This is a genomic window from Herbaspirillum sp. VT-16-41, assembly GCF_001994935.1.
GTDB classification, from domain to species: domain Bacteria; phylum Pseudomonadota; class Gammaproteobacteria; order Burkholderiales; family Burkholderiaceae_D; genus Herbaspirillum; species Herbaspirillum frisingense.
In genome coordinates, this window is sequence record NZ_MUXB01000099.1 from 114,315 (window position 1) to 229,252 (window position 114,938).

General features: G+C 59.1%; 108 protein-coding genes, 1 tRNA gene and 3 pseudogenes (2 of these 112 cut by a window edge). 47 read left to right on the forward strand and 65 right to left on the reverse strand.

Annotated features, from left to right (window positions below; genetic code table 11):
• The 5 genes from BTM36_RS08965 to BTM36_RS08985 form a co-directional block, all read right to left on the reverse strand.
• A protein-coding gene (locus tag BTM36_RS08965; protein ID WP_077235996.1) for a branched-chain amino acid ABC transporter permease crosses the window boundary here: on the reverse strand, positions 1-364 show its 5' end (the start). 695 nt of this gene lie to the left of the window's left edge; the window shows 364 of its 1,059 coding nt (coding positions 1-364); it begins with the start codon at positions 362-364; the stop codon falls past the left edge of the window.
• Positions 361-1,227, reverse strand: coding sequence for a branched-chain amino acid ABC transporter permease (locus BTM36_RS08970; RefSeq protein WP_077235997.1), 867 nt, complete (start codon positions 1,225-1,227; stop codon positions 361-363). The genes BTM36_RS08965 and BTM36_RS08970 overlap by 4 nt, the downstream gene beginning before the upstream one ends.
• Positions 1,228-1,493: 266 nt before the next feature.
• Positions 1,494-2,696 (reverse strand): 3-oxoadipyl-CoA thiolase, encoded by a 1,203-nt coding sequence (pcaF, locus tag BTM36_RS08975; protein ID WP_077235998.1) that lies wholly within the window; start codon positions 2,694-2,696, stop codon positions 1,494-1,496.
• A 38-nt stretch (positions 2,697-2,734) separates the two neighbouring features.
• On the reverse strand, positions 2,735-3,376 hold the full coding sequence (locus BTM36_RS08980) for a CoA transferase subunit B (protein ID WP_006461652.1): 642 nt from the start codon (positions 3,374-3,376) through the stop codon (positions 2,735-2,737).
• Positions 3,373-4,047: a 3-oxoacid CoA-transferase subunit A gene (locus tag BTM36_RS08985; RefSeq protein ID WP_006461651.1), complete on the reverse strand. Its 675-nt coding sequence runs from the start codon at positions 4,045-4,047 to the stop codon at positions 3,373-3,375. The genes BTM36_RS08980 and BTM36_RS08985 overlap by 4 nt, the downstream gene beginning before the upstream one ends.
• A gap of 351 nt (positions 4,048-4,398) precedes the next feature.
• Here BTM36_RS08985 and BTM36_RS08990 point away from each other — a divergent pair, with 351 nt between their 5' ends.
• On the forward strand, positions 4,399-5,337 hold the full coding sequence (locus BTM36_RS08990; RefSeq protein WP_077235999.1) for an IclR family transcriptional regulator C-terminal domain-containing protein: 939 nt from the start codon (positions 4,399-4,401) through the stop codon (positions 5,335-5,337).
• Between the two features lie 140 nt (positions 5,338-5,477).
• Here the strand turns inward: BTM36_RS08990 and BTM36_RS08995 are convergent, their stop codons facing one another.
• A complete protein-coding gene (locus BTM36_RS08995; RefSeq protein ID WP_077236000.1) occupies positions 5,478-6,590 on the reverse strand; it encodes a porin in 1,113 nt (370 codons plus the stop codon).
• 564 nt (positions 6,591-7,154) lie between these two features.
• Between BTM36_RS08995 and BTM36_RS09000 the strand changes: the two genes are divergently transcribed.
• From BTM36_RS09000 to BTM36_RS09060, 13 genes are all read left to right on the forward strand, one after another.
• Positions 7,155-8,330 (forward strand): ABC transporter substrate-binding protein, encoded by a 1,176-nt coding sequence (locus BTM36_RS09000; protein WP_077236001.1) that lies wholly within the window; start codon positions 7,155-7,157, stop codon positions 8,328-8,330.
• A gap of 304 nt (positions 8,331-8,634) precedes the next feature.
• Positions 8,635-9,414: a crotonase/enoyl-CoA hydratase family protein gene (locus BTM36_RS09005; protein WP_077236002.1), complete on the forward strand. Its 780-nt coding sequence runs from the start codon at positions 8,635-8,637 to the stop codon at positions 9,412-9,414.
• Between the two features lie 110 nt (positions 9,415-9,524).
• Positions 9,525-11,387, forward strand: coding sequence for a feruloyl-CoA synthase (locus BTM36_RS09010; RefSeq protein WP_077236003.1), 1,863 nt, complete (start codon positions 9,525-9,527; stop codon positions 11,385-11,387).
• 13 nt (positions 11,388-11,400) lie between these two features.
• Positions 11,401-12,654: a thiolase family protein gene (locus BTM36_RS09015; protein WP_077236004.1), complete on the forward strand. Its 1,254-nt coding sequence runs from the start codon at positions 11,401-11,403 to the stop codon at positions 12,652-12,654.
• A 19-nt stretch (positions 12,655-12,673) separates the two neighbouring features.
• Positions 12,674-13,438, forward strand: coding sequence for an SDR family NAD(P)-dependent oxidoreductase (locus tag BTM36_RS09020; RefSeq protein WP_077236005.1), 765 nt, complete (start codon positions 12,674-12,676; stop codon positions 13,436-13,438).
• A gap of 10 nt (positions 13,439-13,448) precedes the next feature.
• Positions 13,449-13,868, forward strand: coding sequence for a thioesterase family protein (locus tag BTM36_RS09025; protein WP_006461643.1), 420 nt, complete (start codon positions 13,449-13,451; stop codon positions 13,866-13,868).
• A 95-nt stretch (positions 13,869-13,963) separates the two neighbouring features.
• A complete protein-coding gene (locus tag BTM36_RS09030) occupies positions 13,964-15,109 on the forward strand; it encodes an ABC transporter substrate-binding protein (protein ID WP_077236006.1) in 1,146 nt (381 codons plus the stop codon).
• Between the two features lie 87 nt (positions 15,110-15,196).
• Positions 15,197-16,237 carry a branched-chain amino acid ABC transporter permease gene (locus BTM36_RS09035; protein WP_006461641.1) on the forward strand — a complete coding sequence of 347 codons (1,041 nt, stop codon included), beginning with the start codon at positions 15,197-15,199 and terminating at the stop codon, positions 16,235-16,237.
• A complete protein-coding gene (locus BTM36_RS09040; protein WP_077236007.1) occupies positions 16,234-18,030 on the forward strand; it encodes an ATP-binding cassette domain-containing protein in 1,797 nt (598 codons plus the stop codon). Before BTM36_RS09035 ends, BTM36_RS09040 begins: the two co-directional genes overlap by 4 nt.
• Complete coding sequence (locus BTM36_RS09045; protein ID WP_006461639.1) at positions 18,027-18,782, forward strand: ABC transporter ATP-binding protein; 756 nt, start codon at positions 18,027-18,029, stop codon at positions 18,780-18,782. The genes BTM36_RS09040 and BTM36_RS09045 overlap by 4 nt, the downstream gene beginning before the upstream one ends.
• Positions 18,783-18,839: 57 nt before the next feature.
• A complete protein-coding gene (locus tag BTM36_RS09050) occupies positions 18,840-19,391 on the forward strand; it encodes a DUF3237 domain-containing protein (protein WP_006461638.1) in 552 nt (183 codons plus the stop codon).
• A 14-nt stretch (positions 19,392-19,405) separates the two neighbouring features.
• Entirely contained in the window at positions 19,406-21,181 is a 1,776-nt protein-coding gene (locus tag BTM36_RS09055) for an acyl-CoA dehydrogenase (protein ID WP_077236008.1), read from the forward strand.
• A complete protein-coding gene (locus tag BTM36_RS09060; protein WP_006461636.1) occupies positions 21,159-21,644 on the forward strand; it encodes a MarR family winged helix-turn-helix transcriptional regulator in 486 nt (161 codons plus the stop codon). The genes BTM36_RS09055 and BTM36_RS09060 overlap by 23 nt, the downstream gene beginning before the upstream one ends.
• A 166-nt stretch (positions 21,645-21,810) precedes the next feature.
• Here the strand turns inward: BTM36_RS09060 and BTM36_RS09065 are convergent, their stop codons facing one another.
• Positions 21,811-22,209, reverse strand: a complete 399-nt coding sequence (locus BTM36_RS09065; protein ID WP_006461635.1) for a hypothetical protein — start codon at positions 22,207-22,209, stop codon at positions 21,811-21,813.
• Between the two features lie 234 nt (positions 22,210-22,443).
• Here BTM36_RS09065 and BTM36_RS09070 point away from each other — a divergent pair, with 234 nt between their 5' ends.
• The 4 genes from BTM36_RS09070 (at position 22,444) to BTM36_RS09085 (ending at position 29,720) form a co-directional block, all read left to right on the forward strand.
• Positions 22,444-23,283, forward strand: a complete 840-nt coding sequence (locus tag BTM36_RS09070; RefSeq protein WP_077236009.1) for a M15 family metallopeptidase — start codon at positions 22,444-22,446, stop codon at positions 23,281-23,283.
• A 762-nt stretch (positions 23,284-24,045) separates the two neighbouring features.
• Positions 24,046-27,924 (forward strand): type VI secretion system membrane subunit TssM, encoded by a 3,879-nt coding sequence (tssM, locus tag BTM36_RS09075; protein WP_077236010.1) that lies wholly within the window; start codon positions 24,046-24,048, stop codon positions 27,922-27,924.
• Positions 27,924-28,910 (forward strand): type VI secretion system-associated protein TagF, encoded by a 987-nt coding sequence (tagF, locus tag BTM36_RS09080; protein ID WP_006461632.1) that lies wholly within the window; start codon positions 27,924-27,926, stop codon positions 28,908-28,910. The genes tssM and tagF overlap by 1 nt, the downstream gene beginning before the upstream one ends.
• 3 nt (positions 28,911-28,913) lie before the next feature.
• Positions 28,914-29,720, forward strand: a complete 807-nt coding sequence (locus tag BTM36_RS09085; RefSeq protein ID WP_077236011.1) for an OmpA family protein — start codon at positions 28,914-28,916, stop codon at positions 29,718-29,720.
• Positions 29,721-29,801: 81 nt separating this feature from the next.
• Here BTM36_RS09085 and tssA read toward each other — a convergent pair whose 3' ends face one another.
• The 9 genes from tssA to BTM36_RS09130 form a co-directional block, all read right to left on the reverse strand.
• The gene (gene tssA, locus BTM36_RS09090; RefSeq protein WP_077236012.1) at positions 29,802-30,929 is read right to left on the reverse strand and encodes a type VI secretion system protein TssA; all 1,128 of its coding nucleotides are present in this window, start codon (positions 30,927-30,929) and stop codon (positions 29,802-29,804) included.
• 80 nt (positions 30,930-31,009) lie between these two features.
• On the reverse strand, positions 31,010-33,685 hold the full coding sequence (tssH, locus tag BTM36_RS09095) for a type VI secretion system ATPase TssH (protein WP_077236013.1): 2,676 nt from the start codon (positions 33,683-33,685) through the stop codon (positions 31,010-31,012).
• Between the two features lie 63 nt (positions 33,686-33,748).
• Positions 33,749-34,837, reverse strand: coding sequence for a type VI secretion system baseplate subunit TssG (tssG, locus tag BTM36_RS09100; protein ID WP_077236014.1), 1,089 nt, complete (start codon positions 34,835-34,837; stop codon positions 33,749-33,751).
• Positions 34,801-36,645, reverse strand: coding sequence for a type VI secretion system baseplate subunit TssF (gene tssF / locus BTM36_RS09105; protein ID WP_077236015.1), 1,845 nt, complete (start codon positions 36,643-36,645; stop codon positions 34,801-34,803). Before tssF ends, tssG begins: the two co-directional genes overlap by 37 nt.
• The gene (tssE, locus tag BTM36_RS09110; RefSeq protein ID WP_006461626.1) at positions 36,646-37,134 is read right to left on the reverse strand and encodes a type VI secretion system baseplate subunit TssE; all 489 of its coding nucleotides are present in this window, start codon (positions 37,132-37,134) and stop codon (positions 36,646-36,648) included.
• A 138-nt stretch (positions 37,135-37,272) separates the two neighbouring features.
• Positions 37,273-37,764, reverse strand: coding sequence for a type VI secretion system tube protein Hcp (locus tag BTM36_RS09115; protein ID WP_006461625.1), 492 nt, complete (start codon positions 37,762-37,764; stop codon positions 37,273-37,275).
• 34 nt (positions 37,765-37,798) lie between these two features.
• Positions 37,799-39,292, reverse strand: coding sequence for a type VI secretion system contractile sheath large subunit (gene tssC, locus BTM36_RS09120; RefSeq protein WP_077236016.1), 1,494 nt, complete (start codon positions 39,290-39,292; stop codon positions 37,799-37,801).
• Positions 39,293-39,303: 11 nt separating this feature from the next.
• On the reverse strand, positions 39,304-39,804 hold the full coding sequence (tssB, locus tag BTM36_RS09125; protein ID WP_006461623.1) for a type VI secretion system contractile sheath small subunit: 501 nt from the start codon (positions 39,802-39,804) through the stop codon (positions 39,304-39,306).
• Positions 39,805-39,893: 89 nt separating this feature from the next.
• Positions 39,894-40,502 (reverse strand): hypothetical protein, encoded by a 609-nt coding sequence (locus BTM36_RS09130; RefSeq protein WP_077236017.1) that lies wholly within the window; start codon positions 40,500-40,502, stop codon positions 39,894-39,896.
• 371 nt (positions 40,503-40,873) lie between these two features.
• Between BTM36_RS09130 and tssJ the strand changes: the two genes are divergently transcribed.
• The 3 genes from tssJ to icmH all read left to right on the forward strand — a co-directional run bounded on the left by tssJ (position 40,874) and on the right by icmH (position 43,688).
• Complete coding sequence (gene tssJ / locus BTM36_RS09135) at positions 40,874-41,503, forward strand: type VI secretion system lipoprotein TssJ (RefSeq protein ID WP_305778101.1); 630 nt, start codon at positions 40,874-40,876, stop codon at positions 41,501-41,503.
• A 62-nt stretch (positions 41,504-41,565) separates the two neighbouring features.
• A complete protein-coding gene (gene tssK, locus BTM36_RS09140) occupies positions 41,566-42,912 on the forward strand; it encodes a type VI secretion system baseplate subunit TssK (RefSeq protein ID WP_077236019.1) in 1,347 nt (448 codons plus the stop codon).
• A complete protein-coding gene (gene icmH, locus BTM36_RS09145) occupies positions 42,909-43,688 on the forward strand; it encodes a type IVB secretion system protein IcmH/DotU (protein WP_077236020.1) in 780 nt (259 codons plus the stop codon). The genes tssK and icmH overlap by 4 nt, the downstream gene beginning before the upstream one ends.
• A 132-nt stretch (positions 43,689-43,820) precedes the next feature.
• On the opposite strand, the gene BTM36_RS09150 is transcribed toward icmH, so the two are convergent.
• Positions 43,821-44,096 carry a hypothetical protein gene (locus tag BTM36_RS09150; RefSeq protein WP_077236021.1) on the reverse strand — a complete coding sequence of 92 codons (276 nt, stop codon included), beginning with the start codon at positions 44,094-44,096 and terminating at the stop codon, positions 43,821-43,823.
• Positions 44,097-44,397: 301 nt separating this feature from the next.
• Between BTM36_RS09150 and BTM36_RS09155 the strand changes: the two genes are divergently transcribed.
• The 3 genes from BTM36_RS09155 (at position 44,398) to BTM36_RS09165 (ending at position 49,180) form a co-directional block, all read left to right on the forward strand.
• The gene (locus BTM36_RS09155) at positions 44,398-45,921 is read left to right on the forward strand and encodes a methyl-accepting chemotaxis protein (protein ID WP_077236022.1); all 1,524 of its coding nucleotides are present in this window, start codon (positions 44,398-44,400) and stop codon (positions 45,919-45,921) included.
• A gap of 159 nt (positions 45,922-46,080) precedes the next feature.
• A complete protein-coding gene (locus BTM36_RS09160) occupies positions 46,081-46,779 on the forward strand; it encodes a hypothetical protein (protein WP_077236023.1) in 699 nt (232 codons plus the stop codon).
• 778 nt (positions 46,780-47,557) lie between these two features.
• Positions 47,558-49,180: a methyl-accepting chemotaxis protein gene (locus BTM36_RS09165; RefSeq protein ID WP_077236024.1), complete on the forward strand. Its 1,623-nt coding sequence runs from the start codon at positions 47,558-47,560 to the stop codon at positions 49,178-49,180.
• 90 nt (positions 49,181-49,270) lie between these two features.
• On the opposite strand, the gene BTM36_RS27730 is transcribed toward BTM36_RS09165, so the two are convergent.
• From BTM36_RS27730 to BTM36_RS09200, 9 genes are all read right to left on the reverse strand, one after another.
• Positions 49,271-49,567, reverse strand: coding sequence for a hypothetical protein (locus BTM36_RS27730; protein ID WP_139347112.1), 297 nt, complete (start codon positions 49,565-49,567; stop codon positions 49,271-49,273).
• Between the two features lie 53 nt (positions 49,568-49,620).
• Positions 49,621-50,781, reverse strand: a complete 1,161-nt coding sequence (locus tag BTM36_RS09170) for a DNA adenine methylase (protein ID WP_077236283.1) — start codon at positions 50,779-50,781, stop codon at positions 49,621-49,623.
• A gap of 5 nt (positions 50,782-50,786) precedes the next feature.
• Positions 50,787-51,983 (reverse strand): hypothetical protein, encoded by a 1,197-nt coding sequence (locus BTM36_RS09175; protein WP_139347113.1) that lies wholly within the window; start codon positions 51,981-51,983, stop codon positions 50,787-50,789.
• Positions 51,984-52,068: 85 nt separating this feature from the next.
• Positions 52,069-53,715: a DGQHR domain-containing protein gene (locus BTM36_RS09180; protein WP_139347114.1), complete on the reverse strand. Its 1,647-nt coding sequence runs from the start codon at positions 53,713-53,715 to the stop codon at positions 52,069-52,071.
• A gap of 374 nt (positions 53,716-54,089) precedes the next feature.
• Positions 54,090-62,651 (reverse strand): glucoamylase family protein, encoded by an 8,562-nt coding sequence (locus tag BTM36_RS09185; RefSeq protein ID WP_077236026.1) that lies wholly within the window; start codon positions 62,649-62,651, stop codon positions 54,090-54,092.
• Between the two features lie 1,108 nt (positions 62,652-63,759).
• Positions 63,760-63,957: a hypothetical protein gene (locus tag BTM36_RS09190; RefSeq protein ID WP_077236027.1), complete on the reverse strand. Its 198-nt coding sequence runs from the start codon at positions 63,955-63,957 to the stop codon at positions 63,760-63,762.
• A 75-nt stretch (positions 63,958-64,032) separates the two neighbouring features.
• Complete coding sequence (locus BTM36_RS28320; RefSeq protein WP_008330628.1) at positions 64,033-64,191, reverse strand: hypothetical protein; 159 nt, start codon at positions 64,189-64,191, stop codon at positions 64,033-64,035.
• Between the two features lie 253 nt (positions 64,192-64,444).
• Complete coding sequence (locus BTM36_RS27735) at positions 64,445-64,705, reverse strand: hypothetical protein (RefSeq protein ID WP_134040408.1); 261 nt, start codon at positions 64,703-64,705, stop codon at positions 64,445-64,447.
• 1,300 nt (positions 64,706-66,005) lie between these two features.
• Positions 66,006-66,383: a response regulator gene (locus tag BTM36_RS09200; RefSeq protein WP_034337074.1), complete on the reverse strand. Its 378-nt coding sequence runs from the start codon at positions 66,381-66,383 to the stop codon at positions 66,006-66,008.
• Positions 66,384-67,185: 802 nt separating this feature from the next.
• Between BTM36_RS09200 and BTM36_RS09205 the strand changes: the two genes are divergently transcribed.
• Positions 67,186-67,509, forward strand: coding sequence for a hypothetical protein (locus BTM36_RS09205; RefSeq protein WP_077236028.1), 324 nt, complete (start codon positions 67,186-67,188; stop codon positions 67,507-67,509).
• A gap of 55 nt (positions 67,510-67,564) precedes the next feature.
• On the opposite strand, the gene arsH is transcribed toward BTM36_RS09205, so the two are convergent.
• Genes arsH through BTM36_RS09225 form a run of 4 tightly spaced genes read right to left on the reverse strand, consistent with a single transcriptional unit; the run spans position 67,565 to position 70,352 of the window.
• On the reverse strand, positions 67,565-68,287 hold the full coding sequence (gene arsH, locus BTM36_RS09210) for an arsenical resistance protein ArsH (RefSeq protein ID WP_077236029.1): 723 nt from the start codon (positions 68,285-68,287) through the stop codon (positions 67,565-67,567).
• Entirely contained in the window at positions 68,268-68,696 is a 429-nt protein-coding gene (gene arsC / locus BTM36_RS09215; protein ID WP_008330634.1) for an arsenate reductase (glutaredoxin), read from the reverse strand. The genes arsH and arsC overlap by 20 nt, the downstream gene beginning before the upstream one ends.
• Before the next feature lie 27 nt (positions 68,697-68,723).
• The gene (locus BTM36_RS09220) at positions 68,724-70,004 is read right to left on the reverse strand and encodes an arsenic transporter (RefSeq protein ID WP_077236030.1); all 1,281 of its coding nucleotides are present in this window, start codon (positions 70,002-70,004) and stop codon (positions 68,724-68,726) included.
• A 12-nt stretch (positions 70,005-70,016) separates the two neighbouring features.
• A complete protein-coding gene (locus BTM36_RS09225; RefSeq protein ID WP_174616829.1) occupies positions 70,017-70,352 on the reverse strand; it encodes a helix-turn-helix transcriptional regulator in 336 nt (111 codons plus the stop codon).
• A 144-nt stretch (positions 70,353-70,496) separates the two neighbouring features.
• On the opposite strand from BTM36_RS09225, the gene BTM36_RS27740 reads away from it, so the two are divergent.
• The 6 genes and pseudogenes from BTM36_RS27740 (at position 70,497) to BTM36_RS09255 (ending at position 75,958) form a co-directional block, all read left to right on the forward strand.
• Entirely contained in the window at positions 70,497-70,694 is a 198-nt protein-coding gene (locus tag BTM36_RS27740; RefSeq protein WP_254426967.1) for an Lrp/AsnC ligand binding domain-containing protein, read from the forward strand.
• 113 nt (positions 70,695-70,807) lie between these two features.
• Complete coding sequence (locus tag BTM36_RS09235; protein ID WP_077236285.1) at positions 70,808-71,056, forward strand: DUF1272 domain-containing protein; 249 nt, start codon at positions 70,808-70,810, stop codon at positions 71,054-71,056.
• Between the two features lie 208 nt (positions 71,057-71,264).
• Positions 71,265-71,363: pseudogene (locus BTM36_RS28585) on the forward strand (IS5/IS1182 family transposase); the annotation flags it as partial.
• Positions 71,364-71,700: 337 nt separating this feature from the next.
• Positions 71,701-72,207: an RNA polymerase sigma factor gene (locus tag BTM36_RS09245; protein WP_254426968.1), complete on the forward strand. Its 507-nt coding sequence runs from the start codon at positions 71,701-71,703 to the stop codon at positions 72,205-72,207.
• A 69-nt stretch (positions 72,208-72,276) separates the two neighbouring features.
• Positions 72,277-73,368, forward strand: a complete 1,092-nt coding sequence (locus BTM36_RS09250; RefSeq protein WP_077236034.1) for a FecR family protein — start codon at positions 72,277-72,279, stop codon at positions 73,366-73,368.
• A 151-nt stretch (positions 73,369-73,519) separates the two neighbouring features.
• The gene (locus BTM36_RS09255; protein ID WP_077236035.1) at positions 73,520-75,958 is read left to right on the forward strand and encodes a TonB-dependent receptor; all 2,439 of its coding nucleotides are present in this window, start codon (positions 73,520-73,522) and stop codon (positions 75,956-75,958) included.
• 245 nt (positions 75,959-76,203) lie between these two features.
• Here BTM36_RS09255 and BTM36_RS09260 read toward each other — a convergent pair whose 3' ends face one another.
• Positions 76,204-76,677, reverse strand: coding sequence for a helix-turn-helix domain-containing protein (locus BTM36_RS09260; RefSeq protein ID WP_254426969.1), 474 nt, complete (start codon positions 76,675-76,677; stop codon positions 76,204-76,206).
• 53 nt (positions 76,678-76,730) lie between these two features.
• On the opposite strand from BTM36_RS09260, the gene BTM36_RS09265 reads away from it, so the two are divergent.
• The 10 genes from BTM36_RS09265 (at position 76,731) to BTM36_RS09310 (ending at position 82,249) form a co-directional block, all read left to right on the forward strand.
• On the forward strand, positions 76,731-76,931 hold the full coding sequence (locus BTM36_RS09265; protein WP_006461601.1) for a hypothetical protein: 201 nt from the start codon (positions 76,731-76,733) through the stop codon (positions 76,929-76,931).
• Positions 76,932-76,945: 14 nt separating this feature from the next.
• A complete protein-coding gene (locus BTM36_RS09270; RefSeq protein WP_006461600.1) occupies positions 76,946-77,188 on the forward strand; it encodes a hypothetical protein in 243 nt (80 codons plus the stop codon).
• A complete protein-coding gene (locus BTM36_RS09275) occupies positions 77,181-77,381 on the forward strand; it encodes a hypothetical protein (protein WP_077236037.1) in 201 nt (66 codons plus the stop codon). The genes BTM36_RS09270 and BTM36_RS09275 overlap by 8 nt, the downstream gene beginning before the upstream one ends.
• Complete coding sequence (locus BTM36_RS09280) at positions 77,372-77,617, forward strand: ogr/Delta-like zinc finger family protein (RefSeq protein ID WP_075259307.1); 246 nt, start codon at positions 77,372-77,374, stop codon at positions 77,615-77,617. The genes BTM36_RS09275 and BTM36_RS09280 overlap by 10 nt, the downstream gene beginning before the upstream one ends.
• A 102-nt stretch (positions 77,618-77,719) precedes the next feature.
• Positions 77,720-77,941, forward strand: a complete 222-nt coding sequence (locus tag BTM36_RS09285; RefSeq protein WP_075259306.1) for a hypothetical protein — start codon at positions 77,720-77,722, stop codon at positions 77,939-77,941.
• Between the two features lie 88 nt (positions 77,942-78,029).
• Complete coding sequence (locus BTM36_RS28590) at positions 78,030-78,383, forward strand: hypothetical protein (protein WP_174616830.1); 354 nt, start codon at positions 78,030-78,032, stop codon at positions 78,381-78,383.
• Entirely contained in the window at positions 78,373-80,424 is a 2,052-nt protein-coding gene (locus tag BTM36_RS09295; RefSeq protein WP_077236038.1) for a replication endonuclease, read from the forward strand. Before BTM36_RS28590 ends, BTM36_RS09295 begins: the two co-directional genes overlap by 11 nt.
• A complete protein-coding gene (locus tag BTM36_RS28325) occupies positions 80,421-80,567 on the forward strand; it encodes a hypothetical protein (protein WP_008330650.1) in 147 nt (48 codons plus the stop codon). The genes BTM36_RS09295 and BTM36_RS28325 overlap by 4 nt, the downstream gene beginning before the upstream one ends.
• Complete coding sequence (locus BTM36_RS09300; protein WP_077236039.1) at positions 80,564-80,923, forward strand: hypothetical protein; 360 nt, start codon at positions 80,564-80,566, stop codon at positions 80,921-80,923. The genes BTM36_RS28325 and BTM36_RS09300 overlap by 4 nt, the downstream gene beginning before the upstream one ends.
• A 240-nt stretch (positions 80,924-81,163) precedes the next feature.
• The gene (locus tag BTM36_RS09310) at positions 81,164-82,249 is read left to right on the forward strand and encodes a tyrosine-type recombinase/integrase (RefSeq protein ID WP_168189769.1); all 1,086 of its coding nucleotides are present in this window, start codon (positions 81,164-81,166) and stop codon (positions 82,247-82,249) included.
• Positions 82,250-82,295: 46 nt separating this feature from the next.
• On the opposite strand, the gene BTM36_RS09315 is transcribed toward BTM36_RS09310, so the two are convergent.
• The 8 genes from BTM36_RS09315 to petA form a co-directional block, all read right to left on the reverse strand.
• Positions 82,296-82,661, reverse strand: a complete 366-nt coding sequence (locus tag BTM36_RS09315; RefSeq protein ID WP_077236041.1) for a BrnA antitoxin family protein — start codon at positions 82,659-82,661, stop codon at positions 82,296-82,298.
• Between the two features lie 33 nt (positions 82,662-82,694).
• Positions 82,695-82,985, reverse strand: a complete 291-nt coding sequence (locus BTM36_RS09320) for an ADP-ribosyl-(dinitrogen reductase) hydrolase (protein WP_077236042.1) — start codon at positions 82,983-82,985, stop codon at positions 82,695-82,697.
• A 348-nt stretch (positions 82,986-83,333) separates the two neighbouring features.
• Positions 83,334-83,409, reverse strand: a tRNA-Thr gene (locus BTM36_RS09325).
• A gap of 24 nt (positions 83,410-83,433) precedes the next feature.
• Positions 83,434-83,928: a ClpXP protease specificity-enhancing factor gene (locus BTM36_RS09330; RefSeq protein ID WP_077236043.1), complete on the reverse strand. Its 495-nt coding sequence runs from the start codon at positions 83,926-83,928 to the stop codon at positions 83,434-83,436.
• Between the two features lie 135 nt (positions 83,929-84,063).
• Positions 84,064-84,675, reverse strand: coding sequence for a glutathione S-transferase N-terminal domain-containing protein (locus BTM36_RS09335; protein ID WP_006461591.1), 612 nt, complete (start codon positions 84,673-84,675; stop codon positions 84,064-84,066).
• A 97-nt stretch (positions 84,676-84,772) separates the two neighbouring features.
• Complete coding sequence (locus BTM36_RS09340; protein WP_006461590.1) at positions 84,773-85,537, reverse strand: cytochrome c1; 765 nt, start codon at positions 85,535-85,537, stop codon at positions 84,773-84,775.
• A gap of 23 nt (positions 85,538-85,560) precedes the next feature.
• A complete protein-coding gene (locus BTM36_RS09345; RefSeq protein ID WP_077236044.1) occupies positions 85,561-86,967 on the reverse strand; it encodes a cytochrome bc complex cytochrome b subunit in 1,407 nt (468 codons plus the stop codon).
• A 2-nt stretch (positions 86,968-86,969) separates the two neighbouring features.
• Positions 86,970-87,578 (reverse strand): ubiquinol-cytochrome c reductase iron-sulfur subunit, encoded by a 609-nt coding sequence (gene petA, locus BTM36_RS09350; RefSeq protein WP_006461588.1) that lies wholly within the window; start codon positions 87,576-87,578, stop codon positions 86,970-86,972.
• A gap of 292 nt (positions 87,579-87,870) precedes the next feature.
• Here petA and mscL point away from each other — a divergent pair, with 292 nt between their 5' ends.
• The gene (gene mscL / locus BTM36_RS09355; RefSeq protein ID WP_077236045.1) at positions 87,871-88,308 is read left to right on the forward strand and encodes a large conductance mechanosensitive channel protein MscL; all 438 of its coding nucleotides are present in this window, start codon (positions 87,871-87,873) and stop codon (positions 88,306-88,308) included.
• 39 nt (positions 88,309-88,347) lie between these two features.
• On the opposite strand, the gene BTM36_RS09360 is transcribed toward mscL, so the two are convergent.
• Positions 88,348-89,112, reverse strand: a complete 765-nt coding sequence (locus tag BTM36_RS09360; RefSeq protein WP_039874015.1) for a Nif3-like dinuclear metal center hexameric protein — start codon at positions 89,110-89,112, stop codon at positions 88,348-88,350.
• Between the two features lie 41 nt (positions 89,113-89,153).
• Here BTM36_RS09360 and BTM36_RS09365 point away from each other — a divergent pair, with 41 nt between their 5' ends.
• Positions 89,154-90,335, forward strand: a complete 1,182-nt coding sequence (locus BTM36_RS09365; RefSeq protein ID WP_006461585.1) for a Do family serine endopeptidase — start codon at positions 89,154-89,156, stop codon at positions 90,333-90,335.
• Between the two features lie 17 nt (positions 90,336-90,352).
• Positions 90,353-91,042 (forward strand): DUF2461 domain-containing protein, encoded by a 690-nt coding sequence (locus BTM36_RS09370; RefSeq protein WP_077236046.1) that lies wholly within the window; start codon positions 90,353-90,355, stop codon positions 91,040-91,042.
• 88 nt (positions 91,043-91,130) lie between these two features.
• Here the strand turns inward: BTM36_RS09370 and tatC are convergent, their stop codons facing one another.
• From tatC to BTM36_RS09490, 24 genes are all read right to left on the reverse strand, one after another.
• On the reverse strand, positions 91,131-91,904 hold the full coding sequence (tatC, locus tag BTM36_RS09375; protein ID WP_006461583.1) for a twin-arginine translocase subunit TatC: 774 nt from the start codon (positions 91,902-91,904) through the stop codon (positions 91,131-91,133).
• A 42-nt stretch (positions 91,905-91,946) separates the two neighbouring features.
• Entirely contained in the window at positions 91,947-92,474 is a 528-nt protein-coding gene (tatB, locus tag BTM36_RS09380) for a Sec-independent protein translocase protein TatB (RefSeq protein ID WP_006461582.1), read from the reverse strand.
• Between the two features lie 126 nt (positions 92,475-92,600).
• A complete protein-coding gene (tatA, locus tag BTM36_RS09385; RefSeq protein ID WP_006461581.1) occupies positions 92,601-92,813 on the reverse strand; it encodes a Sec-independent protein translocase subunit TatA in 213 nt (70 codons plus the stop codon).
• Between the two features lie 70 nt (positions 92,814-92,883).
• Positions 92,884-93,264 (reverse strand): histidine triad nucleotide-binding protein, encoded by a 381-nt coding sequence (locus BTM36_RS09390; RefSeq protein WP_077236047.1) that lies wholly within the window; start codon positions 93,262-93,264, stop codon positions 92,884-92,886.
• 35 nt (positions 93,265-93,299) lie between these two features.
• Positions 93,300-93,638, reverse strand: a complete 339-nt coding sequence (locus BTM36_RS09395) for a phosphoribosyl-ATP diphosphatase (protein ID WP_006461579.1) — start codon at positions 93,636-93,638, stop codon at positions 93,300-93,302.
• Positions 93,635-94,138, reverse strand: a complete 504-nt coding sequence (gene hisI, locus BTM36_RS09400; protein WP_077236048.1) for a phosphoribosyl-AMP cyclohydrolase — start codon at positions 94,136-94,138, stop codon at positions 93,635-93,637. Before hisI ends, BTM36_RS09395 begins: the two co-directional genes overlap by 4 nt.
• Positions 94,135-94,899 carry an imidazole glycerol phosphate synthase subunit HisF gene (gene hisF, locus BTM36_RS09405; RefSeq protein ID WP_006461577.1) on the reverse strand — a complete coding sequence of 255 codons (765 nt, stop codon included), beginning with the start codon at positions 94,897-94,899 and terminating at the stop codon, positions 94,135-94,137. The genes hisI and hisF overlap by 4 nt, the downstream gene beginning before the upstream one ends.
• 1 nt (position 94,900) lies before the next feature.
• On the reverse strand, positions 94,901-95,698 hold the full coding sequence (gene hisA, locus BTM36_RS09410) for a 1-(5-phosphoribosyl)-5-[(5-phosphoribosylamino)methylideneamino]imidazole-4-carboxamide isomerase (protein ID WP_039874008.1): 798 nt from the start codon (positions 95,696-95,698) through the stop codon (positions 94,901-94,903).
• 77 nt (positions 95,699-95,775) lie between these two features.
• A complete protein-coding gene (gene hisH, locus BTM36_RS09415; protein ID WP_077236049.1) occupies positions 95,776-96,414 on the reverse strand; it encodes an imidazole glycerol phosphate synthase subunit HisH in 639 nt (212 codons plus the stop codon).
• A 68-nt stretch (positions 96,415-96,482) separates the two neighbouring features.
• The gene (hisB, locus tag BTM36_RS09420) at positions 96,483-97,079 is read right to left on the reverse strand and encodes an imidazoleglycerol-phosphate dehydratase HisB (protein ID WP_006461574.1); all 597 of its coding nucleotides are present in this window, start codon (positions 97,077-97,079) and stop codon (positions 96,483-96,485) included.
• A gap of 66 nt (positions 97,080-97,145) precedes the next feature.
• The gene (gene hisC / locus BTM36_RS09425; RefSeq protein ID WP_077236050.1) at positions 97,146-98,252 is read right to left on the reverse strand and encodes a histidinol-phosphate transaminase; all 1,107 of its coding nucleotides are present in this window, start codon (positions 98,250-98,252) and stop codon (positions 97,146-97,148) included.
• Complete coding sequence (locus BTM36_RS09430; RefSeq protein ID WP_006461572.1) at positions 98,233-99,057, reverse strand: site-specific DNA-methyltransferase; 825 nt, start codon at positions 99,055-99,057, stop codon at positions 98,233-98,235. Before BTM36_RS09430 ends, hisC begins: the two co-directional genes overlap by 20 nt.
• A 4-nt stretch (positions 99,058-99,061) precedes the next feature.
• Entirely contained in the window at positions 99,062-100,378 is a 1,317-nt protein-coding gene (gene hisD, locus BTM36_RS09435; RefSeq protein ID WP_077236051.1) for a histidinol dehydrogenase, read from the reverse strand.
• Positions 100,379-100,425: 47 nt separating this feature from the next.
• On the reverse strand, positions 100,426-101,076 hold the full coding sequence (hisG, locus tag BTM36_RS09440) for an ATP phosphoribosyltransferase (protein WP_006461570.1): 651 nt from the start codon (positions 101,074-101,076) through the stop codon (positions 100,426-100,428).
• 26 nt (positions 101,077-101,102) lie between these two features.
• Positions 101,103-102,353, reverse strand: a complete 1,251-nt coding sequence (gene murA, locus BTM36_RS09445) for a UDP-N-acetylglucosamine 1-carboxyvinyltransferase (RefSeq protein ID WP_077236052.1) — start codon at positions 102,351-102,353, stop codon at positions 101,103-101,105.
• A 9-nt stretch (positions 102,354-102,362) separates the two neighbouring features.
• A complete protein-coding gene (locus tag BTM36_RS09450; RefSeq protein ID WP_077236053.1) occupies positions 102,363-102,599 on the reverse strand; it encodes a BolA family protein in 237 nt (78 codons plus the stop codon).
• Positions 102,600-102,639: 40 nt separating this feature from the next.
• A complete protein-coding gene (locus BTM36_RS09455; RefSeq protein ID WP_006461567.1) occupies positions 102,640-103,404 on the reverse strand; it encodes an ABC transporter permease in 765 nt (254 codons plus the stop codon).
• The gene (locus tag BTM36_RS09460; protein ID WP_077236287.1) at positions 103,401-104,321 is read right to left on the reverse strand and encodes an ABC transporter ATP-binding protein; all 921 of its coding nucleotides are present in this window, start codon (positions 104,319-104,321) and stop codon (positions 103,401-103,403) included. The genes BTM36_RS09455 and BTM36_RS09460 overlap by 4 nt, the downstream gene beginning before the upstream one ends.
• A 331-nt stretch (positions 104,322-104,652) precedes the next feature.
• Positions 104,653-104,946 carry a lipid asymmetry maintenance protein MlaB gene (locus BTM36_RS09465; protein WP_006461565.1) on the reverse strand — a complete coding sequence of 98 codons (294 nt, stop codon included), beginning with the start codon at positions 104,944-104,946 and terminating at the stop codon, positions 104,653-104,655.
• Between the two features lie 31 nt (positions 104,947-104,977).
• Positions 104,978-105,619 carry a phospholipid-binding protein MlaC gene (locus BTM36_RS09470; protein ID WP_006461564.1) on the reverse strand — a complete coding sequence of 214 codons (642 nt, stop codon included), beginning with the start codon at positions 105,617-105,619 and terminating at the stop codon, positions 104,978-104,980.
• A gap of 266 nt (positions 105,620-105,885) precedes the next feature.
• Positions 105,886-106,623: a VacJ family lipoprotein gene (locus BTM36_RS09475; protein WP_077236054.1), complete on the reverse strand. Its 738-nt coding sequence runs from the start codon at positions 106,621-106,623 to the stop codon at positions 105,886-105,888.
• A complete protein-coding gene (gene mlaD, locus BTM36_RS09480) occupies positions 106,620-107,096 on the reverse strand; it encodes an outer membrane lipid asymmetry maintenance protein MlaD (protein ID WP_006461562.1) in 477 nt (158 codons plus the stop codon). Before mlaD ends, BTM36_RS09475 begins: the two co-directional genes overlap by 4 nt.
• Before the next feature lie 60 nt (positions 107,097-107,156).
• Complete coding sequence (gene mlaE / locus BTM36_RS09485; RefSeq protein WP_006461561.1) at positions 107,157-107,936, reverse strand: lipid asymmetry maintenance ABC transporter permease subunit MlaE; 780 nt, start codon at positions 107,934-107,936, stop codon at positions 107,157-107,159.
• Positions 107,933-108,736 carry an ABC transporter ATP-binding protein gene (locus BTM36_RS09490; protein WP_174616831.1) on the reverse strand — a complete coding sequence of 268 codons (804 nt, stop codon included), beginning with the start codon at positions 108,734-108,736 and terminating at the stop codon, positions 107,933-107,935. The genes mlaE and BTM36_RS09490 overlap by 4 nt, the downstream gene beginning before the upstream one ends.
• A gap of 425 nt (positions 108,737-109,161) precedes the next feature.
• On the opposite strand from BTM36_RS09490, the gene ychF reads away from it, so the two are divergent.
• The 3 genes and pseudogenes from ychF to BTM36_RS28965 all read left to right on the forward strand — a co-directional run.
• The gene (gene ychF, locus BTM36_RS09495; protein ID WP_006461559.1) at positions 109,162-110,253 is read left to right on the forward strand and encodes a redox-regulated ATPase YchF; all 1,092 of its coding nucleotides are present in this window, start codon (positions 109,162-109,164) and stop codon (positions 110,251-110,253) included.
• Between the two features lie 242 nt (positions 110,254-110,495).
• Positions 110,496-111,557 carry a Fic family protein gene (locus BTM36_RS09500; RefSeq protein ID WP_077236056.1) on the forward strand — a complete coding sequence of 354 codons (1,062 nt, stop codon included), beginning with the start codon at positions 110,496-110,498 and terminating at the stop codon, positions 111,555-111,557.
• A pseudogene (locus BTM36_RS28965) lies at positions 111,557-114,004 on the forward strand (SNF2-related protein); the annotation flags it as partial. The gene BTM36_RS09500 and the pseudogene BTM36_RS28965, both read left to right, overlap by 1 nt.
• Positions 114,005-114,111: 107 nt before the next feature.
• On the opposite strand, the pseudogene BTM36_RS09510 reads toward BTM36_RS28965, so the two are convergent.
• Positions 114,112-114,938 (reverse strand): annotated as a pseudogene (locus BTM36_RS09510) (ATP-binding cassette domain-containing protein); its annotated part runs 565 nt beyond the window's last position; the annotation flags it as partial.

Below are 114,938 nucleotides of genomic sequence, written 5' to 3' on the forward strand. Positions count from 1 at the left end.
CTGCCAGCAGCAGGCCGGTGATCGGCTCGCCCCACCCATGCACGGCCAGCAGACCTGCCGTGTAGGCGCCCAGCCCGAAGAAGGCCGCATGACCCAGCGAAACGATGCCGGCATAGCCCAGGATCAGGTCCAGCGAGATTGCGAACAGGCCCACGATCATGATCTGGCTGATCAGCACCAGGTAATCGGGGAAGACGAAATAGGCGGCTACCGGCAAGAGCCAGAACAAGATCTCCAGCGGCGTCCAGCGGTCATTGGGCAGGTGCAGGGCAGGCTTCATGGTCGGCTTTCCCGGACTGACGGCGGAGGTGGTGGAGGTGGAGGTGGTCGAGGTAGAAGTCGAGGCGGAATTCACGATGCTCATCCGCGCCTCCGCATCAGTCCGGCCGGGAATAGGATCAGCAGCACCACCATCAGACCATAGATGACGAAGGCACCGATCTCCGGCACATAGTATTTACCGGCCACGTCGAACACGCCCAAGATGATGGCCGCCAGCAGCGGCCCTTTGATGGTACCGGCACCACCCACGGCCACCACCAGCAGGAAATAGACCATGTACTTGACCGGGAAGGTCGGGTCCAGCCCCAGCACGTCGATGCCCAGACCGCCGCCGAGACCGGCCAGGCCAGAACCAAGCGCGAAGGTCAGGCTGAACACGCGGCTGACGTTGATGCCCAGTCCGGCGGCGGCCACCTGGTTATCCACCGAGGCCCGGATCTGTGCGCCGAAGCGCGTGCGTTCGATCAGCAGGCCTAGGGCCAGCGTGACAATCACCACCACGCCAATCAGGAAGACGCGATAGGCGCCCACATCCAGTCCCAGCAGGGAGACCTGGCCCCGCAACCAGTCCGGCAGCACCACCGGTTGCTGGGTCGGCCCCCACTGCCAGGTGGCGCCGGCCACGGCCATGAAGGTCAGGCCGATGGAGAACAGCACCTGATCCAGGTGGCTGGCCTTGTAGAGACGGCGATACAGGGAACGTTCCAGCACCAGTCCGACAACGGCAGCCGCCAGGAAGGCCAGCGGCAGGGTCGCGAGGAAGGGGACACCCATGCGATTGAGCAGGCTGACGCAGACGTAGCCGCCCAGCATGGCAAAGGCGCCGTGCGCCAGGTTGATGAAGTTCATCATGCCCATCGTCACCGACAGGCCGACGCTGATCAGGAATAGCAGGCTGCCGTAGGCGATGCCGTCGAAGAGCACACCGAGGAAGTTGCCTAGCATGGCGCAGCTCCCCGATGACGGTGCGTGGGTGCGGCCGCACGCGGCGCGCAATCATGGTGTCGATGCATGATGCGATGTGTCTCCTATTCTGGCCTGCGGCTCTGTGTTGGTGGCCGCTTGGTGATGGGATGGTGCTTTTTTCTATTGTGCTGCTTTTTCCTCTATGCCTGCCTGATCAATTTTCAGGATCGCATCAACCATCTTCATGGTTGATCGAGCGATGGGGATGGTGCAGCCAGGTGCATCGCCGCGCCATCCCGCTGTCATCACACGCGTTCGATCACCATGGCGATGCCCTGCCCCACGCCGATGCACATGGTGCACAGCGCGTAGCGGCCACCGGTGCGTTCCAGCTGGTAGAGGGCGGTGGTCACCAGGCGGGCGCCACTCATGCCCAGCGGATGACCCAGCGCAATCGCGCCGCCATTGGGGTTGACCCGCGCATCGTCGTCAGCCACGCCCAGTTCGCGCAGCACGGCCAGACCTTGCGAGGCAAAGGCTTCGTTCAGTTCGATCACATCCATCTGTTCGATGCGCATGCCGAGTTGCGCCAGCAGCTTCTTGCTGGCCGGGGCCGGGCCCATGCCCATGATGCGCGGTGCGACGCCGGCCGTGGCCATACCCAGGATGCGGGCACGTGGCTTGAGCCGGTGTTGCTCGGCCGCCTCGGCACTGGCCAGCAGCAAGGCGCAGGCGCCATCGTTGACACCCGAGGCATTGCCGGCGGTGACCGTACCATCGGGCTTGACCACGCCCTTCAGGCGGGCCAGCGCTTCCATGCTGGTAGCACGCGGATGCTCATCCTGCGTGACGGTGATGGGGTCACCCTTCTTCTGCGGGATCACCACCGGTACGATCTCCTGCGCCAGGTTGCCATTGGCCTGCGCGGCGGCAGCCTTGGCCTGGCTGCGCACGGCGAACTGGTCCTGGTCCTCGCGGCTGATCTTGTAGTCGACGGCGACGTTCTCGGCCGTCTCGGGCATGGCATCCACACCATATTTCTGCTTCATCAAGGCATTGACGAAGCGCCATCCGATGGTGGTGTCCTGGATCGAGGCCTGGCGCGAGAAGGCGCTATCGGCCTTGCCCATCACGAAGGGAGCGCGAGTCATCGACTCGACGCCGCCGGCGATCATCAACCCGGTCTCGCCGGACTTGATGGCGCGCGCGGCGGTCCCCAGGGCGTCCATGCCCGAACCGCACAGGCGGTTGATGGTGCTGCCCGGCACTTCCTGCGGCAGACCGGCCAGCAGCAGCGACATGCGGGCGACGTTGCGGTTGTCTTCGCCGGCCTGGTTGGCGCAGCCGAAGATGACGTCATCGACCGCGCTCCAGTCCACCTGCGGATTGCGCTCCATCAGCGCGCGCAGCGGTACCGCGCCCAGATCGTCGGCACGCACGTCCTTGAGCGCGCCGCCGTAGCGACCGATGGGGGTACGGATGGCGTCACAGATAAATACGTCTTTCATGCATTCCTCGCAGCGAAAATTGGTTGATTCGAACGGACTCAGGCAGCCGGGCGCAGCGGTGCACCGGTCAGCTCCTGCAGTTGTTCGAAGGACAGGCCCTCGACGATCTCGCGCACCTGCAGTCCCTGCGGGGTGACGTCGATGACGGCCAGGTCGGTGTAGATGCGGTTGACGCAGCCGATGCCGGTGAGCGGATAGGCGCATGCCTGAACCAGCTTGCTTTCGCCGGTCTTGGTCTGGTGATCCATCATCACGAACACCTGCTTGGCGCCGATGGCCAGGTCCATCGCTCCGCCCACGGCAGGGATGGCGTCCGGCGCGCCGGTATGCCAGTTGGCCAGGTCACCCGTGGCCGACACCTGGAAGGCACCCAGCACGCAGATGTCGAGGTGGCCGCCACGCATCATGGCAAACGAATCGGCATGGTGGAAATAGGCACCGCCGGTCAACAGCGTCACTGGCTGCTTGCCGGCATTGATGAGGTCTTCGTCTTCCTCGCCGGGCGCCGGGGCCGGGCCCATGCCGAGCACGCCGTTTTCGCTGTGCAGGAAGATTTCCTTGTCGGCCGGCAGGTAGTTGGCGACCTTGGTGGGCAGGCCGATACCCAGGTTCACGTAGGCGCCTTCGGGAATGTCCTGGGCCACGCGCGCGGCGATCTGTTCACGGGTAAAGCGATTCATTGCTGTGCCTCCTTGGTTTGCACGATCCGCTGCACGAAGATGCCGGGGGTGATGATGTTTTCCGGATCAAGCTGACCCAGTTCTACCACCTCGCTGACCTGGGCGATGGTGCATTTGGCGGCCATGGCCATGATCGGACCGAAGTTGCGGGCGGTCTTGCGATACACCAGGTTGCCCCAGCGGTCGCCACGCAGCGCCTTGATGAGCGCGAAGTCGGCGTGGATCGGCGACTCCAGCACATAGTGGCGGCCGTTGATCTCGCGGGTCTCCTTGCCTTCTGCCAGCATGGTGCCGTAGCCGGTGGGGCTGAAGAAACCGCCAATGCCGGCACCGGCGGCGCGGATGCGCTCGGCCAGGTTGCCTTGTGGGGTCAGTTCCAGTTCGATCTCGCCGGCACGGTAGAGTGCATCGAAGACATGGGAATCGGTCTGGCGCGGGAAGGAACAGATGATCTTCTTCACCCGCTTGGTCTTGAGCAGCGCCGCCAGGCCGGTGTCACCGTTGCCGGCATTGTTGTTGACGATGGTCAGGTCGCGCGCGCCCTGGGCGATCAGTGCATCGATCAGGGCCGATGGCATGCCGGCATTGCCGAAGCCGCCGATCATGATGGTGGCGCCATCATGGATGTCGGCCACCGCCTGCTCCAGGGAGTCAGAAATTTTATTGATCACGTTGCTCTCACTTTAGATGCGGCGCCTGGGGCTGCGCCTGCTGGATATCCCGCCATCTGGTTTGCCACGTTGCAGCCGGGCGGGCGTGTTGCACGGGCTCGTCTCGGTCGGTGTTGGCGGACATTTCAGGGGCCCCGTCAGGCTGACGTTTTTGGCGCCTCAATGTTCGATCACCGAACTAATGTTTGATTTTCGCACAAAAAGAGTTTAGCGATCCGGCTTGACGGCCGTCAAGAAAAACCGGCAGGATGTGTTCGCTTGCCGCACAAAACGTTAAAATCCGGACGCAATCGGCGCCGTCCAAAACCCGAGCCGTCCTGAACCATCCGCCCAGAGAGCCCATCCGAGTCCATGTCCACCGCACCCGCCGCCAAGCCCCGCAAGACTGCTGCCAAAAGCAGCGCCACAGCTGCCTCCACCGCAGATGCCAAGGCCGGCAGGAGCAGCCGGGCCAAGAGCAAGGAAGTCGCTGTCGCCCCCACTGCCGCGACCGAGGTGGAACGCGAGCTGACCATCGCCGAGGAAATCGACGCCCTCACCGACCCCAGCTTCATGACCTCCCTGGCGCGTGGCCTGGCGGTGATCCGCGCCTTCAGCGATTCGCGCCGCAGCCTGACCATCGCCCAGATCAGCCAGAAGACCGGGATCCCGCGTGCGGCAGTGCGACGCTGCCTGCACACCTTGAAGCAACTGGGCTATGCCGATTCGGACGTCAACAATTTCTCGCTGCGCCCCAAGATATTGACGCTGGGCTATTCCTATCTGTCGTCCACGCCGCTGACCGTTTCTGCACAGCCCTACCTGAACAACATCAGCCGTACCCTCGGCGAATCCTGCTCGCTGGCCGTGCTGGACGACAACGAAGTGCTCTACGTGGCCCGCTCGGCCACCTCGCGCGTGATGTCGGTAGCACTCAATACCGGCAGCCGGCTGCCGGCCTACTGCACCTCGCTCGGTCGTGCCATGCTGGCGCACCTGCCGGACGACCAGTTGAAGGCCTATTTCGACAAGGTCAAGCTGCGCGCCCTCACCGAGAAAACGGTGGTCTCGCAAAAACGCCTGCGTGACATCCTGGCCGGCGTGCGCGAAAACGGCTACGCGGTCATCGATGAAGAGCTGGAAGTGGGTCTGCGTTCCATTGCGGTTCCGGTGCGAGGCGCCTCCGGCAACGTGCTGGCGGCCCTGAACGTGGGCGCCCAGGCCGCACGTGTATCGCGCCAGCAGATGGAAGAAGAGATCCTGCCGGTGCTGCTGCGCGGTGCGCAGGAACTGTCGGTCCTGCTGCCCTGAAAAAAACCGGCCCGGCCCCTCTTGCGGGGAGCCGGACCGAAGACAAAAACAGACCCTGTCTTTGTCGTGCCGCGGATGTCGGCGCGCCCTCTCTGCCTGCGGGCGCGCCATCCTCCTCAAGAGCGTTCCAGCGACCTCACTCAGAAGGTGTGACGGATGCCCGACATCACCCCCAGCTGGTTCTTGCCCGCCCCCACGGTGCCACCCGCATCGATGGCCACCGCTGCAGTGCCGCCATTCTTGATGTAACCCAGCGAGGTATACAGCGCAGTGCGCTTGGACAGGTTGTAGGTCAGACGTGCCACCGACAGGGTGACATCGTTGGGGCTGTTCTTCACCGACAGGCGCGACACCTGTGCATCCAGCACCAGGGCCACGGACAGCGGATAGCTCACGCCCAGGTAGTAGAGATCGGAATCGGTATTGACGTTGGCAGCCGCGCGGGTGCGGCGATCCACCACACCGCCACCCAGCTTGACGTCACCGATCATGAAGTAGCCATTGAGCGTGATGCGCTGATCGCTGTTGCTGCTGCTGGTGAGACCGCCGCTGGCACCGGTATTGCCATACAGGATGTCGTAGGAACTGGTCACGCCCCAGCCCTTGCCGTCATATCCCAGCAGACCCGTGACCTGGCGGCAGGCCTTGCTGTTGCCGGCCACTTCACCGGGGCAGTTGGTCGCTGCCGGTCCGCCGGTGGCCGACGTGTCGCGACCGAAGCTGTAGGTCGCGCCGACGGTGAAGCCGCTGAAGTTGCCGAGGTAGCCGATGGCGTTGTCGCTACGGGCATTGGGGAGATAGGAATCGATGCTACCGATGGCGAAGATGTTGGGTCCCATGACGTCGGTCTTCAACTGCGACAGATAGGTCATGTTGACCTGGCGTCCCAGCATGATCTGACCCCAGTCGCCTTTCAGGCCAACGTAGGATTGGCGCCCGAAGATGCGGTTGCCCTGCCCCATCGAACCCGTGTCAGGCGCGAAGCCGCTTTCCAGCACGAACATCGCCTGCAGGCCGCCGCCCAGGTCTTCCGTTCCCTTGAAGCCGATGCGTGAGGGGAAGCTGCCGGTCAGCGACGGCATCTTGAACACCGAATTGCCATTGGCGTTGGCATTGGTGGTGTAGACCACGCCGGTATCGACGATACCGTAGATGGTTACCGAACTCTGGGCCAGCGCCGAACCAGCCGTACCTGCACAAGCACATGCTGCCGCGGCCAGGGCCACTGCGCGCAAGGTCATTTTCTTTGTCATTGCCATCTCCTCCTGATTTCTATGAATGATGATTGGCCGGTCTGCTGCCGTAGAGCGTTGTCCTCCTCACGCTCTCCGACGATTCGCCGCTCGCCGGGCCGGGTCACTTCCAATACCGTCAGTCCCTCCGGTGTTGCCGATATTGCGGGTGTTGCTCTTGCGAATTCTTCGATGCCTCTACGACAAGCTGGCCAGGCGCGGGCGCAAAAAAGGCCCCTGCCCCATGGTCCAGGCCATCGGCATATTTACTGGCGGACACGATTTGTGTCGCCTCACCAAATACGAGTTGGTCGACACCACCAGGCGGGCGTCGCAGAAAGATTCGTCTCGTTGCTTATTTTTTATAACTTTTATTGGCCGTTCGGTTACCGCACATCGGTTTGTTTACCGAACGGATGGTGCGATACTATTGTCGGCACCGAAGCTTTGTCAACAAGGCGAGCCGAGGAAGGGAAATCGATGCGTCGTCCGAGTGCAACAGTCGGACCGGCGATGCGACAATCACGACGGCACCAGAACCGCCTGCCCATCGCCCCTCACCACAATCACAAAGGAGACTGAAAAATGACGTTCAAGAAAATCGCGTTGCTGGCTCTGCTGGCGACTTCCCAGATCATGACAGTTGCGTCCGCACGGGCCGAGGAAACCATCAAGGTCGGTCTGGTCGCGGCCTTCTCCGGGCCCTTCGCCGACTACGGCAAGCAGATGGAGGGCGGCATCAAGGCATGGATGGCGCAGCATGGCGATCAGGTCGCGGGCAAGAAGGTACAGATCATCATCAAGGACACCACCGGTCCGGCGCCGGAGATCGCCAAGCGCCTGGCGCAGGAGCTGGTGGTGCGCGACAAGGTGGACTTCCTGGCCGGCTTCGGCCTCACGCCGGAAGCGCTGGCCGTGGCGCCGATTGCGGAGCAGGCCAAGAAACCGATGATCATCATGAATGCCGCCACCTCGATCATCACCACCAAGTCCAACTACATCGCCCGCTTCTCGATGACGCTGCCGCAGGTCTCCGGCCCCATGGCGACCTGGGCGTTGAAGAACGGCATCAAGCGGGTAGTCACGCTGGTGGCAGATTACGGCCCGGGCATCGATGCCGAGACCGCCTTCAAGACCAACCTGCTGGGTGGCGGTGGCCAGGTGCTGGAATCGATCCGGGTACCACTGCGCAATCCGGAGTTCGCGCCCTACATCCAGCGCATCAAGGATGCCAAGCCGGAGGCGGTGTTCATCTTCGTGCCGGCCGGTGAGCAGAGCATTGCGTTCATGAAGGGGTATCGTGAGCGCGGCCTGGCCGAGGCTGGCATCAAGGTGATTGCCACCGGTGACCTGACCGACGATCACGTCATGCCCGCCATGGGCGACGCCACGCTGGGCGTGATCACCACCTTCCACTATTCGGCCGCCCATGATTCGCCGGAGAACAAGGCTTTCCTGAAAAGCTTTGCCGCCGCCAATCCTGGTGCGGGACGTCCCAACTTCATGGCCGTGGCAGCCTATGACGGCATGAATGCGATCTACGAGGTCAGCAAGAAACTCAACGGCAAGATCGATGGCGACAAGGCCATGGCCATCCTCAAGACCATGAAGTTCATGAGCCCGCGCGGACCCATTGCCATCGACCCGGCCACCCGCGACATCGTGCAGACGGTCTATGTGCGCAAGGTGGAGAAGATCGGCAACGAAGCCTACAACGTCGAGTTCGACAAGTTCGAGAACATGAAGGACACCGGCAAGTAGTCCTTGCCATGCCCACGGGAAACGCCGGTGATGCACTGCACACCGGCGTTTTTTCTTTGGGTGTGTGCATGGCATGCGGGCTGGCGCTGCACGCCTGGAAAAAGAGCCGGCCTGGGCAGCGCAACGCAGCATCGACGTGTCAGTGACACGCACAAAAATATGTTCGGCTACCGCCCGCTTTTACGAATAACGCACAACACGCAACACTGATGGCGCTTGCTTTTGCGCCCATCTTACTTATACTAAATAAACGTTATAACTTATAACTAATTTCAAAAAACCTACGGGCATGACCAGAGACAGCATGAACCAGCACAGCGACCTTCTCGACATCCAAGTTCACGGCGCCATCGCCGAGATCGCACTCAACCGCGCCGCCAAACGCAATGCCCTCAACGACCCGCTGGTACGCGCCATCCGCGATTGCTTCGAGAACCTGCCGGAGGGCGTGAAGGTCGCCATCGTCCACGGCAAGGGCGAGCACTTCTGCGCCGGACTGGACCTGTCCGAACTGCGCGCACGCGACACCAGCGAATCCATGCACCACTCGCGCATGTGGCATGCCGCCTTCGAACAGATCGGCTTCGGCCGGGTACCGGTGATCGCCGTGCTGCACGGCGCAGTCATCGGCGGTGGTCTGGAACTGGCAGCGGCTGCCCACATCCGGGTGGCCGAGCCGAGCGCCTTCTACGGCCTGCCGGAAGGGCAACGCGGTCTCTTCGTCGGCGGCGGCGGTTCGGTGCGCATCTCGCGCCTGATCGGCGTGGCGCGCATGGCCGACATGATGCTGACCGGGCGGGTGCTGAACGCCGAAGAAGGTCACCAGGCCGGCATCTCGCAATACAGCGTGGCCGCTGGTGCGGGACTGGACAAGGCGCGCGAGTTGGCAGAACGCATCGCCGGCAACGCACCGATGACCAACTACGGCGTCATGCATGTGCTGCCGCGCATCCACGACCAGTCGATCCAGGATGGAATGATGACCGAATCCCTGATGGCGGCGGTGGCCGGCAGCGATCCCGATACAAAGGGACGGCTGGCAGCCTTCCTCGATCACAAGCAGAACAAGGTCAGGCCGGGCTGAGTACGTCCGGCGCAGGGGCCAGGGCAGGACCAGAAAGTCAGTAATACTGCGCAATACATAACAACACCACTGCCCGACCACGATCGGGCAGTCAGACAACAGAGACATGTATGAACACTCCACCTCGCTATCGCAGCGTCAGGTTCGGCATCGGCGGCGTTGACGTCGTCGCCGGCGCTGACGGCACCTCCATCGTCAGGACGCGCCAGCCACTGCAGGACTATCCGGCGCGCCTGACCGACAAGCTGATCCACTGGGCCACGGTCGATCCCGAGCGCACCTACATGGCCCGCCGCGACCAGGACGGTCAATGGCGCCGCATCAGCTATGGCCAGGCCCTGCAGAGTGCACGCCGCATCGGCCAGGCGTTGCTGCAGCGGGGATTGTCGGCCGAACGTCCGCTGCTGATCCTGTCCGAGAATGACCTGGAACATGCCATGCTGGTCCTGGGTTGCCATTACGCGGGCGTCCCTTATGCGCCGGTGTCGTCGGCGTATTCGCTGCTCTCCAGGGATTACGCCAAGCTGCGCCACGCGGTGCAATTGCTCACCCCCGGCCTGATTTTCGCCGCCCATGGCGAGAAGTTCGCGGCTGCCGTCGCGGCGGTGGCGCCGGAGATCGAATTCGTGGTCACCGAAGCACCGCCACCAGGGCGCGCATGCACGCTCTTCGCAGAACTTGATGCTACCCGTGCCGGCGACGAGGTCGAACGCGCCTATGCCGCCACCGGGCCGGACACCATCGTCAAGTTCCTCTTCACCTCGGGCTCGACCAAGATGCCCAAGGCGGTCATCAACACCCAACGCATGATGTGCAGCAACCTGCAGATGATCGTGCAGACCTTCCCTTTCCTGGCCGAGGAGCCGCCGATCCTGATCGACTGGCTACCCTGGAACCATACCTTCGGCGCCAACCATAACGTGGGCATCGTGCTCTACAACGGCGGCACCATGTACATCGACGAAGGCAAGCCGACCCCGCAAGGGCTGGCCACCACCCTGGCCAACCTGCGCGAGATCGCGCCCACGGTCTACTTCAACGTACCGGTGGGTTGGGAAGGCATTGCCCACGCACTGGAAAAGGACGAGGCCCTGCGCCGTACCTTCTACAGCCGCCTGCGCATGCAGTTCTACGCCGGCGCGGCCCTGGCGCAGCCGGTATGGGACAAGCTGCATGCCACCGCCGAGGCCACCTGCGGCGAGCGCATCGTGATGTCCTGCGGACTGGGCATGACGGAGACCTCGCCCTCGGCGCTGTTCGTGGTGGATCACCAGGTCAAGGCGGGCCAGATCGGCATCCCCACGCCGGGCATGGAGATCAAGCTGGTCCCCAATGGCGACAAGATCGAGATCCGCTATCGCGGTCCCAATGTCACGCCCGGCTACTGGCGGGCGCCGGAACAGACCGCCGAGGCCTTCGACGAAGAGGGCTACTTCCGCTCCGGCGACGCGGTGCGCTGGCTCGACGCGGCCCATCCGGATCGCGGCTTCATGTTCGATGGACGAGTGGCGGAGGACTTCAAGCTCTACACCGGCACCTGGGTCAGCGTCGGCCCGCTGCGTGCACTGATCGCCCATGAGGGCGCGCCCTACCTGCAGGATGCCGTCATCACCGGCCAGGACCGCAACGAGGTCGGCATGCTGATCGTCCCCAACATCGAGCGCTGCCGCCAACTGGCGCGCCTGCCGGCGGAAGCGTCGCGGGCCGAGGTCCTGTCGGCACCCGCCGTACGCAGCTTCTTCCAGGGTGTGCTGGATCGTCTGCAGACACATGCCACGGGCAGCTCCAATCGCGTGATGCGGGCGCTGGTGCTGATTGACCCGCCTTCATTCGACCGTGGCGAGATTACCGACAAGGGATCCATCAACCAGCGTTCGGTACTGACGCACCGCGCCGCGCTGGTCGAGGCGCTGTACGCCGGCACCGACCCGGACCTGCTGACGGCACAGGCCGCGCTCACAACCGCTCACTGAGGAAGCATTGCACATGGCACAGGCAGCGTTCTATTCAAGCTTCAAGGATATCTGGCTCATCGGCGGCGTACGCACGCCCATGGTCGACTACTGCACCAGCTTCAGCCAGCTTTCGCCCACCGACATGGGGATCAAGGTGGCCCGCGAGGTACTGGCACGCACCGGCGTGGCGGCCGCTGACATCGGCTCGGTCATCGCCGGCAACATGGCCCCGGGCGACGCCTACCAGTACATGCTGCCGCGTCATATCGGCCTGTATGCCGGCGTGCCGATCACCACCCCGGCCATCATGGTCCAGCGTATCTGCGGTACCGGCTTCGAACTGATCCGCCAGGCCGGCGACCAGATCGAACGCGGCTATACCGAAACCGCCCTGATCGTGGGCAGCGAGTCGATGACCCGCAATCCCATCGTCGCCTTCGCCCACCGCAGTGGCTTCAGGCTGGGCGCGCCGGTGGAATTCCAGGACTACATGTGGGAAGCGCTGGTTGATCCGGCACCCGGCATCACCATGCCGCAGACCGCCGAAAACCTGGCCAGGAAATATGGCATCACCCGCACCGAGGTCGATGCCTACGCCGCCTATTCCTTCGAGCGCGCATTGAAGGCGCAGGCCGCCGGTTTCCATGCGGGTGAGATCGTGCCGGTGGTCAACGAGACCTTCCACCTGGAGGGCTATAACGACCGTCACATCAAGCTGCAAGGCAAGCTCACCGAAGCGGCCAGCGATACCCATCCGCGCCCGTCGCCGGTGGACGTGCTGGGCAAGCTGCGCACCCTCTACCCGGATGGCGTGCAGACCGGCGGCAACAGTTCGGCGCTGGTCGATGCGGCGGCAGCCACCATCGTCGCCTCCGGCGACTATCTGCGGCGCCATGACAAGGCACCGCTGGCCCGCGTGGTCGCCGCCGCCGTGGCCGGTGTGCCGCCGGAGATCATGGGCATCGGCCCGGTGCCGGCCATCCGCACGCTGCTGGAACGCAATGGCCTGACGGTGGCCGACATCGGCTGCTTCGAGATCAACGAAGCGCAGGGTGCGCAGATCGTGGCGGTGGAGCGCGAACTGGGCATCGATCGCGAGCGCCTCAACGTCAATGGCGGCGCCATCGCCCTGGGTCACCCGCTGGCAGCCACCGGTGTGCGCCTGTCGATCACGGCGGCACGCGAAATGAATCGTCGGGAAGCCCGCTACAGCATCGCCTCGGCCTGCATCGGCGGTGGCCAGGGCATTGCCCTGCTGCTGGAAAACCCGGCGGCTTCCCACTGAATCGAGAAGGACTCTTACCATGCAACTGCAAGGACAAGCCGCACTGGTCACCGGCGGCGCCTCCGGCCTCGGGGCCGAGACCGTGCGCCAGCTGGTGCACGCCGGCGCCCGCGTTTCCATCCTCGACGTGAACGTCGAAGCGGCACAGGCGCTGGCGGCCGAATTGAATTGCCACGCCGCACGCTGCGACATCACCGATAGCGCCTCGGTCGAGGCTGCGCTGGATGCCGCGCAGCAAGCCAATGGCGTACCACGCATTCTCATCAACTGTGCCGGCATCGGCGGTGCCAAACGCATGGTCGGCAAGGACGGCAGCGCCATGCCGCTGGAGGACTTCAGCCGCATCGTCAACGTCAACCTGATCGGCACCTTCAACGTGATCCGCCTGGCGGCCGCCCGCATGGCCGCAACCGACGCGCTGGAAGACGGCGAACGCGGCGTGATCGTGGCCACCGCCTCGGTGGCGGCTTTCGATGGCCAGGTCGGACAGGCCGGCTATGCGGCCTCCAAGGGCGGCATCACCGCCATGACGCTGCCACTGGCACGCGACCTGGCGCAATACGGCATCCGCGTGGTCACCATTGCACCGGGTCTGTTCCTGACGCCCCTACTCTACAAGCTGCCGGACGAAGTACAGCAGTCGCTGGCCTCCAGCATCCCCTTCCCGAAACGTCTGGGCAAGGCCGAAGAATATGCGCAACTGGCGCTGCATATCGCCACCAACCTGTCGCTCAACGGCGAGGTCATCCGCCTGGATGGCGCACTGCGGCTGGCGCCGCGTTGAGGAGAGCGACATGAGCAAGACCATCATCTATCCGGTGCGCGTGGAATTCGGCGATTGCGATCCGGCCGGCATCGTGTTCTTTCCCAATTTCTTCCGCTGGTATGACGCAGCCTCGCGCAATTTCTTCCACCAGTGCGGGGTGCCGCCCTGGCGCGAGACCGAAAAGACCCGCGGCATCATCGGCACGCCCGTGGTGGACATCAGTTCGCGCTTCGTGCGCCCAGCCACCTACGGCGACCAGGTGGAGGTGCATTCCACCATCATCGAATGGAACGACAAGACCTTCGTGATGCGCCACGAATTGAAACGTGATGGCGAACTGCTGTGCGAAGGACGCGACACCCGGGTGTTTGCGATCCGCCATCCGGACGATCCAAACCGCATCAAGGCCATCGCCATTCCGCAGGACATCAGGGAAATGTGCAGCTAGACAGGAATCAGCAGACCTGGCAACAAACGAGGCGGAGCGTCCATGCCCTGCCCGTCATAAATCGATCACTCGATGACAAATACAAGGAGACGGAGATGAAGATGAAACTGGCAATCAAGGCAGGGGTACTGGCTTCCATGCTGGCCTGTTCCGCAATGGCACATGCCGAACTGACCATCGGCGTGGTGATGTCGCTGACCGGACCGGGATCGGGACTGGGCATTCCGGCCAAGAACGGTTTCGCCCTGTGGCCGGAGACCATCGGCGGGGAAAAGGTCAAGCTCATCATCCTCGATGACGCCACCGATCCCACCCAGGCCAGCAAGAATGCGCGCCGCCTGGTGGCCGAAGACAAGGTCGACCTGATCATCGGCTCGGCCGCCGTGCCGCCCACGCTGGCCATCGCCGACGTCGCGCTGGAAACCCAGACCGTGCAGCTAGCCATCTCTCCCATCGAAACAGCCGAGGGCAAGGATGCCTGGACCTTCCGCCTGCCGCAATCGACCGCCGTGATGGCCGGTGGCGTGGTGGAGCAGATGAAGAAGCTGGGCGTGAAGACCGTGGGCTTCCTCGGCTACTCGGACTCCTATGGCGAGAACTGGTTGAAGGAAGTGCAGCGCCTCACAAGCGCCGCCGGCATCAAGATGGGCACGGTGGAGCGCTTCTCCCGGGCTGACACCAGCGTGACGGCGCAGGCCTTGCGCGTGGTCAGCTCCAACCCGGATGCGGTGCTGGTGGTGGCCTCCGGCAGCGGCGCGGCCATGCCGCACAAGGCGCTCATCGAGCGCGGCTACAAGGGCAGGATCTTCCAGACCCATAGCGCCGCCTCGCGCGACCTGATCCGCCTGGGTGGCAAGGATGTGGAAGGTTCCTACGTCATCTCCGGCCCGGCCGTGGTGCCGGAGGCGCTGCCGGACAGCAATCCTTCCAAGAAGCTGGCCATGGACTTCGTCACGCGCTACGAGAAGCAATTCGGCGCCGGCACCCGCAACCTGTTCGCAGCCCATACCTACGATGCCCAGCTGGTGTTGCAGAAGGTGGTCCCGGAGGCCCTGAAGAAGGCCAAACCCGGCACCCCGGCCTTCCGCACCGCGTTGAAGGAGGCGCTGGAAAACGCCGGTCCGATCCAGATTTCGCAAGGCACGCTGAACTACTCGCCGAAGGATCACTTCGGTCTGGGTGACGATGCCCGCATCATGCTGACCATCCAGAATGGCAACTGGAAGGCAGTCAACCCCTGACGCTGCGCCAACCGTTGCGGCGGCACGGCTTGATTGCAGACCGTGTCGCCGTTGTTCCGTGGAATTTGCCTGTTTCGCTGACTACTCATGGATTCTTCGATTGCCGCCATCCTCACCCTGGATGGCCTGACCAACGGCATCGTCTATGGCCTCATTGCCATTGCGCTGGTGCTGGTGTTTACGGTCACCCGCATTCTCTTCATTCCCCAGGGTGAATTCGTCGCCTATGGCGCCTTGACCCTGGCCATGCTGCAGCAAGGCCAGCGCCCCGGGCCGCTGTGGCTGCTGCTGGTGCTGGCGGTCTGCGCGGCGGTCATGCAGGCCCTTGCGCTGCTGCGCTCGGGGCAGGCGGCACTGCTGCCGCGTGCGCTGCTGGGCACGCTGGGCTTGCCGCTGGCGGTGGCCGCGCTGGTCTGGTGGGCTGCGCCGCAGCAGTTTCCGCTGCCGGTGCAGGTGCTGCTAACGCTGCTGCTCATTACCGCACTGGGGCCGTTGATGTACCAGGTGGTGTTCGAGTCGCTGGCCGATGCCAGTGTGCTGCAACTGCTGATCGTCTCGGTCGGCATCCACCTGGCGATGACCGGCCTGGGCCTGGTGTTCTTCGGGGCCGAGGGCTTCCGCACGCCGGCCTTCTGGGATGCGCGCTGGAACCTGGCGCAGCTTACGCTGAGCGCACAGACGGTGGTGGTGGTGATTGCCGCCGTGGCACTGCTGCTGGCGTTGTGGCTGTTCTCGGGGCGCACGCTGTATGGCAAGGCGCTGCGCGCCACGGCGGTGAATCGCCTGGGGGCGCGGCTCATGGGAATCTCCACGACGCTGGCCGGCAAACTGTCCTTTGCCGTGGCAGCGTTTATCGGTGCTCTGTCGGGTGTGTTGATCGGCCCGATGAGCACCATCTTTTATGACTCGGGCTTCCTGATCGGGCTGAAGGGATTCGTCGCCGCCACCATCGGTGCGCTGGCCAGTTTCCCGGCGGCCGCAGGAGGCGCGCTGCTGGTGGGGTTGCTGGAATCCTTCAGTTCCTTCTGGGCCAGCGATTTCAAGGAAGTGATCGTCTTCATGGCGCTGCTGCCCATCCTGCTGTGGCGCTCGCTGGTGACACCGGCGCATGACGAGGACGAGGAATGAGCATGATCAACAAACGACTCCCGCTCTACGTGCTGCTGATCGTACTGGCAATGTTCCCGCTGCTGCCCACGCCGCAGTTCTGGGTGATCCAGGCCAACTACATCGGGCTGTACGCCCTGGTGGCCATCGGTCTGGTGCTGCTGACCGGTATCGGCGGCATGACGTCCTTCGGCCAGGCGGCTTTCGTCGGCATGGGGGCCTACACCACCTCCTATCTCACCACGGCCCATGGTGTTTCGCCCTGGCTGACGCTGCCGCTGGGCCTGCTGATCACCGGCGTATCGGCCTATGTGCTTGGGCGCATCACCTTGCGCATGTCCGGCCACTATCTGCCACTGGCGACCATTGCCTGGGGTATCAGCCTGTACTTCCTGTTCGGCAAGGTGGATTGGCTGGGCAAGTACGACGGCATTTCCGGCATTCCACCTCTGCAACTGGCGGGCGTGGATCTGGCTGGCGAACGCCACCTCTACTACCTGATCTGGATCATCGTGCTGGCGGCGGCCTGGGTCTCGCTGAACCTGCTGGATTCACGCGCTGGCCGCGCCATCCGTGCCCTCAAGGGTGGCCGCTCGATGGCCGAGGCCATGGGCGTGGATACCGGACGCTACAAGATCCTGGTCTTCGTCTTCGCGGCGCTGCTGGCGTCGGTCTCGGGCTGGCTGTTCGCACACATGCAGCGCACGGTCAATCCCTCGCCGTTCAGCCTGGCGATGGGCATCGAATACCTGTTCATCGTGGTGGTCGGTGGCATCGCCCATATCTGGGGTGCGTTGCTGGGTGCGGGTGTGCTCAAGCTGCTGTCGGACCAGTTGCAGGTGTTGCTGCCTGCGTTGCTGGGCGACGCCGGCAGTTATGAAACCATTGTCTTCGGGCTGATCCTGATCGTGCTGTTGAAGTACGCCCGTGGCGGCTTGTGGCCCTGGGTGCGCGCCCTGTGGCTGCGCGCCTTCCCGCCGGCGCCACAGCCGCTGCGCGTGGCCAGCGCCGCCCCCATGGACAGGCGGTCGGGCCCGACACGTGGCGCGCCGCTGTTGCAGGTGGACCAGATCAACAAGCGCTTCGGCGGGCTGGTGGCGGTCAACGATGTGTCCTTCAACGTCAAGGCCGGCGAGATCGTCGGGCTGATCGGCCCCAATGGTGCGGGCAAGTCGACCACCTTCAATCTGGTGACCGGACTGCTGCATGCCAGCGGTGGACGCGTAAGCTTCAACGGACGCGACATCGCCGGTCTGCCGGCCCGTGCCATCGCCCGCCTGGGGATTGCACGCACCTTCCAGCATGTACGCCTGCTACCGGGCATGTCGGTGCTGGAGAACGTGGCGCTGGGCGCACACATGCGTAGCCAGCAGGGCTTCCTGCGCAATACGGTCAATGCCATGCTGCATCTGGAGCGGGTTGAGGAGAAGGCGTTGCTGGATGAGGCCGCACGCGCCCTGCATCGCGTGGGCCTGCAACACCTGATGCACGAGCAGGCGGGCAATCTGGCACTTGGCCAGCAACGCATCCTGGAAATTGCCCGCGCGCTCTGCTGCGACCCGCTGCTGCTGTTGCTGGACGAGCCGGCGGCAGGCCTGCGTCACCTGGAAAAGCAGGCGCTGTCCCGGGTATTGCAGGAGCTGCGCAGCGATGGCATGAGCATCCTGCTGGTGGAACACGATATGGAATTCGTCATGGAACTGACCGACCACATCGTGGTGATGGAATTCGGCGCCAAGATCGCCGAAGGCACGCCGCAGGAAATCCAGCGGCATCCGGCGGTGATCGAAGCCTACCTGGGTGGAATCGAATGAGCGAACTGGTCCTCGAAGTCGCGCAACTGCGCGCAAGCTATGGCAAGGTGCAGGCGCTGCACGACATTGATCTCAGACTCGAACGCGGCAGCATCGCCACCGTGATCGGCCCCAATGGTGCGGGCAAGTCGACCTTGCTCAACGCCATCATGGGAGTGCTGCCGGCGCAGGGAACGGTGCGCTATCACGGTCGGGCGGTGGAGCGCTGGACGCTGGAGCAGCGTGTCATGGCCGGTATCGCGCTGGTGCCGGAGCGACGTGAACTCTTTTCCAGCATGAGCGTGGAAGACAATCTGCTGCTGGGCGGCTTTCGCCGCCTGCGCTTGCGGCAGGCACAGCCGATGGATCAGCTCGCCACGGTCTTCGAATTGTTCCCGCGCCTGAAGGAACGGCGCAGCCAGCTGGCCGGCACGCTCTCGGGTGGCGAGCGCCAGATGCTGGCCATCGGACGCGCCATGATGGCCAAGCCGGAACTGCTGATGCTGGACGAACCCAGCCTGGGACTGGCGCCGCGCATCGTCAAGGAAATCCTGCAGATCGTCTCCGAACTGCGCACCGCAGGCATCTCGGTGCTGCTGGTGGAGCAGAACGCGCGCGCCGCGCTGCAGACTGCCGATTATGGTTACGTGCTGGAACTGGGCAAGGTCAGCATGCAGGGAGAATCGGCACGACTGGCCGGCGATCCGCAGGTGATCCAGGCCTACCTGGGCTTTGGCAAGAAGGCAGAGGCCGAGGTGGTGGCCGCTTCCTGAGCGTTGACGCTTTCTGCACCACCGCATGACAAAACAACATATAAAAAGGAGACCACGATGAAGAAGCTGTTCCTGCTGCTGGCCGCACTGACGCTATCCTTCCAGGCCCATGCGGCGAGCGATGCCGACAATACCGCGCTCACCCCACCGCAACCCAAGCTGGCCTTCCTGGCGCGCTTTTCGGTGGACCTGGTGGCGCCGATCTGGGAACTGGGCAAGACCTCGGATCTGGGCAAACGTCGCATCATTCCGATCACCGGCGGCAGCTTCAAGGGACCGCTGATCAACGGTGAAATCCTCAACAACGGTGCCGACTGGCAGACCGTCACCGCCGATGGGCTGGCCATCATCGACACCCGCTATCTGTTGAAGCTGGACGATGGCGAACTGGTCTACCTACAGACACGGGGTGTGCGTTACGGCCCGCCGGAAGTGATGGCCGAGGTGGCCAAGGGCAAGCCGGTGGATCCCTCTCGCTATACCTTCCGCCTGTTCATGAACTTTGAAACCGCTTCCAGGAAATACGATTGGCTCAATCGCGCCATGGGCGTGGGCTACGCCATGCGGCTGGGCAATGCAGTGGTATATGACGCCTACCTGCTGAACTGAACGAAGCGGAAAGAATGACGATGCACTATACGCCGCCCCTGCGCGACTTCGCCTTCGTGCTCGATGAAGTATTGCAGGCGCCACAGGTCTTGCGCGCCTTGCCGGCGCATGCGGAGATCGATGGCGAGCTGATGCGGCAGGTACTGGAAGAAGCGGGCCGCTTCGCCGCCCATGTCGTCGCGCCGCTCAACGCTATCGGTGACCGCGAGGGCTGCCGCTTCGAGCGCGGAATGGTGAGCACACCGCAAGGATTTGCGCAGGCCTATGCGCAATTCTGCGAAGCCGGCTGGCCGGCGCTGGCCTGCGCGCCCGAACACGGCGGCCAGGGTCTGCCGCACGTGCTGGACTGCGCACTCTATGAAATGCTCAGCGCCGCCAATCATGGCTGGACCATGTACCCCGGCCTGTTGCATGGCGCCTATGCCTGCCTGGCTGCTCATGGCTCGCCCGAACTGCAGGCGGCCTATCTGGAGAAGATTGCCAATGGCCAGTGGCTGGCGACCATGTGCCTGACCGAAGCCCAGGCCGGTAGCGACCTGGGCCAGTTGCGCACGCGTGCGCTGCCACAGGCCGATGGCAGTTATCGGCTGACCGGGGACAAGATCTTCATTTCCGGTGGCGAGCACGACCTGACCGACAACATCGTCCATCTGGTCCTGGCACGCCTGCCCGATGCACTGCCGGGCAGCAAGGGACTGTCGCTGTTGCTGGCGCCCCGCGTACTGCCCGATGGCAGCCGCAACGGCGTGCAGTGCACCGGCATCGAGCACAAGATGGGCATTCACGGCAGTGCCACCTGCAGCCTGCATTTCGAGAACGCGCAGGCGTGGATGGTGGGCGAGCCCGGACGTGGACTGGCGGCGATGTTCGTGATGATGAATGCGGCGCGCCTGCATGTGGGTGCGCAAGGCGTGGGACTGGCCGAAGCGGCCTGGCAGCGCGCTACCGCCTATGCGAAGGAGCGCCGGCAATCACGTGCGCCGGGCGCCGCCGGCACCGATGTCATCCTCCGCCATCCGGCAATCCAGAAACTGTTGATGGAACAGCGTTGCCGCATCGAGGGTGCACGCCTGTTGACCTGCTGGGCGGGACTGCTGCTGGACCTGGCAGAGCACGATGCCGATGCCACCCTGCGCCGTCGTCATCACGAACGGCTGGAATTCATTACGCCGGTGATCAAGGCCTTCCTGACCGACCAGGGCTTCCAGTGCGCCAGCCGTGCCTTGCAGGTGTTCGGCGGACATGGCTACGTGGTCGAGACCGGGATAGAGCAGTTCATGCGCGATGCCCGCATCACGATGATCTATGAGGGGACCAATGAAATCCAGGCCATCGACTTTCTCATGCGCAAGGTGCTGGCCGACGACGGCCAACGGCTGCACGATTTTCTGGCGCTGGTGGAGGCTGATATCGATGGTGCGGCAGGACTTGTCGAGCAAGGCCGATTGCTGAAAGACGCTGTGGATAATTCAAGGAGGTTCGCCACCGGGATTGCGAACGCGTCCCGGGAGATGCCCGCCTTTCCCTATTACGTGGCTGACGAGATGCTGCGCCTGACCGGACATGTGGCGCTGGGCTGGATGTGGCTGCGGGCGGGGCACCGGGCGTTGTCGGCGCTGGACTCGGACCCGGTCTGGTACGGCAGCAAGCGGGATGCCGCGTGCTATCATTTCGCCTTTGTATTTGCGGAAGTCCAGCAGTTGTCCAGCGTGATCGAAGGCTGCCTGACAACCGGCCTGCCGCCCCTTCCAACCGACCTGGACCACCATGCTGCCCAAGAAGCCGGCTGATTTCGATTCCGACGACGGTGCTGCCGAGAATGCGGCGCTGGACCAGCAACTGCTATTGAGCCTGGTCGGCTACAACTGCCGGCGCGCCTATATCACGATCATGCCGCTGTTTGAAAAGCGCATGGCCAAGTTCGCATTGCGGCCGGTGGATTTCACGGTACTGAGCCTGTTGAAGGCCAACCCCGACATCAACCAGAAGCGCCTGTCCAAGGCGATCAACGTCTCCCCACCCAATCTCGCCACCTTGCTGGACAAACTGGAGCAGCGCGGCCTGGTGCTGCGCCAGCGCAACCCGCAGGATCGCCGCTCACAGGTCCTGGCCCTGACCACTGCCGGCATGCGCATGTGTACCAAGGCCGAACAGACCGCCGTCGAGCTGGAAATGAAGGCGACCGAGATGCTGTCCGATGACGAGCGGGCACAATTGATTGGCTTGCTGCAGAAGATGTTCTTGCCGCAGTAACGACGACGGATGAAGGTGCTCGGCTTCGACAGCTAATGCGCCAATCTGCATTCTCTGTCAGGAGCACGGTCAATGCTCCTGACTCTCTCCCCGCCACCGTTGCGTTTTTTCCATGAGCTGCGGCCGTGTTATTACCTGCGTATGTCCGGCTCACCTTGGCCCGGCGTCAACGCTTCGCGTCAGGCGCCTTCTTCGATACAGTTGGCGGTGGAGCGAGTCCCTCCTCCAGAGCCTTGGCCAAAGGCCCTGAATCACGCGTCCCCTCCCCTTCGGGCAGAGGATGATCTACGTCATCCGCCGGCTTTTTCACGCTCGCTGCATGGGTGGCTTCAGATACCGTCCGGGCCCGTTCCGACTCGGCTGTTGCCATGGCTTTCAACGGGCTGCTATCAAACCAGTTGAATGGCAGCGTCATGCCTGCTGCCATGGCCGCAATGGCTGCTACGGCGAAGATAGCCACTGACGTCAACAAGGCCAGCACAACTATCGTGCGACGGCGCTTTGGCTTGCTGCCACCGACCAGATCGCCGGTCTCCATTTGCCCTTTGGAAATCGAATCGAGCATGCGAACTTCATCAGTGATGGGAGTGTCCGATGCTGGCATCAGGCTCGGCCTTCGGGGGGATGATTTTTCTTGATTCGGGGACTGCAAGGCCATTCTCCTGATAATTCAATTCAATAAGATTTCTGGGTTTATTGATTTTCTGTTCTGGGCCAGAACAGATCAATTCCAGAAGTGTGCTGGCTTCGCACGACCGCTAGGACAATGCGTTGACCACAACAAAAAGGGGACGTCGTCGTGCTGTTTTTCCTCATTACTGTCTATCTGCTCATCACCGGATTCGTGATGTGGCTGCTACTTTTTCCATCCGGCCGCATGCGGACTTTACGAATTATCCAGGGCTGCCTCGCCAGCTTCTCCACGATATCGAGGCGTTGGAAATCAAAGAGAGAAGAAGTGGTTTCAGGAACCAAAATCGGCGTGCGCAGCTCCCTCAACGCGGGCATAAACTATGCGAGTAGAAACTACAAATTACTATCCGCTATGGTTGCCTTATTGACCGCTCCAGCAGTCATTGCATATCTCTTGAGTGGCAAGCCTATGCTGGACAGCTTTGAAGATAGCAACCGGACATCGAATTCCAAGATTGCGGAACTTTTAAAAGGCGAGCAACTCGTACCACCTCCACCGCTTCCGCCGGACATGTTTACCACCGCGGAAGTCGTCAAGGTTCGACCCATGCTGGTCTACGCCAGCCGCAACTGGCAATTGCTTAACGCCGAATACGCGCAGCGCCTGCTACTGGTCTTCAAGATCATGAAGGAAAGGCATGGCTATGAGATGGTGCTCATCGAGGGATATCGCAGTCCCGAGCGACAGAACATGCTGGCGGGGTTCGGAAGCAGCGTCACCAATGCGGCGGCCTTCCAGAGTTATCACCAGTACGGACTCGCCGGTGACTGTGCCTTCGTTCGGAACGGCAAGCTGGTGATCAGCGAGAAGGACCCGTGGGCGATGGAAGGCTATCGTCTCTACGGCGAGGTGGCCGGGTCGGTGGGGCTGACCTGGGGAGGAAACTGGAAAATGATGGATTTCGGCCATACCGAATACCGGATGCCGGGCGTGATGAAAAGGTAGATCGCTGCCATCGTCACGTGCCAGGCAGCCCGATGAAAGATCGCAAGAAATACGGGGGATACACCATGAACACGCCAATCATCCATACACGATACCAGGCTGCACGCAGCCGCGGCATCAGCGCGCGCGCCAGCAAGTGCGGACGTCCGCCCTCCTGCTGCGACGCACTGCGCGGCGCCAGCTAGCGCAGACACCACATATCGGGCGGACAGACCGCCCACATCAGGGGCTGGGATCAATAACAACAATAAGAGAACAAGAACGTGAACACTGATGCCTACATGGTCAAGATGCGCCCTCCTGAACCGCGCAAGCTTTCCCGACACCGGGATGATATCCGCCACCCGCTACCTTGCCACCGGGCCCGGTGCAGACCTCGTCCTGTACCGGCTCCAGCCGACTCCATCATTCATTGATATCAGCCTGCTTCCGGCGCAATTCCGGGACCGATCGGCTACGCCCGGCACCCGCCGCTCGCATGGCCGCGCCGACGCGGATGAATCTCCGCGGAATCCGCACGCGCGGGATAGATGCAGGTCATCCGCCAGAGAACTGAACAACGTTTCCGTAACTCGCATCATCAATGGGTGTGAGATGCGTTCTGATTGCCAGATCTCCTCAGACCATTGGACCGAAAGGCAACTGGGCCAGCCTCCGCCGTCTACGTACGCGCCGTCTTACGCCTTCCCACGAGGGCCGAGCCGATGATGCTCAACGCTGCGATCACATGACAAAAAACCTCTAGCAGAAATCCCCAACATCATGAAACGAATCTGGCATTTCCTCACCGATAAACGCACCCTCTTCATACTCGGGTTCGTCGCCTTCGCCGTCTTTCTCCTCCTAGCCGCCGATCAGTTGGAGATTGATCTGGCCTGGGTTCTTCTCATCCTCGGCGTGTGCCTGCTGGTATGGCTGGCCTTCTGGCTGCTCAAACGGGCAAAGGTGCGTCGTGCGGCAAACAAGCTGGAGGACGCGCTGGAGAAGCAGGCGACCCAGTTACCTCCCGCCAGCAGCGACGAGGTTCAGCGCGACGATGTCGCGGCCCTGCGCCAGCGCATGCTGGAGGCCATCAATACCATCAAGACTTCCAAGCTGGGCCAGAAATCGGGTACGGCGGCGCTATACGAACTGCCCTGGTACATGGTGATCGGCAATCCGGCGGCCGGCAAGAGTACGGCCATCGCCAACTCCGGTCTCCAGTTCCCGTTTGCCGACACGGCCGGGAAAATTGTTCAGGGCGTAGGCGGGACGCGTAATTGCGACTGGTTCTTTACTACCGATGGCATCCTGCTGGACACGGCCGGCCGCTACGCGGTCTACGACGATGACCGCAAGGAGTGGTTCAGTTTCCTTGGTTTGCTCAAGCAGTATCGCAAGCAGGCCCCGATCAATGGGATCATCATCGCCGTCAGCATCGCCGATCTGACCGGCAATGACCCGCAGTTCTCGGTCACGCTGGCCAAGAACCTACGCCAGCGCGTGCAGGAACTGACCGAGAAGCTGGAAGTCTTTGCCCCGGTCTACGTGGTCTTCACCAAGGCCGACCTGATCACGGGATTCAATGAATTCTTCCTCGATACCGAACGCAGCGAGCGCGATCGCGTGTGGGGCGCCACCCTCACCTATGACCGTCAGCGCGGCGGCCAGGATGTCACCAGCTTCTTCTCGGAGCGCTTTGATGAACTGTATGCCGGACTCAAGGAAATGAGCCTGGCCAACATGTCCGTCAGGCGCGGTGAAAATCTGGCTCCTGGCGTATTGACGTTCCCGCTGGAATTCTCTGCCATCAAGGGTACGCTGCGGTCCTTCGTCTCGACACTGTTCGAAGACAATCCTTTCCAGTTCAAACCGGTCTTCCGTGGCTTCTACTTCACCAGTGCCCTGCAGGAAGGGGAGACGGTAAGCTCCTCATCCGAACGCATCGCGGAACGTTTCGGACTGACGCTGGAGAAGAAGCCGGAGCGCGCGATCATCTCCAGGCATGGCTTCTTCCTTCATAACCTGTTCAAGCAGGTGATCTTTGCTGACAAGCAGCTGGTGTCGCAGTACACCAGCCGCAACAAGATCCGGCTGCGCTATGTGACCTTCTTCGGTGCCGTCACCCTGCTGGGTGCCCTGCTGGGTGGCTGGAGCTGGTCGTATATGGGCAATCGACAACTGCTCATCAATGTCCAGGCCGATATGGACAAGGCGATCAAGCTCCAGGATAACCGGCTTGACCTACAGTCACGCTTTGAGGCATTGGAACTGCTGCAGGATCGCATCGAACAGCTTGAACATTACCGCAGCAGCCGCCCGATTTCGGTCGGATTGGGGCTATACCAGGGCGATCTGCTGGAGCGCAAGCTACGCGAAGAGTATTTCGCCGGCATCAGGGAGATCATGCTCAAGCCGGTCGCTTCCAACATCGAAACCTACCTGATGGAAGTGAATGCCAACGCCGGAAAGCTGGAGCCCATGTCGCGTCCGGCGCAGGCAAGCGCCGTGACTGCAGTCGCGGACGCCAGCGCACAGTCCGCCCCGGCGTTGCGCACCTACAAGGATAGCTCGGCCACCAACGTGGAGGATGCCTACAACGCCCTGAAGACCTATCTGATGCTGGCCGACAAGCCACGTGCGGAATCCGGCCACCTGAGCGACCAGATCACCCGTTTCTGGCGTGGCTGGCTGGAGGCCAATCGCGGGACCATGCCGCGCGAGCAGATGATACGCAATGCCGAACGGCTCATCAGTTTCTCGCTGGACCAGATCAACGATCCTTCTTGGCCGACGGTCGAAAACAAGCTCACCCTGGTCGACCAGACGAGAGAAAACCTGCGTCGCGTGGTGCGCGGCATGCCGGCGCGCGAGCGTGTCTACGCGGACGTGAAGGCCCGAGCCGCCACCCGCTTCGCTTCTGTGACGGTGGCGCGTATCGTGGGCGACAAGGACAGAGAGCTGGTGATGGGCAGCTACGCAGTCTCCGGCACCTTTACCCGCAACGCCTGGAACAAATTCGTCGGCGATGCGTTCAAGGATGCTGCCAACAGGGAATTGCAAAGTGCCGACTGGGTATTGAAGACATCCTCCAAGGACGACCTGACATTGGAAGGCAGTCCCGAACAGATCCAGAAAGCCCTGGTAACGCAGTACAAGGCCGAGTATGCGCGTGAATGGCAGAAATTCCTGCAAGGCGTGAGCATTCTCGAACTGCGCAGCCTGGACGATGCCACCAATGCCATGAACCGCCTTGGTGACCCCGTCACCTCACCGATCAACAAAGTGATCAAAACCGTCTACGAGGAAACCTCCTGGGACAACCCTTCCATGGTGTCTGCCGGCGTGGCCACCGTCAGCAATGGCTTGACGGGGTGGGTCAAGGAAAACATCCTGCGTCGCTCACCGACGCCGATCGCCGTGCCGACGCCGAACCAGCTCAATGGTGACGGCACAGGCGCAATGGGGGCAGTCGGCCAGGAATTTGCCGGGGTGGCGCGCCTGGTGGCCAGCAAGGACAAGGGAGGCTCATACATGAGCGGCTACATGGATAACCTCTCCAAGTTGCGCACCCGCCTCAATACCATCAAGAACCAGGGCGATACCGGCCCGGGGGCCAAGCAGCTGATGCAGCAGACGCTGGAAGGTACAGGTTCCGAGCTGTCCGATTCGCTCAAGTTTGTCGATGAAGAAATGCTGCCCGGCCTGAACGACCAGCAGAAGGCCGTGCTGCGCCCCCTGTTGGTCCGCCCGTTGATCCAGGGCTTCAACGCGCTGATCCTTCCGACCGAAGGAGAAGTCAACAAGATCTGGCGTGCCCAGGTCTACGAACCGTTCCAGAACAATCTGGCTGCCAAATATCCGTTCTCCCCCGCATCCAAGATCGAAGCCAATAGCGGCGAGATCGGTATGGTCTTCGGTGAGAACGGCGCGATCGCAAAGTTCGTGAACACGGCGATGGGCCCCTTGGTGGTACGACGCGGCGACGCCTTGTCCCCACGCAGGTGGGCCGACATGGGCATCAACCTCTCGCCGACCATCACGGGCAGCTTCGCTGACTGGATCAATACCTCAGGTAGCGCCGGCGGCGGGGGCGCTGCTGGCGGCGCCGGCGATGGCCAGACTGTATTCCAGATCCAGGCGCAACCAGCACCGGGTGCGCTCGAATACTCCATCGAGATCGACGGTCAGCAACTGCGCTACCGCAATACCCAGTCGCAATGGACCAACTTCATCTGGCCCAATCCGCAAGGCGCGCCCGGCGCACGCGTGACGGCCGTAACCTATGACGGCCGTACGGTGGAACTGGCGAATCAGCCTGGCCGCTTCGGGCTGGAACGGCTGATCAACAGCGCACAGCGCAAGCGCAGGGACAACGGGATCTTTGAATTGTCGTGGACCAGTGAAGGAGTGACGGTCGCGGTCAATCTGAAGATCATCAGCAGCGCTGCGGTCACCGGCAGCGGCAATGGAGCTGCCCGTGGAACAGCAGCGCTGCGTGGTTTGAAACTACCGGAAATCATCGTCGGTAGCGCGCCATCCAGTTCCGACGTTCACTCCGGCGCGACCTCTGCCTCCTCACCGGTCAAGCAGGCCGGCGCAATGACGGGCGATCCGGCGACACTTCTGCAGCGTTCGCAGATCGACATGGGGATGAAATAATGAGCCGCACCAGCACACCGATCCGGGTCGGCTATTTCGGCAAGATTCCTGCGCGCGGAGACTTCATCAAGGCCACCGACAATGCCGCACTGATCACGCTCCTCGACAACTGGCTGGCGCAAGCCATGGAGCTGCTTTCCAACGATCCACGCTGGAAGGATATCTATGACGCGCTCAAACCACTGCATTTCGTCGTAATGGGTCCGCGCAGTCGCAGGGCCGTCGCCGGCCACCTGCGCGCCAGCGGGGACCAGTCGCAACGTCGCTTCCCGTTTATCTCGATGAGTACCTTCGATGTGGACGACCCGATTGCCTTCGTCAATCACAGTGCGATGATCCTGTCACGGCTCTGGTCACGCCTGGAAATGCTGACCGACGACGTACTGGATGCGTCCGACCCGGGCCCACCGCTGCAGGCGCTTACTGCGGCCGAACTTGAGCTGGATATCGACCGCACCGGGTATAGCGCCATCTTTACGGATTTCCTGGAACTACAGACCTTGGCGTCGCTGGGGCAGCTGTTGCAGCACGCAGGATTCCAGGGCGACCTGCGCCACCTGCTCCTGGCTCTGGGTCTGCTGTTACATCCTGTGATGACGAGTACTTCAAGCCGCCTGGACAAGAGCCTCATCCTGCCACTACCGCACGACCCGCTCTATCGTGGTCTGGTGACCAGTTTCTGGATGCATCTGCTGACACCCTTTCTGTCGCGCGCCGATTTCGAATTGCTGCTATTTCAGACCAGTCTGCGTGGGAAACCATGCATGTTTCTGGGATTTTCCGGAGCCTCCCCGCGCACACTGCACGCGGTCATCGACAGCGGGTCAGGCGCGGAGCACAACATTGCCTTCGACAAGGCAGACTGGGTCGAAGAGCATGTGTACAGCGGCCCCGGCATCCAGAAACTGTCCAGCTACCTGACTCATCCCGACCTGTCGTTGAAGTCGGTCATGGGCTCTTTCCATCAAGCCTTCATTGGTGCCTGAATCATGAAAACTTCTCTTCCGCAATTCGCCCCACGCATCGCGCTGCTGGGGGCAGCATTCCTGATCACCGGTTGGGGTCACGCACAGAACATCGCGCCACCGGTTGCCACACCCGCTCCCGGGCAGGTTCTGGTCACCGGCACGGTCCCGGATGAGGCCAGCAAGTCCGCAGCCCTGGCACGGCTGCGGGAAATCTACGGTGCGGAACGCGTGGTAGACCAGATCGCCATCGGACAGGTCGTATTGCCGGCCAACTGGAACACTCACGTACAACGACTGATTTCCTTCAATCTCACGTCGGTCAGTCGGGGGCAACTGAAGATCGACGGCACTACGGTGAGCATTTCCGGCGAAGTCGCCAACGAAGCCCAGCGCCAGAATATCGCCAGCGCCATGACCACCAGCCTCAACTCGACCTATACGATCAATAACGCGCTACGCGTGCCGGTCTCCGAACAGGGGGTATTGGATACATCCCTGGGCAATCGCGTGGTGTCCTTCGAAAGCGGGCAGGCTGCCTTGACGCCAGAAGGCAAGCGCATTCTGGATGAGATCGCTGCCACGCTGCTCACGCTCAAGGGACGCCGAGTAGAAATTGTCGGCAATACCGACAACGAAGGCCTGCGCGCCAGCAACATATCGCTCTCGATGGCGCGCGCAGAGACTGTCAAGAGTTACCTCAGCGGCAAGGGCGTGGACGAACGTCTGCTGAGCACATCGGGACAAGGTCCGGATCGCCCGGTCGCGTCCAATCTCACCGCCGAAGGTCGCGCCAGGAATCGCCGCATCGAATTCCGTATTGCAAAGTAGCGCAGCTCTCGGTGACCGTAAAAAAGCGGAACTGGTGAACCAGTTCCGCTATTCATTTCGCCGCTACCCGTGACGCACAAATCATTCGACCGTGGGCGCCTGCAGTCCCAGCAGTTCTTCCACATGTGACAGCGCCGCATTGTCCTTGATGACGGTCTTGAGCCACGCATGCAGGGGCATCTCTCCCCACTGTGCCGCCTTGTCGGCTAGATGCGTGACGGGACTGTGAGGTTCCGTGCGCCGGAAAAATTCCGCTACGGCACGCAACTGCGCAATCGCCTCTGCCCGGTTGCGTAGGGGTCCACTGTGGCCCGGCTGCGCATTGGCATGGACGTTAGTTTCCTGTCGTGACGCAAGCATCGGCGTGCCGGCTTCGTCCTTCAGTCGCGTCTCACTGGATGCTGCCGAGCGCAGACCGGTATCGGCGGCAAAGCGGATCAGGGTTTCATGTACCTGAGTCAATGCCTCGCGTGCCGCTGAAAAACCGGGACCATCGAGGCCCAGGCGCTCATCCACAGACTTCTCCAGCTGAGCAAGAGATTGCAGACAATACAGGCCATCGGCCATCATGGCTTCGTAGAATGCATGCGAACTGCGCTTACGAGCAGCATCCATCGTAGCCAGCTTGACGCCCTCTTCCGGCCTTCCGCCCTCTGTTGCAACCCGTTCCGCGTTGGCGGCGCGAGAGCGTGCTGCTTCGAAGTCCAGCAGGGAAAAAGCTGTTCCCCGACCCTCCGTCAGCGGGATCTCGCGTGCCATCTGGACCGTACGCGAGATGAGCCACGTCAGGTTACCGATGCGCAGGTCATGATCTCCATCCTCCGAGGGAGGATAGAGATGATCCCAGTACTGGTCGAACAGACCGGCCAGAAGAAGGAAACCATCACCCAGTCCACGCATTGCCCGCGTCTTGCAAGCCGCCTCGCAGTACCACACCACCAGACGCAGATCCTTGCTGCGCGTTTCGATCAACTGCGCGCATCGCTGTTCGACAAACGCCCAGTCGGCTTCCTTGATATCGGTAACCCATTCACCTTGGTCAAGGGTGGGATCATCGAAGCGCCGCGCCTCAACGATGACGTCCAGATCAGCACTGAAGGAAAGGTCCTCCCCACCTGGTTGCTTGTCATTGATGGGCTTGAGCAAATGGACGATGGCGACAGTGGCAGGGGTGTCTCCCCCTAAGGAGTTGAGAATCGGCATTTTCATGAGGGCCAGGTTGATGGTCGGTATCTGCTTGGTTTCTGATCGGGGACGCCTGAACCGCGCTGGTGCGTGTCCCGTAGCGCTTACTGGATGACGTACTTGAAAACGCCTTTCTTGCTGGCCGACACCTTGATACGACTGATGCCCTGCGCTTCGGCCATGCGTGCCAGCACGCTCCCAGCGATCTCGGGCAGCAGGCTGCCGTTAAGGATATTGTCCACATTGCGCGCGCCGGAATCGACCTCCGTACAACGGGCCAGCACCGCATCCACAAGGGTCTTGTCGTAGACGAATTCAGCCTTGTGATTCGCTTCAATGCGCTTGGCGATGCGCGAGAGCTTGAGCTCGATGATCTTCACCAATATGTCATCAGCGATCGGGTAATACGGAATCACCTTCAGCCGCCCGAGGAAGGCTGGCTTGAAGGCCCTGACCAACTGCGGCCGGATCAGGGCGTCAAGTTCATCAGGAGTGGGCAGCTCGTCGCTGACCTTGTTCAGGCAAGCCTGCATCAACTGTGCAGAGGCGACATTGCTGGTCAGAATGATGATGCAGTTCCTGAAGTCGATCTGACGCCCCTCACCGTCGTCCAGTACACCCTTATCGAAGACCTGGAAGAAGAGTTCCAGCACGTCCGGATGGGCCTTCTCCACTTCATCAAGCAAGACCACGCTGTAAGGGTTGCGACGTACCGCTTCGGTCAGCACGCCACCCTCGCCGTAACCCACATAGCCGGGAGGCGAGCCCTTGAGTCCCGAGACCGTATGCGCCTCCTGATACTCGCTCATGTTGATGGTGATGAGCTTGCGTTCGCCGCCATACAGCACGTCAGCCAGCGTCAGGGCAGTCTCGGTCTTGCCTACCCCGGAAGGACCAACAAAGAGAAAGACGCCCTTCGGCTTGCCAGGATCATCCAGATTGGCCCGGGAGGTGCGGACCCGCTGAGCCACGGCGTCGGTCGCATGTCGCTGACCAAGCACGCGCTCCTGAAGCAAGGCATCCAGACCGAGTACGGTCTTGATCTCGTCCTTGACCATCTTGCCCAGCGGGATGCCAGTCCAGCCGGCGACGATCTCCGCCACGATCTGGCCGTCGACCTGCACGGGCAGCAACGGCGTCTCACCCTGATACAGCCTGAGTTCATCCATTAACTGTCGCAGCTCGGCGCGCGCCTGGGCGGGATCCTGGTCCGGACTATCTGCCTGTGCCTGTGTCTCCAGCGTGGCGCGAAGACTCTGTATGCGTTCATTGAGCTCACGTTCCCGCTGCCAACGGGCCTTCAACACCTCCAGATGGGCCAGCGTTTCCACCCGCTGTCGATTCAACTGGGTCAATCTCGCCTCATGGGCGATATTAATGGCCGCCTCGCGTTCCAGGGCGAGCACTTCGGCGTCGATCTCTTCCAGTCGTCGATTCATCCCCCCCAGCGATGGCGGCGTGGCGTTCTGTCCCAGCGCAACCCTGGCACAGGCCGTATCAAGCACGCTCACCGCCTTGTCCGGGAGTTGCCGACCGGTGATGTAACGGTGAGAAAGTCGCACGGCCTCCTTGACTGCCTCGTCATAAATGCGTACGCCGAAATGCTTCTCCATCAAGGGCACCATCGCCCGCAGCATGGCACAGGCTGTTTCCTCATTGGGCTCTTCGACCTTGATCACCTGGAAGCGCCGCGCCAGAGCGGCGTCCTTCTCGAAATACTTCTTGTACTCACTCCAGGTCGTCGCAGCGATGGTACGCAACTCGCCACGTGCCAGGGCCGGCTTGAGCAGATTGGCGGCATCGTTCTGGCCAGCCTGTCCACCCGCTCCGATCATGGTATGGGCCTCGTCGATGAAGAGAATAATGGGATGCGGGCTTCTCTTTACTGCATCGATCACGTTCTTGAGGCGGCTCTCGAATTCGCCTTTGACGCTGGCACCGGCCTGCAGCAAGCCCATGTCCAGAGTGTGGATCTCAACACCTTGAAGAGCCTGCGGTACGTCGCCATGGACAATGCTCAGGGCCAGCCCCTCGACCACCGCAGTCTTGCCGACACCGGCTTCCCCGGTGAGAATCGGGTTGTTCTGTCTGCGACGCAGCAGGATGTCGACTGCCTGCCGGATCTCGGCATCGCGCCCCACCACCGGATCAATATTTCCAAGACGGGCAAGCTGCGTCAGATTGATGGTGTATTGATCGAGCACTGCCGTCTTTCCACTGGACCCCACCTGCATTTCACCGACAGGATCACCCTGTGAGAGTCCACTATCTTCAGGCGCTGCGCAATACTCAATACCTACAGTAGACTCAACCGACCCCACCGTCAGCTTGCGCAGGTCATGCTTGATCTGTTCAACCTTGAAATGGGCGAATAGCCGTGAGCCTCGATAGGCTAGCTGTGATAGCTCGCTATGGGTCAGCAGGGCAAGCAAGAGATGTCCGCTGCGGATCTGCGGATTGCTGCCTTCCAGCGAGGCGATCAGCCACCCATGCTCGAACAGCGTCTGCAAGTGGGGGGACAGGACTGGCGTGCGCGTATTGCCGTTCTTGAAGCTGGCGATCTCATGCTCAAGATCAGTCTGCAGGCTATCGCTACTGACCCCGCTGTGGTGAGCAATCAGACTGAAGTCGGATTGCGGCTGTTCCAGCAAGGCGAGGAACAAGTGCTCCAAGTCGACTTCGTACTGCCCGCGTGACATGCACAGCGTGGCAGCACGCTCAGTAGCCATGCGGCTGGTTTCGTTCAGTTTGCCGATCAGCGATTTCAGATTGATGCCCATTCTGCTTTTTCCTTGTCATGTTGACCGCGGTGCGGCCTGAATTTTTTCTTCTCACCCACACGGTCAATGCAAGGTGACCTCGTACTGGATATCGGCGCGATCCTGTGTTTCCGGTTCTGTGGAAATGAATGCATCCCAGCCTAGGCGACCGCCATTGCCAGTGCTACCTAGGGTGACGCCACGTACATCCCGCGCAAGCAGGATCAGTTGGATCTCGTATTCCAGCGCAGCGCCGGTAAACAGACCAAGCAGCCGTGATAGCGCCAGCGCGCCCCCGCCTCCGGGTAGGAACTGTTCAAATTTCTCTATCTGTAACGGTCCGATAGACAGCCGCATGCGCAAGTCGCGTTGCCAGACCCGCTCGCCTGCCATTGCCTTGCCGAGCAAGGAGTTGGTCGATCCGAGGATGGTCTGGTGCTCTCGCGGAACGTGGTACCAGTCTCCCGCAAATTGCATGACTTCCAAAGGAACCGAGAAATAGTCGGCCAGTACCCGCTGCATATAAAACGCCGATGCCGGACGATGCCGCAGGGCCCCAGCGAAGTGCGCCAACGATTCGTCTCGCACCCCTTTACCATCGCTGCTATACAGCCGATGGTGTAATGAACGGAAGCCCAGCCCGGCCACCGACAGCAATAATGGCAGGAAGGTATCGCGGCGCCCGGCCTCGTACTGGAAGGCCACCCGGTACTTGCACCACGCCTGATAGAACAAGGCTAGTGATCGCGAGGAAAACGTATCGAGAAAGGCGCGCGGTCCTTCGTCGCGCTGCTCCAGCAGATGTCGTGCGACGCGCTCCGTGTAATGTGCTGGCAGAGACCCATTACCGCCCAGAAAACCCATGAATGTCGGCGTGATCTGGACATACTTCAGCTCGCCATTGAGAAAGGACTTCCTCAACTCATCCGCCGAGCACGGTACGCCATTTCGTGGCGGATAGGTCTCGATATGCTCTATCTCACTGGCAGGAAACGCGAGCAAGGTACGATTGGCGAACCGCAGGAAGTCGCATACTGCTCGTTCATGTGGCACGCCATTGCGCTTGAACCAGAGTTCGATCATGCGCACTGCCTGAAAAAACTGAAAGCGATGAGGAGTGGAGAATATCCTCTCGATCACGCTAGGTTCAAATCTCCGCTGCGTGGGCTGCATCTCAGCAATTCCTCCCCTGTTCTTTTTGATAGCACGGTCAATTTGGAAAAGCTGTTGGCCTGGACATATAGCCCCATGAAGCGATCGATGAGGCCTGCAAATGCATGTAAGCCGCTACCGACGAAGCCATCCTCATCCACCGTCAACCTGATCTCGATACCACGCACCAGACTTGCAAACGGGTTGCCTGGCAGCCATGCCGCGGCAGCCTTGTGTTCAATCGCTGAAATGGCGCTGATCTGGCGTTGTGAAATAGGTGAATTGGATTGGTCATAGAGCATCAACATTTCCTGAAAAGCTTCCAGCCCGCCCTGCATCAAGGAGAGATGATTGAGCGACAGATGGGAAATGAGCCGCCACTGGGCGCCTCTGCCACGTTTGAACCGTAAGGGATGGGTCGGCTTACGCAGCAGAGCGACCTTTCGTATTACGCCACCGCCTTCCATGCTCAAGTCCCCGCCGGGGAGACCATAGGTCAACGAGGCAGGAAGATCCCGATTGGAACAGGTCAGCTCAAGACTGATCGTATCCGTCTCGACCTTGGCGGGATCGAAGTCGATATCGACGATGGAAATCTCGGTTTCGTGGCCCGGACTTTTCAGCGCAACCAATTCGTCCCGTCGCATTACCCAGTAATGCCCATCGTGCTCAGGAGATTGCCCATGACGCAAGGAATAGAAGGGCCGGAATTGCGTGAACGATTCACCCTGCGGAGTTTGCCTGATGAGCTGTACAGAATTGATTGAATGTACCTGGTATCCGAACGAGTGGCGTCCGTCGACCAGTACAGGATGATAGGCACCGGCATGTGTCAATCTGATCGGGTCGCCGGCCTGGGGGAACAGATTGATCACCGGCGTACAGCCCAGCAAGATGTTGGAATTGCTGATGCTACCCAGTTGTCGCGCAATGTGCGAGTCTGCGCGCAAGCCCGACAGCCCGAAATGTATGGTAAATCGCCTGACATCGGAGGGAAGTACCGCGAAAACGGGATTGAGATCGAGATCGAAGAAGTTGAATTTCTCAGGAAGGGCAAAATACTCCGTCAGCAGTCGATATGCGGGGTGCGATTGGGCGGGAAAATCGATGAGCGCATCCTCCTCGGCAAAACCTACCTCTGCCAGCGGCGGTTGGCGCAGCGCGATCCACCGACCGTTCCCGGATGCTTCGACCCAGGCAGCCTCGGTACGCATGAAAAGGCTGTCGCGTAATGCCGCGCAGAATGAAGCCTCTCCATCTATGAACAATCTTAACGAGGCCAATCCGAGGGACGTAAAGGCCACGTTATCTGCGATGGTTTCGAAGGTGAGCGACAGCGAGGAGCTGATCCCGGGCTGCAACATCACGGCCTCCGGGGCGTCGATAATGGGCGCGAAGGTCACCTGAGACAGACGGATCGGCGCTATCGACACATCATAGGCAGTCCTGAATCTGCAGACGATACCCTTGACCTGGCCGCTCGCCAACAAGCTGCCTCGGGGGATTTGTGTGGTCGCAGTGAGCTGATCTGCCGAGGCGAGATAGTCCATGCGCGCAATCGAGCAGGACGGAAACGGGCGCAAGTAGTGAGGATACAGGACCTCGAACAGTGCCTCGGTAAACTCCGGATAGTCATCGTCAAGGCGCTTTGACACGCGCGCGTTGAGCAGTGCGTAGGACTGTATCATGCGCTCGATATGCGGGTCTTCGCATACCTCGCCGGCCATCAGCAGCCCGCCGGCGATCTTGGGATAGCGCTCTGAAAAATCACGCGAATAGCGTCTCAGGAAGCTCAGTTCTCGTTCGTAATAGGGAAGCAAATCCTGCACTTACACTCCAATGCGGCTTGGCCGCGCCTTGCTGATCGAGTATTGCAGCGTAGATGGCTGCAGCACTGCGTCGAAATTGACCGCCTCTCGCGCAGCATTGACGACCAATAAAGCGCTGATGGCGAAGTTGAGCCGATTGATGGACCCCTCCTGTATTTCCAGATTGGCGAGTACATTTTGCAATCTGGGTTCGTGCCGTGATATGGATTGCTGCAGGGCCTGGCAGATAGCCATGCGATCATCCATGCTGGCCAGGCTCAAGCCGGCGAAATCACTTAGACCGTAGGCAAGAATGGACTGGCTGCATTCCGGATAGCTATCCAATAGCTCGTCAGAAATAACCGAACGCGTATTGAGCATGGCTTCAAGATCGCGCGCAACGGCATCCTTGAGTTCTTCCATCGAAAATCGGGTGACTACTGGACTGATCGTAGACCTCGCCCCGTCATTCATCAGTTTGTCGAACAGACTCGGTGCAAAACCCTTCATTTGCGCTTACCCAATTTAAAAAGTTCGTCGAACGCCATGTGTTAAAAAAAGGGACATCCGCCTGAAAGTCAGGCGGATGTCATAGGGACAGGCGAAATCCTGTTCTTTTTACCTACAGTTCATTTCGTCTGGATGGAATCAGATGACCTTGTTGGTCGCGAGGTCCCAACCGCCCGAGGTGTTACCAGCAGCACCACCATCCTTTTTCTGTTGCGTGTACTTCCACTTCACGGAGGAATACTTCAAACCAACCCTTTCGCCAAGGATCTCACCCGCCTCGATGGAGGGCTTCACGCTGCTGATCATGACGTTGGTCAGTTCGATTTCGAAGTAGCGCACGCGCTCGCCCTTGCCATCGGCACGCATGAATTCGAACTTGGCCTTTGCAATGGTCTTGCCCGACGAAGAATTTTGCAGCAGCAGCGGCGACGCCAGATCGGCGACCTTGGTGAGCACGATGTCCTTGTGCTCGCAGCGCTCCGCAGTATGGCCGCCGCCGGTCGATGCCGTCGCAGACTTCGGCTGCAGAACTTCCCAGTCTACGGTCTTGCATTCGATCCAGTCCTTGTGCAGGTCATCAGTGGATTCACCCTTGATGCCATCGATTTGCAGATAAACGTCAATTGCCATAACTCATCCTGTAAATATGAGGGAGGAAAAATAGTTAGGATTTCCCTGCCTGCGGCAACTCCGCAACCAACCGAAGCGAAACAGACAGTTCATCTAACTGAAAATGCGGACGCAAGAACGACACGGCGCGATAAACACCCGGTCGTCCCGGCACTTCCGACACCTGTACCGAAGCTTCGCGCAGCGGGAATTGCGCTTTGGCCTCTTGCGTGGCGTTGTCATCCAACAGCACGTATTGCGCGATCCAGCGGTTGAGGAAGTCTTCGACATTTGAGGCGGCAGCGAAGCTACCGATCTTGTCGCGCATCATCGATTTCATGTAGTGAGCGATGCGGGAAACTGCGAAGATATATTGCAGTTGCGAGGATAGAACGGCATTGGCGTTCGCTGCGTCCGTGTTGTACTTCTTGGGTTTCTGCGCGGACTGGGCGCCAAAGAAAGCTGCATAATCAGAGTTCTTGCAGTGGACCAAAGAAATGAACCCAAGATCAGAAAGCTCTTTCTCGCGGCGGTCAGTGATCGCGATCTCGGTAGGACACTTCAATGCCACCTCTCCTTCATCGGTCTTGAAGGTGTGCGTCGGCAGGTCCTCGACCAGGCCACCACCCTCCACACCGCGAATGGCGGCGCACCAGCCGAAGTCCTCGAACGCCTTGGTGAGCTTGGTTCCGAACGCGTAGGCAGCGTTGCACCACAGATATTTGGAATGGTCGGTGCCATCGACATCCTCGACGAAATTGAAGCCCTCTACCGTCGTTCCGTCCTTTGGATTGAAGGGCAGGCGTCCAAGGAAGCGCGGTAGCGTCAGTCCAACATAGCGTGAGTCCTCGGATTCGCGGAAGGACTTCCACTTCGCATACTCGATGGTGTCGAACACCTTGGACAGATCACGGGGCTTGCCCATGTCGGCATAGCTTTCAAGACCGAATAACTCGGGCGAGGCTGCCGTAATGAAAGGCGCATGAGATGCTGCAGCGATTCGCGACATCTGCTCGATGAAGTACATGTCTTCCGGCTGACGGGTGATCTCGAAATCACCGATCAGCGAGCCAAAAGGCGCTCCGCCAAAAGTACCAAATTCTTCCTCGTAGACCTTCTTGAACATCGCGCTCTGATCAAACTCCAGTGCCGAATTGAAATCCTTGACCAGTTCCTTCTTGGTTGCGTTAAGGAGCTTGATCTTCTGCCCCTCTCCCACGGTCGTGTTACGCACCAGGTAATTCAGGCCGGCCCAGCTTCCTTCCAGTTTCTGGAATTCCGGCGCATGCATGATGGCACTTACCTGATTGGAGATCAGTCGATCCACTTCTGCGATACGCGCATCCAGGGTGACGGAGAGATTCGGCGATACGACCACGGTACCTTCCATCACCTGACTGACCAGTTCAGCGATGAGGTCTTTGGCACGATCGTGCTCAGATGCGGATTTCGCGACCTTGCTTTGTTCGACGATATCATCCAGCAGAGTGCCGCCGGCGGCAGTGGGCAAAGCGCCTTGAGCGACTTCGTTATTGATTTGAGCAGACATGCAGATCTCGATTATTTGGTGGTTTGCTTGCTGAGCTCTGCGAGCTTTTCGGTACTGCTGAGCACATCGTTGAGGATATCTTCCAGCTTGTCGTTACCAGCGATCTTGTTACGTAGATCCGCCAGTTTGGTACGCGCCTCTAGCAGCTTGCGCAAGGGTTCGACCTGCTGTACCACCGATTCCGGCCGGAAGTCCTCCATCGAACGAAACTTCAGTTCCACGGCAAACTCCCCACCGGCGTCGGAGAGCTCGTTAGCGACACGATAGACAGCGCGCGGCTCCAGACCCTTCATTACCTCATCGAAGTTATCCGAATCGATATTGACGAACTTGCGGTCTTTCAGTCGAGGCTGGGGCACTTCCGAATTGCCACTGAAGTCGCCGATCACGCCAGTGACGAAGGCAAGCTCTTTCTTCTCGATGGCGTCGCCAATTTCGACGTCATATGTCATCTGCACACGCGGAGGTCGCACCCTTTGCAGCTTCTTCTGAATACTTTCCTTTTTCGACATTTCTTCTCCGTTTCTGGTTTTGTCCACGCGCCTCATTTTTTGAGGCTACTGATCGATGGGAGACGCTCAACCTGTTCCCGCCTGACCTCTCACTTCAGGTTGATGAACGGATTGGGTCCGCTTCCGCTGCCGACGTCGCTGGCAGGTGCCGGCGCCGTCTTGCGAACCATCTTGCCGCGCGGAGGCACCGCTGCGGCCGGCTTCCCCGGCACCGATACCGGCGCCTCCCCCGTGATCTCGCGCAGCGTCCTGGTCAGATCCTGGGCGTCGCTCTTGATTGATCCATTGAGTGCATTCTGCGAGCGCAAGTCCGCGAGCGACTTGGTGGCCAGGCGTAGGCTGGAAAGGGTCAGGATGCTGTTGGCACCCTTTTCGGAAGGGTCCCGCTTTATTGCCTCCTGAGCGTTGATGATGGCGTCGCTGTAGTCACCTGCATCGAAGCGAATCTGCGCAATGCGCAACCAGGGCGTCTTGTCTGCAGGGAAACGCGACGCCAGGGTTCTTAGCATCTTCACGGCATCATCGGTCCGACCCTCGACCAGTGCCGCCTCAACCTTTTCCACGCTGCTTTCCAGGCTGCTCTTGGCCTCTGCCTCCGCCCCCTGCTTGGAGTCGCTGTTGGCGCACCCCGTCATCATCAATGCCAGCGTCAGCAGAGCTGGAATCAACAGATCTATTCGTCTCTTTCTTGCATTCATGGGGATTTAATCCTTAGATTTTTAATTCTGGAGAACCTATCCGATCTCTCACATGCATTCGAATGGAGAAGACCGGAAGATATTCGGCTTGTCACGACTTTTAAACTTGGAATGAAACGCGGCGATGAATTTCTGGTGAAAATTGGCGCTTCATTCATTCCTGCTCTTCAGTCACGCCACGTTTCAATTTCCGCCATCGGCTTGCTGCCAAGACTTAGTTTTGAAGTAAGGCAACTGAGGATCACTCGAATGTATCCCATAGACCCCTTTTACAAAATGGAGCCACTCCATATGTGAACGCTTCCTAAAAGTTTTTCGGCACGCGGGAAATTCACGCCAATCAGAAATCAGATAAAACATGCGGGGTAAAGTTGAATAAACGACAGAGAAATGCTGTGGCACTGGGAATGATCATCTCTTGCATCACCGGCTGCGCCGCAGTGGGCGCGGCTTCCAAGGTGGGCCAGGTTGCCAAGTCGACACTGGAGGCACTGGGCCTGAAGAAGCCTGACGCGCCTGAAGTAGCGGATGCGATGAAGCAGCCACGCAAGGTACTCATCAAGCTGCATGCATCCAAGGCGCTCAACATGGATTCGCAACAGCGTCCCCTGGCATTGGTCGTCAGAATTTATAAATTGAAACAGAACGTTAGTTTCCAGCAGGCGTCATATGACGCCTTTCTGAATCCGCAAAGGGAGAAGGAGGTTCTGGGAGCCGATCTGCTGGAGGTAAAGGAAGTCACGCTAGTGCCAGGACAACGCTACGAAGTCGATGAAAAGGTGAGCTACGAGGCGGGATATATCGGTCTGGTGGCGCTGTTCATCAACCCAGATCAGCAACGTTGGCGGGCCACCTTCAGAGCCGACGAATCCGAAAAGAACGGCATTACGGCAGGCTTGCAATCTTGTTCGGTCACCGTAGGTGCGGGGGCTATTGCGGTGGATACCCTGGGTAAGCCAATGGACCGGAACCTGATGCTCGCGCCAGTCGAGTGTCATTAGAAATCAACAATCTCTTAACTGCAGATCACGATGCGACAATCATCAATTACGGAGCTAACCAATTGAACCATCCCAACAAGGTACTCTGGGGCGAGGGCCTTTTCCTTCGACCTCAGCACTTTCAGCGTCAGGATCATTACCATGAAACGCGTCTGCATCAGACCGCGCTCGCTCTCAATCCCTATTGCTGGGGTGTTTTATCCCTCAAGATCGATGGAGACGCACTTAACAACAGTACCCTTCGTCTGCTGGAGCTGTCGGCAATCTTCCACGACGGAGAAATCCTCAGGGCGCCAGACGGGGATGACCTCCCGGCCCCCATCGAACTGACAGAAATTCCGCTGTCCCAAAACTCCATCACCTTTTATGCGGGGTTACCGATGCTGAAAAGCTTCGGTAGCAATTTCTCCGTTGGCACCGGAAATCAGCAATCCACTCGCTATATTCAGGATGGCGTCCAGACGCCGGACCTGTTCACGCAAGCTGCCCAAGCAGAAGTAAGCTACCTGAAAAAGGCAGTACGCCTGGTGTCAGAAAACGAGCCCCGAGATTCGTTGGTCTGCATTCCTGTGGCGCGCCTGCGTCGCGCAAGCGGGCCTGGCTTCGAGTTGGACCCCGACTTCGTTCCGCCCAGCCTGTCAGTGCATGCGTCTACCTTGCTGTTCCAGCGCCTGCGTCGCCTCATGGACGCGCTGCAAGCCAAGGTCAGCGCCCTGTACGGGCATCACCGCGAGCCTAGCAAGAGTGTGGTCGAATTCCGTTCTGGCGATATCACATCGTTCTGGTTGTTGCATACCGCCAGTACCGCTTATGCCAATCTGTCGCACTACCTGAATCATCCGATGCATCACCCGGAGCGCCTTTTTGAACAGTTATTGTCACTGGCCGGATCGCTCATGACCTTCTCGCGCAGCCTGGCCCTGTCCGACCTCCCCCCTTACGATCACCGCGATCCGGGGCCGGCTTTCGCAAAGCTGGACGCGATCATTCGCGAGTTACTCGATACCGTGATCTCTTCTCGCTATTTTGCGATTGCCTTGAACGAGAGCAAGCCGTCCTACCATATGGGCATGCTGGACTCAGGCAAGATCGACGAGAAGACCAACTTCTACCTCGCGGTCCATGCAGACCTGCCGGCAATCGAACTGGTCGATATCGTGCCGTTGCGCTTCAAGATCGGCGCACCTGACGATGTTGAAAAATTCGTGCTGGCGGCGCTGCCCGGCGTCAAGCTTGTGCACTCGCCCCAGGTGCCAGCTGCACTACCGGTTCGGCCCGACACCTATTACTTCACGCTCGAGAGCAAGGGTGCGATGTACGAGCGCATGCTTCAGGCACAGTCGATCTGCATCTATGTGCCATCCGGCATTCGTGACCTCAATATTGAACTTCTGGCGGTGACCCAATGAACACGACAACCATCCCTTCCCTGCTGGATCCTGCGGATTCTTTGCCCACTTATGAAGCCGGCGCGCCTATTAACGCCAGTTCGCTCCTGGACCTGATGTACGACGGCTTTTATGCGTTGTTCATGCTCAAGAACGGTGGCACGCCGGTGGACGAGGTGTCATTCATGGCAAAAATACGAAAGTTTCTGGGAGATGTCGAACGCGGCGCCAAGAAACTGGAAGTGTCGCCCGAGGATGTCCACGCAGCCAAATATGCCTTCTGTGCTTCCGTGGATGAGATTGTCCTGCGCTCTAATTTCAGCATCCGCGATACGTGGCAACGCCGCCCCCTTCAGCTGGCGATGTTTGGTGATCAATTGGCAGGTGAAAATTTCTTCAATCGGCTAGAAGATCTGCGCGTTCGCGGTACCGCCCGACTCCAGCCATTGGAAGTCTTTCATATGTGCCTGCTGCTGGGATTCCAGGGAAAATATGCGCTGGAAGGGCCGGAAAAACTCAATTACCTAACTGCTCGACTGGGCGATGAGATTGCTCACCTGAAGGGCAAGACTGCCGGGTTCGCACCGAATGGCGAGCGACCTGATGCCATCGTCAACAAGTTGCGCAACGATGCGCCGTTGTGGGTAGTCGCTTCCCTATTTGCATTGACCGCTATGTTTGCCTACATAGGACTAAACTGGACCCTGACCAAGGGCACCGAAAACCAGCTGGCCGGCTATGCCGATATCGTCAAACTTGCCCCGCGGGCAGCCAACCTGACTATCACCTTGCCCTGAGCTTGAAGAACCAGATTTCTGTGGGGAATACCAGAGGCCTCCATGGCTGCCGATTTTTCGATCACCAACGGATCATCGGCAGCACGCTCAGGATCTCTGACACAAGCCTAGATCAGCCCGGGCCAGGCTGGATCAGCGCAGGAAAACCAACTCTGCATAGCTAGGATTGGCGTGCTCACGCTGATAACGCTTGAGGTCTTCCCTGACCTGTTCGCGGGTGAGCCCTGTATGTCCCTTTTCAGCAATTTGCGAGCCGGTAACGCTGGCAACCTGCTTGTCCGCCGACTGCTCGGTAGATGTACCTGATGGGGTGTCGGCTGCGTAGGCTGCATGGGCAGCCAAGGCGGTCAAGGCGGTCAAGACCATGCTAATGGCGACCGCGCAATGACGAATGGTGATGTTGCTCATGATCTACTCCTCGGTGAATGCAAGCGGACCCAGCCCTATGCTTATCCTTTACCAATGCTGCATTCTCATGCGAGAAGTTTATCGGTCCGGCCAGGAGAGAAAAACCGGTGAACGGGTAATGCTGTATTGCGGCACTTGAAAGAATGTGCACGCGAATCTTGTCTGTCTTGCAGCAGTTAGAGCATCAGTTAGATCATCAAATTGCGAGCTGAACCGGTTTTTACCGCTTCCATTTACCTTTCCATGTCACTAATCGCGGTCAGAATCTGGTAATTCTATAAATACTATTCAGGGAACAGGTATGAGAATCGGCACGCGGCTCGGTGGTTCATTCATGCTGGTCACGCTGCTTGCCTGCAGCCTGATCGTCGCTTCAATTCTGATCCTGAACCAGATCGGACGACATTGGGACGACTTTTCCGGCACTGTGCTGAGCAAGCAGGACTATGCCACCCAGGGTTACATCAAACTGGGCGATGGTGTACAGAACTTCAAGAACTACGTCGTCCGCGGCAAGGACTATGACAAGCACTTCCTGGCCGATATGGATGCCATCAACCGGCTGATGATCGAGTACCGCAAGCTTGGCGTAGACAATCCCAAGGAAGATGAACTGCTGCAGAAGATCGCTACAGGCGAAAAAAATTACCGAGAGGCATTGGCGAAGGCGCAAGGCATGAAGTCAGCGGCTGCCTCCGTGACGGAAATCGATGCTTCCATCAGTGGCGCTGACAAGGTACTGGCGGCAGGTTTTTCCGGTCTGCTGGCGATTGCGCGCGAGAATGCCAACGGTACTGGCCGGGATATCTCCAACGCCATCAGTACCGGCAAGTCCATCGACCTGGCCGTCGGTGCGCTGGTGATGGCACTAGCCGCCTTATTGGCGGTGCTGGCAACGCGTTCGATCACTCGACCGGTACACGAAGCAGTAAGAATCGCCAAGACCGTCGCAGCGGGCGACCTTGGGAGCCGGATCGAAGTCACTCGCAAGGATGAGACCGGTGAACTGCTGCAAGCACTCAAGGATATGAACAGCAGCCTGCAACGCGTGGTCGGCGGCGTACGCACTGGCAGCGACACCATCGTTACGGCCTCGACGCAGATCGCTGGTGGCAATCTCGATCTCTCCGCACGCACCGAGCAACAGGCCAGTTCGCTGGAAGAGACGGCGGCGGCGATGGAACAGATCACTTCGACCGTGAGACGCAACGCTGATCATGCGCGCCAGGCAAATGCGATGGCAGGCTCGGTCTCCGAGGTGGCGTCGCGCAGCGGACTGGTGGTTTCCGACGTAGTCAGCACCATGGACGAAATCCAGGCCTCTGCCCGCGAAATCGAGGAAATCATTTCTGTCATCGACGGCATCGCGTTCCAGACCAACATCCTCGCGCTCAATGCAGCGGTGGAAGCAGCCCGTGCCGGTGAGCAGGGACGTGGCTTTGCGGTGGTGGCCTCGGAGGTACGCACCTTGGCCCAACGCTCGGCTACAGCGGCGAAGGAAATCAAGGCGCTGATCGGCAACTCGGTCGAGAAGGTGGAAGACGGCAGCAGGCTGGTCAGAAGCGCCGGGGCGACCATCGAAGAACTGGTAACAAGCGTACGCAATGTCACCCAGATCATGAGTGAAATCTCGGCCGCCAGCGGCGAGCAGGAAGCGGGGATCGAACAGGTCAATCAGGCCATTGCGCAAATGGACACCGTGACGCAACAGAACGCCGCCCTGGTGGAAGAAGCCGCTGCCGCCACCGAAGCATTGAAGGAACAGGCGCGACGACTGGCACAGTCGGTAAGCGTATTTCGCCTGGGCGGGGGTAAGCTTGCGTGATCGAGGAACCGGGACGCACGCTGTGTAATGAAGCTGACTGCAGCGGTTCGTTGAAATGATCAGCTACCGTTGCGCGGTAACTGATCGATTCTCTGAGCAAGCGGATTGAGGTAATTGATGTCTTGTCGCGTCTATCTTTACTGTACGAATTTTGAAGGCATGCCATTGGACGCGGAGGCAGACCAGTTCTTCGCTATCTCAGGTACCGAGTACGAGGCGAACGCCGGTATCCCACTTTTCTGGATGTGCCGTTTCACCGGCACAGATATCAAGATCGCTCCCGGGAGCGAGAATTACGCTCCTGATTCGGATGATGACGCAATCGATGAAGATTTTGATGAGGCAAGCCTGTCCGCGTTTGAAGACGATGACAGCTATCGTCCATATGCCTATATCTCTTGCCAGAAAGCGGTTGGCATCGATCATCTCAAGCAGCGGTCCGAGATATTGCGTGCCGCCATCGGTGCCGACCGTCACCAGTTGTACGTCGAATGGATTGCCCGGATTGAGGCGGAGCCTTTCCTCAACATACTGGTCAAGACCGAGGAGATCGACGGGATGGGAAGTGATGGCGAACTGGAGATACTGTTACGCAGCGCCATCCGGGATCTGGAGGCGGCCATCCGGACGGGCGTCCTGGCAACAAGCAGAGAGATGATCAATATGATGGGACTATCGGAAGGTAGCGTTCTGAGCGAATGTGAATCCAGCGAACTCGCAGGCTGGGCCAACGCCGCACAACGATGGCCGCAACGCTTGCCTCCTGCCCCGACTGAACAGGAGGGCGTCTCGATAAGAGCAGTGGAAAAATCGAAATGGATGTTCTGGAAGCGACAAGCATCATCATCGGAATCTTGAATGCCGCCGGCCAGAGATGGACTCCAAAATGTCCAGAACAAATAGAAAAGGCTCTCCGAACGGAGAGCCTTTTAAATACTGGTGCTGGCTGCAGGACTTGAACCCGCCACCCCCTGATTACAAGTCCGGCGCGAAATTCAATAATTTCAAAGACTTAGCTCATCTTTTGCTTCGCAATCAAAAAATTTAGCACCTCGCAGGCCCTTATTGGGCCTCGGTAGCTTGAAAATTGCGAAGCGGAATTTTCATTGCCAGATGCGAATGTTTGCTACAGTTACAGGCGTCCGCAATCGGCAGAAGCTCACATTGCCGCTCTAATAACGCTCCGGTGATCGCGAGCGCTTTCCAGCTCATAGCATCGAATTACGAAATAACTGGGCTCAAACCAGAAATATTATAAAAATCACAAGGCTATTAGCGCGCCTCGGTTATACAAAGCTTCGGTCGTCGTCACTAAGTGATTTATTTTATTGAATCACGACTTTTTCAATAGCCCGCCTCGGTGCTACTCGTTGCCTGTATAGAAGAACCAAGAAACTTCCCAACAGGCCTATTCCAATTCGGCTTCCTCCCAGAGCGAAGCACGCAAGGATATCCTGTATCAACGAGGAAGTGGGTAACTACTCGCTTTATTGTTAATATCACGTCGAAGCTCTTCATTATCGGGAAAATCCCTAAAGCCAGGTTAGTAGGGTTGATCTATATTTTAGATGGGACGAGGTTAACTGAACTTGGGTTAATCGACGAAAATAACTCGCGTTTAAATGGGGAGGCACATATGAGTGCATTCAAAAATATGAAAATCGGCACCAAGCTGACCCTGGCTTTTGCCGTTCTACTAACACTAACGGTATTGTTAGCCGCAATTTCGCTGATCAGTATCCGTTCACTTACCGCGTCTATCAAAACGGCTGATGCTGTTCAGGACCAAAGGCTGGTCCCGCTCTATCTGGCCCGTGAGGCTCTTGACCAAACTGGCATTGCTGCCCGCAACGCTTATGTCTTCAGAAATGACGCGGATGCGCAAAAAGAGCTGGCAATTGTTGATGAGCAAAAGCAGCTTTATCTCAAAGCACTGAAAGAAATGGAACCCCATTTCGCTGGGAATAAGTCCTTTGAAAAGGTTCGGACGGGCTTGCTACAAATGGCCGACGAACTAAAGCGCCCGCGTATCTATCGCGAGAGCGGGAAGTCAGAAGAGTTTCGTGACTTCCTCGTCAATGACTGTAGTCCGTTACGCCGTCAGATTGTGCTCGATATCAACAAAGTGATTGATGAGGTCGATGCCGAGAATGACAAAGCGCACGAAGCCACCAACGACATGGCTATCAAGGCATCTACGGTCGTTGCGACTCTGACTGCGTTGGTGGCCCTTATCTCTGTGGTTATCGCTTTCGTAATTACTCGAGGGCTTTTAAAGCAACTTGGCGGGGAACCTGCCTACGCTGCGGACATTGCTCAGCAAATCGCAGCGGGCGACCTGACCTCTGAAGTGAGTACTAAGATTGGTGATACGACGAGTTTGCTATTCGCAATTAAGAAGATGCGCGATAGTCTGGTTGGTATCGTCGGGAACGTGAGGGAAGGCACCCATACCATCGAACAGGCCTCCGCTGAAATCGCTTCCGGTAACCTTGATTTGTCCTCGCGCACCGAACAGCAAGCTGGCGCCTTAGAGGAAACGGCGTCGGCGATGGAGCAGTTGATGTCCACAGTAAAACAGAACGCCGAGAATGCAAAACAGGCTAGTCAGCTTGCCGTGTCTGCCTCGGATGTTGCCAGCCAGGGAGGCGAGGTAGTTGGCAGAGTAGTTCGTACTATGGAGGACATCAATGCTTCGTCACGCAAAATCGTCGACATCATCAGTGTCATTGACGGAATCGCTTTCCAGACGAATATTCTCGCGTTGAATGCGGCAGTAGAAGCGGCGCGGGCCGGTGAGCAAGGGCGTGGGTTCGCTGTTGTTGCGTCTGAGGTCAGAAGTCTGGCTCAAAGAAGTGCCACAGCAGCAAAAGAGATTACCGATCTGATTAATGACTCAGTCGCACAAATTGCGCAGGGGAGCAACTTAGTTCAGCAGGCTGGCACTACGATGGAAAGCGTTGTCACGAGTGTCAAGCGCGTGACCGATGTAGTGGCAGAGATTTCCCATGCCAGCCAGGAGCAAAGTCACGGGATCACTCAAGTCAATCTCGCTATTACGCATATGGACGAGGCGACCCAGCAGAATTCCGCGCTGGTCGAAGAGGCCGCTGCTGCTGCCAATTCCATGATGGAGCAGGCGAGTGAATTGGCAGGACTGGTCTCCACCTTCAAGATTGACAATGCAGAAAGGCCCGCTATGGCCGCCGGCATTGAAAGAGGCATGGGGACGGGCGCTAGGACCTTGGTACTGGCGTGAGTAGATCAGCCCCATAGTAAATCGCCCGCTTGACGCGGGCGATTTTGATTTGGCAGCGCTTTATTACAAGTCCGGCATGGCCTGAAAATATCACCTAGCTCTAACCAGCGGCTCACAAATGACTTTATACGAAGATGACTTTCCCTCTTTCTTCAAAGTTACATCGGCTGAGTCTAAATAAGGCCCAAACTCTTTAAGCCACACTTCTCGCCTCAATGCGCATTCGGTGCGGCTAACACCGTTTTCAGTGTCTTTAAGAGTCATTTTTTGGTAGGTGCCCTTGGTTGTCACAACATGAAGTGTTGCCACATACAGATCATCAGCAGCACAACAACCGATGCTGGCACCGCTCAATAAGGTCGCCACCATTGTTCTTATCATTTTCATATTATTTATTCGGCTCATCAGGATCAGGGGTTGCGTAGAAGTTGTATCTCCCTCTAAGAAACAAAGGTAATTATTGACTCCCCTGTCGCTTGTCTTGCTGCTCGGTGTTTCTTATTCCCGCCCAAGGTGCTGAAATCGGTCATAACCTCCTGAGTCTCAATTTCGCTGAACAAGTCTCCCCCCATCTCGGTAAAGTCTTTTGCAGTCAGGCCATTGCTTGCTCCCACGGTAGGAAATGTGAGCACCAAGTGCAGGCTTTTTTCTGCACATTTTTCCAAGAGACTCCGGGCCGCTGCTTTCGCCTCGCTTTTCTTACTAAAGGCAGAGGATGGACGCTGAGCAATTTCGGGATACCGACCATTTCCTTCGGGGACAAATTCCTTCCCTCGGCTCACGGTTTCAAGTACGTGGTAAAACCGGCTGTAGTGAACACCAGAATATGGAGGATCAGCGAAAACCAGATCTCCTGGCTCAAGCAATTGGAGGGTCTTCGTAAAGTCCGCAATTTGTGAAATTCCAGCGGTCACGGCACTACGCGCCGCAATATCCCTCACCGCTGCCTCAGTTAAATCCCAAGGGTTTCTTAACCAGGACTCAATGATGTATTTTGCTGAGGAAAGGGTCGGTTGAAAGGGTTGCGCGGTATGACCTGGCGACGCTGCAGCCCTGCTACACGCCTCAATTAATGCCGCCAACGCCACTTTCTTTTTCGCCGCGTCCGAGGGAAGAGTCTTCCTCAAAGCATCAAATATGAGTGCTTGAGTCGGTGAAAAATAGTAGCCCCCATATGATTTTGAAATCTGCCAAGGTCCTTCAAAATCGTTGAACACAACCGGTAAAACCTCCTCGCAAAACCGTCTTGACTGCGAAACTACCTTCTTTATCGCGGCTGCATCGGTTAGGTCCGGCTCAATAGAGCGCAAATGGTTCGGGAAGTGTGCCGCCACTGCGTCAACTAGCGTCTTCGCACGCTCGAACCAATTCTCTATTATTTTCGTAGGATCAAATACATCAGTACGCTCCACTACAGCGGCAGCCCTCCGTGCCGCGAAAGATTGCAGATCTCCTGCGATTATTTCCTTATCGGTGTTTTCAGCTAAATACCAAGATACCGACGCAGAACCACAGAACGGATCAGCAATCTTCCTGGAGTTTTTTCCATAGTGACTTAAGATTTCACCAAGCACCGGGAGCATTTTTGACTTATTACCCATGTACTTCACGCGGCGACTCCCCATGCAATGCAGGCGTGCAAGTTCGCGAGGCTCGTAGAATGGGGAAGATTTTCTCCCCTCCAAAGAGAAGCCGGCATATCGGCAGAGAACGCCGGAAAATGATCAATTGCCTCATTGAGGTCACTTTCCAAATCTTCTAGCGCTGCCCCTCCCATAGGCTCCCATCGACCACAGCTTTCTAGCCAATTTCGCATCCACTGCTTAGCGTTTTCGTCCCTTGAAAGGGAAATATGGCTCTTCACAAAAAGCATGGCAAGGCGTGCCATAAAGGCAGCTCGAGCCATAACATTTTCAACTTTATCCGCCTCGTCACTCGCTTTTTCAAAAATAGACACGCCGACATTGGCGCTGAGATGCTCGGCCATCGTTACCTCGTCTGCCCCCGTCTGTTTCGCGACGAAACTGACGATCTTATTGAGCTCTTCTTTTCTCGCCTCAATCTGTTGGTCTGTGGGTGGATCACTGGCTGGAATCGAACTAGACAAAGTAGAGCTCACCAAGTACTGAACCAACGCTCTATCGAAAATCAAGCCTGAGCCCGACGACAAGAACATCCCGGACAAACTCTTGATAAATTCCAATTTTTCAGCGCTCATCTTTATAAGTGGCTGACTTCGCCAATAGGCTGTATAGCTGACGCTGTTTCTTGTTTCGTGATCGTCTTTGAGACGAATTAAATCGAGCCCCCAACCCGATAACATGAGCGTGGGATCAAACTGCTTGAGCTGTGGCTCGAAATCCTTCAGAGTGACAGACGGTAGTAGGCGAACTGAGTTTTCCAACAAGCCTCTTGCATCTGAGCGCTTTACCCATTCAGTCCACGCTTTCCACGCGAAAGAATGCGTCCTATGGTCCCCAAGGCGATGCATAGTTCCGGCTGAATCAATCCAAAATCCGTTATCACGGTCAATACGCAAGCCGGACCCACAAAACAGAGAAAGAGCTGCTCTGAGTTCGCAATAGTAGGCCAAATGAATAGCGTTTCCGCTCTCGTTATTTAGTAACGCGAACATAGCAGACGATAAATATCGCCAGCTCTCCGCCATATGGATCACCTGTTCAGCAGCCAAACATTTTGCAGGCGCCAACTGAGCGGACTGATCTAGTACGTCACTAAAATTTTTGACCGGCCCCAATCCAGCATATGCCGCAATTACATGAGTGGAGTCGCAATTCGCCATGATATGGGATGCGTTGGCGGGAGCTTTACGTGCCCTGCCAACCAGAGGTCTAGTGCCCCTCGCAGCGTTTCGGTTGCTGCTCATGTCAGATGCCCATACGAGCTTTAACTTCTCTTGCAGCATTCGCCACATCCGGCTTCGATGCTCCCGACAACAGCTCAATAACCTTCTTCTGCAATAACGTATATCCGCTGCTTCCACGGTATGCTGATTGAGTGGTCTTACGTTCTAGATCTTTTTCCAACGATGGCTCGCTGCTTGTCCGCCAGTCAAAGGTCTCGCTATAGAAAAGTGAGGCGGCAATACCTTCCAGGAAGCTGTTGATTGCCTTATTGGCTTCTAACTCCCTAATTGCAGTTGTCACTTCTTCGTCAAGAATGACATCTGTTGAAAAAGGCTTCTCCCAAGCCTCTAATTCGAGATCGCTATATTTAACAAAAAACATCGCGTTCAACGCTACCATTAATGCTCTTGCGCCCTGGTCAGTTGCAATCAGTGAGTAAGGACCAGCAAAAGCGAGATCCAAATTATGAGATTTAACTAAGTCCATTTGCGGTGACGCATTAGCTCGACAACTCCTGGCCCAAAGCGCGGTTGAGTGCTTAACGCCCTCATGCAGTTTCTGCCAGGCGTATATCAAAAAGGCCGCTTGCTGAGCTCGCTTCCAAGGTAAGACTCTTTCCGTTGAATCCGTACTCTTGTCAACTACAGATCCGAACAGACCACCGATTTTGTCCTCGCGGGTATTCCATCGGCGAACGAAGCTTGCCATTAGCGTGCGAATAAATGCGGCGTTGGAAACGTGACCTTCAACGCGGGCGCCATGAAGTTCAATTCTCCCTTGCCAGGGGCTGAGCGGATGCCGCCACAGAATTTCTGTCAGCTCCTGTGCACGATGTTCTTGGTAAACCTTAATTCCTTCGCCCTGCTCCAGCCAACTTTGGCGTCGTAGTTCAGGATAAAGATCGAAGGCAAGGCTAGGGTTAATCTTCTTTGGCTCGACATTGATTACCCAGAACAAGTACGCCTGCAATGCTTGGCTCAGGCCGTTATAAATTACGACAGGGACTTCATAATTACCGAGAACATCTTCAATTAAATCGACCGCATAAAGTCGATGCTGACCGTCAATAACCTCAATTGGTTGGAGCGAACTTTTCCATGGATCGGGTCCTAAATCCGACGGGTCCGGGTAACTCAAGAAAACTGCATCTCCTTTGGATTCAATGTAGATTGCCTTATCAGCATCTACGGCGAGGTCTTTGCCTTGACGCCGACGCTGATCATTTTCGGGGATTAGATTTATTAGAATGGCGGTAGGAAGCCACCCGGGATGGATAAAGTCGGTCTCCTTCTGCGGGTCTAAGCCCTTTTGAGAAGACAGCGGGTAACCATACGATATATAGCGAGCGATCTTGGCAGATCTATCAGGCTCATGCGCTCGTTGATATCCTGCCTTTGGGTTGGCACGCCGCCGCTCTTCTAATTCTCGCGTGCTCACACCTGCGAGGCGCCTAAGTTCTTGCAGCTGCATCGATGTTACGTAGAACTCCCGAGGCGGATCGCCTTCGCGCGGATCTACATTGGACATTAATTCCCAAGTTTGCATCCATTGCGTTACCTTCAACGCTGGGATTTGTTTTCTTTTTGTCAAGATATACCCCGCTCTTTTTACGTTTTGTAATTGTAGCCGTTTCCCCAGTAGTGATAATTTGGAAATGGTGCTCAGCATGCGTCAATTTGCGTCAGATTTGACACCCTCTTTTTGAGATGCAAGACCGGACCAGGCATGTGCTGGCGCATGACGCAAATTTGAGTTAAAACCGACCTATGTAGCGGGCAGGCGCGGGGTGGGGGCAACTGCGCGCGCCGACTCCGATACGCTTTAAAGTTGTTGTTTTAATAATCTTTCCCGCATGTACGGGCTGCGATGACCTGGTGAGCCACAGATCTGGCCTGGGCCAGCATCGACGAGTTTGTCGCATTTGAGAGGCTGGTCCGTTACTCGTCAGAGAAAAAATACATGGACACCCGAAGGCGGTGAAGAACAAGTCGAAGCCGCTTTCTGCTGGCTTTCATTGCCGGGTCAGTGGGACAAGCACACCTTCACACCGTAGCCACCAGCCGATGCTCACCCGGTGTGACGGGCACTCGCAATGCGCCACCATCGCAGGTGAGTGGCATGCCGTCCAGTTCAGCTGCCGAGATACCGACGCAGCGCATCCCCGGCGATTCGACCTGGATGATGTAGCGTGCCGCACCCAAGACGATTTTTGCCTCAAAGCCAGGCCATCCGGCTGGAATACACGGATCGAGGATTAACACCTCGCCTTCGCGGCGAATGCCTAGAATCCCCTCCATACCCGCACGGTGCATCCAGCCGGCGGCACCGGTGTACCAGGTCCAGCCGCCCCGGCCCTCGTGCGGCGATACCGAATACACATCCGCAGCCACCACGTACGGTTCCACGCGGTAGCGCGCCGTCTGAGCAGGTGTCCGAGCATGGTTGATAGGATTGACCAGAGCGAACAGGGCATGGGCGTGCTCGCCCGCCTGCGGGTCGCCGCGTAACTGCGTGAACGCTAGGATGGCCCACATGGCCGCGTGGCTGTATTGACCTCCATTCTCACGTAAGCCCGGCGGGTAACCCAAGATGTAGCCAGGGTCGCTATGTGTGTGGTCAAAAGGTGGGGTAAAGAGCAACGCCAGCCCCGCCTCTGGCAGCACCAGGTACGAGCGCAGCGAGTCCATCGCCATCTGTGCGTGGCCAGGATCGGCGACTCCTGACAGTACGGCCCAGGATTGGGCGATCGAATCGATGCGGCATTCCTCGCTGTGGCGGCTGCCCAGCCACGTGCCATCGTCGAATATGGCGCGCCGATACCAGGCGCCGTCCCAGGCCTCGCGCTCCAGCGAGGCCGTCACAGACTGGACATGGCTCCGCCAGCGCGCGGCACGAGTGGGGTCGCGTTCCTCTGCCAGAGGAGCGAATAGGATCAGTGTGCGTACCTGCAGCCAGCCGAGCCAAACGCTCTGCCCCCGGCCTTCCTGGCCCACACGATTCATGCCATCGTTCCAATCGCCGGTCCCCATCAGCGGCAGCCCTAATTCGCCAGTGAGGTCGATACTCTGGTCCAATGCGCGCGCGCAGTGCTCAAACAGCGTTGTAGAGATGCCTGCAGGCATCGGCTGGAAAAAGGCATCATGTTCGCCTACCTGCAGCGCGGGGCCGTCCAGGAAGGCGATGGATTCGTCAAGTACCGCTGTATCGCCCGAGACGATCACATAGCTGGCCGCGGCGAAAGCCAGCCAGATGCGGTCGTCCGAGATTCGCGTGCGCACGCCTTGGCCCGAATGCGGCAGCCACCAATGTTGCACGTCACCTTCGAGGAACTGACGGCCTGCCGCGCGCAGCAAGTGTTGACGCGTTTCTTCAGGACGCGCGAATGTGAGCGCCATGCCATCCTGCAGTTGGTCTCGAAAGCCGTAGGCACCGCTGGCCTGATAGAACGCCGAGCGGGCCCAGATGCGGCAGGCCAGCGTCTGGTAGAGAAGCCAACCGTTGAGCAGGATGTCCATCGCGCGGTCTGGCGTGCGCACTTGCACGGCACCGAGCAGCCCTTCCCAATGGTCACGCACCCGCTGCAGTTCGGCCTCCAGATCAGTCTCACGCCAGCGCGCCGCTAGTTCCAAACTTTCCTGCGCGCTGCCGCATTGCCCGAGTAGAGCGATGATGTCTACCGACTCGCCGGGCCGCAGCACTAGGCTGCACTGCAGCACAGCGCAGGGATCCAGGCCCGCACCCACCGTACCGGATAGGGACGCCTGGCTCTGCAATGCAGCGGGTGCCGCCAGACTGCCGCGATGGCCAAGGAATTCCTTACGGTCAGCGGTCCAAGCGGTCTGCCGGCCCCCGAGATCGGCGAAAGCGACTCTACCCGGAAAGGCTGTGCTCCAGGGATTGCGCGCCAGCAGCACGCCGCTGGCTGCATCGATCTCGGTAAGGATGAAGGGTGCGCAAACCGCACGCGAGGCGCCCAACACCCATTCTGCATAGGCCGTGACGGATAGGCGCCGCGTCTGTGGGCTGAGATTGCGTAAGGTGAGGCGCGACACCTTAATTGGGTCGTCCAGTGGCACGAACTGCAGCAGTTCAAGCGCGATACCGTGCGCCTCGTGCGTGAAGCGGCTATAGCCATGACCGTGGCGTGCAACGTAGGTACCGCCGTCGCGGATTGGCTGCGCTGTAGGGCTCCAGAGCTCGCCGCTCGACTCGTCTCGTACGAAGAACGCCTCGCCGGTCGGATCGATCACTGGATCGTTGGACCATGGGGTAAGTTGATTCTCACGGCTGTTACCAGCCCAAGTACTTGCACTGCCATCGGCCGAGACCTGGAAGCCGAAGGCAGGGTTGGCGATGACGTTGATCCAGGGGGCGGGGGTGGTCTGTCCGTCGGTGAGTACGGTGACGTATTCGCGACCGTCCTGATCGAAGCCACCGAGTCCGTTGAAGAACTCCAGCCGCACCGTGTCTGTGCTCTGCCCCTGCCTCGTCAGGTTGGAAGATTGGGTATAGGTAGCTAATTCGAGCGCTGCACTCGCGTAGTGCACCGTCTCCGGCAGAAGACCGATTTGCCGAGCGATGTCGCCCCGACGCGCTAGCAGCAGCACGCGAGCTGCTGAATGCAGTAAGGCCCTGGCTGACACATCCATCAGATCTGCGCGCAGTGTATGGACCACCCCCTGGGCTATCGTCTCGCCGTGTGGTCGAAGGGGCGACTGGCTCCGGCGCACGGCCGTTTCGATAGCGGACTGCAGATCCTGCACATAAGAGGAAGCTCGCTCATTAACGATCACCAGATCGACGCTCAGCCCCTTCATTCGCCAGTACTCGTGCGCACGAAGTAGTTGGCGCACCTGAGCAATATCCTCGATGTCATCGATTCGCAACACCACGATTGGCAAGTCGCCGGAGACCGAGTGCCGCCACAAGCCCGACTGCGGGCCTGCACCACGAGCGATCTCCTCGGCCGGTGGGCGGAAGCGTGTATCCGCATAGAGGATAGGTGCCGCCAGCCGCTGGAAGTCTGCGGCTTCGTCGGCTTCGACGCCGATGTGTCGCAACTGTACCTGGGCCTGGGTCCAGGCCAAGGTCCGAGCACGCTCGAAGGCGCTACGGTCATGGTGCTGGTCCACCAATTCCAGTAGCGCTTCGCGAGTAGGCGCCACCAGCGTCCAGAAGGCGAGGCGCGCCATACGACCGGGCGCGATACGCACGCGGTGTCGCACCGAGAAAACCGGATCGAGTACCGTACCGGCCGTACCAGACAGCATGGCTCCGTCCGCCATGGCTTGCGCCGTGGCGGATGTACGACCTCGGCCCAGGAACCGTGCCCGGTCGGATTCGTACTGCACGGGTGCCGTGACGATGCCTTCGACCACGGCGAAGTGTGCGGCCCAGATCCGCTGCTCGTGCGGCCCGCGAGGGCGTCGCGTAGCGATTAGGGCACCGAACTCTGGGAGATATTCAGTCTGCACGAACATCTTGGAGAAGGCCGGATGGGCATCATCACCCGCGGGCGACGCCAACACCACCTCAGAGTAGGAGGTGAGTTCGATTTCACGAGTCTTGCGGCCTGTATTGACGACTGTGACGCGGCGTACCTCGCCGTCAACTTCGGCGGACACCAGCACCTCCATTGTGGTCGTCAGGCTGCCGTCGTGCCGCGTAAAGGCGGCGTGGTCCTCGGCGAAGACTACCTCGTAGCTGTCGGGTGACATGGCCAGCGGCTGCGCCGCAGCGGACCATATCTGACCGGTATCCGTGTCACGTAGATAGACGTAGGCGCCCCAGTCGTCGCGGGTCGCGTCTTCGCGCCAGCGCGTCACAGCCAACTCACGCCAGCGGCTGTAGCCAGCACCCGCTGCGGTGAGCATGACGGCATAACGCCCGTTGGACAGCAGGTGCGTAGCAGGGGCCGCCGTAACAGACGGGTCTATGTGCCGTACCGCATGTAAGTCACCATGTGGATTGGTTGCGCCAGACAGCACCTCTTCAGCGCGCGCACGCGCCACAGAGACGAGGCGCGGCATACGCTCGTGCAACAGCAATTCGCAGGCCTGGATCATCGGTTCACGATGGAAGCGTTCCCGCATGCGAGCGCCCTGGAGCGTATTGGCGATTGCGACAAGTGTCATGCCCTGGTGATGCGCCATAAAGCTGCGTACGATGGCGACCTGCGACCCGCCGGGCAGGCGGGCACGGGTGAAGTCCAGCGCCTCGTAAAAGCCATAGCGCCCGAGCGCACCAAGCGTCTGCAGGTACTCAAAGTTGCGTTGTGCGAGCGGTGCATCGACCATGGTAGCGAGACCGGTCGCGTAAGGCGCGATCACCAGATCCTGAGCCAGCCCCCGTTTTAGGCCCAGGCCTGGCACGCCAAAGTTGGAGTACTGGTAAGTGAATTCCAGGTCGCGAGCGTTGTACGCCGACTCGGAGATGCCCCACGGCACGCTCATCCGCCGACCGTAGGCCATCTGGTGCTGCACGATCAGGCGATTGGTCTGCTCCAGTAGGCTACCTGCCGGTGCGCGCATCACCAGCGAGGGCATCAGATACTCGAACATCGACCCTGACCAAGATACCAGGGCCGATCCACGTCCTACGGGGATGGCTGTCCGATCCAAGCGGAACCAGTGGCGCGTGGATACGTCGCCCTTGGCGATTGAGAAGAGGCTGGCTAGTCGCGCCTCAGAGGCTAATAGGTCGTAGCAGTTGGGATCGAGCACGTTCTCCACTGCGGCATAACCTATGGAAAGCAGTTTGCGTTCAGGATCCAACAAGAAGGCGAAGTCCATCCCTAGCGCTAGCGCACGCGCCTGTTGCGCCAACGCCTGCCAGCGGGCATCGATAGCATTCGCCGCGACGCCGAATGACTTAGCGTCGCGTGCCTGTTGCTCGATCCGCCCTTGCAGCGCATTGGTCCAGAATAGCAGGTCGTCACCTTCCGCTTGTATTGCTGGGACCAGCGCCTGCGCTTCCTCTGCCGCCTTATCGGCCAGGCGCTGAAATACCGGAAGTGACATGCTGGCAGGATCGTGGAACCCTGCCTCGATCTCGGCAAGGACGCTCAGCAGTCGCTGTCCCTGTGCCCCTTGGGTCGAAGGTTTAGCAGACGCCGACTCCCGGGCTAGCGCGAGTGCGTCGCTCGCACCCTCCGTCCAATCCGTCGACAGCGACGCACCCATCCATTCTTCGCAGGCATTAGCCAGTACGATCAAGTGGCCGGCGAGGTTACCGCTGTCCACAGACGACACATAGGCCGGTGCAAGCACCTGGTTCGTGCGCGTGTCATACCAGTTGTAGAAATGGCCTCGGAACCTTTCCAATGTCTGCAAGCTGACGAAAGCCGCTTCCAGGCGCTCGCAAGTCTGCAGGGCACCAGCCCAGCCAAAATCGCGGGCCGCCACCGTCGACAGCAAGTACAAGCCTATGTTGGTAGGCGAGGTGCGGTGAGCGATCACTGGCTTCGGATCTTCCTGAAAATTGTCCGGTGGAAGCATGTGCTCAGCCGGCGTCACGAAGGTTTCGAAAAAACGCCAAGTGCGACGTGCAGTAAGCCGTAGGGCCAAGGTATCTGTGAGTTCGGGCGCACCGGATGTCACGATCGGCGGACGGCGGCTGACGCGCCAGGCCAAGACCGGCGCTGCGACCCAGAGCGCCGACAGCGGCAACGCAATTGCGCATGCTGCAGGAAAGAACACGCTAACGCCCATGGCGAATACTAGGGCCAACAGCACGCCACCGGCCATCTGGCCATAGAAGCCAGTTATACCGGGGCGCGGGCGAGCGGCGGACTGGGCTGCGGTTGTCCATTCCAGCAGATGCCGATGCGTCGCGTAGAGTCTGATCAGGGTACGCGTAATAGCATCCATCGTGCGCCAGGTCTGATCCGGAAGCAGAGCTAGCGTCCAGAGTGTCTGCATTACGGCTAACCGAAGATCGCTGGCCAACCGGCGTAGTTGGCTACTCAGCCCGATGCCCGCGCGCGTTGGCGCTAGTCCGGAGATGTGGGGCAGAAAGAACGGCACTGCCAGTGCCAGTACCAGCATCCCCATGGCTTGTAATGATTGAGGCCAGGGCAACCAAGCGCACAGCGCTAGAGCCAGTAGGCTCGTGGGCGCCAGCAGGGAGCGCCGCAAGTTGTCGATCATTTTCCAGCGGCCCACTGGCGGTAGGGTCGCACCTGAATGGCGTCGCCCGAGTATCCAGGGCAGGAGTTGCCAGTCGCCGCGCGTCCAGCGGTGTTGGCGCCTGGCAGCGACGTCGTAGCGGGCAGGGAATTCTTCGACCACTTCGACGTCCGAGGCAAGCCCCGCGCGAGCGAACACGCCTTCGAACAGGTCGTGGCTAAGCATCGTATTCTCAGGAATACGCCCAGCAAGCGCTGCCTCGAAGGCATCGACGTCGTAGATGCCTTTACCGGTGTAGGATCCCTCACCGAAAAGGTCCTGGTAAACGTCAGACACGGCGGACGCGTAGGGGTCCATGCCACCCAAACCGGCCGAAATGCACTGATAGAGCGATCCCTCGCGGCCCAATGGCAGTGTTGGTGTCACGCGTGGTTGCAAGATGGCGTAACCGCCCACTACACGCTGTTCAGCATTGTTCCAGCGCACACGGTTCAAGGGGTGAGCCATCTTGCCGATCAGGCGCAGCGCTGCGTCACGGGGCAGTCGGGTGTCGGCGTCCAACGTAATGACGTAGCGCACTCTGGCAAGGATCTCGGGTTGATGAGCTTTGTCGGCAGCACCACCCAGCGACATAAAACTGGTGTCAGTTGCGCCGCGCAATAATCGATTGAGTTCATGGAGCTTTCCACGCTTACGCTCCCATCCCATCCATCGGTTTTCGCTTGCGTTGAATCGGCGCTGCCGGTGCAACAGGTAAAAGCGCTTACCACCTGGTGCTGGTCCATACCGTTGGTTAAGTGCGTCGATGGCATCCTGCGCAATGCCGATCAGGTAGGCGTCGCCGTCTAGCACTTCCGAATCTGCATCAAGGCCGTCCGATAGCAGAGCAAAAGATAGGTCACCACCGGCACCAGACAGATGGTGAACTTCAAGGCTCTCGATATGCCGGCGCAGTTCCGCCTCGCCGGAGAGCAGCGTGGGCACGACAACTAGCGTGCGCAAATGGGTTGGAACCCCGTCGGCCAGCGCCAAAGCCGGGAGCGTCACTGCGCCAGCGCGGGACGCAATTGCGCGCTGGACCAGCGCTGTGGCTACCTCGGTCGCGGGAATGAATGCGGCCATTGCGAGCACCGCCAGCAGCCCTGTGGGAGCTATCGTCAAGCTGCCGATGCCAAACATGGCCCAGAACGCGAGACCCAGCAGCATGGCCGCAAGCGCGAGGATGGCGGTCACGTATCCGCTAAGCCCCACGCGGACGCTAAAACGGTCGATGCGAAGAACCAGTGGCGGCCGAAATCCGATGGCATGCTCTAATTCGCTGCGTCCCTCGGCGATCAGGTAATGACCGGGATCTATCCTGCTGGAGTTCTGGACGAGAAGCTCGGGCGACTTCGGCGAAGCCGCCTGCGCCAGCGCCAACGCTCGCTCAACAATAGCGGGTTCGGATAACGGTGATCCCCGAGCCAGTTGCTCGATCGCCGTACGGTAGCGATTGCGTGTGGGGAAATCCATCTCCGCGAAGGTGCTGCTAGCGCGCAGACGCGTGTCCACTAAGCTAGTGCTCTCGAACATATCTGCCCAGTCGATATCAGACATCAAGCGCATGCTGGTGATGACGTTGCGCACCGAGACGTTGGAGGCACCCTGACGCTGCTGTGCATGCAGGATAGCCTGGTCAGCATCCGTGCCCTGGTCACGCAGCCGCTCATCCAGCCACTGTAGGGCAGGCGTGACGCGCGGGTCCTGGTCGCGCAGACGCTTGGCGAGCTGTGCCGCGAAAAGTTCGGACACAGGGCTGCTCGCGCGCGTGGCAATATCCTGGTTCAACGCGGCATAGGCTGCGCCCGGTTCCAGCAAGCGGTCAGCGAGCCTTTGGGCATCGGCGCGCGCCGCGCGTCCGACAGTGATCTGATCGGCCAATCGGCGCAAGTTCTCCACCAGCACGATACGTAGGGTGATCGCCACAGCCCATAGTTCGCTGATGTCCAGTGGTTGGACCTCCTGGTAGGCTGCAATAAAGCGGCGGAGGACGGCAGGATCGAAGTGGCTGTCGGTGTGGGCGACGAATGCCCACGCAATTCCGAAGACGCGTGGATAGCCCGCCAACGGACCATCTGCCAGCTTGGGCAACTGCCTATAGTAGCCGGGCGGTAGGTCAGTGCGAATCTCGCGCACCTGCGCTTCAACAACGTGATAGTTATCCAGCAGCCATTCAGCGGCCGGGACTACACGGCGTCCAGCAGCCACTTCTGCGGCACCTGCGCGATAGGCCAGCAGCAGATCAACGGCGTTTTCGCGCAACCGATTGTGCAACGACCGAACCCGAGGTGGATGGATGCTAACTAACTGAGCCGTCGCGAGGCTGCGCGCATGCTGCTCTAGGCGCTCGATGCCGAACAGTTCCTCGCGCACAGGTGCGGTATCGGCCCACAGATCTGGGGCGGAGCGTTGGGACGCAAATTGAAAAAATCGGCGCATGTTGGCCTTTCAGGGCACCGCGGGGAGAGACGCCCCGCGATAAACCCGCCGTGAAGAAGCTAGGCCGTATAGCCCCGGGGGCAAAGGCTAGGCGATGTGGCCCAGCGGTTGTCAGGATTTTTATGATTAAGAACCGTTTTCACTACAGTCCTTGATGAGCGCGCTGCACCGGGACTGCTGGCACTGGTTTTTTCTTAGGTTTTTTCGGCTCTCGGTTGCCGCGCTTTTGCTCTTTTTCTGCCATGGGAAACTCCTACTATTGGGATATCGGCCCGTTATCACGGGCAAGGTGCACAACCATTCAACAAAAATTGCTGGCGTGTGCGTCAGGAAAGGGCCTGGATCAGCGATTCACTTACACATCGAGATGATCATCCAGCGGGGTTATCGCAAACAATTGTCCTTTCCACGGCTCAATCGATTCATCGAAAATTGAAATCGACATTTCCTTTGAGCCCGTAGATTCACGAATAAATTGAGCTATTGCTTTTCGACAGACGATAATCTGACCTTCTAGATTGATAGGCGCGTTTCGAATTTGAAACTCTGTTCGTGTGCGGCTGCTTCCTAAACCACTAGTTACTTCAATAACCTCGGAAATGAAATCGCATGTCAATCTCCTCATTTAAAAAGGCCGCAACTGCGGCCCCTTTAATAAATTGGACTGCCTGCCCACATACAACATTACCGCGAGCGATCAGCCTTCTCGGTCTCTCTCATGTAGTTCCTTCGATAGATGTCACCCCCTTCATAGCGGCGTGGGCCAGCGTCACTTTGCTGATCAGCTTGCTCTTGCTTTCTCTTCTCGCCATCGCGTGAAGAATAGCGACCATCGTTAGATCTCGACGTCTTCTCCTTATGGGGAGTAAATCCTTGCTGCTCCAGTCGATGAGAGCCTTGGGTCTTATTGAAGTTTGACACGATCATTCCTTCGTATCGCGGTCAGGTTAAGGATCCAATGGAACAGGCCGCGATGTCCGTTGTCGCGATATTTGATCGCGAAAATCATTCAATTAAAATGCTGTCCATCCATATTAATGAATGAAAAATGACGTGAAAGACAAGGGCAACAATTGAGGCTCTCTGTCCGACGGATAACGGACGAGATCTAGTCCTCTTGAATCGCCAGTCCTTCCGACTCAGCTGCTAAGATTGCTTGTTGATCTCGAACAGCGTCGGCTCCGAAGATTTGGCTGGCAGCCAATTTCTCATCATTTCTCGTCGACAAGTCCGCCTCAATACCTTTTTCTGGTGAGGAAACAGTCTTTATGAAAGAAAACTCACGCCACCGGTTTACCTTGCTCATAACTTCTCCTACTCATAGGGATATCGCACTGGACTCAGGCAATACCATCAAAGGTTACAAAGGCGCGTACAACTACTATGCATGCAAAATCGGCTTCAGATTAAAACGTGTAATTACCGCTTCGCACATGTTGACGCCCTGCTCAAGCAATACCGCTTCCGCGCGGTAAACTCCTGCGAGATTCTTCTTTGAAAAAATCTGATGATCGCGTCGTTGAATCGAAATGCTATTCATTTGCCACCCATCTGAGTGGTGCGAATATCTGAGCTCGTAGGAAAAGTTTCCGGAGCTGTCTACATTTTGAAAAATGGACATAAGAATCCTGAGTTAGGGTGGCATTTCTGGCGACTTGGTCGGCTACCTGGGATAGTATTTTTATTCGAATTCGCCCTGGAAGTTCGCAAGCCGATATTCGGCATCGATCAATTTCTCTCCATACCTAACCTTTACTTAGTCCAAGGATGCTTCACAGCCAGCCGTTGCAAGATCAGTCGCGGGAAACTGTTTTTTTCACCAATGTAAGGTGGTCTTTATTAGGCTTTTCATATAGCCCTTTAGCGGCTTCTTGCTGCTGAGATTGGGAGCCATTACGTTCGACATCGCTAGCCGGTTTACGAATGCGATCCTCGCCCCCCCCTACTTGCTCTTGGTTCGGTTTATGCCCTTGATGCTGCTGCGGATGTCCGCGTGGCGACAAATGTTCTCGGCCTTCGTTTCTTTGATCCACAGGTAGTTTGGTATCTGACATATTCGTCCTTTGTGTATTGTCTATGTATAAGAGTTTCAGGTCTGGGAAGATCCTCCGCATGGGCTGCCCATCGGTTCGGCGGCACCCAAAAATAGGCGTCACAATCCGAGATTTCATTTCAATTTCTCAGCTATTTTTTAATCTTTACCGACGTGACCCGTCGAAAGCTGTTCGGACTCATCGGCCACCCTAGCTTCTTTTCACGAAAGCTCTGCGCCTTTGCACTAAGAGTTGTGGAGTCTTTGATCTCGTTATTTTCAAAATAACAGTCGCCGTGTTCTCGTCGATGCTTATCTATTGCTTCCACAATTTCGTCGCTGTTAAAGCGGCCATTAGAGTAATTTCGCATTTCTTCCTCCAGGCAGGAACAGGTGAATGAAATAAGACGATCGATGCCTTCGCTCAACTTCAAGAAAGTTTTGGCGAGAGCCAAACTTCTGGCCCCAAGCAAGGTGGCGGCACCAAATTCGGAATACTAAAACCGGTTTGCGGACGATGTATATGCGCACTTTCGCGCTCTAGTCCTCAGACGAAATGGGAGGCCTTGGGTTACAAAGGTCGTTTGTCTTTCCACGACTACGCGCGAGGTCCTCAAGAACTTGCTGAATGCATTCGATATCCGCAAGCTGCCCCGAATAGTCTACGTAGAGGGCACTTCCCGCAACCAGAAAATTTTGGTAATCGGGAACCGGCTCCGTCATTCGAAAGCGATTCATCTTGTTCATATGATTCTCCAATTGGAAAGATAGCAAAGCATCTCAACGGAGGGACTCAATGAACTGAAGAGGCGGCAGAGTCGGGATGGGGAAAACGAATCAAGCGAGCTTTTTACCTAGCCTTGATTCGCAAAGGGATGCACAGACCTTACTCCCATTACTTCTCTAAAACGGAAATGCACCTCATTTATTTTTCTATCGGTGGGATCATAGTGATAGCGTCGAGACATGCTCCTGTCCAATTATTTTCCCGACGCAGTAAAGGGCGCAGAAATCGTGTTCAAATGGCACCTCTCAATAGGAGATCTAATGAAGAAGCGATTTAACGAAAGCACTGCCAGCCTCAAAGAGCTAACAACAACTATGCCGATGAGCTCAACGGTTCACGCAGAAATTTTACGAAGGAGGGTTGTTATTAGACGGCTCGTCGAAGATGCAAGAGAAGAAACGAAGCTAAGACGAAGTGATCTCGCGTAATTTTTAGGGCCGATCTTCGATTTTTTACGGTCGGGCCCATCGCGTGAAGCACCCGAGGACCTACGCAACGATAACAGAAACTAAAAGTGAGCTATATAGAATCCCTTCTACTGAACAGCTTTAACGGTCGAGACCACTTCAGCGAAGAGACAGGGTTTTACAAGCAACGCGTCAAAAACCTCCAATGCTCTCCAAGAGTTTTTCAAAGGGGTCGCACTCAGGAGAACAATCGGAATGGAAGAAAATCGCGGGTTATTTTTGAGTAAGGTCGCCAACTCGAACCCATCCATGATCGGCATTCGCAAATCTGTCAAAACAACGTTCACAGAATCATCAGACCCCATCATTAGGTCATAGGCTTCTCGACCGTTTGTAGCTTCCAGAACGCGGTAACCCTCATTTTTAAACACCTCTGAAAAGATGGTCCGAACATCGACATTGTCCTCGACAAGTAATATTGTGCGCCCTCGAAACAATCCGTCCATGCCCCCCTCCCAAATAGTGGCCATGGGTCCAGAGTCGGATATCAGAGGGCTACTAATAGCATGAGAAAAAATCTGCCTTATGAACATCAGGCAATTAGCTAAAACGGAGAATCTATCTCCGACAGACACGTAGGATTAATGGATGAAGCTCTGTGGGGAGCGCATCAAATAGCAATAACCTAGAAATGATGTCCCGTTAAAGGCGTGCGCAGAAGTAGTTGCACTTTCGCAGGTCTAGAGGATTATCAGTTGCTACAACCTGAAAAGGATCGGAGCCACACGTAGTAATTCATCGCGGCAGCGTAGGAGCTCCCGGGCTTCGGCTATCGGCGTATGTCCGACTCACTAGCCTGAGCGATTCTCGATTGCGACGGCTCAGACAGCTCATAACCGGCTGCGACTTTTCCCGCCACATTAGCATCTGGTGACCGCGCCCAATTGCCCCCTTGTTCGAGTGTTCTTCATTCTCGCCCGCTGCGTTTTCCTGGACGCGCTCCTTGGTAGTGATCGTTATGTGCCATTTTTCTGCACTCATATGGCGGGCTCCGTCAGATGCTTTACTGTCTATGTAGCGCCCATTTCCAACAAGCAAAATAGTCACGAATACACAGCCAATAATCGATAATGTGAGGCAAACATTAAGCAAACGATATCTACCTCCAGACATCGTTTGGTAGTCAAAAAACGGCCAGTCAGGTAGAAAATAGGACATGGGGGAATCCGCCTTGGATTACCCATAGCGGCTTGGCATCGGAAGCTACGGCTTATCGCCCAGAAGCGGGCTATGTGACGAGGATATTAGATGAGCGCGAAATACATCAAACAAGAAATGGAGAGACAACTTGAGTCTGCACGAGATGCTGTGGTGGATGAAGTGAGTTTCATCAATTTTCTGAATGTACTCTCCGCAGACTGGTTCGCAGAAACTGAATTACACGCGGCTTTACTTCCATCACCATACTCTTCGGGTGTATTGGGCTGGAAGAACGGCAATATCGGTGCATTTCTAAATGCCTCCGTTCGTTGGGTGGAGAATTCAAGAAATGGTCCCCATTTCTATGAAGTTTCAATAAATCCCTGGCGTAAGGTTGCCGATATCCTGTTAATGGGGAAGACTTACGAATAGGATGGAATATCTTCTCCCAGCCAAGAGTAGGCATTCTGCAATGGTGAAACGCCAGCTACAATTTTTCTTGGCTCATACGCTTTTCCAAATCTGCCGCAGCTTCCCTCCGTTCGCTGTAGCGGTCGGTCAGATACGGTGAGACATCTCTAGTCAGCAGGGTGAACTTGAAAAGCTCCTCCATTACATCGACGACCCGCTCATAGTAGAGCGAAGCCTTCATCCTGCCGGCATCGTCGAATTCTTGGTATGCCTTGGCGACCGACGACTGGTTTGGAATCGTCAGCATCCGCATCCAGCGTCCGAGCACGCGCATCTGATTGACCGCATTGAATGACTGGGAGCCACCCGATACTTCCATTACGGCGAGCGTTTTACCCTGGGTCGGCCGAATCGCCCCTTGCGACAACGGAATCCAGTCGATCTGTGCTTTCATGATGCCGGTCATGGCGCCGTGGCGTTCGGGTGAGCACCAGACCATTCCCTCGGACCAGTTGGCCAGGTCGCGCAGCTCTACAACTTTCGGGTGCGCATCCGGCTCGCCGTCGGGCAAGGGCAGGCCGCGCGGATCGAAAATCCTGGCCTCGCCGCCAAATGCCTCCAGCAGACGTGCCGCTTCCATCGTCAACAGCCGGCTGTATGAGCGCTCCCTGATGGAGCCGTAAAGCAATAGGAAGCGCGGCCGATGGCTAGATGCGCCGACTTCTTTAAAGCCGTCAATCGCCGGGACCTGGAACTCGCCTGCCGTGATGTTCGGCAGGTCACTGAGCCGGTGCGACACGTTGTCCCTCCGCGTTGACCACGACTTCACCGTCCTCTTTGGTAAATGGCCCCTGCTGCGGATTGGGCAGGATATCCAGCACCAGCTCCGACGGGCGGCACAGGCGAGTGCCGTTGGTTGTCACCACAAACGGCCGGTTGATCAGGATGGGGTGCGCCAGCATGGCATCCAGCAGCTTGTCGTCCGTAAGATCGAGCTTATCCAGTCCCAGCTCCGCGTAGGGCGTGCCCTTTTGGCGAATCGCCCCGCGTACGCTCAGCCCGGCATCTTTGATCATCTTTGCCAGTTGCTCCCGGCTTGGCGGATGCTGCAGATATTCAATGATAGTTGGCTCTTCCCCGCTATTGCGGATCATGGCCAGAGTGTTACGGGATGTACCGCAAGCAGGATTGTGATAGATGGTGGTCATGACGTTTCCAGGGTGATGTGTTAGGTACTATTGGAGGCGGATCGCCAGCGCTGCGAGCGTGACAAGCAGCACTGGCATCGTGAGTACAGCACCGACGCGGAAGTAGTATCTCCACGAGATATGCAGTTTCTTCTGGTCAAGCACGTGTAGCCAAAGCAAGGTCGCCAAGCTGCCGATTGGCGTGATCTTCGGCCCGAGGTCGCAGCCAATCACGTTGGCGTAGACCATGGCTTCGCGTACCACGCCATGCGCCGTTGTGGCGTCGATGGATAGTGCACCGACCAGCACGGTCGGCATGTTGTTCATGATGGAAGACAAGATTGCCGTCACGAAGCCGGTTCCCAGCGTTGCGGTCCAGAGCCCTTGTTCCGCCAGACCATTCAGTACCTGTGTCAGCAGATTCGTCAGTCCCGCGTTACGCAGGCCATAAACCACCAGGTACATGCCGAGGGAGAAGAAGACGATCTGCCACGGTGCCCCCTTGATCACCTCTCGCGTCGCGATCACATGTCCCCGCGCGGCTACCGCAAGAAGAATCAACGCACCGGCGGCGGCTACCGCACTGATGGGAACACCCAAGCCTTCCAGCCAGAAGAATCCCAGCAGGAGCAGCCCAAGCACCCACCAGCCAGCTATAAAGGTGGCTTTGTCACGTATTGCCGCAGCCGGGGCTTCTAGCTGCGAAAGGTCGTAATTCTTTGGAATGTCCTTCCGGAAGAAGACAACGAGCGCCAAAAGCGTAGCGACTAGCGCGGCCAGGTCGACCGGGACCATGACGCCGGCATACTGCGCAAAACCGAGCTTGAAGTAGTCCGCCGAAACAATGTTGACCAGGTTCGATACCACCAACGGCAAGCTGGCTGTGTCAGCGATGAAGCCCGCCGCCATGACGAACGCTAGGGTCGCTTGCGGCGAGAACCGCAGCGCCTGAAGCATGGCAATGACGATGGGCGTCAGGATCAGTGCGGCACCGTCGTTGGCAAAGATCGCCGATACAGTGGCGCCCAGCAGGACCAACAATACGAACAGGCGCTGGCCGTTACCTCTTCCCCAGCGAGCCACATGAAGCGCCGCCCATTCAAAAAAACCAGCCTTGTCCAGCAGCAGACTGATGATGATGATGGAAATGAAGGTCGCAGTAGCATTCCAGACGATGTGCCACACCGTTGGAATATCAGCCCAATGGATTACGCCCAAGGACAACGCCACGACTGCGCCCCCGCAAGCGCTCCAACCGATGCCCAGACCCCGGGGCTGCCAAATGACCAGCACCAATGTAATCAGGAAAATGAAAAACGCTACCAGCATGCTTACTCCGCCTCAAGTAGCAGCAGCTGATGGTGGACAGCATGCACTAACTGGAGAGCAGGGATTGCCACCGCAGCAGTTCTCGGTGAGAAAGCCGAGAACCTCGTTCATGACGTCGTAATTGGCCGCATAGATGACGAAACGCCCCTCCTGCCGCGACGTCACCAGGCCTGCGTGTGACAGCTCCTTCATGTGAAAGGACAGCGAAGATGGTGCGATGTCAAGCGCCTCGCCAATCTTGCTCGCTGCACAGCCGTCCGGCCCGACCTGAACCAGATGGCGAAAGATGCCCAGACGGGACTCTTGGGCCAACGCGCTAAGCGCGGCGATAACGGATTTTGTTTCCATGGCCTGCCTCATTAATTCAATATTTCAATTATTATTGAAATAATAGACCTGTGCAATAAAATTTTCCGCACCAAACCAACATGCGCTGCTGCAAAAATCTGCCACTCAGGCCTGTGGAAGACGCACGCGGAGATCAAACGCTGCTTGTTTACCTTCGTGACAATGCCCGAGATTATTGATGCCCACCGCATCACCGGAGAAGATTGCTTTCTTGTTCGGATCCTGGTTGAAGAGATGGCGCAGCTGGAAGCCGCTATCGACACCTTGGCAAAGTTTGGGCCTGTTACTACTTCAGTAATTTTGGCAAGTTACCCATCGAAAGCTATCGTTGCGAGAACTTGAATCTCATTTATCATCAGGTCTGTGATAACTATGATCCGAGTCCCCAGCAGATCTTCGTCTACGCTCTTGAGATATTCTATTCGGCCAAAAAGTTGTTCCGCAACGGAGAAAAAATGCTTGAATTACGACCCAGCTGTGAATGCTGCGATAAAGACCTCCCGCCAGAATCGACTGAGGCAAAGATTTGTTCCTTCGAATGCACCTTCTGTACTAATTGCACTATCGACATATTGAAAGGCAGTTGCCCTAATTGCGGCGGCGAACTGGTCGCACGTCCTCGAAGGCCCATGGAAAAGCTCGTGAATAGTCCAGCAACGACTGAGCGAGTGTTCAAGCAAGGCGGTTGTAAAGGGAGTGTTTAAAGGTACGCGACAAGCCGCTCTGCGTAGATTCTGGACGGCTGTGACCGTTCCCATTACCGGCATTGTTGCCTGCGATGTCGGCAGGCGGTATCTCATTACGCTGTACGGCCCATCGGTATCGTACTGGCGACACCATCGCTCGATGACGACCAGAGCTTCTCGGCGGGTGTAGAAGATTTCTCTGTTGACTAGGGTCTGTTCACATTTTCACGACCGTCGCGTCTCAACTCGATACGACAAGCTCGCTGACAGCTACCTTGTGTTCTCCTCGCTTGCCTGCGCATTCGGGCCATTCGTGAAAATGTGAACAGGCCCTAGTGCTCCGCCAGAGAGGGCTTTCCGGCACGCTACTGTTGCCCAGCCGGTCGAGACCTGCCCGCTATTGGGCAATGACCTGTGGTAGCATCTTCAGTGCCTTAACTTTGCAACATGCTCAAAGGAATCTTCCTGCACAAATGCGGGAACCTTGAGAGTATGCCAGGCCGCCAGGTCTGGTCTGCGCTAGCCAGATAGCCACGTAGTACGCTCAGAGACGGCATCTCCCCTGACGACCTGACCAATCTCCATTGCTCCTTGCTGCGTGCGGTGCCAGGCGCTTGAGGCGTCGTCCCAGGGCCTGTTGTCTTATGGCTTGGACTGGAAACGTGATCACCCGCTATTACCGAGAGCTGTTGCACTTCTGCCTGCGCAAAGTCAAAAATCCCGAAACTGCTGCCGATCTGGTACACGATAGTTTTGTCCGGGTCCTGACAATGGAGCGCGCGGGCCACGCCATCCTCGATCCAAGCACCCTACTGCGCCAGGTGGCCCTGCGTCTGAAAATCGACATGGACCGCCGTGCCGCGATTCGCCAGCACGAGGATATCGACAGCCTGCCGGACACCGACATGCCTGCCGTTCCTGCCCATCTGCAGCCAGAGCAGGCCTGCGCTGCGATCCAGTCCGCGCACGCTTACCTGGAAGCCATCGACAGCCTGCCGCCCCGTTGTCGCGAAGCCTTCCAGCTGTATGCGTTCGAGGGGCTGCCCAACAAGGAAATCGCTGAACGCATGGGTATCTCCCTGAGCATGGTCAACCAGTACATCAGCCGCGGCAAACTGGCCTGCGCAGCCTGCCGGGAGGCCCTGGAGGCAGCTCCGGCAGCCCGATGACCACGCTTGTGCTGCCCGTCCCCGCTGGCAGGTGCAGTTTCTCCAGTCTCATGCATCTATACAAATAAGATGAAGCCATCGACAGCCCCGACCGCGACCAGCGGTTACCCCTCCCCCGACCAGCCCGTCCAGCAGGAAATGGCAGCGCTCTTCGACACCGAAGACCCTGTCAGGGTCGAGGCGGCACGCTGGCATACCTGCCGCGAACAGGGCTGTTCACCCCAGCAAGAAGCGCAATTCCAGCAATGGTTGAGCGCTAGCACCGCCCATGGCGCCGCTTATGCGTGTATTGAAGCTGGCTTAGCGGGACTCAATGCGGCCACGCTGGCGCTACGGCGCAACGCGGCGTCAGCTGCTCCCACTCCCATCCAGGCGCGCGCCGCATCCGGGGGCAGTTGGTGGCAACGCCAAATGGGAGCCCGCTGGCGCCCCCGTTTCAATGTCTTGGCATTGTGTTGCGTGATGTTGCTGGGCTGCGGGCTGGCGACGCTGCATTGGCTCGGGCAGCGCAGCTTCCACCAATCCTTTGCCGTCCGGCAAGGCGAGCGTATGGCGCTGACCCTGCCGGATGGCACCGAGTTGGCGCTGGATTCCGGCACCGCGCTGGAGGTGACCCTGCTGCCACAGCGACGCGAAGTACACCTCACCAGCGGCCAGGCGATGTTCCACGTGGCCCATGACAGCAGCCGGCCGTTTGTGGTGGAGATTGGCGCCACCCGGGTTACCGTGCTGGGTACGCGCTTTTCGGTACGCCGCGGCAATGCGGACGCGGTGGAAGTGGCCGTCGAGCAAGGCCATGTCATGGTGACCAGCACTGCCCCTGACCATCCGGCACAGGCCTACCTGTTCGCCGGGCAGACCGTGCAAGCTTCGGCTAGCGGGCTGCTGGGTGCCGTACGCGAGATCGACCCGGCCAGCATCGCCCCATGGCGCCGAGGTCTGCTCCACTTCACCAGTACACCATTGGCGCAGGCCTTGCAGGAGTTCGAGCGATATGGCCCCAGCCACGTCTTCGTGCGAGATCCTGTGGTCGCCGCCATGCAGGTCGGCGGCAGTTACCGTCTGGACAGCCCGCAGGCTTTTGCCCAGACCATGCCGCGTATCCTGCCGGTACGGCTGGTACGAGCGCCCAATGGTGACATCGAGATCGTCCGGCGGTAGTAAGCTGCTCAGTCGGCAATCACACCCGGGCCGGGGCCCACAACGACATTGTGATTAAAGTTCACGACAAGAGGTGCACATTTGAGGCAGTCAAGCGTCTTAATGATAGTGAGACCCATTTTCACTTAACTATCATCGAGACCCTATTCCAATGCACAAGCCTCCATTCCGCTTTGCGCCCACCCGCATTTCCCTGGCTGTCGCCCTTTTGCTGGTCCAGGCACCTGTCCTGCACGCCCAGACCGTAGATAACGACCGCACCGTCAGCATTGCCATTTCCGCCCAGCCTCTGGGCTCCGCGCTCAATGCACTCTCTGCCGCCACGGGCATCCCGATCGCATTCCCGCCGGCCCTGGTGGCGGGCAAGAACGCTGCTGCCGTGCAGGGCAGTCTGACGCCGCGCGCAGCGTTGACGCAACTGATGAACAACAGCGGGCTGGAGGTGCAGCAGGTCAACGGCACTTTCGTCATCCGCGCTGCGGGAACGGCTCAACAGTCTGCGGCCCCGCTACCGCAAGTGGTGGTGAAGGCGGCTGCGGAGAATGAAGAAAACCTGCCAGCCGCCTACGCCGGCTGCCAGGTGGCACGCGGCAGCCGCGCCGGGCTCTTGGGTAATGCCAAGATCATGGACACGCCCTTCAATACCACCAGCTATACCGCGACGCTGATGGAGAACCAGCAAGCCATCACGGTCGCCGATGTACTGGCCAACGACCCGTCGGTGCGCCCGGTCTCCTATGGCCTGACCAATTCGGCGGCGGGTGGCGAAATCTTCATGATCCGTGGCCTGTCGGTGCAGGATTCAATCCTCTTTGACGGCGTGCCCGGCATCATGTCTGGCCGCGCCAGTTCAGCCGAGATCGCTGAACGTGTCGAATTGCTCAAGGGCCCCAATGCCCTGCTGAACGGAATGGCACCCGGCGCTGGCGGCGCCGTGGGCGGTGCCATCAACATCGTTCCCAAGCGCGCCGATGACGAACCGCTCACGCGTGTGACGACCACCTACATGTCCAACAGCAACCTGGCCGGCCACTTGGATCTGGGGCGTCGTTTCGGGGAAGACAAGCAATGGGGCATCCGCTTCAACGGCATTTATCGCAACGGCGATACGGCCACCTCCGATCAGTCAGTGGAGTTGGGTGCGGCCACGCTGGGTATCGATTATCGCGGCAGCCAGTTGCGTGCATCGCTGGATGTCGGGCACCAGACCATGAACAACACGTCCCCGCAGGGATCCGCCGGCTTCGGCATTGCCGATGGCGTCGAGGTACCCTCGCCGCCCAGCGCCACCGCACGCATCGCCCAGAGCTGGGAGAACACCAAGTCGCGCAGCAACTTTGTCCTGGCCAAAGCGGAGTACGAGCTCAGCCCGCAATGGATGATCTACGGTGCAGTGGGGGGCAGCGATACCCAGTCGCGCTATCTGTCCACCGACATCACCGTCAATGACAGCCAGGGCGACGGTACTGCCAATGTCTATTTCTGGCCGAACTGGACCCGCAACCAAGTATGGCAAGGTGGCTTACGCGGCACCGTCTTCACCGGCAGCGTGAAACACCGGTTGAATCTGAGCGCGACTTATCTCAAGAGCGATTCCGGCTACACCTCTTCCTACTATGGTTTCACCAGCTACGATACCAACATCTACCAGCCTGTCACCGTGGCCGCACCTTCGCTGGAGGGCTTCTCTTCCAACCCGCCCAAGACCAATTCGCTGCAACTGCCGTCGCTGGCCCTCTCCGATACCCTCTACTTCATGGATGAACGTATCGCACTGACGCTGGGTGGACGCTACCAGCGTGTCAAGAGCATCTCCTACGACACCAGCGGGACCGGCACTGGAGATACGGTTTACCAGAAGCAGGCCGTCACTCCGGTATTGGCCGTGGTGTTCAAACTCATGCCCAATCTTTCGCTCTATGGCAACTACATCGAGGGACTGATCCAGGGCGATACTGCACCGGTGGGCACGACCAATGCGGGGCAGATGTTCCCGCCGGTCAAGGTGAAACAGCGCGAGATCGGCGCCAAGTATGACTTCGGCAGCTTCGGCACCAGCCTGAGCCTGTTCGAGATCCAGCGGCCCAGCGGTTTTTCGGTGTCCAATGCAGATGGCACCTCGACCTATCAGATCAGCGGCGAGCAGCGAAATCGTGGGGTCGAATTGAATCTCTTTGGCGAGTTGGCCCGCAACGCACGTCTGCTGGGCGGCCTGGCTTATACCGACGCCCGCCTGACCAAGACCGATAGCGGCACCTACGATGGCAACGTCGCGCCCAATGTCTCACGCTGGCAGCTTAATCTCGGCGGGGAATACGATGTTCCCGCCCTGGCCGGCCTGACACTGAGTACCCGAATGATTTCCACAAGCTCCCAGTACATCGAACAGTCCAATGTCCGTAGCATTCCCGGCTGGACCCGTTGGGACATTGGCATGCGCTACACGACCCGCGCCTTCGACAAACCGATGGTGCTGCGCGCCAGCGTGAACAACCTTTTCAATCGAAACTATTGGTCCAGCAGCAACGGCAACTGGGTATACTTGGGCCAGCCGCGTACGGTGATACTCTCGGCTAGCGTCGATTTTTAATCTGGCATAACGGCGGGTCTTGCTTCGCGCCAACTAGGCTGTTCTGTCTCCTCCCAGTTATCTCAGCGCCGGCCATTTCTAGGGCCTGTTCACATTAAATCTGCGAGTGTGCAGATTTAATGTGAACAGGCCCTAGTGCGTCGCGGAATTTCCCGTTGCAGGACTCGCGGCATCCGTACTCTCAAAAGCCTCCTGGCTCGATATACAGCGTCTTTGAAACGATCAATACAAGACGGCTGGCTCTCCTATTTCTTTTTGACGATCTTGTTCCCCATGACGACGCCTTTAATGGTGCCAAATACATCTCCGTGAATTTGGTGACCAACGTTACCTTTAATGTTCATGGCTGGCGTCCGCGCTCCCGACGACGACTCAGAGCCGGAGGTCAATCCAAAAATCATTCCAAGCACGCCAGCTTTGCCTCGGATATCCAGGCTGCGAAATCCTTCAAGTAAATCGCTTTCATCTTTGGTTAGCGGAGCATTGCTCGACTCTCCCGTTAAGAGAAATAACACATCAATTCCCGCCACTGCCATAGCAGTGAGATAAGCCGAGTCGGGCTTTCGCGATCCGTTCTCATAGTTCATTTGCGTATCACGCGTAACGCCACCCAAGGCAGCAAACTTCTCTTGGCTCAGACCTAACCGCTTACGCTCCAACTTTAGACGCTCGTTAAATTCCATCATTTGACCGCAATATATTGTTTGACTTGCGGTCATATGACCGCTATATTCACGTCATTGCTAAGTGACGTGTACAACCATTATCCCATATGCCCACTCTCTCCAAGCCCGTATGCCGCCCCCACACCGATACCTCGGTGGCCGTTACCTTCCGCCTTGAAGCTGATGAAGAAGAACGACTGGCTGAGCTGGCCCGCCAGGATCTGCGCACACGCTCGTCCTTTGTGCGCCTGCTGATATTGCGCGGCATGGCCGCCTACGACAACGACGTTAAAGCCGAACGGGCTTGAGCACGGAGGCTGCTATGTACGACGATCCCCGCAAAATCCGTCATCGCCGCATCGTTGTGCGCGTCAACGACGACAACTACGACATCATGAAGGCGCTGGCACAGTACCAAGGTGAAAACCTGGCCACCTTGGCTCATGATCTGTTGATGCATCAGGCCATCGCCCTGGCGCAATCCTATTCGATGCCGATCTTATCCGAGCAGAACGTGCAAGCCAAGGCGCTCACGAGCCACTTTTCAGTGCCTCGCAATGCCTGATATCGAATTGCCGTTCACTAATCCTGCGTTAGTCGAAGCCCTGGAAGTGATCATGATGCGAGAAGGCTTTGACACGATTGAACAGGCCGCTGAGTTCGCTCTAGCGCAATCTGTTCGAGAAGGTATCAAACGTTTTACCGGCAAGGGGCGTGCACTCTATGCCATCAAGGGAAAGAAAACAACATGCGTGTAATCAGCCTGCCGTGCCCTCATTGCCAAAGCCCAGTGCGTGCAGCCAAAAGCCGAACCATGTCTACGCTGATGAAGGAAATCACCTACCGATGCCAGAACGTCGATTGCGGCCATACCTTCGTGGCCACGCTGGAGATTTCTCGCACCGTTTCCCTGTCGGCCATGCCCAATCCCGAGGTGAGCCTTCCCATCTCGCCCCGTGCGTACCTTGTCCCCCAAGGAACAGGTACTGCCTGACTTGCTGCTGACCGCCTAGCCGGTCGCTGAATCCCAAATAACTAAGACCTGTCGTGCGCCGTTTGGCGCACGCGGGATTCGCTCACCCTAAAGAAACCTCACATGGCTCTCGACCAGCAACAGACAACGCTTGCCCTCGCCTCGCTGCGGCTTCGCATGGGCGACGATATCAAAGAATTTCAGTGCGCCCAGCGCATGCTGCTGCGCAAAGCCGTGCTGCAAGACGAACTGCAGTGGAATGTGATCTGGCAGGGGAAATCTGCCATTGCACATCGCCTTGGCCAGCGTCTGCAGCGTCTCGGTGGCCTGATGGGGGCATGGTAATGCGTACTGTGATCGCTCATTGCATCGCTGCTCTGCTGTTGCTTGCACCATCTCTTCTTGCGGCTCTCGGGCTGGTGCGGGGGTAACGATGCGCGGTGCACGAATTAAGGACCATGCGTCATTCCGGCCGGCTGCGGACCTGCTGCGTGAGCGTGCGGCATGGGTTCCCACGCCCCCGGGAAATGAGGCTGCCAAGGCTGAGCTCAGTAAATCCATTTCGCTGTTGCGCAATCGCAGGCGGCCCGATCTCCAAACCGGCATTGCTTATTCCTGGGCAGCGATGCCCAAGCCAGTGCGTCGACACATCCTGGCCCTGGCGGGCTTCGCGGCGGATCGCTGGGAATCTCCTATTCACTCCTTTACTGAAGCGGAACGCCTGGCCATGCGCCATGCGGTGCTGCGTGCCATTACGACGTATGAAAGAGCCCTCAATGCAGTCTAGAACAGTCGATGCGAAAACACGGCGTCGCCATCGGGCTTTCGTCGAGTCGCACCAGTTTGCCGGGGAACTGGCACGTATTCCGCTGAAGTGGCGCGGACGTGTCGTAAGCCAGGCCCTGGAACTGATGTCGGTATGGCACTGGAACAAGATTTTTGAGCCGGTTGCGGTTCAGTTCGTCCGCGAATTCGCTGAGCAGTACGTGCCGGCCGGCGTGGATCTGTCGCAGGATGATGCCGATATCTGTGCTACGGCCGAGAAAGCAGCCGAGAACGTCAAGAAAGTCTTGTGGAAAGCCATTTCTGACACCCACGCACGCGACCTCATCGAGCAGGAGTGTAGCGACTACGGCATTGATATGCCTGAAGTGGATGATGACGACCTGCGCGCCATCATCGCGCGTGTGGTGGATCCGCGCTGGTGGCGTCGGCAACTGCGCAAGGTGGTCGGCCGCGCCCTTGAGGGCGGAAATATTCGCCTGGGCTATGTGCACTATCACGGCGAGCCCTATGCCAGTAATGACGCCGTACTGTCTCGCCTGGCACAGAACCGGAGAAATGCCGCTGCTCTGGAAGCGACCATTGTGCGCAATGAGGCTGGTCAGGAATTCAGTATTGCTGAACTAGCCGAAAAAACGACCGCTAACAAGACCATTCGTCGCGGCGAACTCATGCTGCGCATCAATGGTTTCGAGGTAATTGCAAAGGAGTGCAACGATCAGGGCCTGTTCCTCACATGGTCTTGCCCATCGCGCTTCCATGCGACGCTGCATACGGGCAAGCCAAATCCGAAGTATGACGGTTCGGACCCTCGCACGGCCAATCGATACCTGGGCAAGATGACTGCGCTGGCGCGTTCGGCGTTGGCCCGTCGCGGCATCGGCCTGTACGGCTTCCGTATCGCTGAGCCGCATCACGATGGTTGCCCGCACTGGCATATGCTGGTGTTTGTACGCGCGTTACCTGACTACACCACGCCACACGTCAAGGATGTGACCAGCCGCGCTATCCGCGTCATGAAGAGATATGCCTGGCGCGTGGACCGTGGCGAGCCGGGCGCATTCAAGCGCCGACTTGACGTTAAACGCATCGATTGGGCGAAAGGCAGTGCTGCGGGCTACATCGCCAAATATGTGGCCAAGAACATCGATGGGGTGGCGGACCACAAGACCAAGGAAGGCTATCTCATCACCACCGATATGGCGGGTGATCGTGAGCTGACGCCCTCGGCCCGCGTGGAAGCCTGGGCGGCCCGCTGGGGGATTCGTCAGTTCCAGCAATGGGGTGGAGCACCGGTAAGCGTCTGGCGCGAGCTGCGCCGCGTGCCGGCAGATATGGTCAAACAGGCGCCACCGGCCATGGCCGCCGCATGGGATGCCGTACAAAAAGTCGAGGGCGAGAAGCGCGCATGTTGGGCGAGCTATCTGCGTGCGCAGGGCGGCGCTCTGGTGAAGCGTGACGATCTGATGGTCACGCTGGCCAAGGAAACCAAGACTGTCACCGGGCGCTATGAAGAGTGCGAGCGCGTGATGCCCTATGGCGTCCAGTGCCGCGAGATGGTCGGTGTGGTTTTTAAATCCGTTCGTCACACATGGACGCCAGTTCAAGGGCACGATGCCCGCACATCGGCGGGTTCGAGGTTCCCTTGGACTCGTGTAAATAACTGTACGCAGCCCGCCGCGCCTGCCTTTGCGGCCGATGTGTCCTTTGACCCGAAGACCGCACCGGCGCCGGTCACGTTCCAGCCGGACCAGGCCGCACAAGTTGAGCATGCCTGGCTTGCCCTGGGCGCATGCCCCTGGCCTCGGCCGGCGGTCGATGACAGGCCAGCATGGCCGGCACCGGCCATGACGGCGGACGAACAGCGCCTGGCTCTGGCCTCATGGGACGCCATCAAGGCATGTCCTTGGCCGCGCATGGTGCCGCTGCCCGACAAGTCACCGCGTCACGGCACACCTCGCCAGGTGGCCGACTGGCGCGCCGGCCGGCTCGATGTGAACGAACTTCCGATTGATACCAACCCAACGAAAGGGAACGCCCCATGACCGCGTTTCGTGTCGTCGTGCGCACCGCCAGCGCACGCCATTCATACACCGCCATCGCAGCCCATAGCTGCGACGTGATCGCCGCCGCCGTCGATCGCTTTGGCGTGTGTTCTGTTACGGCCACCAAGGAGAAGAAGCAATGAATGCACCTGTGAAATTTGATGTGATCGCCGCCGCCAGCAAGTCGCGTGACTTCGTGATGCAGCCCCCGCAGGCCCTAGATCGCATCACCTTCAACACGCCCGACAATGGCGTGCTGGCCGGCTACGTATCGGTCATTCGTCAGCACCTGGGCAATGGCCAGCGGTTTGCCTGGGTGGAACTGGATAACGAGCTGGCCGGCCAGTTTCGCGGCGTTCCGCTGGCAGACATCATCACTTCGGATGATGCTGGAGACCTGCGCCGCCATACTTCGGCCCACGAAGCCAAACGTCTTTGTCTGGGTGACTACAGCAGCAGCCTACGTCGTGAGTTTGAAAAGAGGGAACCGCAGTCATGAGCGCGCTGTTTCTTGACAATGAGAGCCTGGACCGCCTCACTGGAATTCGGCGAGGCTCTACGCGCGCGGGTGTAAAGCGGACCAAGCATCAGCTCCAAGCGGCCTTTTTACGCGAGGCCGGCATACCGTTTATCCCGAATGCGCGTGGCCAACCTGTCGTCTTGGTGTCGGCCGTAGAATCCCGCCGTTCAACTACGGCGCCTAAGCAGGCGTGGCAACCAGCAGCTATAAGGGCATGACATGGGACGTAAGCCATCGAAAAACGCGAACCTACCGAGGGGCGTGCGAGCACGCGAGCAGCGCAGTGGGATCATTTACTACTACTACGATGCTGGCGGCAAGCCGCGCCGCGAAATTCCTCTCGGCTCTAACTATGTAGAGGCCGTGCGAAAGTGGGCGGAGCTGGAGGCGCTGCCGCCCACCACCGTCTCCAAGGTGGTGACGTTCCGTTATGCGTGCGAGGTTTATCAGAAAAAGTACTTAATCGAGAATGCACCGAAAACCCGGGAAGAGAAATTGCGGCAGATTGAGACACTGCTCGCATTCTTCGATAATCCACCAGCGCCGTTGGAAGAAATCAAGCCCATCCACATCAAGCAGTTCTTGTCATGGCGCGTCCAGCGAACTCAAGATGCTTTGCGCAAGAGAGGGGAACCGGTGGAAGGTAACGAAGGCCGCGTGGCCGCCAATCGAGAGAAGTCGCTCATCTCGCATATCTGGAATGCAGCACGAGCAGAAGGGCTAACCGATCTTCCGAATCCATGCGCAGGAATCAAATCGTTTCGCGAATACGGCCGTGAGACCTATGTCTACGACGACGCTTTCAAAGTAGTGTGGGATAAGGCAGACGTGCCAACACGTGAGGCAATGGATCTGGCCTACCTCACCGGCGGCCGACCAGCGGACCTGCTGAAAATTGACGAAATGCATCTTCGGGACGGCAACATTGAGGTGCGACAGAACAAGACCGGGCACAAGCTGCGCATCGCCATTCAAGGAAAGCTCGCGAGACTGATAGACCGCATCAAGGCAAGAAAGCGCGCACTTTCCGGTGTCGTGGTTTCAACCAGGCTATTGGTCAATGAAGAAGGCCAGCCACTCGGCCGCTCAGCGCTGCGTTTTCGCTTCGAGAACGCTCGTGCAGCGGCAGGGATTGAAGGTGATGATTTCCAATTCCGCGACCTCCGTGCTAAGGCCGCCACTGATAAAACAGATGAAACTCGCGACATTCGTGAGGCACAGCAGCAGCTTGGCCATACCAGTGTCACGATGACAGAGACTTACGTGAGAAAACGAAGGGGCAAAAAGGTCACTCCGACAAAATAAAAAGGGCCGCCAAATATCGGCGGCCCTTTTCTATTGCGCTATTCAATCACGCAACACGACGTTGCTTAAATTCTTCAATTGGCACCTCGACGGTTTGCTTTCCGTCGCTCTGTTCGGTCTTCTCGCTGGCATTGGCGACTGCAGTCAGAATCACTTTAATCTCAGATTCTGCGAAACGCTTCAAGGCTTCACGCATCAGCGGCTGATATCCCATTTTGTGAATCTTGGCAATCTGCTTAAATTTCTCGATGAGCTCACGATCCAACCGAATTGAAATCGATTGCATTCCTTGCGCTTCGTCAAGCTGACGCTGAATGTCTTTCGGCGCTACCTTTACGTGATCGACGTCTCTCCCGAGCGAACCGTTTTCCCAATTTTCTTCGGTTCCTTGAATTTTGTCCGGGGTTGTCATGTGCTTCTCCTGGTATGACGATCTGATGTGGTACTACTTTCCATATTTTTCGTATATGTCTATTTCGACCTGATTTGGGTCGTAGGCTGTTTTCAGCCGAAACGAACCGTCTTGAAATATAAAAACGATTTTGAGCAAGCGCCCCTTGTTAGTCTCGGCAATGAACCACAAGGTTGCAGGATCAGTGCGATTGTCTTCTCGATCATCAATGAGGTTTTCGCCACACTTGTTGTCAAAACACTCACAAACTTCTTTTTCTGTAACCGGCGGGGTCTTCTTGTCCAGCTTGTCCTGTATTCCCTGCGAAATTACTAAGCCTCTCATTCACCCCCCTTTCGTGTATATACAGAATATTGGATACAAACAACGTGATTTCAAGGATTAGCGCCAAAAACAGCCCGCTAATCAGCAATATGAGCAACATCAAGATGCCTAGACACATCAGAAAAACGATTATACGTGTATATACGCCATTTTGCTGAGCTTCTTTAATCTGCTTTTTCATGCTCATATTTCGAATCGATTGAATATTCAAAATTTGAAACGCAAAAAACAGCATTCAAAATGCGAATAGATTTGGCGCGCCCAAGCGCGAGGAGGGAAATTGCGGAGCAAAAGGGGAATTGCGGAGCAAAATAAAAAGGCTCTCCGGTCGGAGAGCCTTTTAGATACTGGTGCTGGCTGCAGGACTTGAACCCGCCACCCCCTGATTACAAGTCAGGTGCTCTACCAGATGAGCTAAGCCAGCAAAACTTGAGCCCGCGATTATAGCCTACTTGATCCGGGTCAGTACAGGTCGTCCACCTTTTTTCGGTGGTTCCGGATCGTCATCGTCCTTTGAGCCAGTATCTGCAGACTTCTTCTCAGGTTCGGAAACGGGGACCGAGGACAGTGCCGGGGCTGGGGCGACGCTTTCAGACACAGGTGCGTCCTGAGCATTGTCCTCACCAGCGGCAACCGGGGCTTCAAAGGCCATGCCCTGGCCGTTTTCACGGGCATAGATGGCGATGACGTTTTCTACCGGGATCATGATGTCGCGCGAGACACCGCCAAAGCGGGCGCTGAAATGGATGCTGTCATTCTCCATCTTCAAGCCGCTGGTGGCCTCGAAGCTGATATTCAGTACGATCTCGCCATTCTTGACGAACTGCATCGGCACGCGCGTGCGGCTGTCGACGACCACGGCAATGTGCGGCGTATAACCGTTGTCGGTGCACCACTCGTAGATGGCGCGCAGCAGGTAGGGCTTGGTGGAGACTTCTTGCATGACTATGTGGTGTGCGATGCGAGGCATGCCCGCATCTGCCGGCTGAGCCGGGGTGAAACTGCAAATCGGACTGCAGGTGGAACACGCTGCGCGCCCATGAATGGCAGACGCGCAGCGGATACTCCGGGATGCGGCTTAACGACGCATCACCTTCTCGGACGGGGTCAGCGCCTCGATGTAGGCCGGACGCGAGAAGATGCGCTCGGCATACTTCATCAGCGGGGCTGCAGTCTTGGACAGCTCGATACCGTAATGATCCAGGCGCCACAGCAGCGGTGCCAGTGCCACGTCCAGCATGGAGAACTCGTCACCCAGCATGTACTTGTTCTTCAGGAACAGCGGTGCCAGTTGGGTCAGGCGGTCGCGAATTTCGTTGCGCGCCTTTTCCTGGTTCTTTTCGGCAGCCTTGGACTTTTCGTTTTCCAGCGTGTGCACGTGGACGAACAGTTCCTTTTCGAAATTGAACAGCATCAGGCGGGCACGGGCACGCATCAGCGGGTCGGCCGGCATCAGTTGCGGATGCGGGAAACGTTCATCGATGTATTCGTTGATGATGTTCGATTCGTACAGCACCAGGTCACGTTCGACCAGGATCGGCACTTGGCCGTAGGGGTTCATGACCGAAATGTCTTCCGGCTTGTTGAACAGGTCCACGTCGCGGATCTCGAAATCCATGCCCTTTTCGAACAGGACGAGACGGCAACGTTGCGAAAATGGGCAGGTCGTGCCCGAGTAGAGAACCATCATTTTTTCAGAGCCCTAAAAACAAAAGGGGGGCGAGACGCATAACGCTCACCCCGGTACGCAATTCCGCAAAACCGCGCGGATACGTGATTGTACGTTTTTACTTGATGTTCTTCCAATAGGACGCGTTCAAACGCCACGCCAATACCGAGAAGATGCCCAGGAACAACAGAACCCAGACCCCGAGTCGCTTGCGCGTATTCTGCGCCGGCTCACCCATCCATTGCAAATAGGCAACGAGATCGGCGACGTTGTTGTCATACTCCGCCGTGCTCATCTTGCCGGGCTTGACCTGCTCGAAGCCGGCAAACTTGTGGGTGGTCTTGTTGGCGTCGTGGGGGTCCTTCTCCTCGACGAACTTGGCCTTGCGGATTCCTTGCAATTCCCACAACACATGAGGCATCCCGACGTTGGGGAAGAGCATGTTGTTCCAGCCGGTGGGACGACTGTCGTCCGTATAATAACTGCGCAGGTAGGTATAAATCCAGTCCGGACCGCTGCCTGCCTCCGATGCCTTGGCACGCGCAATCACCGACAGGTCCGGTGGTGCGGCGCCAAACCAGGCCTTGGCATCCTGCGGCGACATCGAAATCTTCATCAGGTCGCCGACTTTTTCCCCGGTAAACATCAGGTTGTTCTTGATCTGGTCCTCACTCAGGCCGATATCGCGCAGGCGGTTGTAGCGCATCGCGGAGGCCGAATGGCAATTCAGACAATAATTCACGAACAACTTGGCGCCGTTTTGCAACGACGACACGTCCTTGGTCCGGTCCGGGGCGTGATCCAGCGGAAAGCCCCCTTCGTTGGCGCAGGCCAGCGCTGGCAGCAAGGCCAGCGCGGCAATCACTTTCTTGAGCAATGTCATGTTCTTGTCCTTTGGCGGCTGGCTTAGTGCGGGTGGTAGACGACGCGCTCGGGAACCGTCTTGAAGGTACCGGCAGCACTCCACCAGGGCATCAGCAGGAAGAAGCCGAGGTAGATGAAGCTGCACACCTGCGAGACGGTGGTGCCGATGGCCGTCGGCGGTTGCACGCCGAGGTAGCCAAGGATGACGAAGGCGATGCCAAAGACCAGGTAGACGTACTTGTGCCAGCTCGGGCGGTAGCGGATGGACTTGACCTGTGACTTGTCCAGCCACGGCAGGCCGCCCAGAATGACCACCGACAGGCCCATCAGGACCACGCCCCAGAACTTGGCGTCGAACACCAGCATGCCGGCAATGATTATCAGACCGATGACGATGGCAGCGATCTTCAGTTTTGCGCTCAGGCGCGACTTGATGGCCAGCAGTGCCACGTAGGCTGCCACGCCAGCGATGAGCCAGCCCATGAAGTCCGCCGTGGTCGCGCGCAGGATCGAGTAAAACGGCGTGAAGTACCACACCGGGGCGATGTGCGGCGGGGTCTTGAGCGAGTCTGCCGGGATGAAGTTGTTGTATTCCAGGAAGTAGCCGCCCATTTCAGGTGCGAAGAACACCACCGCCGAGAACACCATCAGGAAGATCGACACGCCGAAGATGTCATGCACCGTGTAGTAGGGATGGAACGGCACGCCGTCCAGCGGCACGCCATTGGCATCGGTCTTTTCCTTGATTTCCACGCCGTCCGGGTTGTTCGATCCCACTTCGTGCAGCGCGATGATGTGGGCGACCACCAACCCGATCAGCACCAGCGGAATGGCGATCACGTGGAAGGAGAAGAAGCGGTTCAGGGTGGCGTCGGAAACGACGTAGTCGCCGCGAATCAGCAGCGACAGGTCAGGGCCGATGAAGGGAATGGCACCAAACAGGTTCACGATCACCTGCGCGCCCCAGTAGGACATCTGCCCCCAGGGCAGCAAGTAACCGAAGAATGCTTCACCCATCAGGCACAGGAAGATCCCCACGCCGAACAGCCACACCAGTTCACGCGGCTTGCGGTAGGAGCCGTACAACAGGCCCCGCACCATGTGCAGGTAGACCACGATGAAGAAGGCGGAGGCGCCGGTGGAGTGCATGTAGCGCACCAGCCAGCCCCAGGGTACATCGCGCATGATGTACTCGACCGAGGCGAATGCCAGGGTGGCATCCGGCTTGTAGTGCATCACCAGGAAAATGCCGGTGACGATCTGGATCACCAGCACCAGCAGGGCGAGCGAACCGAAGATGTACCAGAAGTTGAAATTCTTCGGTGCGTAGTATTCGGACAGATGGGCTTTCCAGGTAGCGGTCAGCGGAAAGCGGGAATCGACCCAGTTCAGGGCCTTGGCTGCGACCGGCGCATCATCCGGCAGCTTCTTTTCGTGAAATGCTCCCATGATCAGGCCTCCCCTTTCTCGTCCTTGCCGATGACGAGCTTGTTTTCGCCTTCAAACATGTAGCGCGGGACCTGCAGGTTGTCCGGCGCCGGCTTGTTCTTGTACACGCGTCCAGCCAGGTCGAAGGTCGAGCCGTGGCACGGGCACAGGAAACCGCCGTGCCAGTCGTCCGGAAGCGAGGGCTGGGGGCCGCTCTGGAAGCGCGAACTGGGCGAGCAACCCAGGTGCGGGCAGATACCCACCACGACCAGGATGTCCTTGCGCAGGGAACGCCACTCGTTGAGGGCGTAGTCGGGAGTTTCGGAGAAATCGGTGCGCTTGGAATTGGGATCGGCCACCTCGCCATCGGTCTTCTTGAGGGACTCGATCATTTCGGGTGTACGCTTGAGAATCCAGACTGGCTTGCCGCGCCACTCGACGGTGCGCATCTCACCGGGAACAAGTGAAGAAATATCCACTTCCACCGGTGCACCCGCAGCCTTGGCACGTTCAGAAGGTTGCAGGGTGGAGACAAACGCTCCAGCGGTGGCCAAACCCGCTACACCGCCGGCCGCACAAGTCGCAACAAGCAAACCTCGTCGACTTGCGTCGACCTGATTCTCGTCAGTCATAAAGACCCCAATCTCCAAATGTAAGTTAGCGTGGACCTTCTAAGTGACCCTCATGCAACTTTTCGATTATATATAAGCTGAATAGGGTTTTGTAGCTAACGGCCGGTATGGTACAGGCTGGCAAAAATCGACATTTGACGCAGCGCAACCCATTGTCAATCTGCTCTTTTTATCGGTTTTCTTGCAGTGCGGCGTCAGCGCTTGTCCGATTTACTTTTGACGGCGGGCAGGATATAACCCGTTGTAAACCCGCCTCATGTTTAAACAGCAACTTTCAAAGGAGAAACCAGGGATGAGCATGCTCAAGGATTTTCGCGCCTTCGCGATCAAGGGAAACGTGGTCGACCTGGCCGTCGGTGTCATCATCGGCGGGGCCTTCGGCAAGATCGTCAGTTCGCTGGTAGAGGATATCATCATGCCCCTTGTCGGCAAGATCTTCGGCGGCCTAGATTTCGCGAACTACTACCTGCCCCTCAACGGCCAGGCCTACGGCATGCCGCTGGCCGAAGCCAAGAAGGCCGGCGCCGTCTTCGCCTATGGCAACTTCCTGACCATCCTGATCAACTTCCTGATCCTGGCGTTCATCATCTTCCAGATGGTCCGCGCCATCAACAAGGCCCGCGACCTGGCAAGCAAGCATGAGGAAGCCGCACCGGCGGCCCCCGCGCCGACACCCGAAGATGTGCTGCTGCTGCGCGAAATTCGCGATTCGCTGAAGAAGCAGGGCTAAGCGCCGCGCCAGGACAAGCCGCCGCGCAGGGCAGGCAGCCTACACCGGATTGTCGATGTCGATGAAACGGTGCTCGATGCCGAAGTGCGCCGCCACATGTTCACCGAGAGCCTGGATGCCGTAACGCTCGGTGGCATGGTGGCCGGCGGCGAGATAGAGGGTGCCGGTCTCGCGTGCCAGATGCACGGTCGGTTCGGATATCTCCCCGCTGATGTAGACCGAAGCACCGGCGTCGATTGCTTCGCCCAGCATGCCCTGCGCTGCGCCGGTGCACCACGCCACCTTGCCCACTGGCTGCTGCGGATCTCCGATCAGCAGTGGCATGCGGCCCAGGCGCTTTTCGATCAACATCACCAGATCGGCAGCCGTCTTCACCGACGACGCATGGCAACGTCCGATCCAGCCGATATCGTTCTCGCCGAAGCGGCCGGTGGCTTCAAAGTCGAGTCGTTTGGCCAGTTGCGCGTTGTTGCCCAGTTCCGGATGTGAATCCAAGGGAAGGTGATAGCCGAAGAGATTGATGTCATGCGCCAGCAAGAGCTTGAGGCGACGCTGTTTCTGACCGATCACGCGCATATCTTCACCGCGCCAGAAATAGCCATGATGGACCAGGATGGCATCAGCCTGCCAGTCCCTGGCTGCTTCGATCAAGGCCAGGCTGGCGGTGACGCCACTGACCACGCGGGCAATCGTGGTGCGCCCTTCCACCTGTAAGCCGTTTGGGCAATAATCGCGGTATTGCGCCGCGTTAAGCGTCTGTCCCAGATATGCCGAGAACTCATCTCTGTTAATGTGGCGGGTCATCTCTTCCTCATCCGATTTCAAATCAATACCAAGAATTCTTTATGCGACGTTTATGGCTGTTGTTTGCACAGACCGTGACAGTGGGTCTGGCCGTGTGGTTCATTGTAGCGACCTTGAAGCCGGACTGGCTGTCCGGTTCCTTCAGTTCGCGTGCAAGGCCCGCCCAGTCCACGGTCCAGATGCAGGAAGCCACGCCCAATGCACCGGCCCTCGACTCCTATCGCAACGCCGCGCGCCAGGCCATGCCATCGGTGGTGAACATCTTCACCACCACAGAGGCACGCCCTCAGAAGAGTCCGTTCCAGAATGATCCGTTCTTCCGCAAGTTCTTCGGTGACCAGTTCGATGAGCAGCAGCAGGACGACAAGCAGTCCAGCCTCGGTTCTGGCGTGATCGTGAGCCCACAGGGCTACATCCTCACCAACAACCACGTGGTGGAAGCGGCGGACAAGATCGAAGTGGCCCTGGCCGACGGTCGCAAGGCCAGCGCCAAGGTGGTCGGTATCGATCCCGAGACCGACCTGGCCGTCATCAAGATCGATCTGCCCAACCTGCCGGCCATCACCCTGGGCCATCCGGAGAACAGCTCGGTGGGCGATGTGGTACTGGCCATCGGCAATCCCTTCGGTGTGGGGCAGACGGTCACCATGGGCATCGTCTCGGCGCTGGGCCGCAACCACCTGGGCATCAATACCTTCGAGAACTTCATCCAGACCGATGCCGCCATCAACCCCGGCAACTCCGGCGGTGCACTGGTCGATACCAATGGCAACCTGCTGGGCATCAATACGGCGATCTACTCGCGCACCGGCGGCAATCTGGGTATCGGCTTCGCCATCCCGATGTCGACCGCCAAGACGGTGATGGAAGCCATCATCAGCCATGGCCAGGTGGTGCGCGGCTGGATCGGGGTGGAACCGCAGGACATCACACCGGAACTTGCCGAGAGCTTCGGCCTGGGCAAGAAGACCGGCGCCATCATCGCCGGCGTGCTCAAGGGCGGTCCTGCTGATCGCGCCGGCATGCGTCCGGGTGACATCCTGGTGAGCATCGACGGCAAGGTCGTGGCCGATACCACCGAAATGCTGAACGTCATCGCCCAGCTGACGCCGGGCCAGGAGATTGCCATGACGGTCCTGCGCAAGTCGCAGGAAACCAAGCTGAACATCACCGTGGGCAAGCGGCCGCCGCCGCCCAAGAGCGATGACAGCGACGAAGAATAAGCGAGGAGAAGCCATCCATGCATGTGCGTGACCTGATCCAGTTCCTGGGTGAACTGTCCGAGAACAACAACCGCGCCTGGTTCGTGATGAACAAGCCGCGTTACGACATCCTGCGTGAGGAATTCCTGGCGCTGACCATCAAGCTGATCGCCGAGATCAGCAGGTTCGATCCGGCCATCGCCGGTTGCAATCCGAAGAAAGCGCTGTTCCGTATCAATCGTGACATGCGCTTCTCGCACGACAAGCGTCCCTACAAGACACATTTTTCGGCGGCCATCACGGCCAGCGGACTGAAGAAGCCCAGCCAGGGCGGCGGCCCGGCGTACTACTTCCACATCAACGAAGCCGGCCAGTTGCTCATCGCCGGGGGCGAGTACATGCCGCCGACACCGCGCCTGCGCGCCATCCGCAACCGCGTCGTGGAAGATGCGGCCGGCTTTACGAAGATGCGCAAGAACAAGAAGCTGACGACCGCCTATGGTGACCTGCAGGAGGAAGGGAAGCTGCAACGTCCACCCAAGGGCTTCGATCCGGACAGTCCCAATATCGAATATGTGAAGCTGAAGAGCTTCATCGTCTGGTCCGAAGAAGATATCCGCAAGAAGATTCCGACCGACCTGGGCAAGCACGTCCTGGAAGGTTTCAAGAATGCCTATCCGCTCGTGCAGTGGCTGCGAGATATCCCGCTGGTGAGCACGGAGGAGTAATCCAACGCCTCAGCGCATGTACCAAAGACAACGCCCGCTTCATCAGCGGGCTTTGTCTTTGGGTTGTCATCAGCGTCTGCGATCCAGCCTACTCCGGAGAGGCGGTACTGCTGGGCTCGGCATCCGGCGCACGCGTGGCACGCTCGAAGATGGGCGCGACCAGCAGGCCGACTTCGTAGAGCAACACCAGCGGCACGGCCAGCATCAACTGGCTCATCACATCGGGTGGGGTGACCACGGCGGCCACGATGAAAGCGCCGACGATGACGTAAGGGCGAATCTGCTTCAGCTTGGCCAGTGGAACCAGACCCATGCGCACCAGCACGATCACGATCACCGGCACCTCGAAGGTGACACCGAAGGCCACGAACATGGTCAGCACGAAGTCGACGTAGCTGTCGATATCGGGCGCTACCGAGACCGACTTGGGTGCGAAGTTGTTGATGAACGGGAAGACCACGCCGAACACAAAGAAATAGCAGAACGCAACACCGGTCACGAACAGCAGCGAGGACGAAATCACCAGCGGTGCGATCAGGCGCTTTTCATGCGCATACAGGCCGGGAGCGACAAAGGCCCACAACTGGTAAAGCACCCATGGCAGTGAAATCAGCACCGCCACCAGCATGGTGACCTTGATGGGGATCAGGAAAGGAGTGATGACGCCGGTGGCGATCATCTTGCTGCCAGCGGGCAGCGCATGGATCATCGGTGCAGCCAGCACGTCGAAGATATGGGCCGCAAACGGCATCATGCACAGGAACACCACCAACACCACCGCAGCCGCCTTGACGATGCGACTGCGCAGTTCGATCAGGTGCGAGATGAAGGTATCTTCGGCCTGGGTGTTTTCTTCAGCCATGGATTCGGAGCATTCTGATGAAGTGAGACGCGCTGCGCCAAATTAGAAGAAACCGGCCGACTTGCCCACACCTACCGGGCGGCGGTACTTGGCCACGCGGGCGGAGGCAGAGATCACGCGGGTCCTGTGGCCGCTCTGATGCTTGTACCAGGCCGGGACCCCGGTGGTGCGCGAGAGCTTCTTGCGACGGAAGGCCTTGGCCTTGATCGCCAGCAGCGACGGGTCGGGATTGCGCTTCCAGCTGCTGCCACTGCTACCGTCACCGTATTCATCCGAACTCTCATCGGCGCCATTCCAGGCCGCATTGATTGAGGATTCGGTGTCGGACATGCTCTTGTGAATGCTGTTGCTGACGTCGCTGGCCGCATCCTGCACGTCCTTCTGCATCTTGCGCAGCTCGTCGAGTTCCATCTCGCGGCTGACCTCGGACTTGACGTCGTTGATGTAACGCTGGGCGCGCCCGAACAGGGTGCCGGCCATGCGCGCCACCTTGGGCAGGCGCTCGGGGCCGATCACGACCAGCGCGACCACGCCGATCAAGGCCAGCTTGGTAAGGCCGATATCAATCATGAGTCTGTGTGGACATTAAGAGGACAGCGATGGCGCCTGTGGCGCCTCGAAGACCGGGTTGCCTGCACCGCAGGAGCACAGGCACCCCGAAGCACCCGCCAACCAGGCCGGGCGGACGCCAGCAGATCAGCTGCCGGACTTGTCTTTTTCCTTGGCCTGCACGTCGATGGCGGCTTCCTTCTTGGCTTCTTCTTCGCCTTCGCCGCCCTTGACGCCATCCTTGAAGCCCTTGACTGCCTTGCCCAGGTCGGAACCCATGTTGCTGAGCTTCTTGGTGCCGAAGACCAGCATCACGATCACCAGAACAATCAGCCAATGCCAAATACTGAACGAACCCATTCTCTTCTCCTAAGCGGACATCCCTGCCCTGTGTACGAACAAACCTGCCGGCCCCCGGGCCGGCGAATCCTCATTGTTGCACGAACCGTACCCGCCACGGATGGGGGCCGCCGATGACGTGCATGTGCAGATGGTACACCTCCTGGCCACCATCCGGTCCGGTGTTGATCAGGGTCTTGAATCCCCCGGTGGGCTGACCCTCGGCATCCAGCCCGTAGCCACAGCCCTGCTCGGCCGCCAAGCGCGGTGCCAGGGCCAGCATCTTGCCCAGCAGTTCGACATGCTGCGCGCCGCAATCGGCCAGCGTGGCCACATGCAGGCGCGGGATGATCAGGAAATGCACCGGCGCCGCCGGATTGATGTCGTGAAAGGCGATCAGGTCCTCGTCCTCGTAGATCTTCTTCGAGGGAATCTGGCCAGCAGCGATCTTACAGAAAATGCAATTATCCAACGCCGTACTCCTGGGAAACACGGTATGAGGGGAAATCAATCCTTGCGGGCTGCCTTTTCTTCCAGGCCGGAGAGGCCTTCGCGCCGCGCAAGTTCATTGAGCACATCCTGGGGCTGCAGGTCGAACTGGGCCAGCAACACCATGGAATGGAACCACAGGTCCGCACATTCGTAGAGCACCTTGGACTTGTCGCCGGAGACACGGGCATCCTTGGCCGCCATCACGGTTTCGGTGGCCTCCTCGCCGATCTTCTTGAGGATGGCGTCGTCGCCCTTGGCGAACAGCTTGGCGACGTAGGATTTCTCGGGATTGCCGCCATTGGCCAGCTTGCGGGACTCGATGACTTCGGCCAGTCGCTTCAGGGTTTCACTCATGATGGGGTCTTGTCGCTGTCGACTGGCTTGGGAATGCTCTTGCGCACGCGCTTGGGCTTGGCCGGGGCCGGCTCTGGCGCCGTGGCAGCAGGACCGCCACCGGCGCCGGGAGCCAAGTCCTTGAGGACGGGCTCGACCGTGACCCATTCGCCGCTGTCGGCACTGCCTTCGAACTTCTGGAAGAAGCAGGAATGACGACCGGTGTGACAGGCGATGCCAGCGACCTGCTCGACCTTGAGCAGCACCACGTCTTCGTCGCAATCCAGGCGAATCTCGTGCACCTTCTGGAAGTGACCGGATTCCTCGCCCTTGTGCCACAGCTTCTTGCGCGAGCGGCTCCAGTAGACCGCCTGTCCGATTTCGACGGTGCGCGCCAGCGCCTCGCGATTCATCCAGGCGAACATCAGTACGTCATTGCTGCCGACTTCCTGGGCGATCACCGGCACCAGGCCGACTTCGTCCCATTTGACCTTGTTGAGCCATTTGGCGCTGATACTCATGCCAGCCTCATGGAAATGTTCTGATCGGCCATGAAGCGCTTGGCTTCCTGCACGGTGTGCTGGCCATAGTGGAAAATGCTGGCGGCCAGCACCGCGTCGGCCTTGCCCTTGGTGATGCCATCGGCCAGGTCCTGCAGGCCGCCCACGCCGCCGGAGGCGATCACGGGGATACTGACCGCTTCCGAGACGGCGCGGGTCAGGTCCAGGTCGAAGCCGCTCTTGGTACCGTCGCGATCCATGCTGGTCAGCAGGATTTCGCCCGCGCCCAGCTGCGCCATCTTGCGCGCCCATTCGACCGCATCCAGGCCGGTGGCCTTGCGACCGCCGTGGGTGTAGACCTCCCACTTGCCGTCACCGGCGCGCTTGGCGTCGATGGCCACCACGATGCATTGCGAACCGTACTTGCTGGCGGCATCGGCCACCAGTTGCGGATTGGTCACGGCCGAGGTGTTGATGCCGACCTTGTCAGCGCCGGCATTGAGCAGGCGGCGCACGTCTTCAACGGCGCGCACGCCGCCCCCTACCGTCAGGGGAATGAAGACCTGCGAGGCCACGGCTTCGATGATGTCCAGGATCAGGTCGCGGCCATCGGAAGAAGCAGTGATGTCGAGGAAAGTCAGCTCGTCGGCACCCTGGTCGTCATAACGACGGGCGATTTCGACCGGATCGCCGGCATCGCGCAGTTCCAGGAAGTTGACGCCCTTGACCACGCGACCCGCGGTCACGTCCAGGCAAGGGATGATGCGTTTAGCAAGGGCCATGTTATTTGCTGCCGGACAGGCGGTTGGCTTCCAGTTCGCGCGTCAGTTCATCGGCGCGATCCTGGCCGCTGCGCAGATCCAGCGTACCTTCGTAGATGGAACGACCACAGATGACGGCTTCGATGCCCTCATCCTCGACGCGGCACAGGGCTTCGACGTCGCCCACATGGTGCACGCCGCCCGAAGCGATGATGGGGATGGTCACCGCCTGCGCCAGGCGCACGGTGGCTTCGATGTTGACGCCGCCCATCATGCCGTCGCGGCCGATGTCGGTGTAGACGATGGCTTCACAGCCATAGCCTTCGAACTTCTGCGCCAGGTCCACCACTTCGTGGCCGGACAGTTTGCTCCAGCCGTCGGTGGCCACCTTGCCGTCCTTGGCGTCCAGGCCGACGATGATCTGGCCCGGGAAGGCGCTGCAGGCGTCATGCAGGAAGCCGGGGTTCTTCACCGCGGCGGTGCCGATGATGATGTAGGACAGGCCATCGTCCAGATAGCGCTCGATGGTATCGAGGTCGCGGATGCCGCCACCCAGTTGCACCGGGATTTCCTCGACGTCGTTTTCCTCGGCGAAGCTGGCGACCGCCTTGAGGATGGCCTTGACAGCCGCCTCGTTCTTGGGCTTGCCGGCAAAGGCGCCATTCAGGTCGACCAGGTGCAGGCGACGCGCGCCCTGCCTGAGCCAGTGCAGGGCCATTTCCGCCGGATCTTCGGAGAAAACGGTGGCTTGTTCCATATCACCTTGTTTGAGGCGTACGCAATGACCGTCTTTCAGGTCGATGGCGGGTATGAGCAGCATGGCTAGGGGATGACTAGTCAGTAAAAGAGAAGGGTTGTCGACGATCAGCTACGAGGTTCTTGCCTGAAAGACAAAAATCAAGGTTTCCAGTGTACGAAATTCCGATACAGCTGCAAACCCGCCGCGGCACTTTTTTCCGGGTGGAACTGGGTTGCAAAGATATTATCGCGGGCCACGGCACAGGCGAACTCGCGGCCATACGGCGTCTGGCCAACCACATGGGCGGTCTCGGCCGGTACGGCGTAGTAGCTGTGGACAAAATAGAAGAAGGCGTTGTCGGCAATGCCTTCCCACAGCGGGTGGGCGCTGGTCTGGTGGACATGGTTCCAGCCCATCTGCGGGACCTTGAACAGCGATCCATCATCCTGACGCACACCTTCCAGCTCGAAACGCACCACCTTGCCGGGCAAGAGCCCCAGGCCAGGGGTGTCGCCTTCTTCACTCCAGTCGAACAACATCTGTTCTCCCACGCACACGCCGAACAGCGGCTTGGTGCGGGAAGCCTCGATGACGGCGTCCTGGACACCGGATTCGCGCAGGCTGCGCATGCAATCGGGCATGGCACCCTGGCCCGGCAGGACCACGCGATCGGCGGCCCGGATATCGGCGACCTCGCCGGAGATGCGCACATCGGCTTCAGGCGCGACATGGCGCAGCGCCTGCGCCACCGAGCGCAGGTTGCCCATGCCGTAATCGACTACAACAATTTTATTCATGGCGAAAATGATCGATGCTCACGCACCGGTAGACCCAGATGATTTAGCGATACCCAGCGGACGACAGCTTACAGGCTGCCCTTGGTCGACGGAATCGTACCAGCAGCCCGCGGATCGAGTTCGACGGCCATGCGCAATGCGCGACCGAAGGCCTTGAACACGGTCTCGGCCTGGTGGTGAGCATTGATGCCGCGCAGGTTGTCCACGTGCAGGGTCACCTGCGCATGGTTGACGAAACCGTGGAAGAACTCGCTGGTCAGGTCCACATCGAAGGAGCCGATCATCGAACGGGTAAAGGGAATATGGTATTCCAGGCCGGGACGGCCGGAAAAATCGATGACCACCCGCGACAGGGCCTCGTCCAGCGGCACATAGGCGTGGCCGTAGCGGCGGATGCCCTTCTTGTCGCCGATGGCCTTGGCGAAGGCCATGCCCAGGGTGATGCCCACGTCTTCCACCGTATGGTGCGCGTCGATGTGCAGGTCGCCCTTGGCGTGGATATCCAGGTCGATCAGGCCATGGCGGGCGATCTGGTCCAGCATGTGGTCCAGGAAGGGAACGCCGGTATCCAGCTTCTGCTGGCCGGTCCCATCCAGGTTGATCGCAACGCGGATCTGCGTCTCGTTGGTGTTGCGGACGACTTCCGCGGTTCTCGGTGTAGACATGGTCAGGGTTAGACGGGGTTCTATCGTTGGGTGATGCCTGGGGGATTGCCTTGGCGCCGCCGTCCTCTACAGGTCGCGCAGTGCCGCTTTCAGGGCCGTCAGGAAGAGACTGTTTTCCTCTTCCGAACTGACGGTAATGCGCAAACAGTTTTGCAGCAGTACATGCATTCTACCGGCATTTTTCACAAGTACCTTGCGCGCCAGTAAAGCGGCGAAGACTTTATCGGCATCCGGGACGCGGATCAAGATGAAATTGGCCGCCGACGGGAAGACCTGCACCCCGTCCAGCGCCGCCAGTTCGGCCGCCAGCGCACCCCGCGCCTCGCGCAGGCGCGCCGCCTGCCCTTCCAGCACCTGCAGGTGATCCAGCACGAACAGCGCCGCCGCCTCGGTAAGCAGGTTGACGTTGTAGGGCGGGCGGACCTTGTCCAATTCCCGCAACAGCGCGGGCGCGGCCGCCAGGTAGCCCAGGCGTACCCCCGCCAGGCCCAGCTTGGAAACGGTGCGCATGACGATCAGGTTATTGTGCTGGGGCAATGCCGGCATCAGCGTGGAGGCGGCAAACGGCTGGTAGGCCTCATCCACCACCACCAGTCCGTAGGGGGCGGCGGCCTCGACGATGCGCAACACATCAGCCATCTCGTAGAGCGTGCCGGTCGGATTGTTCGGATAGCCGAGCCAGGTCACCACCGGTTTGTGTTCCGCGATGGCGGCCAGCATGGCCGGCAGACCCAACCTCAGATCCGCGCGCAGCGGCACGCCCACGTAGTCCAGGCCGGCCATCCTGGCCGAGACGCCATACATGACGAAACCCGGTTCCGGTGCCACGATGGTCCGACCGGGAATGGCACAGGCCACCGACAGCATGGTGATCAGCTCATCCGATCCATTGCCCAGCAGCACGTCGTAACCCGCCGGCACGCCCAGGCGGTCGCAGATGGCGGCCTTCAGGCGCGTATAGGACGGCACCGGGTAGCGGTTCAGCTCCAGCGCGGCCAGTCGCTGCGCCAGTTCCTCGCGCAGTTCTGCCGGCAGCACGTAGGGGTTTTCCATCGCGTCGAGCTTGACCATGCCCTCGGCCGAGGGCACGTGATAGGACTGCCAGCCGCGCACCACGGGGCGAATCACGTTGGCGACCACGGCTTCGGCGCTATCAGGCTTGGAGGGATTCATCATCTTGGCTCGCAGGGGCCAGCGCATCCAGGCGCTGGCGGATCAGTTCGCAATAATCGGGATTGAGTTCGAAGCCGGTGAAATGGCGCCCGCAGCGTCGCGCCGCCACCGCCGTGGTTCCGCTACCCATGAAGGGATCGAGCACCACGCCGCCCGGCGGACAGGACGCCTTGACCATGCGCTCCACCACTTCCAGCGGCTTTTGCGTGGGATGGTCGGCGCGCTCCCGGTGCTCGCGATGCAGGCGCGACACGCTCCACACATCCTTGGGGTTGTAGCCCATCTCCAGCCACTTGGCGCCGACGAAGATGGAGCGTGAACGCGCCTTCTTGGTCTGCGCATCGTAAGGGATGCGGATCGCATCGAGATCGAAGAAATAGTCCTTGGCCCGGGCGAAGAAGCCGATGGTGTCATGCACCGACGAGTAGCGCCGGGTACTGCCGCCCATGGAAGGCACGCGGCGGTCCCAGATGATCTCGTTGATCATCATCATGCGCTGCTTCAACATGACGAAAATCTCCGGCGAATTACGCCAGGTGAGGAAGATGTAAAGGCTGCCATTGGCCTTCAGCTTGGGCAGTGCGGCATCCACCCACTGCTCGGTCCATGCCAGGTAGGCCGCCGTATCGAGCTTGTCGGAGTCGTTGCCGTAGTCCTTGCCCAAGCCATAGGGCGGATCGGCAATGAGCAGATCGATGCTGCCATCGGGGATGCGCGCCAGTCCACCCACGGCGTCCAGTGCATCCTCGCAATGCACGCGGTCCAGCCAGCCGTCGCCTGCACAGGAGTCGATGGCCGCCGTCATGGGATCACTTCTTCAGCCGCAATTCAGCCGAGCGGGCGTGCGCCTGCAGGCCTTCGCCATAGGCCAGTTCGGCGGCGATCCTGCCCAGCGTCTGCGCGCCCTCTTCCGACACGCGGATCACGCTGGAACGCTTCTGGAAGTCATACACCCCCAGCGGCGAGGAGAAGCGCGCGGTACGCGAGGTCGGCAGCACGTGGTTGGGACCGGCGCAGTAATCACCCAGCGACTCGGACGAAAACCGTCCCAGGAACATGGCACCCGCATGACGGATCAGGTCAGCCCATTGTTGCGGCTCCTGTGCCGAAATCTCCAGGTGCTCGGCGGCGATCATGTTGGCGATCTCGCAGGCCTCTTCCATGTCGCGCACCTTGACCAGGGCGCCACGGTCGGTCAGCGAGGTACGGATCACGTCCTTGCGCGGCATGTCCTCCAGCAGACGGTTGATCGAGGCTTCCACCTTGGCGATGTAGTCCGCGTCGGGGCAGAGCAGGATGGACTGCGCCAGTTCGTCGTGTTCGGCCTGCGAGAACAAGTCCATGGCGATCCAGTCCGGATCGGTGGCACCGTCGCAGATGACCAGGATTTCCGAGGGGCCGGCGATCATGTCGATGCCGACCACGCCGAACACGCGGCGCTTGGCAGCGGCCACATAGGCGTTGCCGGGGCCGACGATCTTGTCCACCTGCGGGATGGTCGCCGTGCCGTAGGCCAGCGCACCGACCGCTTGCGCGCCGCCGATGGTGAAGACGCGATCCACGCCCGCAATGGCCGCGGCGGCCAGTACCAGCTCATTCTTCACGCCATCCGGCGTGGGCACGACCATGATCACTTCCTGCACACCCGCCACCTTGGCAGGAATCGCATTCATCAACACCGACGAGGGATAGGCCGCCTTGCCGCCCGGCACGTAGATGCCCACGCGATCCAGCGGCGTAACCTTCTGGCCCAGCTCGGTGCCATCGGCTTCGCGATAGAGGAAGCCGTCGGAACCACATTCCTTCTTCTGGCGCTCGTGATAGGCGCGCACACGGTCGGCGGCGGTCTGCAGCGCATGGCGACGTGCCTCGGGCAGGCCGGCCAGCGCTGCCTGCAGCGCTTCCTTGCCGATTTCCAGGGCGGCCACGGACGCGGCCTGCACGCGGTCGAAACGCTGCGTGTATTCCAGCACGGCGACATCGCCACGCGCCTTCACATCGGCCAGGATGCCGGCAGCGGCGCGGTCGATGGCCTCGTCCTCGCTGGCTTCGAAGGCCAGCACGGCCGACAGCTTGTCACGGAAGCCGGCATCGGCGGAATCGAGTTTTCGGATGGCAATGCTCATGGTCTCACCTGCTCTGCGAGGAAATCTGGGTCGTTGAAATGACAGTATTACTTGGCCTTGGACGCCTTCTCGAAGGCATCGAGGATGGGCTGCAAGCGCTCGCGCTTCAACTTCAGCGCGGCCTGGTTGACCACCAGGCGAGAGGAGATATCGATGATGTGCTCGACCTCCACCAGCTTGTTGGCGCGCAGCGTGCCACCGGTGCTGACCAGGTCGACGATGGCGTCCGACAGGCCGACCAGCGGACCCAGTTCCATCGAGCCATACAGCTTGATCAGGTCCACGTGCACGCCCTTGGCGGCGAAGTGCTCGCGTGCGGTCTTGACGTACTTGGTCACCACCCGCAGGCGCGCACCCTGGCGCACCGCGCTGGCATAGTCGAAACCTTCCTGCACCGCCACCGACAGGCGGCACTTGGCGATGTTCAGGTCGATCGGCTGGTACAGGCCTTCGCCGCCGTGTTCCAGCAGCACGTCCTTGCCGGCCACGCCGAAATCGGCCGCACCATATTGCACATAGGTCGGCACGTCGGAAGCGCGCACGATGATCACCCGCACGTCAGGATCATTGGTCGGCAGGATCAGCTTGCGCGACGACTCCGGGTCCTCGGACACGGTGATGCCGGCCGCCTTGAGCAGCGGCAGGGTCTCTTCGAAGATGCGGCCCTTGGAGAGCGCCAGCGTCAGTTGTTGGGTCATGATGTTGTACTTTTCAATCCGAAAACTTATTTGATGCGCTGGATGTCCGCCCCGATGGCCGACAGCTTGGCTTCCATGCGGTCGTAACCACGGTCGAGGTGGTAGATGCGCTCCACCACCGTCTCGCCCTGCGCAGCCAGGCCGGCGATGACCAGCGAGGCCGAAGCACGCAGGTCGGTAGCCATCACCGGCGCACCGATGAATTTTTCCACGCCGGTGACGATGGCGGTGTTGCCCTCCACATCGATGGCCGCACCCAGGCGGTTCAATTCCTGCACGTGCATGAAACGGTTCTCGAAGATGGTCTCCGTGACGTGGCTGGTGCCTTCGGCGATGCAGTTCAGCGCCATGAACTGCGCCTGCATGTCGGTCGGGAAGCCAGGATATTCGGTGGTGCGGAAACTCACTGCCTTGGGCCGACGTGCCATCTGGATGCGAATCCAGTCCTCGCCCGAGGTGAGGATGGCACCGGCGTCGCGCAGCTTGTCCAGCGCGGCATCCAGCAGCCCGGCGCGGGTGCGATGCAGGGTCACGTCACCGCCAGTGGCAGCCACGGCACACAGGAAGGTACCGGTTTCGATGCGGTCGGCGATCACCTGGTGCGAGGCGCCGTGCAGCTTGTCCACGCCCTGGATCACCAGGCGGTCGGTGCCGATGCCTTCGATTTTGGCGCCCATCTTCACCAGCAGCTGGGCCAGATCGCCCACTTCAGGCTCGCGCGCGGCGTTTTCCAGCACCGTCTCGCCATCGGCCAGGACTGCGGCCATCAGCAGGTTTTCGGTGCCGGTGACGGTGATCATGTCGGTGACGATGCGCGCACCCTTGAGACGCTTGGCCTTGGCGTGGATGTAGCCGCCTTCGATATGGATCTCGGCACCCATGGCCTGCAGGCCCTTGATGTGCTGATCCACCGGCCGCGAGCCGATCGCGCAGCCACCCGGCAGCGAGACCTTGGCCTGGCCGAAGCGGGCCAGCAGCGGACCCAGCACCAGGATCGAGGCGCGCATGGTCTTGACCAGCTCATAGGGTGCTTCGGGACGGGTGATGTCGTTGCCGTTGAGCACCATCTCCTCGCCGTTCTCGCGCACGCGCAGGCCCATCTGCTTCATCAGCTGGGTAATCGTGACCACGTCCTGCAGGTGCGGCACATTGGTCAGGTGCAGATCATCGGCCGTCAGCAGACCCGCGCACAGGATGGGCAGGGCGGCATTCTTGGCGCCGGAAATGGTGACATCGCCGGAGAGGCGCTTGCCGCCACGGATCAGGAGCTTGTCCATCGTATTGCCTTATTTCTGGAATTCTTCGGGGGTCAGCGTCTTCATCGACAGCGCGTGGATTTCTTCGCGCATGCGGTCGCCCAGGGCGGCGTAGACCAGCTGGTGACGCTGGATCAGGCGCTTGCCGGCAAAGGCATCGGCGACGATGACGGCGGTGAAGTGCTGGCCGTCGCCCTCCACTTCGAGGTGCTGGCACTCCAGGCCGGCGGCGATATAGCTTTTGACGAGTTCGGGGGTGGGTAGCATGGTGAGGCTCTTCACAGGAATAGGGGGAATGCCGGGGGGCTCAATGCGAACCGGCGCGCAGCTTGTAACCGCTCTTGAGCATGCGCACGGCCAGCGTGGACAGCGCCACGAAGAACACGGCGACGATACCGAGGCTGGTCATGGGGGGAATGTCGGACTGACCGAAGAAGCCGTAGCGAAAGCCATCGATCATATAAAAAAACGGGTTGAAATGCGATACCGCCTGCCAGAACGGGGGCAGCGAGTGTATCGAATAGAACACGCCGGCCAGGAAGGTCAGCGGCACGATCAGGAAATTCTGGAACGCCGCCAGCTGGTCGAACTTCTCGGCCCAGATACCCGCGATCAGGCCCATGGTCCCCAGAATGCCGGCGCCCAGCAGCGCAAACACCAGGATCCACAGCGGCGCCACGAAGTCCAGATGACCAAACCAGACCGTCACCACGAACACACCGGCGCCCACCATCAGGCCACGCACCACGGCTGCCAGCACATAGCCACCGAACATTTCCCAGTGCGACAGCGGCGTGAGCAGCACGAACACCAGGTTACCGGTGATCTTGGACTGGATCAGCGAGGACGAACTGTTGGCAAAGGCATTCTGCAACACGCTCATCATCACCAGGCCCGGCACCAGGAAGCCGGTGTAGTTCACACCCGGATAGACCTGCACGCGGTCCTGCAGCACATGGCCGAAGATCAGCAGATAGAGCAGCGCCGTCACCACCGGGGCCGTGATGGTCTGGGTGGCAACCTTCCAGAAACGCAGGATTTCCTTGTAGAAAAGGGTACGGAAACCGATCATTTTTCATCTCCCATGATCTGGATGAAGACGTCTTCCAGGTCGGCCTGCTGCAACTGCAGATCGTCGATCTCGGCGCCGGCGGCGCGCAGCGTGGCCAGGATGGGTTCGACTTCCTTGTAGTCATTCACGCGCAGCGTGTACTTGTTGGCAGTGTTGCCTGCGAGCAGTTCTTCCGGATGCGTCACCAGCGCCTTGAGGCCGTCCGGCAGCGCGCTGCGCTTGAGCTTGAGCACCATCTGCGAGCCCGAGATGCGGCGGATCAGGCCCTCGGTCGAATCCAGCGCCACCACCTGCCCGAACTTGAGCATGGCGATGCGGTTGCACAGCGCCTGCGCCTCTTCCAGGTAGTGCGTGGTCAGCACGATGGTATGGCCTTCGCGGTTGAGGCGACCGATGAAATGCCACAGGGTCTGGCGCAACTCGACGTCCACGCCGGCCGTGGGTTCATCCAGCACGATCACCGGCGGCTTGTGCACCAGCGCCTGGGCCACCAGCACGCGGCGCTTCATGCCGCCCGACAGGGCGCGCATATTGGTATCGGCCTTGTTGGTGAGGTCCAGGTTTTCCATGACCTCGTCGATCCACTTGTCGTTGTTGCGCAGGCCGAAGTAACCGGACTGCATGCGCAGCGTCTCGCGCACCGTGAAGAAGGGATCGAACACCAGTTCCTGCGGCACCACGCCCAGCTTCATGCGGGCCGCGCGATAGTCGCTGACGACGTCGTGACCGTGAATGGTGACCGAGCCGGAATCAGCCCGGTTCAGGCCGGCGATGATGGAGATCAGCGTGGTCTTGCCGGCGCCGTTGGGCCCGAGCAAGCCGAAGAACTCACCTTCCTCGATTGCCAGCGAAACGCCGCCCAGCGCCTGCAGCGACTGGTAACGCTTCTTGATGTCTGTGATTTGGAGAGCGGCCATTGCCTCGCCCATTCGATACGTTATTTGCTAGAAAGAAATGAGGGAGCGGGAATCCACCAGGAATCCCTCACCCGCCTCGCCCTGGCCCCGCGCCCCCTGCCGTCCTGAAGGGAGGTACGGCGGTGACGCAGCCATGTTGTCGTTATGCCATCGCGGTCAGGCCGCAGATCGCTGGTATTCAGGTTTTGCCAGGCTCAGGTGAAGCCACGTTCAAGGGAGGAAAATCCGGTGCACGAGGCCGCAAGCGCGCCTGCAAAACATTCGATTATAGGGGAATTCGATTTTCCGGGCCGCCGCGGGTCATCCGCACCGGCCGGAGGGACTGGACCGCTCAGTGATGTCGATCGGTCGCGGAGGTAGGCGCCGCCGTGCCTTGCAGCAGGGCGGAAACACCGTAGAGGTCGGCCAGGCTCTGCAGATTGGCCGGCAGGGTGCCAAATTCCAGCGCTGCGCCACGCTCGGCAGCCGCGCGCCGCCAGGCCAGCAGTGTGGCCACGGCCGAGGAATCGACCACGGTCACCTCGCTCACATCGATGCGGCCCTGTCCGGCGGCGATGGCCGAGAGGCCGTCGCGCAGGACAGTACTGGCATTGGTGAAGGTCAGCGAGGCGCCGGGCTTGAACATGGTGCAGGTTCTTTCGGATCGGTGAAGAAAATTACTTCTTGCCGTTGCTGCGGGCAGCCAGTTGCTGGTTCTTGTCGCTCAACGCCTTGATCAGGCCGTCGATGCCGCCCTTGCTGATCTCGCTGGAGAAGGTGCCACGGTAGGCCTCGACCAGCCAGGCGCCCAGCACGTTGACGTCATACAGCTTCCAGCCGTCGGCCTTCTTTTCCAGGCGATAGCTCAGCTGGATGGGTTCACCGCCACGCGAGGAAATGACCTGCGAGTTCACTTCCACTTCGGTATCGCCAGGGGCGGCGCGCAGCGGCTTGAATTCGATCTTCTGGTCACGGACCTGCGACAGGGCGCCGGAGTAGGTGAACACCAGCAGGCTGCGGAACTGGGTGATCAGCTGCTTCTGCTGTTCCGGCGTGGCCTGGCGCCAGTAACGGCCGGCGGCCAGCTGGGTCATGCGCTCGAAGTCCACGTACGGCAGGATCTTCTGTTCGACCAGTTGCATGATGCGGCCGTTGTTGCCGGCCTGGATGTCCTTGTCGTTCTTGGCGGTGTCCAGCACCTCCGAACTGATGCGCTTGACCAGGGCATCCGGAGCCTCCTGGGCGGAAGCGGCGCCCGAGAAGGACAGGGCGGGAACGGCGATGGCGGCAATGGCGAAAAGTTTGGCAAGCATCTTCATAAGTGGTTTTCCATTCGAGTCAGCGGAAGGGGCCGGATTCTGCACGGGCAGGCATGCGCATCGGCATGCTTCCGGCAACCAGCGCCGGCAACTCCTTCGAAACCCGCCAAATGACGGGGTTCCCGTGCCGTCACAGTTGGCTACGGGTGTTACAGATAATGCAGTTCAGCAGGTTTTCAAGGGCCGCCGCACTGGCGGCGATGCAATCGGCATCGCAACCAGCGGGGCGCAGCCGGGCCAGTCAGCCAGGCCGGCCGATCAGGCCTTTACGGCTCGATGGTGTTTTCCGGCTGATCCTTGCCGCCACCGGCGCCATTGATCTGGCTCTGGCGACGTTGCAGGTAGGCATCACGCACGAAATCGTACTTGTCCAGCGCGGCGTCTTCCAGCAGGGTCGAGGCATCCAGCAACTGGGCGCGGCGGTCGACGATGCGCACCACCGCACCGACGTTGCGCCAGCGTACCGGACGCTTGTAGGTCCACAGGTCGCCATACAGGTCCACCGGCAGGCCGGCGGTATCACGAACGGTCGACGGGCCGAAGAACGGCAGCACCACGTACGGGCCCGAGCCTACGCCCCACTTGCCCAGGGTCTGGCCGAAATCGGACTTTTCACGCGGCAGGCGGGCTTCGGTCGCCACGTCCAGCACGCCACCCAGACCGAAGGTGGTGTTGATGGCCACGCGCATGAAGGTCGATACACCCTGCTCGACGCGACCCTGCAGCAGCTGGTTGATCGACGACCACAGGTCGCCGATGTTGCCGAAGAAGTTGCCCACGCCATGCTGCACCGGATTGGGCACCACCGCGTCATAGGCCTGCGCTGCCGGCTTCAGGGCCACCTTGTCGACCGTGTCGTTGAAGCTGAACATGGTCCGGTTGAAACCTTCCAGCGGATCATTGGGATTGTTGCTGGTGCTGGCGCAGCCGGTCAGGGCTGCGGCTGCCAGGGCGATGGCGCCCAGGCGGCTCGCGTAGGCGGTGTTGATGGTCTTCTTATTCATTTTGAATCATCCTTTCCCTCTGCCGCCTTGCTGTAGAGGAACTGACCGATCAGGTTCTCCAGCACGATTGCGGATTGCGTCATCTTAATGGTATCGCCCGAAGCCAGGTTAGCAGTATCGCCACCCGGTTCGATGCCGATGTATTGTTCACCCAACAGACCCGAAGTCAGAATCTTTGCGGAGCTGTCCTTGGGGAATTTGTAGCCCTCGTCCATGTTCAGCATCACCACGGCACGGAAGGTCTGGTCGTCGAAGCGGATCGAGTCCACGCGGCCCACCACCACACCGGCGCTCTTGACCGCCGCACGCGACTTCAGGCCGCCGATGTTGTCGAAGCTGGCCTTGAGCGCATAGGTCTTCTGACCGAAGGACATCGAGCTCATGTTGCCGGCCTTGAGCGCCAGGAACACCAGCGCAGCCACGCCCAGCAGCACGAAGATTCCAACCCAGGCATCCAGTGATTTACGTTGCATAGTTCAACCCTCTATATTCATCGTCGCCCGCGTACGGGCGCTCTACATTCTTTGCCGCGATCAGCTGAACATCAGCGCGGTCAGCAGGAAGTCCAGGCCCAGCACCATCAGCGAAGCGATCACCACGGTGCGGGTGGTGGCGCGGGCCACACCCTCCGGCGTGGGCTGCGCCTGGTATCCCTGGAACAGCGCCACGAAGGTCACTGCCACGCCGAAGACGACGCTTTTCAGCACGCCGTTGGCGATATCGTTCCAGACGTCCACGCCGCCCTGCATCTGCGACCAGAAGGCACCTTCATCGACGCCGATCAGCAGCACGCCGACCACATAACCGCCCATGACGCCCACGGCACTGAAGATCGCCGCCAGCACCGGCATGGCGATGACACCCGCCCAGAAACGCGGCGCGACCACGCGTTGCAGCGGGTTCACGGCCATCATCTCCATGGCCGACAGCTGCTCGCCGGCCTTCATCAGGCCAATCTCGGCGGTCAGCGAGGTCCCGGCGCGCCCGGCAAACAACAGCGCTGTCACCACCGGACCCAGTTCACGCGTCAGCGACAGGGCCACCAGCAGACCCAGCGCCTGTTCGGAACCGTATTTGTTGAGCGTGTAATAACCCTGCAGACCCAGCACGAAACCCACGAACAAGCCCGACACTGCGATGATCACCAGCGAATAGTTGCCGATGAAGTGGATCTGGTCGGTAATGAGGCGCGGACGACGCAGCAAGCCCAACGAGGCGCCCAGCATGTTGACGAACATGCGTGCAGCAAAACCGACCCCGACCACGAACTCCCGGATACTGCGGCCCAGGCCGCTGACGAGACCGACGATCATGCGCCGCCTCCCAGACCCAGGTCCTCGGCCAGCGACTTGCCGGGATAGTGGAAAGGCACCGGCCCATCGGCCTCGGCGTGGACAAATTGCTTCACATAGGGATCGGTGGAATGACGCATCTCTTCCGGCGTACCCTGGGCCACGATCTTGCCGGCGGACAGGAAATACACATAATCGGCGATACCGAAGGATTCATTGACGTCGTGCGACACCAGGATGGACGTCGACCCCAGCGCGTCATTGAGACGGCGGATCAGGTTGGCGGTCACACCCATGGAAATCGGATCGAGGCCGGCGAAGGGCTCGTCATACATGATCAGCGCCGGGTCCAGCGCGATCGCCCGGGCCAGCGCCACGCGCCGCGCCATGCCGCCGGAGATTTCCGCCGGCTTCAGCGCGGCCGCATTGCGCAGGCCGACGGCGTTGAGCTTCATCAGGACCAGGTCGCGGATGAGCGTTTCATCCAGGTCGGTATGCTCGCGCAGTGGAAAGGCCACGTTGTCGAACACCGTCATGTCGGTAAACAGCGCGCCGTTCTGGAACAGCATGCCCATCTTGCGACGCAACAAATACAGTTGTCCGGTCCCCAGGTCGGGCACGTTTTCGCCATCCGCTTCCACCCTGCCCTGCTGCGGCTGCAACTGTCCGCCGATCAACCGCAGGATGGTGGTCTTGCCCGAACCGGAACCGCCCATGACCGCCACCACCTTTCCGCGCGGGAAATCCATATGGAGACCGGACAGGATCGGCCGGTCGCCATAACGGAAGTGCAGATCGCGGATTTCAACGATATTAGGCAAAGGGATTCTTCGAGTTCTTTGGAAAACCGACATTGTAGAGCAAATTTTACAAATCGCTTTCAAGAGGGCAATACAGCGTGTAAATGGCCGCGGAGAAATGAGCCTTTTCTTTACAAGTTACGTGCAATTTAGAGGAACTTGATAACTATTGCCAACAACCAACTTGCTGACGAATGAGTCAGTTAAATATTGTGCATTTCAGATATTTCCCATTGCGTGGCATATACACAACGAATTCATATATAAAAGACAACACAGGTGTAATTCGCCCCCAAAACGCTCCATGTCGAGGGGCCCTCATGGTTTCCGGACAGGGATGCCGGCGCCCGGAGGTCCAGCCCGGAAGAACAATGCAGCCAAGCAAAGCATAGGGTTGCGGCGCACAGCTTGCTACAATGTCGGTTTTGCTTTCGGAAGAATCTGTCATGAGCCTCAAATGCGGCATCGTGGGTCTGCCCAACGTCGGTAAGTCCACCCTTTTCAACGCGCTGACCAAGGCCGGCATCGCCGCCGAGAACTATCCGTTCTGCACCATCGAGCCCAATGTCGGCATCGTGGAAGTGCCCGATCCGCGCCTGAAGGCGCTGGCCGAGATCGTCAAACCTGAGCGCATCCTGCCGGCGACCGTCGAATTCGTCGACATCGCAGGCCTGGTGGCGGGTGCCTCCAAGGGTGAAGGCCTGGGCAACCAGTTCCTCTCGCACATCCGCGAGACCGACGCCATCGTCAACGTGGTGCGCTGCTTCGAAGACCCCAACGTGATCCACGTTGCCGGCCGTGTCAGCCCGCTGGACGATATCGCCGTGATCCAGACCGAACTGGCCCTGGCGGACATGGGTACGGTCGAAAAGGCCATCCACCGCGAACAGAAGAAAGCCCGTTCCGGCGACAAGGACGCCGCCAAACTGGTCGCCCTGCTGGAACGCATCATGCCGGCGCTGGACGAAGCCAAGCCGGTACGCGCCCTGGGCCTGGATGCCGAAGAGATGCTGCTGATCAAGCCGCTGTGCCTGATCACCGCCAAGCCGGCCATGTATGTGGCCAACGTGTCCGATAGCGGCTTCACCAACAACCCCTTGCTGGACCAGCTGACCGGCTACGCCAAGGAACAGAACGCCCCCATCGTGGCCATCTGCGCCGCCATCGAAGCCGAGATCGCCGACCTGGACGACGCCGACAAGGTCGACTTCCTGGCCGACATGGGCATGGAAGAACCGGGCCTGGACCGCCTGATCCGTGCTGCCTTCAAGCTGCTGGGCCTGCAGACCTACTTCACCGCTGGCGTGAAGGAAGTGCGCGCCTGGACCGTCCCGGTCGGCGCCACCGGCCCGCAAGCCGCGGGTGTGATCCACACCGACTTCGAGCGCGGCTTCATCCGCGCGCAGACCATCGCCTTCGAGGACTACATCGCCTGCAAGGGTGAGACCGGTGCCAAGGAAGCAGGCAAGATGCGGGCCGAAGGCAAGGAGTATGTGGTCAAGGATGGGGATGTGATGAATTTCCTGTTTAACGTCTAACTAACATCTGGCGGGCGGACGGTCTTTCCAGAAAACCGGAAAGACGACGAAATCCGGGAAGCACAACAAAGCCGCGAATTACGCGGCTTTGTCATTTCTGGAGGGTGAGCGAAGTCACACGAACGGGCAGCGGAGCACCTTCCATAAATGAGGTAATTACCGCCTTATTGGGGTAATGACTACCAAAAATACCCCCATATGCGGTAGCATTACCCCATTATTTCGTACGCGGATGCTGCTCAATGCAATCACTCTCGCCAGACTACCTCGCCGGGCTGCGCTTCAACGCGCAGCAACTGGCGACGCTGCGCGCCTTGGGTGAATACAGTGGCAAGCAGCAGCTCTTCGTGGCGCAATCACCCGAGGTCTTAAGCGACCTGCGGCAGGTGGCCGTGGTCGAGTCCACCGAATCTTCGAACCGCCTGGAGGGCGTCGTGGTCGCGGCTCACCGGCTCAAGTCCTTGGTGCTCAAGAATGCCACCCCGCAAAGCAGGTCTGAGCAGGAAGTCGCGGGCTACCGCGATGCACTGGGCCTGATCCACGAAAGCGGCGAACAGATGCCGTTTTCGGAAGGTACCATCTTGCAGCTTCACAGCATGCTGTACCGCTATATGCCGCAACCGGGTGGGCACTGGAAGGCCACGAACAACGATATCGTCGAGCGCCACCCCAACGGTAGCTCGCGTATCCGCTTTCGGCCGGTCGCTGCGCACCTCACCCCCATGGCGATGACGGACCTGATCACGCGCTACCGCTCGGCGCTGGATCAGCATTTGGCCGACCCATTGGTGTTGGTGCCTCTCGCCATCCTGGACTTCCTGTGCATCCACCCATTCCCGGATGGCAACGGCCGTATGGCACGACTGCTCACGCTGCAATTGCTTTATCACTTCGGCTATGCGGTGGGCCGCTTCATCAGCCTGGAGCGCATCTTCGAGGAGTCCAAGGAGAGCTACTACGAAACGCTGGAGGCCAGCTCCCAGGGCTGGCACGAGGCGGCTCACAACATCGCCCCATGGCTCGACTACTTCTGGGGTGCCCTGCTGCGCGCCTACAAGGAATTCGAAGAGCGCGTGGGCACCATCGAGCGCGGCCGTGGCGCCAAGGGCGACCGTGTTCGCTCGGAAATTCTCAAGCGCCAGCTGCCCTTCTCCATCTCGGAGATTGAGGAAGCCTGCCCCGGTATCAGTCGGGACATGGTACGCGTAATCCTAAGAGCCATGAAAACCGAGGGGGTGATTGCCCCGACAGGAAAGGGACGCGGCGCGAAATGGTCACAAGTCAAGGTGGAGGGAAAACCCTGATGCAACAGCCACTGACGCCGTATCAAAGCCTGTACTACGCCTGGCTACTGACCCGACGTACGGCGGGCGACTCTGTCGAATCGCTTGCCTCAACCTTGGTCGACTCACAGGTTGATCTCAATCCCCACCAGGTTGAGGCGGCGTTGTTCGCCTGTGCAAATCCACTTTCACGCGGGGTTATCCTGGCCGACGAAGTTGGACTCGGTAAAACCATTGAGGCAGGACTGGTGATCTCTCAGCGGTGGGCTGAGAGGCGTCGCCGCATCCTGATCATCGTCCCGGCCAATCTTCGTAAGCAGTGGCACCAGGAACTGCAGGACAAGTTCAACCTACAGAGCGTTCTGCTAGAGACCAAGAACTACAACGCTCTGCGCAAACAAGACCGCCGTAACCCCTTCCAGGTCTCATCGGGGCCCGTCATCTGCTCGTACCAGTTCGCCAAGACCAAGGCCGAGGACATCAAAGCAGTCGAGTGGGATCTCGTGGTATTGGACGAGGCTCACCGGCTGCGCAACGTCTACAAGACCAACAACGTCATCGCCAAGACGCTGAAGGAGGCGCTGGCACACGTTCATTCCAAGGTGCTGCTCACGGCCACTCCGCTGCAGAATTCGCTACTGGAGCTATATGGGCTCGTTAGCATGATCGACGACCGCGTGTTCGGAGACATCGACAGCTTCCGCTCGCAGTTCACTGCGCAATCCCGCGAACAGGCCTTCGCAGCGCTGCGCACCAGGCTCGCCACGGTGTGCAAGCGGACACTGCGCAGGCAAGTGCAGCAGTACGTGCCCTACACGGCACGACGGGCCATGGTAGAAGAGTTCACCCCGTCCGCCGAGGAGCGCGAGCTGTCCAACTTGGTGGCAGGCTACCTTCGCCGCCCAAACCTCAAGGCCCTACCCGAGGGCCAAAGGCAACTGATCTCACTTGTGCTTTGGAAACTGCTTGCGTCGTCCACGCATGCCATAGCCGGCGCACTAGAGACCATGGCCAAGCGCCTAGAAGGGGAGCTCAAAGCATCGCCCGATGAGTCCGATCTGACGCAGGCTCTCGATGAAGACTACGAGTCACTCAACGAAACCGCAGACGAATGGGATGACGGCGCTGCGAACTCAGGCACTTCGTCTGTGGATCAGCGAGACGCCGTGGAAGCAGAAATTGCCGAACTGCGGCACTTCAAGAAGTTGGCGACCAACATCCGCGAGAACGCCAAAGGCACAGCGCTGCTGACGGCGCTGGACAAGGCATTCGCTGAACTGGACCGCCTGGGCTCCGCCAAGAAGGCCATCATCTTCACCGAGTCCAAGCGCACTCAGGAATACCTGCTTTCATTGCTGGAGACGACCCCGTACGGTGAAGGCATCGTGCTCTTCAACGGCACGAACAATGATGCCCGTGCACAAGCGGTCTACGCGGACTGGATCAAGCGCCACCACGGCACCGACAGGATCACAGGCTCACGCACGGCCGACACTCGCGCAGCCCTTGTGGAGCACTTCAGAGAGCGCGGCACGGTGATGATTGCCACCGAGGCCGGCGCCGAAGGTATCAACCTACAGTTCTGCTCGCTAGTCATCAACTTCGACCTGCCATGGAACCCTCAACGCATCGAACAGCGCATCGGCCGCTGCCATCGTTATGGTCAAAAATTTGACGTGGTGGTGGTCAATTTCGTCGACCGCAGTAACGAAGCCGACGCCCGTGTCTACGAGTTGCTAGACCAGAAGTTCCAACTCTTCGAAGGCGTGTTTGGCGCCAGCGACGAAGTGCTGGGCGCCATCGGTTCGGGCGTGGATTTCGAACGACGAATTGCAGAGATTTACCAAAACTGCCGCGACCCTGAAGAGATCAAGACCAGCTTCGAGCAACTGCAGCGCGACCTGTCTGGCGAGATCAACGAGGCCATGGTCAAGACCCGGCAAATCCTGCTGGAGAACTTTGACGAAGAGGTCCAGGACAAGCTGCGCGTGCGTGCTGCTGATAGCCGAGCAGCACGAAGCAAGTACGAGAACATGCTGCTCGAACTGACGCGGGCGGAGTTGGGGGAGTGCGCTCTTTTCGACGAAGACGGCTTTGTACTTCAACACCTACCGGCAAACACTCTGAATGCCGTTGAACTTGGTCGCTATGAACTGCCCCGCCGCTCTGGCGACTCACATCTCTATCGCATCGGCCATTCGCTCGCCGAGTGGGTGACAGAGAAGGCGAAAGGCCGCGTGCTTGCGGGCTCGCGCCTCGTCTTCGACTACGACGCACACGGCATCCAAGTCAGTACCCTCAAGCCCTATCGTGGCAAGACCGGCTGGCTGACCTTGAAGCTTGTGACTGTTGAGGCCCTCGGAAACGAAGAACAGCGTCTGGTGGTAGCAGCTATCACGTCAGACGGCCAGCCCCTTGCGGAGGACGACCCCGAAAAGCTCCTGCGCTTACCCGCGCGAACGCGGCCTTCCGAGCAGGATGGATTGGATGTAGCCAACCTTCGCGAAGACGTAGCGACTCGGATGGGCAGCGCGCCCATCATGGCGTTGAGCAAGGTGGACTTGCCGGCGCCGTTGGGGCCGATGACGGTGACGATCTGGCCGGCACGCAGGGACAGCGTGGCATCGGTCAGCGCGGCGACCTTGGCAGCGTTCTCCAGCACGCTCATGCCCGGCACCAGGCGCACATGCTGGAAGGTGCGGGCGATGCCGCGACTGCAGATTTCGCGTGACGACAATCCCGCCAATGACTGGCCGCGATAGTCGAGCTTGCCGCTGGTGATCGACAACACACCGGTCACGAGGTTGAAGGTGGTCGACTTGCCGGCGCCGTTCGGCCCGATCAGTCCGACGATCTCGCCAGCCCTGACCGCGAAGCTGACATCGTTGACCGCCACCAGCCCGCCGAACTGCTTGCGGGCGGATTCGACCTGCAGGATGATCTCTCCCCGCTGCGGCTTGGGCAACTGCGCCAGCGGCGCGCCACCGGTTCGCAAGCTGCGCACCCGGCGCTGGCCGAAGCGCGCCTGCAGGCGCGGCCACAAGCCTTCGTTGGCGAACTGCAGGAAGATCACCAGGGCAATGCCGAAGACGATGGCTTCAAAGTTGCCGCCGCTCCCCAACAGGCCCGGCAGCCACTCCTGCAGGAAGTTGCTCAACACCGCCAGCAATCCCGCGCCCAGCAACGCGCCCCAGACATGGCCGGCACCGCCCACCACCACCATCAACAGGTAGTCGATGCCGTATTTCAGTCCGAAGGGCGTGGGATTGACCGCCTGTTGCAGATGCGCGTAGAGCCAGCCCGAGATGCCCGCCAGTACGGCGGCATAGACGAAGATGATGATCTTCAGCCGGGCGGTATCCACACCCATGGACTCGGGCATGACGTACCCATATTTGAGCG

Coding starts and splice junctions, on each gene's coding strand:
- BTM36_RS08970 (WP_077235997.1), bottom strand. CDS start 1,227: ATGCTAGGCAACTTCCTCGGTGTGCTCTTCGACGGCATCGCCTACGGC.
- pcaF (WP_077235998.1), bottom strand. CDS start 2,696: ATGAAAGACGTATTTATCTGTGACGCCATCCGTACCCCCATCGGTCGC.
- BTM36_RS08980 (WP_006461652.1), bottom strand. CDS start 3,376: ATGAATCGCTTTACCCGTGAACAGATCGCCGCGCGCGTGGCCCAGGAC.
- BTM36_RS08990 (WP_077235999.1), top strand. CDS start 4,399: ATGTCCACCGCACCCGCCGCCAAGCCCCGCAAGACTGCTGCCAAAAGC.
- BTM36_RS08995 (WP_077236000.1), bottom strand. CDS start 6,590: ATGACAAAGAAAATGACCTTGCGCGCAGTGGCCCTGGCCGCGGCAGCA.
- BTM36_RS09000 (WP_077236001.1), top strand. CDS start 7,155: ATGACGTTCAAGAAAATCGCGTTGCTGGCTCTGCTGGCGACTTCCCAG.
- BTM36_RS09005 (WP_077236002.1), top strand. CDS start 8,635: ATGAACCAGCACAGCGACCTTCTCGACATCCAAGTTCACGGCGCCATC.
- BTM36_RS09010 (WP_077236003.1), top strand. CDS start 9,525: ATGAACACTCCACCTCGCTATCGCAGCGTCAGGTTCGGCATCGGCGGC.
- BTM36_RS09015 (WP_077236004.1), top strand. CDS start 11,401: ATGGCACAGGCAGCGTTCTATTCAAGCTTCAAGGATATCTGGCTCATC.
- BTM36_RS09020 (WP_077236005.1), top strand. CDS start 12,674: ATGCAACTGCAAGGACAAGCCGCACTGGTCACCGGCGGCGCCTCCGGC.
- BTM36_RS09025 (WP_006461643.1), top strand. CDS start 13,449: ATGAGCAAGACCATCATCTATCCGGTGCGCGTGGAATTCGGCGATTGC.
- BTM36_RS09030 (WP_077236006.1), top strand. CDS start 13,964: ATGAAGATGAAACTGGCAATCAAGGCAGGGGTACTGGCTTCCATGCTG.
- BTM36_RS09035 (WP_006461641.1), top strand. CDS start 15,197: ATGGATTCTTCGATTGCCGCCATCCTCACCCTGGATGGCCTGACCAAC.
- BTM36_RS09040 (WP_077236007.1), top strand. CDS start 16,234: ATGAGCATGATCAACAAACGACTCCCGCTCTACGTGCTGCTGATCGTA.
- BTM36_RS09045 (WP_006461639.1), top strand. CDS start 18,027: ATGAGCGAACTGGTCCTCGAAGTCGCGCAACTGCGCGCAAGCTATGGC.
- BTM36_RS09050 (WP_006461638.1), top strand. CDS start 18,840: ATGAAGAAGCTGTTCCTGCTGCTGGCCGCACTGACGCTATCCTTCCAG.
- BTM36_RS09055 (WP_077236008.1), top strand. CDS start 19,406: ATGACGATGCACTATACGCCGCCCCTGCGCGACTTCGCCTTCGTGCTC.
- BTM36_RS09060 (WP_006461636.1), top strand. CDS start 21,159: ATGCTGCCCAAGAAGCCGGCTGATTTCGATTCCGACGACGGTGCTGCC.
- BTM36_RS09065 (WP_006461635.1), bottom strand. CDS start 22,209: ATGCTCGATTCGATTTCCAAAGGGCAAATGGAGACCGGCGATCTGGTC.
- tssM (WP_077236010.1), top strand. CDS start 24,046: ATGAAACGAATCTGGCATTTCCTCACCGATAAACGCACCCTCTTCATA.
- tagF (WP_006461632.1), top strand. CDS start 27,924: ATGAGCCGCACCAGCACACCGATCCGGGTCGGCTATTTCGGCAAGATT.
- BTM36_RS09085 (WP_077236011.1), top strand. CDS start 28,914: ATGAAAACTTCTCTTCCGCAATTCGCCCCACGCATCGCGCTGCTGGGG.
- tssA (WP_077236012.1), bottom strand. CDS start 30,929: ATGAAAATGCCGATTCTCAACTCCTTAGGGGGAGACACCCCTGCCACT.
- tssH (WP_077236013.1), bottom strand. CDS start 33,685: ATGGGCATCAATCTGAAATCGCTGATCGGCAAACTGAACGAAACCAGC.
- tssG (WP_077236014.1), bottom strand. CDS start 34,837: ATGCAGCCCACGCAGCGGAGATTTGAACCTAGCGTGATCGAGAGGATA.
- tssE (WP_006461626.1), bottom strand. CDS start 37,134: ATGAAGGGTTTTGCACCGAGTCTGTTCGACAAACTGATGAATGACGGG.
- BTM36_RS09115 (WP_006461625.1), bottom strand. CDS start 37,764: ATGGCAATTGACGTTTATCTGCAAATCGATGGCATCAAGGGTGAATCC.
- tssC (WP_077236016.1), bottom strand. CDS start 39,292: ATGTCTGCTCAAATCAATAACGAAGTCGCTCAAGGCGCTTTGCCCACT.
- tssB (WP_006461623.1), bottom strand. CDS start 39,804: ATGTCGAAAAAGGAAAGTATTCAGAAGAAGCTGCAAAGGGTGCGACCT.
- BTM36_RS09130 (WP_077236017.1), bottom strand. CDS start 40,502: ATGAATGCAAGAAAGAGACGAATAGATCTGTTGATTCCAGCTCTGCTG.
- icmH (WP_077236020.1), top strand. CDS start 42,909: ATGAACACGACAACCATCCCTTCCCTGCTGGATCCTGCGGATTCTTTG.
- BTM36_RS09150 (WP_077236021.1), bottom strand. CDS start 44,096: ATGAGCAACATCACCATTCGTCATTGCGCGGTCGCCATTAGCATGGTC.
- BTM36_RS09155 (WP_077236022.1), top strand. CDS start 44,398: ATGAGAATCGGCACGCGGCTCGGTGGTTCATTCATGCTGGTCACGCTG.
- BTM36_RS09160 (WP_077236023.1), top strand. CDS start 46,081: ATGCCATTGGACGCGGAGGCAGACCAGTTCTTCGCTATCTCAGGTACC.
- BTM36_RS09165 (WP_077236024.1), top strand. CDS start 47,558: ATGAGTGCATTCAAAAATATGAAAATCGGCACCAAGCTGACCCTGGCT.
- BTM36_RS27730 (WP_139347112.1), bottom strand. CDS start 49,567: ATGAAAATGATAAGAACAATGGTGGCGACCTTATTGAGCGGTGCCAGC.
- BTM36_RS09170 (WP_077236283.1), bottom strand. CDS start 50,781: ATGGGTAATAAGTCAAAAATGCTCCCGGTGCTTGGTGAAATCTTAAGT.
- BTM36_RS09175 (WP_139347113.1), bottom strand. CDS start 51,983: ATGGCGAATTGCGACTCCACTCATGTAATTGCGGCATATGCTGGATTG.
- BTM36_RS09180 (WP_139347114.1), bottom strand. CDS start 53,715: ATGCTGAGCACCATTTCCAAATTATCACTACTGGGGAAACGGCTACAA.
- BTM36_RS09185 (WP_077236026.1), bottom strand. CDS start 62,651: ATGCGCCGATTTTTTCAATTTGCGTCCCAACGCTCCGCCCCAGATCTG.
- BTM36_RS09190 (WP_077236027.1), bottom strand. CDS start 63,957: ATGAGCAAGGTAAACCGGTGGCGTGAGTTTTCTTTCATAAAGACTGTT.
- BTM36_RS28320 (WP_008330628.1), bottom strand. CDS start 64,191: ATGAATAGCATTTCGATTCAACGACGCGATCATCAGATTTTTTCAAAG.
- BTM36_RS27735 (WP_134040408.1), bottom strand. CDS start 64,705: ATGTCAGATACCAAACTACCTGTGGATCAAAGAAACGAAGGCCGAGAA.
- BTM36_RS09200 (WP_034337074.1), bottom strand. CDS start 66,383: ATGGACGGATTGTTTCGAGGGCGCACAATATTACTTGTCGAGGACAAT.
- BTM36_RS09205 (WP_077236028.1), top strand. CDS start 67,186: ATGAGCGCGAAATACATCAAACAAGAAATGGAGAGACAACTTGAGTCT.
- arsC (WP_008330634.1), bottom strand. CDS start 68,696: ATGACCACCATCTATCACAATCCTGCTTGCGGTACATCCCGTAACACT.
- BTM36_RS09220 (WP_077236030.1), bottom strand. CDS start 70,004: ATGCTGGTAGCGTTTTTCATTTTCCTGATTACATTGGTGCTGGTCATT.
- BTM36_RS09225 (WP_174616829.1), bottom strand. CDS start 70,352: ATGGAAACAAAATCCGTTATCGCCGCGCTTAGCGCGTTGGCCCAAGAG.
- BTM36_RS09235 (WP_077236285.1), top strand. CDS start 70,808: ATGCTTGAATTACGACCCAGCTGTGAATGCTGCGATAAAGACCTCCCG.
- BTM36_RS09250 (WP_077236034.1), top strand. CDS start 72,277: ATGAAGCCATCGACAGCCCCGACCGCGACCAGCGGTTACCCCTCCCCC.
- BTM36_RS09255 (WP_077236035.1), top strand. CDS start 73,520: ATGCACAAGCCTCCATTCCGCTTTGCGCCCACCCGCATTTCCCTGGCT.
- BTM36_RS09260 (WP_254426969.1), bottom strand. CDS start 76,677: ATGACCGCAAGTCAAACAATATATTGCGGTCAAATGATGGAATTTAAC.
- BTM36_RS09265 (WP_006461601.1), top strand. CDS start 76,731: ATGCCCACTCTCTCCAAGCCCGTATGCCGCCCCCACACCGATACCTCG.
- BTM36_RS09270 (WP_006461600.1), top strand. CDS start 76,946: ATGTACGACGATCCCCGCAAAATCCGTCATCGCCGCATCGTTGTGCGC.
- BTM36_RS09275 (WP_077236037.1), top strand. CDS start 77,181: ATGCCTGATATCGAATTGCCGTTCACTAATCCTGCGTTAGTCGAAGCC.
- BTM36_RS09280 (WP_075259307.1), top strand. CDS start 77,372: ATGCGTGTAATCAGCCTGCCGTGCCCTCATTGCCAAAGCCCAGTGCGT.
- BTM36_RS09285 (WP_075259306.1), top strand. CDS start 77,720: ATGGCTCTCGACCAGCAACAGACAACGCTTGCCCTCGCCTCGCTGCGG.
- BTM36_RS28590 (WP_174616830.1), top strand. CDS start 78,030: ATGCGCGGTGCACGAATTAAGGACCATGCGTCATTCCGGCCGGCTGCG.
- BTM36_RS09295 (WP_077236038.1), top strand. CDS start 78,373: ATGCAGTCTAGAACAGTCGATGCGAAAACACGGCGTCGCCATCGGGCT.
- BTM36_RS28325 (WP_008330650.1), top strand. CDS start 80,421: ATGACCGCGTTTCGTGTCGTCGTGCGCACCGCCAGCGCACGCCATTCA.
- BTM36_RS09300 (WP_077236039.1), top strand. CDS start 80,564: ATGAATGCACCTGTGAAATTTGATGTGATCGCCGCCGCCAGCAAGTCG.
- BTM36_RS09310 (WP_168189769.1), top strand. CDS start 81,164: ATGGGACGTAAGCCATCGAAAAACGCGAACCTACCGAGGGGCGTGCGA.
- BTM36_RS09315 (WP_077236041.1), bottom strand. CDS start 82,661: ATGACAACCCCGGACAAAATTCAAGGAACCGAAGAAAATTGGGAAAAC.
- BTM36_RS09320 (WP_077236042.1), bottom strand. CDS start 82,985: ATGAGAGGCTTAGTAATTTCGCAGGGAATACAGGACAAGCTGGACAAG.
- BTM36_RS09330 (WP_077236043.1), bottom strand. CDS start 83,928: ATGCAAGAAGTCTCCACCAAGCCCTACCTGCTGCGCGCCATCTACGAG.
- BTM36_RS09335 (WP_006461591.1), bottom strand. CDS start 84,675: ATGATGGTTCTCTACTCGGGCACGACCTGCCCATTTTCGCAACGTTGC.
- BTM36_RS09340 (WP_006461590.1), bottom strand. CDS start 85,537: ATGACATTGCTCAAGAAAGTGATTGCCGCGCTGGCCTTGCTGCCAGCG.
- BTM36_RS09345 (WP_077236044.1), bottom strand. CDS start 86,967: ATGGGAGCATTTCACGAAAAGAAGCTGCCGGATGATGCGCCGGTCGCA.
- petA (WP_006461588.1), bottom strand. CDS start 87,578: ATGACTGACGAGAATCAGGTCGACGCAAGTCGACGAGGTTTGCTTGTT.
- mscL (WP_077236045.1), top strand. CDS start 87,871: ATGAGCATGCTCAAGGATTTTCGCGCCTTCGCGATCAAGGGAAACGTG.
- BTM36_RS09360 (WP_039874015.1), bottom strand. CDS start 89,112: ATGACCCGCCACATTAACAGAGATGAGTTCTCGGCATATCTGGGACAG.
- BTM36_RS09365 (WP_006461585.1), top strand. CDS start 89,154: ATGCGACGTTTATGGCTGTTGTTTGCACAGACCGTGACAGTGGGTCTG.
- BTM36_RS09370 (WP_077236046.1), top strand. CDS start 90,353: ATGCATGTGCGTGACCTGATCCAGTTCCTGGGTGAACTGTCCGAGAAC.
- tatC (WP_006461583.1), bottom strand. CDS start 91,904: ATGGCTGAAGAAAACACCCAGGCCGAAGATACCTTCATCTCGCACCTG.
- tatB (WP_006461582.1), bottom strand. CDS start 92,474: ATGATTGATATCGGCCTTACCAAGCTGGCCTTGATCGGCGTGGTCGCG.
- tatA (WP_006461581.1), bottom strand. CDS start 92,813: ATGGGTTCGTTCAGTATTTGGCATTGGCTGATTGTTCTGGTGATCGTG.
- BTM36_RS09395 (WP_006461579.1), bottom strand. CDS start 93,638: ATGAGTGAAACCCTGAAGCGACTGGCCGAAGTCATCGAGTCCCGCAAG.
- hisI (WP_077236048.1), bottom strand. CDS start 94,138: ATGAGTATCAGCGCCAAATGGCTCAACAAGGTCAAATGGGACGAAGTC.
- hisF (WP_006461577.1), bottom strand. CDS start 94,899: ATGGCCCTTGCTAAACGCATCATCCCTTGCCTGGACGTGACCGCGGGT.
- hisA (WP_039874008.1), bottom strand. CDS start 95,698: ATGCTGCTCATACCCGCCATCGACCTGAAAGACGGTCATTGCGTACGC.
- hisH (WP_077236049.1), bottom strand. CDS start 96,414: ATGAATAAAATTGTTGTAGTCGATTACGGCATGGGCAACCTGCGCTCG.
- hisB (WP_006461574.1), bottom strand. CDS start 97,079: ATGTCTACACCGAGAACCGCGGAAGTCGTCCGCAACACCAACGAGACG.
- hisC (WP_077236050.1), bottom strand. CDS start 98,252: ATGAATCCCTCCAAGCCTGATAGCGCCGAAGCCGTGGTCGCCAACGTG.
- BTM36_RS09430 (WP_006461572.1), bottom strand. CDS start 99,057: ATGACGGCGGCCATCGACTCCTGTGCAGGCGACGGCTGGCTGGACCGC.
- hisD (WP_077236051.1), bottom strand. CDS start 100,378: ATGAGCATTGCCATCCGAAAACTCGATTCCGCCGATGCCGGCTTCCGT.
- hisG (WP_006461570.1), bottom strand. CDS start 101,076: ATGACCCAACAACTGACGCTGGCGCTCTCCAAGGGCCGCATCTTCGAA.
- murA (WP_077236052.1), bottom strand. CDS start 102,353: ATGGACAAGCTCCTGATCCGTGGCGGCAAGCGCCTCTCCGGCGATGTC.
- BTM36_RS09450 (WP_077236053.1), bottom strand. CDS start 102,599: ATGCTACCCACCCCCGAACTCGTCAAAAGCTATATCGCCGCCGGCCTG.
- BTM36_RS09455 (WP_006461567.1), bottom strand. CDS start 103,404: ATGATCGGTTTCCGTACCCTTTTCTACAAGGAAATCCTGCGTTTCTGG.
- BTM36_RS09460 (WP_077236287.1), bottom strand. CDS start 104,321: ATGGCCGCTCTCCAAATCACAGACATCAAGAAGCGTTACCAGTCGCTG.
- BTM36_RS09465 (WP_006461565.1), bottom strand. CDS start 104,946: ATGTTCAAGCCCGGCGCCTCGCTGACCTTCACCAATGCCAGTACTGTC.
- BTM36_RS09470 (WP_006461564.1), bottom strand. CDS start 105,619: ATGAAGATGCTTGCCAAACTTTTCGCCATTGCCGCCATCGCCGTTCCC.
- BTM36_RS09475 (WP_077236054.1), bottom strand. CDS start 106,623: ATGAATAAGAAGACCATCAACACCGCCTACGCGAGCCGCCTGGGCGCC.
- mlaD (WP_006461562.1), bottom strand. CDS start 107,096: ATGCAACGTAAATCACTGGATGCCTGGGTTGGAATCTTCGTGCTGCTG.
- mlaE (WP_006461561.1), bottom strand. CDS start 107,936: ATGATCGTCGGTCTCGTCAGCGGCCTGGGCCGCAGTATCCGGGAGTTC.
- ychF (WP_006461559.1), top strand. CDS start 109,162: ATGAGCCTCAAATGCGGCATCGTGGGTCTGCCCAACGTCGGTAAGTCC.
- BTM36_RS09500 (WP_077236056.1), top strand. CDS start 110,496: ATGCAATCACTCTCGCCAGACTACCTCGCCGGGCTGCGCTTCAACGCG.